Here is a 115,343-nt window from a genome sequence, read left to right on the forward strand (position 1 = left end):
AGCGGAGCATATGCCCTAATCGGATACCAGCCGGTTTGGAGGTTATTAGGCATACCGACAGCAGCAGCGGGATCGTCGGCCAGGGCGGCAACGTCAACGCCAGAACCGTGACACCGCCGTAGAGCGCTGCCTTCTCCGCTACCGATTTTTGCCGCCAGGGACTTCGCCATGCGACAGTGTCGATTCCTGCTGCACTCGAGGCCATTGCGCTCCCTTCGGCGGGGACACCCCCGTCCCATGTCAATCTTCAGGCTCTGCGGCGGCCGCCGGGACCGGCGTCGTCGAACGCGATCCTGACTCGGCTCGTCGCCGCTGCCAAAGTGCGCCCAGAGCGAATCCAAACACTCCTGCACCGAGCGCGGCCTGCAATGCAAAGAGACCCGATTCGATCTCTCCTGATGTCGGTGTGAAGACCGGTGCGAACCAGGGACGGTATTCGGGGTTGTTTTCTTCGATGTACTCCGTAGCGGCTGTGTCGCTGCCGACGAAGCTCGAGTCCGCTGCTTGATCCCGGTTCATCCATATCGATGCGTAGAATATTACAGCGATCGCGATTACCAATGATGCGCTCGTGAGTGCAGACTTATGACGCGACATAGCTATCCTCCGTCCGGGCCTCTGCTCCGCGCCGGGCACGACGTGTCAGCACTCTCAGGCTTGCAAGCTCCGGACCGGCGATGTGGCGCAGCGTGCGGAATACCAGAACTCCGAGCAGTCCCTCGATGACAGCGAGCGGAATCTGCGTGATCGCGAATACCGAGAGGAACTTCACCAGCGAGCCCAGGATCCCGCTTGTCGCATCGGGGAATGCTACTGCCAACTGGACCGAGGTCGTGCAATAGGTGGCGAGATCGGCGCAGAACATCGCGGCGAATATGCCCACAGCTACTGGCGCGTTGAGTAATCGTAGCCCTCGCCAGGCGGCGTACCCCACCCATGGACCGACGATCGCCATGGAGAAGGCATTAGCTCCGAGGGTTGTAAGGCCACCATGCGCTAGAAGAAGTGCCTGAAAGAGAAGGACTACGGTCCCCAGAAAAGCCATCACCGGAGGGCGGAACAGCACTGCTCCGAGACCGGTCCCGGTTGGATGACTCGAGGTACCTGTCACCGACGGCAGTTTGATCGCCGATAGTACGAATGTGAATGCTCCTGCAGCGCCCAATAGCAGTCGCGTCTCAGGTCGTTCACGTACCTGGCGCACCACCGCGGTCGCGCCATGAACAACGAAGGGCGCGGCCGCCACCGTCCAGGCCGCCGCTTGAAGTGGCGGTAAGAATCCTTCTGCGATATGCATACTGGCAAGCTCCTTTCCAGCGGAATCTGAGAACTCGCGCTCCCAAGAGGCCGACCAGGGGGCGAACGGCGCTAAACGTGGACTGTCCGATTGAACGTCTACAACCTTGCGAATCTATGACCGCCGCTGCTCGGTGTGGGGCTGTTCCTGCGTCGGCGTCGATCGTGCATCAGTGGCAAACCCCTTCCCATGCCTCGGTTCGTGCCACCGCCACGTAGGCGGCTCGTAGTTCATACCTGCACATCCCTTGAGACAGACCGCCGTACGGAGCCGACTCGCCCGTCCGTCGCCGGTGGTACACGCACGGCTGTGAGGTTGTGTGCTCTCAGGGTAGACCAGATACTGTCATTGTGAAGTAGATTTTCGTAAGATTCTTGTAACGCGCCGAACAGGCAGGGTCGTGCGAGTCCTCCCCCGACGGTAGCCCGACATGGGTCCCAGGCCCGAAGGCGTGCACAGCGAACATTAGTTACAGAACGCAATTTTCAGAGAGATGAACCCGTACGACCAGCTGACTGAATGTGGGTTTGGCACGGACACGGAGAATCGTGCTGTGGTTGCCCAGCTGGTGCACCTCCGGCGGAATTTCCCAAGCCCTAGTGCCGCGCCCGTGAACCTTTGCCCTGTTGGGGTCGACACGCCGCCCGGTTGCGGTGTGTTGACCACGGCGTCGGTCAGCCTGGATAGGTGGCAGAACGAGTACGAGTGCGAGAACTCGACGACGACGAAGGTAAACGGCTGGTCCGGATCATCCGCCGCGGCACCGGATCGGTGGTGACCTGGCGTCGCGCCCAGATGATCCTGCTCTCCGCCCAAGGCATGCCGGTACCTAGGATCGCCGAAGTCAGCTTCACCAGCGCCGACCGGGTTCGCGACGTGATCCACAACTTCAACACCGACGGATTCGACTCGCTCTACCCGAAATACGCCGGCGGCCGACCGAAGAAGTTCACCCTGCCCGAACGCCGCGAGATCAAGAAGATCGCCAAGTCCACCCCCGTCGAGCACGATCTGCCGTTCTCGACCTGGAGCCTGACCAAACTCGCCGAGTTCCTGGTCGCCGAGGGGGTCGACGACATCAGCCACGAGGGTCTGCGCGTGCTGCTCCGAGAGGAGGGTGTCTCGTTTCAAAAGTGAAGACGTGGAAACGGTCCAAGGACCCGGACTACGCGGCCAAGAAGGCTCGCGTCGAGCACCTGTACGCCATCGCTGATGGCGAGGTCGTGCCCGATCCCGATGAGCCACAGGCGATCTTCTGCCTCGACGAGTTCGGGCCCTTGAACTTGCAGCCACATCCGGGCCGGCAGTGGGCCGAGCGTGGCGGCAAGCACAAGGACCCGGACCGCGAGCCGCGCCGTCGGCGGCGGGCGACCTACACCCGACCGCACGGAGTGCGTCATTTGTTCGCCGCGTACGACCTGGGCAAGGACAGGCTGTACGGGCACGTCAAGACGACGAAGAACCGCACGAAGTTCCTCGAGTTCTGCCGGTATCTGCGCGGCCTGTACCCGGCCGAGGTCCGGCTCGCGATCGTGTGCGACAACTTCTCACCCCATCTGACCACGCGCAAGTGCCGGCGGGTCGCCGAGTGGGCCCGGGCGAACAACGTCGAGTTCGCGTACACCCCGACGAACAGTTCGTGGTTGAACCGCATCGAGGCGCAGTTCACCGCGTTGCGGTATTTCGCGCTCGACGGCACCGATCACGGTAGTCATCGGGAGCAGTCGTCGATGATTCGGCGCTACATCATCTGGCGGAACAAGCACGCCGAGGATCGGCGGCTGCGCGAGATCATCGACAGGGCAAACGTTGCGTGATGCGGCACTAGGTGTCTCCAGGCTTCACGTGCGGCTACGTTACCGAGCGCAGAGTCACTGGCCGACGGGAATGCCCGTGAACGTCGATTCCCCGTGAGACCGATAACGACGTGACCCGCCGGCCCTGGGGCGAGGCCCTCTTTGGCCCCTATCCGGCGCGCACCTGCACGATCTACGGCTTCGACACACTCGCCCGACCGCTCGCTCAAGAGATCCCAGGCTTCACAGCAGGTTGGGACCGTGCGGCCGATCGGTCCGCCGTTTCGAACGACACGAATGTGCGGTTCTCCCCCTCCATGACTTGGTTGAGGCCGTCGATCGCGCACACGTTAACCGTCGCGAAACACCCGGTCATGGACAGAGCAATGTGAACGGGTTCATACTCCAGGGAGCATGTTGCCTAGATCCCCGCAAGGAGACCGCTGTGCCCCTTGGCCGACTGAACCTGGGCTTGGTGCTACCTCAGAGTGGACCGTCCGGCATTTTCGGTCCGTCATGCCAGGCGAGCGCCGAGTACGCCATCGATGAGCTCAACGCGGGCGGCGGAATCCTGGGCCGAGAGGTTACGCCGGTCTTCGTTGACGGGGGCGCGGACCCGTCCGCCGTAGCAGCATGCATCGCCGACCAGACGAAACGTCGGGAATTGGACGCCGTAGTCGGGTGGCACACGTCTGCTGTTCGTCGACGCATCGTGAGCGCCATCGGCGGACGTATTCCGTATGTCTACACCGCAGTCTACGAGGGCGGCGAGAACTCCGACGGCGTGTTCATGACGGGAGAGGTACCGACGAATCAGATTCTTCCTGCCCTGGAATGGATGACTGAGATCGGCGTGCGTAAGTGGTATGTCATTGGCAGTGACTACGTTTGGCCTCGAAAGACTGTCTCGGTCATTCGCGAATTCCTGGCGTCGAACCAGCGACCGAGTCGAGGCCGCAGCGACGTTCGACTGGCGTCGTGCGAGTTCTTGTCACTAGGCACATCCGACTTCACTTCAACGCTCGAGGCAATTGAGATGTCGGGGCCGATGGCGTTCTCGTCCTCCTCCTCGGCCAGGACGCAGTACAGTTCAACCGGTCTTTTTCACGGAAAGGGCTGCACCGCGACATCGTCAGACTCAGTCCGCTGATGGACGAGAACATGCTGTTGGCAAGCGGCGCACACGCCGCGCACGGACTCTACTCGGTGTCGGGGTTCTTCGAGTGCCTGGTCACCGGGCACAGCATGGATTTCGAATCCAGGTACATCAAGCACTTCGGCCCGACCGCCCCGCCGATCACTTCGCCTGGAGAGTCGTGCTACGAGGGCATTCGACTGTTGGCCACTCTTGCAGACCGGGCCGGCGATCTCGACCCGATGTCTCTGAGCTATCACGCAGACCGTACCCTCGACTACGACAGCCCTAGAGGCCATGTCCGCTTCGACGGTCGCCATCTCGCTCAGGACATGTACATCGCGCGGGCTGACGGAGTAGAGTTCGACATTTTAGCGCAGGTTTCCCATGTGTGAGTTGCGTTGATGCGTTTCGAGCGATGTCGAGGCACACAGATGAAAGTGCGTTACTCGAACCACGTTTCCAATACCGTGCGCAGGACCTGCCGATCGGGAATCGCGAGTTCATCCATGAACTCGTCCTCGACCTGCTGCACGAGTGGGAGCAACCGACTGTGAGCAGAACCGCCGCGCTTCGAAGCATGGACCAGTACTTTCCTGCGATCGGCGTGATCAGGAAGGCGGAACGCCAGCGCCGTGGTGACCAGGCGATCCACATGCTTCGTCGTTGTCGGCGCAGGTGAGCCCAGGAATCGAGCGATCTCGGTCATCGCGATACCATCGTTGCGGACGATGATGTCCAATACGTACCACTGGTCCGCGGTCAACTTCTCTTGATCGACCACGTTATGGATTTTACGACTCAGGGACCGGCTCACGGCTTCCAGGGCGCCTCCGACCAAAGGTGATCGAACGACATTTCCGGATTCAGCCACCGCTTCCGACTCGATCATTCCTGTCCCTCCCCGTCCACGCGCAGTTGATCTTACCTCCTCATCAAGAGGATATCCACTGAACAAATTATTTCAAGTGGAAGTACTTGGAGTCGATCCTACACGTGAGTGGACGATGCCTGGGCGCTAGTCGGATGTGCAACCCACCCACCCCTCCTCCCGCCTACGCCGAAGACCGGAACCGGCGTCGTCCCTGCCTGCCGTCTCTGGCAACTGCTGTGAACGCCCGAGCGGCCCTCACGGCTCTTCAGTTGGCGCGGATCGCCATGGCGGACGTCGCCCACGGCGGGACCTACGCATCCTCGGCCGGAAGGCAGCCGCGGTCACGAACACCTAGCGGCAGTCGAGCACCTGAGACGAAGGCCGCCGGCGTCCTGTCCCGGAAATCCGCAGCCCAGCCGTGACAGCCAACAGTCGTGGCGGTTCCCTCCCCTCCTAGGGGCTTTGACTCGGCGCCAACGCCTGCGAGGGCGCTCGTCGCGGACCACTTGTCGAGGTCGGTGCCGCACGTCACCGAGCGCACCCTTCTTCGTGCTCTGCGCATCGGCCCGGACTGCGACCGCGGCAACACTACGACGTCTGACAATGCTGATCCCCTGCCGCCGCCGTTGGACGACCACGGTTGCTACGAGCATGCGGAGCCAACCATAGGCATCATGCGATCGCCGGAGTCTTCATCCTGTTTTGGGATGCGCAGGATTAACACATCTACACATTGACATCCGTTCCGATGTGAAGTAAAAATTGTCACGTAGGGCGGCAGGCGAAGTCTGCAGCTCGAACATCGAAGGGTGGGAGCCGAGAGATCGGAGACGCAGACACCCGGAGGGAACTTAGCCTCCCGGACCGATGCGTGTCCTGGCAACGCCTCAAGATTCAGCGCAAGCGATTCAATCTTGTTACTTCCAGAACCGAATCACGTCCCCGTAGTGTGCGGGAGAGCGCCCGAACGCAGGGATGGTATCCATGCGCCCCTTCTCTTTTCGAACGAGAACCGGCCGGTACAGTCAATCCGGACACATTGTGACGCCGTTCAATGATTGTTGTGCTGTGAAGGATTCATTCAAGCCAACTGATATCGCCATTCCGTTGCCGGAACATTTGACACCTTCTCCCTACGAGTAGAAGCCAGCTGGACCCTCTTTGAGCCCAGCTCCGATGAAAGGAATGAGGAAATGGATGGTATCCACGACACAGGCGGCATGACCGGATACGGACCGGTCCCCTATCAGAAGGACGAGCCCTTCTTCCACTACGAGTGGGAGGGTCGAACCCTGTCGATTCTGACCTGGATGCATCTCAAGGGCATGTCGTGGTGGGACAAGTCGCGGTTCTTCCGGGAGTCGATGGGGAACGAAAACTACGTCAACGAGATTCGCAACTCGTACTACACCCACTGGCTGAGTGCGGCGGAACGTATCCTCGTCGCCGACAAGATCATCACCGAAGAAGAGCGAAAGCACCGCGTGCAGGAGATCCTCGAGGGTCGGTACACGGACAGGAACCCGTCGCGGAAGTTCGATCCGGCCGAGATCGAGAAGGCGATCGAGAGGCTTCACGAGCCCCACTCCCTAGTGCTTCCAGGAGCGGAGCCGAGTTTCTCCCTGGGTGACAAGGTCAAAGTGAAGAACATGAACCCGCTGGGACACACACGGTGCCCGAAATATGTGCGGAACAGAATCGGGGAAATCGTCACCTCCCACGGGTGCCAGATCTATCCCGAGAGCAGCTCCGCCGGCCTCGGCGACGATCCCCGCCCGCTCTACACGGTCGCGTTTTCCGCCCAGGAACTGTGGGGCGACGACGGAAACGGGAAAGACGTAGTGTGCGTCGATCTCTGGGAACCGTACCTGATCTCTGCGTGAAAGGAATACGATAGTGAGCGAGCACGTCAATAAGTACACGGAGTACGAGGCACGTACCAAGGCAATCGAAACCTTGCTGTACGAGCGAGGGCTCATCACGCCCGCCGCGGTCGACCGAGTCGTTTCGTACTACGAGAACGAGATCGGCCCGATGGGCGGTGCCAAGGTCGTGGCCAAGTCCTGGGTGGACCCTGAGTACCGCAAGTGGCTCGAAGAAGACGCGACGGCCGCGATGGCGTCATTGGGCTATGCCGGCGAGCAGGCACACCAGATCTCGGCCGTCTTCAACGACTCCCAAACACATCACGTAGTGGTGTGCACTCTGTGTTCGTGCTATCCGTGGCCGGTGCTTGGCCTCCCGCCCGCCTGGTACAAGAGCATGGAGTACCGGTCCCGAGTGGTAGCAGACCCTCGTGGAGTACTCAAGCGCGATTTCGGGTTCGACATCCCCGATGAGGTGGAGGTCAGGGTTTGGGACAGCAGCTCCGAAATCCGCTACATCGTCATCCCGGAACGGCCGGCCGGCACCGACGGTTGGTCCGAGGACGAGCTGGCGAAGCTGGTGAGTCGGGACTCGATGATCGGTGTCAGTAATGCGCTCACACCGCAGGAAGTGATCGTATGAGTGAAGACACACTCACTGATCGGCTCCCGGCGACTGGGACCGCCGCACCGCCCCGCGACAATGGCGAGCTTGTATTCACCGAGCCTTGGGAAGCAACGGCATTCGGGGTCGCCATCGCGCTTTCGGATCAGAAGTCGTACGAATGGGAGTTCTTCCGGCAGCGTCTCATTCACTCGATCGCTGAGGCCAACGGTTGCGAGGCATACTACGAGAGCTGGACAAAGGCGCTCGAGGCCAGCGTGGTCGATTCGGGGCTGATCAGCGAAGATGAGATCCGCGAGCGCATGGAATCGATGGCCATCATCGACTGACATTCCCAGCGTTTCCATCCAGCAGCAGTGCGGGCGTACCCCGACGGGTCTGAGCCGACGGGGTACGCCCGCACGTCATGACGGTGGTTCCAAATTTGGCTCGGTGAGTACTGAACTCGCGGAAGGTAACGCGGTGACGCTGTAGGCGTTTATGGCAAGTGGGACTCCGGTGCACCGAGCCTGAGGTGTTCGATATGGTATACCGCTTCGTCCAACAACGACGCGACATGCGAGTCGTAGAGGCTGTACACCACGCTACGGCCACTGCGTTCGCCGATCACCAACCGCAGCGCTCGCAACAGGCGGAGCTGGTGAGAAACCGCAGGTTGTTCCATACCGACAGCCTCGGCGAGCTCGGTGACTCCGCATGGTCCTTGCCGCAACCTGGCCAGCATCAACAGTCGATTCGGTGACGCCAATGCCTGCAAAGTCTCCGCGACTGTTGCCGCCGCAGCCGGGTCCAAAGCGACCACCGGGGTCGCTGAACGAACCCGCATACCGTGTCCCATGCACCAATTCAATCACACCTCTACACATATAAATCTCAACACTCTTGCATGCGTTGGCTTCAAACTCCTTCCTGCCGCAATGCCGGTGGATAGGCCCCTGGCGGATCGACACCGATAGGCGCAGCGCGCCTGCCCGCCAACCTGAACGTGAATAACGGCAGTACGCACCCAGCCTGCAGGAACAGGCACCCGCCACCAGTTTTCGCGCGGTGACCACGCAACCCTGCTCGGAAACGAAGGAGAACACGTGTCTAACCGCTCGCCCCGCCCAGAACGAGAGAACCGGATCAACCATTTTCACCCGGTAGAAGATCAAGATTGTCTAACCGATACCGACCTCGCAACTGTCATCAGAACCCTCACCGGTGAAGCTGCATTCCGTCCTCGCGACCGAAAAGACAAGTGATATCTGCGTCTTCATCCATCCTGGCCTCGCCGTGCCCGGTCCGTGGCATCGGCACCCGGAACCGCCTCTGACGGGCAGTCAGGGGCGATATCAGTGGGTGTCAAGTCCCGAGTTTTGTTGAGGCTGAGCGTGTGTTCAATTCTCAGGCCGCGGAGGCGGCCGGCGTTTGCGCGTAGTAGGCGGCCTCGATCTCGGCCGGAGTGCGATAGTCGAGCATGCCGTGGACCCGTTCGGTATTGAACCAATGCGCCCATTGCGCGGTGGCCGCTTCGACGTCCTCCCGGCGGCCCAGGGACCGTCGAGGAAGATCAACTCGGCCTTGAACGCCGCGCTGACGACCTCGATGACCACCCTTTCCGAACAGCTCCGCAAGACCCTGACCTGGGACCGGGGGAAGGAACTGTCCGGTCATGCCCAGTTCGCCCTCGATACCGGCACGAGAGTGTTCTTCGCCGACCCGCACTCACCCTGGCAACGGCCGACGAACGAGAACGCGAATGGTCTGTTGCGCCAGTACTTCCCGAAGGGAACCGATCTGTCCCGCTGAACCGCCGAGGACGGAATGTGTCAAGCAGTTTGAGTCCAGTGGGTGTCAGGCGGCTGCCGTTTCGTCCTCCACTGTGGTCTCGGGATGGTCGGCTGGCCGGTTGATGTAGACGGTGTCGGGTAGGTCGAGGATCTTCGGCGCCGCCGCGGTGCCGAAGCGGTGTGGATGCTGGGCGCGGGCGGTATCGAGTACCCGCCGGCGTTCTGCGGACTTGCCGGCGGCCAGGCCGAAGTGGACGTCGGCGGGCGTGTGCAACCCGATTCCGGTGTGGCGGTGCTCGTGGTTGTACCAGTCGGTGAACTCGATCATGAATTCCCTTGCTTGACTGAGGGATCCGAACCGTTCGGGGAAACGATGCCCGTACTTGAGGGTTTTGAACATCGATTCGGAGTACGGGTTGTCGTTCGAGACCCGCGGCCGCGAATGCGAACGGGTGACCTCGAGATCAGCCAGCAACGTGGCGACGGACTTGCTGGTCATCGACGTACCACGGTCAGCGTGCACGACCTGCGGAATCCCGTGTACGGCGAAGATCTGCTCCATCAACTCCCGCGCCAGCAGACCCGATTCGTGAGCGTGAACATGGACTCCGACGATGTACCGCGAGTAGATGTCGATCATCACGTACGCATCGAAGTAGCGGCCCTTCTCCGGCCCGGCAAGCTTCGTGATGTCCCACGAGTACACCTGCCGCGGCGCGGTCGCGACCAACTCCGGGCAGGTCCTCGCCGGATGCCTCGCGAGCCGGCGACGCTCGCTGACCTGCGCATTCTCGCGCAACACGCGGTACATCGTGGACACCGAACACAGGTAGATGCCCTCGTCGAGCAGTTGCGCATACACCTCGAGCGGAGCCTGATCGACGAACCGATCACTATTGAGCACATCGAGGATCTGCTGCCGCTCGAGGGCGGTGAGTTTGTTCGCCGGCTCGGTCGCGGGCCCGTGGGCGACGTCGAGTGTCGGCGCGGAGGCTGCGGTGCGCCGCCGGACTGCGGTCGAACGCACCACACCGGTCAGCGTGCTGGCCGTCCTCGTCGACACCCCAGCTTCGGCCAGCTCGGTCCACGCTACGGTCAGCGCTTGTTCGGCTTGTCGTCGAAATCCGCTCTCTCGGAGAGAGATTCCAAGAGAGCGTGAGCTTTTCCCATGATGTCCAGTGCGGCCTCGGTGGTGGTCAGTCTCTTGTTTGCGCGGGCGAGCTCCTGCTTGAGTCGGGCGATCTCGGCCTGCTCGGCGGTGAGTTTGCCGATCTTCGTGCCGGGTTGCTTGCCGTCGAGCACGCCGGCGTCGCGTTGTTTGCGCCACTCGCTGATCAGCGACGAGTACAGGCCTTCACGGCGCAGGTATGCCCCGCCTTCGTTCGTCTCGCAGGCCTGTTCGTACGCGTCCAGGTGGGAGAGCTTGTCGGCGGGGCTGAACACGCGCCGGCGGGGTCCGTCGGCTCGGGGGTGAGTGGAGACCATGCGGTCATTGTCCTCGACCGCTGTAGGGGTGGACATCGTCATCGTTGGGTTGATCCGTATCTCGCCCTGCAGGCGGGGTTGCTGTGAACCAGTGGACTCAACTCATGCTGACACGCAGGGTTTCGCCGGGGCTGGTGACGAGCAGTATGCCGGTTTTCGCGCTGACTCGAATGTCCTCGATACCGACGATCTCGCCGACTTCTTCGCGGATCGACATCTCGCAGTGGCTGCAGGTCATCCCTGTCACCCGGTACTCGTTCTCGGTCATGGTCTCCTCCTCATTTATACCCCTCCGGGGTACCTACAGATCCAAGGTATACCCCCGGGGCGTATATACTGGAGGGTGGGTGCCGGTACCGGATGCGAGTCCTGGCCCGAGGCGGGTGTCAGAGCGAGGGTGAACGGCCGACCTTCGTGCGCACCACTTCGATCACTTGCTGTTCGACGGATACCGCACTGTCGCGACCCCCGAAAGTCCACATTTCGAGATCTTCGGCGTACTCCGGCGGGCGAGGAGTCGCGCGCCGGAGCACGCTTCTGGTCAGTTGGTGGTGGAAGCGGGCTCCTCCAAGCGCAGGGTGTCCTCGCGCGCGGGGGCCTTCATCGTGACGAGCGCGGCGATTGCGCCGAGGAGTGCGATTGCGATTGCGCCCGCGCCCAGGAATGCTGCGGAAAAGCCGTCGGTGAGCGCCGGCAGGTCACCGAGCCGGTCAGCGCCGTAGGCTGCGGCCACCGCCGTTGTCGCTGCGAGCCCGAGTGCCGAGCCCACCTGGTCGGCCATCCCGGCGACGGTGACGTCGAATATGTCGGTGCCGTCCCGTAGGGCGTTCAGCGCCTGTCGTGCCTGTTCCTGCTCCCACGGCACCGGGGTGGTCGATCGCGGACGCGACCCGCCTTTGCCGGGAGCGTGATCGATCCGCAGGGCCGATCACCTACATGTGCTTAAGTGCGCACATATGCGCTATGGTGGGTGGGTAGCCCCACGGTGCAGGAGGTCCTCGGGTGCTCGAAATTCTGCGGAACCGAACGTTCCGACGTCTGTTCGCTGCGCAGGTCGTCGCCCTGGTCGGCACCGGCCTGCTGACCGTGGCGCTCGGACTGTTGGCGTACGACCTGGCGGCGCACGAGCCGGCGTGGTGCTGGGAACGGCGTTGGCCCTCAAGATGGTCGCCTACGTGCTGGTGGCACCGGTGATCTCGGCGGTGACCGATCGGGTGCCGCGGCGGGCGCTGTTGGTGGGGGCGGACGTGGTGCGGGCGGCCATCGCGCCGATGCTGCCGTTCGTGGATCAGCCGTGGCAGATCTATGTGCTGATCTTCGCGCTGCAGTCGGCGTCGGCGACGTTCACCCCGGCATTCCAGTCGGTGATCCCCTCGGTGCTGGTCGACGAGGAGGACTACACCCGCGGATTGTCACTCTCGCGGCTGGCCTACGATCTCGAATCGCTGCTGAGCCCGGTCCTGGCGGCCGCGCTGCTGGTAGTGATGACATACAACTACCTGTTCCTCGGCACCATGGTCGGGTTCGTGATCTCGGCGTCGCTGGTGGTGGCCACGGCGCTTCCGGTGATCGCTCCGGCGGATCGTTCGGTGCCACTGGTGCACCGGATCACGCTCGGCTCCCGGGTGATGTCTGCCCGGCCGACGCTGCGCGGACTGCTCGCCCTGAACCTGGTGGTCGCGTCGGCGACCGGCCTGGTGCTGGTCAACACCGTCGTCTACGTCCACGACCTCCTGGGCGATTCGAACACCGGGGTCGCGGTCGCGCTCGGCCTCTACGGCGCAGGTTCGATGCTGGTGGCGCTCACGTTGCCGCGGATGCTCGACCGGATCCCGGACCGGCGGGTGATGCTCACCGGAGCCGTCCTCGTGCCGATCGGGCTGGCGGCCACCGCGGCGCTGCTGGTGGCCGATCCCGGCCGCAGTATCGGATGGGTCGCACTCGCCGTGATCTGGCTGGCGTTGGGTGCGGGCACCTCCCTGATCAACACCCCCTCCGCCCGGCTGCTGCGCTCTGCCTCCGAGCCGGCGAATCGGGCCGCGGTGTTCACCGCCCAGTTCTCCCTCTCACATGCCTGTTTCTTCGTCACCTACACGATCGCCGGCTGGGTCGGGGCCACGGCAGGACAGCCGAGCGCGGCGGTCCTGCTCACCGTGCTCGCTACACTCGCAGGACTGGTTGCCGGGCGGGTCTGGCCGACGCAGCCCCGACAGATCGAAGCGGTGCCGGCAGAAAGGGTGTGAGCGATGAAGCCGGTCCCCGACTCGGCGCACGAGCCGGCAAGCCTGACCCACCCGGTCACGCCCGATCCGCAGCGGCTCGACGCGGCGACGTCCACGTTCCGGATGCTCGCCGACCCCACCCGCCTGTACATCCTGTGGCTGCTCACCCAGGGCGAGGCCGACGTCACCGCCCTGACCGAAGCGTGTGCGGCCTCCCGCACCGCCGTCAGCCAGCATCTGGCCAAGCTGCGCTTCACCGGACTGGTCGAGACCCGCAAGGACGGCCGCCACGTCGTCTACCGCATCCGCGACGGTCACCTCGCCCGCCTGGTCCGCGAGGGAATGAACCACGCCGACCACGTCGTCACCGGCGAGCCCCCGCACGAATAGACCCCGCTCTCATCCGGTCGACTCCGTACCCGGTCCGGTCGGCGCTGCGGTCGGCGCCCCTACCTCTTCCCGCTCGTGCCACCCCACGGGGCCACCGTCGAGGTACCTGCGCACGCGCAGTGTTGCAGCCACGGGCGCATCGGCTCCGGAGGTGGAGATGCGGCCCAAGCGAAACCTCGTGACACTGGCGGGGCTCATGGTCGCCCTGGCCGGCGGATGCTCGTCTACCCCGTCCTCCGAGTCCCTGCAGACGGGCGATTTGCCGCTGCGGCAGGTCGCGCAGGTGCAGTTGACCGGCGGACCGGTGCGGTTCGACTACACCAGCCTCGATGCCGGACGCGGACTGCTGTTCCTCGCCCACATGGGCGCCGGTGAGATCATCGAGGTCGACGTGCACACTCACCAGGTCGTCCGCACCCTCGCCGATGTTCCCGACGTGCACGGAGTGCTCGTCGTACCGGACGAACACCGCGTGTATGCCACCGCCACCGGACGCAACCAGCTGGTCGCCTTCGACGAGGACACCGGTGACGTCGTGTTCACCGCGCCGACCGGGAAATATCCCGACGGGTTGGCCTACGACCCGGTCCGCCACACGGTGTGGACGACCAACGAGCTCCGAGGTCGCCGCCCGCGACTCGAAACGGGCACCGCGGGTGACCAGGGTGATGCCGGCGTGCTCGACCCCGGGAATCAGCTCGACCGCGGCCCGGGTGATCACCTCGAGGGTGCGCTCGAGGCTGGCATGCTCGTCACGCATCTGCCGGGCGGTGTGTTCGAGCGCCTGCCGCAGGCGCCGCTCGAACGACTCCACTCCCCGCTCGCCGCCGGGGTGCTCGGTGACCATCACCCCATGGCGGCACGGACACCCTCGACCGGCCGGGCGGGTCGGTTGCCGGCGCCGCCAGGGGTACTGCCCCATCAGCCGGGGTCGGCCGCATCCGGAAAGCGGCGGCGCGGTCAGGCGCGGCCGGCTCAGCAGCGTAGCCGGCGGCGCCGCCATCGCGACGGCGCCCGCCGGAGGATGAGGCCGGGCGGGCCACCAGTGCGAGCGCGCCGCGATGACCCCTGAGAGTCCCGGCAGCGGGAGCCGCCCGGTGTGAACGGGTGCGCAAACCTCACGGCAACCACACTTTTCGGAAATGTTCCGCCGCAGCCCTCGTCGCACCCTTGCCGGGAGCCCGCCGGTCCGGTGCGGGCGCGGTTCACACCCGTGATCGGTCGGGGAGGGACGTGTTGCGACAGAGAGGAGTATTCGGTATTTTATAGCTTTCCGTCCCGCCCGGTATCCGATGGCGTGCATGGCATGCACGCCACGCGTGCAGGGGCCCGTGTCACGGCGGGCTTTTCGGCTCGGCTCCCGCCAGGTCGGGCGGACGATCACTCCCGCCCGGGGCGCGACCCGGCTCCGCACCACGATCCTCCTGCCGGCACCGGTGGGGCGGCCGTCAGGGGCGCGACGCCAGGGGACGCACCGGAATTCGGCTCGCTCCTCGGGGTCTCGGCGGGTCATCCCCGCTCGTTCGGGTCCGATGCTGCCGCGGCGCGCACCTCGCGCAGTTCGGCGCGCAGCTCGTCGGCGCGGTCGCGGGCGGCATCGACCTGAGCCCGGGCCGCGGCGGTCTCGGCGCGGGCGGCGGCGAGGTCGGCGCGCACGGCCTCGGTGCGCTCCCGCTCGGCGGCGGTCTCGGCGCGGGCCGCGGCCAGGTCGGCGTCGAGCCGGCCGACGGTGACGGCGCCCTGCTCGGCGGCGGCACGCAGCTGCGCGAGCCGGTCGCGCTGCTGTTCGACGAGGGTCTCGAGGTCGGTGATCCGCCGTCGGTGCGCCGCGTCGCTGTCGGCGGCCCGGGCCTGGACCGCCTCGACCGCGGTGGCGTGGTCGGCGCGCAGCCGGTCGAGTTCACTCGCGTGCTCGCGGCGGGCCGCAGTCAGCTGCGCGGCGGCGTCGTCGGCCTGCGCGAGCGCGGCGGCCGCGGCCGCCTCGGCGTCGGCGCGCTCGTCGCGGGCGGTGTCGAGTTCCTCCCGCAGGCGGGCGATCTCGGCGCCGGCGTCGGCGCGGACCTTGTCGGCGTCGGCGTGGACCCGGCGCAGATGCGCGTCGAGCGCGGCCGGGTCGGCCAGCAGCGCGGTGGCCGCGGTGATCGACGCGGCCACCTCCGTGAGGCGTGCGAGGGCGGCCTGAGTCTCCTGCCGCAGCAGCGGCACCGCCTCGGCCAGGGTGGACACCGCCGCGACCGGATCGGTGGGGGCGGCCGCGGCGAGCCGCTCGGCGCGGGCCCGCTCCTTCTGCCGTTGCCGCCAGGCCCGGACCCGGTCCGCGTCCGAGGCGTACTCGCGGCGCCGCCCTCCCCTGCTGCCCTCGGTCATGACGCCACCCCTTCCGCTGGTGTCCGGTCGTCACCCGGGACTACCGTCAACCGTATCGTTTAGTACGTAACATGATACGTACGAAACGGTGAGCGGGTGGCGAGTCGACACTCGGGTGGCGCATTTGTTGTTGTCGGTTCTCACCGGATCTGGCGTGTTTCTCACCTATCTGGCGGCGTGGTGGCGCGTTTCTCACTGAGGTGGCGGAGATGATGCCTCGGTGCTGGGTCATGCAGAGGGGCTCGGGTGCTCCGCCGACGGGTTCGAGGCGGTGTTCGCGGGCGAGAGCGGTGTCGAGCGGCGGGTGCCGTGGCGGCGGGTGCCGGAGGTGGTCGACGAGCTGGTCCGGCCGGTGCGCTCGTTCCCGTCGTATCGGGGGCAGCGGAACTTCCCGGGGTGGTACTGGTCGGCGACGCTGGGCCGTCAGATCGGGTTCGAGTCGTGGGTCGAGCGGGATCATCTGGTGGCGTTGGACTTCGACGCGTGCGTGGTCGGCGTCGCGTCGCAGCCGTTGTGGCTGCTCTGGACGCCGGAGGGCGGCACGCCGCGCCGTCACGCCCCGGACTTTTTGGTGCGGTCGGTCGACGGGACGGTGGCGGTGGTGGACTCGCGTCCGCTGCACCTGATCGGCGACAGACCCTGCGGCTGCACCAGCACCGCCCCGGAACCCTCCTCGAGCGAGCCGACTACCTGCACGCCCGCACCGGCGGCATGATCGGCAGTCTCGATCACCTGATCTACGAGGCCGCCAATGACGCCATCACCGACGGCGCCGAGACGATCACCCAAGCCCACCTCGACGCCGCGCTGCTCGACGGCGCCGCCGTGGCCCAGTTCCAGCCGCACCGGCCCGGGAACGGCCGATGACGCTATGGCAACAGCCCGCCCACCTCCTGCCCGTCCGAGTCCGCCCGATCGGCGGGGAAACCGTGGTGTCCTACGTCTTCCGACTCGCCGCCGCGAACGCCCTGGCCCGGCCGACCACGCTGCTGCGTGCCCTCGGCGACCCCCTCGGCGTCCGCCCCACCGCGACGATGGTGCACAACAGCGAGGTCACTCTCAACGCACCCGCCCTCGCCCGGCTGGAAACCTTCACCGGTCTGCCCGCCGCTTGGCTGTGTCACGCACTGCCCGGCCTGTCGGCCTCCCGAGGCGACCGACTACCGCACACCGACCCGACGCTCCGTGCCTTCCGCAGCGCAGCCATCCGCGACCACTGCCACTGCTGCATCGCCCGCATTCCCGGCCGTCCTCAGGTCCGCGTCCGCGGCCACGAGGCCCCGTCCATCTGCCGGCGACACCGCCGCTGGGTCGGGACCACCGGCGATCACCCCGACCAGATCGACCTGTCGGGAAACGCCGAGATCCTCACCGCCGACCGCCGACCGCCGACTCGGCCGGCTGTGCTCGACTGTCGAAGACCTCGCCTGGGTTCGTGAACAGCTCTGGCACGCGAACCGGATCGTCACCAACTGGCACCGCACCCGCGCCCGTTTCCCCACCGACACCTTCGCAAACCTGCACACCCGGTGGGACCGACGGGCAGCCACCCTGCCCCGATCCGCGAGCGCAACCTCACTGCTGGTCATGCCCGAAGCCGTCCGCTCGCCGAGATCCTCTGCGACCTCGAATGGCGACGCCATGTCGCCCTGGCCGACTACGACCATGCTGTGACCCAGTTCTATCGCCGCATCGCTCGCCACCTCGGACAACCCGCGCGATTCGGCGACCTGCTGTGCTGCCCCAACCGGATCGATCCACTCGAAAGCTGGATCATCGAGCACCGCAGACGATTCAGAGCAGTCCGCGAGAGGCATTGGAGAACAGCCCGCTTCCACAACCCCATCCTCCCGACAATCCGCCACTTCAAGTGAGAAGCACCGACCGACGACAACACCACCCCCAACTGGCGGAAACCAGGTCAACCCCACCAGCCGCGCCAGATCAACCGAGAACCGACAGTCCGGATGTGGCGGGGAGAGGATGCCTCGGTGCCGACGGTTCGACTCCTGGGTCGGGCAGGATCACCGGGTGGCGTGGGGGTCGAGGCCCTGACTGGGAGCATGATGTCGCAGCCCGGGCGGCCTCAGCAGAATGCGCGCAGACGACCGCGCCACGCCCCGTCCTGCCCGCATCCCCCGGCTACTTCGACGAGGCCTCCGGGGGCGTGGGCAGTCCGCAGTTCCGCGCCCCCGGCTCCTACCGGTTGCGTCCACCGCTCGCCGGTGGTGGGACGCCGTCACCGCCACATGTCACGTCACGCGTCAGGATCGTCGGGGCCGTGCCACCGCTCCCCTGGGGAGGCGTCCCTGTTGCGGATTTCCCAGCCTCGGTGGATATCGAGCACGGACTCCCCGCCAGGTCCTCCTCTCCGGCACCGAACAGAACGAACACCTTCTGATCCGCCGAGAAATTCAAGGGGCGCGAGATGCCGTCCCGATCCTGGGCTTTTCCAGTCCGAAGAACGATTCCGGTGGGGGAAGTACACATTCGACGACCCGGCCCCACGGGCCCCATTCGAGGTCTATCGACACGTGAACCTGTTCCTCGCGGTCGGTGGGCAGGACTTTCATCCAGACCATCCCCCGGTAATCGGCCGGCCAGGAGAACGAGTGATAGCGCTGCGGCCACTCGTCGGCCCACGGATCCCACCTCGAGCGCCACAGTCTGTGTATCGACAACAGCAACCATCCCTCCGCCGCGTAGACCTGGTCGAGCACGTCGGCGTACCGGACCGAGGGCAACTGCTTACCGTGCTCGTACCGATTGAGCGTCGACTTGGTGAGCGGAAACTCCGTCCCCTTCAGTTCCCCCTCGATCGCCCGAAGGGACCGCCTGCCGCGGCACCGCTTCATCCATGCCCCCAGTTCACGCTCGTCCTCGGCGAACGGACCGCTACGACTCACCATCCATGTGTCCCGTTTCTGTCCCGCACGGCGATCGAGGCTCCCCGCGAACTGAAACTGAGAGTAAGCCCAGCACCCTGGGCGGCCCGCCCGAGAAGCCACCGCTTCCCGATGAGAGAGGTCGAGCCATGAGCACCCCACAGCCCACCGATCCCACCTCGGCAACCGCGAGCCCACACCGAATCTGCTTTCCCGCAGTGGATGCCGAGCCCACACGGAAGATGGCGACTCCGTTCCGGGTGCTTACCTTCGTCGCACTCACAGCGTCCCTGTTGGTCTTCTTCGGAGCCAACCTCGCCCTGACCGCGCCGGCGCACGCCGCACCGACCGGGCCGATCCCCGAGTACTACCAGTTCTGTTACGACCGAACTCCGGCCCAGCAGCTGACGTCGAGAACGGGTACCACACCGAAGCACTGGTATAAGACCGCCGTGGCCCAGGCCAGCGGCGTCTCGTGCAAGTACATGTACGCCGCGTACGGGGGTTCTGGCCCAAGGAGAAGTCGGTGTTCTACAGCTGGTCGCAGGTCTGCAAGGCCATGGGCCTGGGCACGAAGGGCTCCCTGGACGAACGCAAGATCCCGCACTGCTACCGGTAGACGGTAGCCACACGGCTCCCGGACCCGATCCGCAGCAGAGCGCCCCACCTCCCCTCGAGGTGGGGCGCTTGACTTCGTGCCTGGTCGGTCACTCCCCGGCGGGAGCAGGGTGCGCCGCGCACCCCCACACCCCTGTACCGCCGCACCGGAGCGCTGGACTCTGGGGATCGTCCACCCGGTGCCGACATCGTCGTGAACCTCTCCGACGCGGGGCGACCTCGACCCCTCCATCGCCACCGGCACGCTTCGGCGGCGGTGCGGGGTGCGGGTCAGCGCGCCTCAAGGTGGAGGCGGGCCAGGACGCTGTCGTCGACCGCGGCCACCAGCGAGGCGTCGTGTTCATAGTGGTCGATCCACTCGAGCACCGTGTCCGGGCCGGCCTCCCCGAGCGTGATCCCGATCCGGGGCCGGGCGTCGATCACCAAAGTCACGAACGGTGACTGGTCCCCGATCCGGTGGGTGGCGTGCACGAGTCGGCGCAGCGCGGCGACGCCGGCGAGCACGGCGTCGCGTTCGAGGGCGGCGGTGCCGCAGGCGGCGTCCGCAGCGTCGGCCGGATCGCAGGTGACGGTCCAGGTGTGCATGAGCGGTTCCTCGTTCCTTCGGCGGGGCGCGGTGGGGCGAGGCCAGTGTGCCCGCCCCGGTGCCCACCACCGGGCGGAGAACGGCGCGGGCCCGGCTGCCTGTGGACAACCGGGCCCGCTGTGGACAACTATCGGCCGCTACCCGCGGCCGTCGAGGGCGAGGGCCTTCTCGTCCGCCGGGAGCAGCACCGACCGAGCCACCTGTACGGTGCGGGCGAGCTCGGCGACGAACGCGGCGTGTCCGACCTTGTCGAAGAACCGGAAAATCAGTGGCCCGGCCTCGACGTCGACCCAGTGGATGTGCCGGCGCCGCTGCGGATCGAACGCCCCACCGGGGGTGACCTTGGAGTGCGGCACCTGGGACCAGTGCACCGTCACCAGGTGCTCGTCGGCGGGGAAGCGGTCCGGGCGCAGCAGGAACTGCTCGGGCAGTGCCAGGAGGAATCCGCCGGTGGCGGGGCGGCGCAGCACGGTGACCAGGCCACGGGCGACGGCGGGGTCGGTGAAGACCATCCGCACCGCCCCGAAGGTGGCGAACACCGCCGCGGCCGCGGTGAGCGCGTTGACCGCATCCAGGCGCACCTGCTGGTCCTGCCCGGCGATCATGATGGTGGTGCGGGTGGTCGAACTCGGAAAGTTCGGGGTCTGCGGCGCGGTCATGGTGACCTTCCTGCTGGAGGTGAGAACCAGGCGTGGCCCGCCTGTTCTTGTGCCCTTCTGGCAGAGAGGATGTGGACCGGCACGAGGGCCGTGGAGTGCAACTTCTGGGACGGAAAAATCTGGCCGGAGCGCAGCGGAGGAGAATTTTCCGGGCCGTCAGGCCGCGCAGCGCCCAGGGGTTGCGCGCAGCGGACCGCCGGTCACCATCGGACGGCCAGAAGGGGAAAAGAAGGCTCTTGTGCAGGGCGGAGCGCAGTGGAGCTCGATGCGGTGTGCGCCGCAGGCGTACCACGAAGCCCGCCCGGGGCACTCTGTCCGCGAACACCGGCGGTGCGTGCAGCGAGAACGCGGTCGCTGATCTCCCGTGTGCACCCGCCAGGCCGGCCCCGTATCCCCCGGCAGTCGGGGCGGCAGCCGATGTGCCGGCGCCGGTGGACCCTCTCCCCTGCGCTGTGCCGGTACCGCTGGAAGGTGCCGACCGGATGACGGCCCGGCGGCAGGTCCTCTCGGGGGTAGGACAGTCCCCGCCGAGTAAGACTGAGCTGCAAGGCCTTTCACCCCCGGGACAAGCTCACTGAGGACGATGCCGGCACCGGACTGCGGCGCACGAAGCCTGCGCGGCATCCGCACCGCGCGTTGTAGCGCTACAACGCCCGAATCGGTGTCGGGAGGCGGCCTCGGGCCACCCGGCCCGCTACCGCGGACGCCGGAGTGGAGTCCTGCCCGAGGACACCGCCGCCGGGCGGGTCGGAGGGCGGTACGCGTGTCGTTCTCTACATCGACGCGGATCCGGCCCTCTCCGGTGGGGGCGGGGACCACCGATTCCACCGCGAACGACGGTAAGCGTACCGACGTCGTCGGCGGCCGGAGAAGCGTCGCGGATGGGTTACAGGTCGAACAGGGAGAATTGGTCGGCCTGAGCCTGAGCCTCGGTGTCGCGGCGGTGCCGGTCGGCCATGGCGCGGGCGAGGTCTTCGGTGCAGCCGAGTTCGGTGGCGACCTCGCTCCAGTCGTGGCCGTCGTGGCGCAGCTGCCACGCCCACTGGTGTAGCTGTTCGTCGGTCTCCATGCCGGGCGCCCCCTCATGACCGGGGCGAGCGCGCCCCTTGACTCGTGCGCTGTCGCGACGGTAGCCGAGGGGGCACGGGTTCCCTCGAAGGCACGCCGAGGAGGCTTCGATCAAGCGGGACCGGCTGCACCGCCGCGACGAACGCCGCCGAGAACCGACCCCAGCACGCAACGGGCCCTCAGGGCCTCGACCTGCCCCGGTCCGGACCGGACAGGGTCGCGGAGCACCGGCGCAGGCGGGCCGGGGCGAGCTGTGGTGATCGGCGACAATGCCGTGGGCCGGACACCGGAGGAAGAAGGTGCGACGGGCAACCGTGGAGATCTTCGTCGACGAGGCGACGACTACGCACTACTCGAGCTGCGCGGTGGTGGTGCCTTCCGAGGACGTGGCTCCCGGCCCGCACGACGATGCGGGTGCGAGGGCCGAACAACCGCCGGCCGGCTGCACCGCCGCGACGAGCGCCCGACAGAACCGGCGGCGGATCGTGGCCGCCTTCGCGCGCACACCGGACGATCCGGCAGGCGCACCTGTTCACCGCACCGATCGCCGGTCGCCCCCACCGGCAGGTCCCCGGGCGAGTTGCCGGCCGGGTGGGCGGTGCACAGCACCGAGCTCGGGGCCCGCCGCATCCTGGTCGAATCCTGCGCCCAGGACAAGCAGGATCTCGCGACGCTCATCGGTGCCCTCGCCCGGGTCGGGGCGCCCCCGACGGTCCGGGCGAGGATGGACCGTCCACACGGACACGAGTTGCCGGGGCTGGATGATCTTTCTCGCCTGCGCCGACGCCGCCGGCGGGTAGCTGCGGCGCGCGATCGACCTCGCTGATCACCGCGGCGCGGCTGTCGAAGAGAAGCGCAAAGGCCGGGCGACCACGCACAACGTGCGGGCTCCCGGCCTCACTTTCCTGACTCTTCGCCAGGACACCCTCGAGGATAGCGGGCCACTCCCCCACCGTCGAGCATCACACCGTCGACGGCGACCTCGAGGAACCGGGCCGGACCGTCCCCGCCCCGTCGACACCTACACCGCGCTCACCGCATCCTGCGGATAGGCCGGTGCCCCGGCGTTGGGGGTATAGCGCCGGGGCACCGGGGCCCCGCACGTCCGAGGGGACCGTGCGCGACCCCGGCCACCATACCCAGGACCGCCGCTGCCTCACCACAGGATGTCGGACGGGCGTCGTACGCTCCCCGGTGAACGCCCCGGCACCCACCGCCCCGGGGCGTTCGCCTCTCAGGACCACCGCACCCCCGGCCGCGGCGGACCCACATGCGGGGGTGAGCCGATGGTGAGCTCGCAGGTGCGGCACGTCCAGGTGCGGTGACCCCCGGCGCCGGGGGTGCAGTCGCACGGGATCCAGCCGACCAGGACCCGGTTCGGGGTCAGGCGATGACCCGCGGGGCATCGGGACGGGGCTCGCTCGGATCGGGCCACGTCCTTCATGATCGCACCATTCCCCACCCAGTGGGAACACATGTTCGAACAACTCTGCTAGGGTGGGACTCGACGCCAGGACTGCGGGGGTGGGACTCGACGCCAGGGCTGCGGGGGTGCCTCTCTATTGTCAAGCCGCTCTGTCGAATTCTTTCTCGGGTTGCCGGGGGCTGCGTTTTTCGTCGGCGAGCATGATGCGCCAGACGTGATCGGACAGGTGCCGTTTGAGGCTGCGGGTCGCGGCTCGGGGACTTTTGCCTTCCTCGATTTTCTTGTTGTAGTACGCACGCCCGGCGCTCGCGGGCATCCGGACCTGGACCATCGCGATCATGTAGAGCGCGCTGTTGAGTTGCCGGTCGCCGTAGCGGGAGAGCCGGTGGCGGTCGGTGTCGGCACTGGCGATCTGCACCGGTGCCGAGCCGTTGTAGTTCGCGTACGCCGCGGCGGTCGGGAATCGGCTGGCACGTCCGGTCCGGCCGATCAGGCGGGCGGCGGTCACCGGACCGATGCCGTCCACCTCCCGCAGACGGGTCCCGTGCTCGTCGAGCGCACGGGACATCTGCTGTTCGTTCGCCGCGAGCTGGTGGTCGAGGCGGCGGATGTCGGCAATCGGGTCCCGACACAGGCCGACGCGGATCCGATCGACCTCGCTGCGGGCGCGGAAGCCCCGCAGCAGCGCCGTGGCGGCGGCCGCGGTCAGCGAGGTCGGTGCGCCGCCGGCCAGCACCTGCCGCAGCAACGCGTGCAGCTGATTGGCGATTCGCGTGCGGGTGTTGCACAGGTTCGTTCGACGCTCGTCGAGTAAGGCCAGAGCATCGGTCGGGCCCTCGGGAGCGACGGGGCGGGCATCGCCTTGCAGGGCGGCCACACATGCGGCGGCGGCCGCGTCGATACGGTCGTTCTTGCGTCGACCGCCGCGGGACAGGTGCCGCACCCGGGCGGTGGCGGTGGCCGGGACGTCGAGGACGAGCTCCCCGAGAACGAGCAGCCACTGCGCCAGGTGATGGCCCAGTCCGTCGGCGTTCTCGATGGCCCACTTGCGCGTGGGCCAGGTCCGGGCCCAGGTGAGCAGCTTCTTGTAGTCGGCGAGGGTGGCCTCGATACGGATCGAGCCGAGGTCGGTGTTGGTGACGGGGTCGACTGCGGTGGCGGTGTGGGTGGACTTGTGGGGATCGATGCCGATGACGATCACGGGACGCGGTTCCCTTCTCTGCCTGGGGTGGGGGATCCGCGGAGGACAGTCCGACTTCAAGTACCTCTCACAGCAGCTTGGGGTCTCACGCCTCTCTTCGGTCACTCCGCGAACGCAGACCGGAAGGGGCGACATACCCCCGCGAAGTCAACCCGCAGGATGGGGCGACAGGATGCGCAGGAGTCAAACCTTCCGGTCTGCTACGGCACGTTACGGGCAGCCAACCCGACCACGGACCGCTGACACGACCATAAGTCGGAAGCGCCGTCCTGGCGTCACTGTTTTCCCCGCCCCGGCCGGGCAGCAGCCCACGGCCGGTCGACGGCAACTACCCCAACCCCGGCCCAGCGGGCGGACCGGGGGCGGCCCGTTAGGTCACACCGGCACCAGCTGCTCCTCCCGCGGGGTGACCGCGTCGAGCGGGAGCAGCACCACCGGCGGGATCTCGAAACCCTCGGCGTAGGCGGCGTTCTTGAAGCGCTGCCAGCGCCGCACACCGTCGACGGGGACGGGGTGTCGCCCAGCTCGGCCGCCACCTGCGCGTAGGTCAGCTGCGGGCGCTCGAGCAGGATCCCCGCGACCTCCTTCTCCTCACTGCGCAGCGTGCATGCGGCCAAGAAGGCGTGCAGCCCGTCGACCGTCTGCGGATAGCCCCCGGAGGTGGGCGCCAGAGCCGGCTCGGGCAGGGCCTCCCCTGCGCCGGGGCCGGCACGACCGACTCCCCCGCCAGGTCCTCCCCGTGCCATTGCGTGTCCGGCCGCTCCCCCGTTGCAACGTCGAGGTCCGCGGCGACGGCCGCCGGGTGCACGCGTGCACCACCGGTGTGCACGTCGTGGTCGAAGGGTGCATCCTCGGTGTGCTCGTGCATCTCGGATGCATCGAGTGCAGCCGCGTCCTGATCCGGGTGGGCGGCCGGGTGCACGTGCTGCACCGCCTCGTGGTAGCGGCCGCGTTCGACGGTCAGCGCCCGCACGATCGTGGTGAACAGATGCAACAACGCCAAGAACAGCAGCGGCACGATCATCGCAATGCACGCGGCGATCGCCGCCGGTTGCGGCTGGTACCCGACATCGACACCGGCCGCGGCCTGCGCGTGCCGCTGCCCGGCCAGACGGAAGGCGTGGTAACCGTTGCCGGCCACGCTGAGCAGGACCGTGCCCGTGGCCAGGGCCTTGCAGTACCGGCGGGCACCGCGGAACTCGTCGTCCGTGCCCAGTGCAACCAGTGCCAGGGCCGCGGCGGCCTGTGCAACATCGAGTGCCACCGGCGCCATCCAGGCCAGTTCCGGGCGCACGCCGATCTCCAGGGTGAGCTGACGCAGCGCGTCGAACGACAGGGTGAACGCCAGCGCTGCAAGCACCAGCGTCATCGCTGCAACAGCACCGAGGGCCGTGGTCTTCGAGTGCAATCGTCGGCGTGCACTCTGCACGAGATCGTCATTCATGGTGAAGTTGTTCTTCCTGTAAGAATGCCGTTGCGGTCGAGGGCCCGAGCAGTGCAAACCAGCGTGGTCACGATGCACTTAGCCATGCGGGCAGCGCAATGCATGCAAGGAACGCAGTGCGTGCATGCATTGCGCGCATGAAGGGGTCACAGGCGGTGCTTGTCGAGGTACTCCTCAAGGGCTTTATCGGTGAGCGACGCCTCGCTGATCGTCCGATCCCCGGTTTCGTACCGGAGCTTGTCCACTCCCTGCGAAGCCGCGATTTGATGCTGGGACGGATCCGCGTGTTATGAGTCATGGTCAGACCCTCTGGTCCCTGTTCCCCCGCTATGGCAGTCGGTGCGGCACCGTGGGAGATGGAACGGGAGCAACATCCGACCGAGGAGGCCGCTCGGGAAGGTCTTCGGCCGGGTGAGTCTTGCGGATCGCCGGTTGCCGTTGAGCGGTCACTGTGTGCCTCCGGGAAGAATCGCGAGTTCGGTAAGGAGATCGCTGTATGCGGTCTGGAGGAAAGAGCGCGTCCGCCACGGAACTGATGGATGGGCTGACGGAGACTGTGAGCGTCCTGGCGGGCCGCCAACTCCGGGATGATCGTGCGAGCGACGAGATCGCCGTAGCTGTCCCGAAGCTCTTGTTCACGGAAGATGTGTTCCCCGGTGTTGCGGCGCCGACTAAGAATGACTTTGTCGAATGCCAGTTTCGGGTTTGCGCGTTTGCGGACAGTACGGATGGTCTCGTCGAGCTTCTCGACACCTTGCACGCTGTCGATCGTCGGCTCGGTGATGGCCACTACCCCGTCCGCAGCGATGAGGACCGCGAACAGTACCTTGCCGAGACTGGGCGCGCAGTCGAATAGAACGATGTCGTAAGGGCTCAAGTCCAAGCCCTCGAAGGCGATGTCCAGGCGGAACACGAGATCGTTCGATCCGTCCGATTCGATCTTGCCGAGTTCTTCATCCGCCGGGATGAGGTCGACGCCTTCCCACTCTGTGGCGACAACAGCGTCCGCGGCGCTTCCTTCCGCTGTGCGGTTCATCAGGTGGTAGGTGGTAAGCATCCCTGCATCGACGGTGACGCCAAGGCCATTGGTTGCATTGCCCTGCGAGTCGGCGTCGATGACCAGGACCTTGCCCCCTTAGCGGACACCGCACTCGCGAGCCCGAGCGCGGTTGCGGTCTTCCCTACCCCGCCCTTCTGGTTGGCGATAGCAATTTTGCGCGGTTGCATTGCAAGCCTTTCGGTCAGTGCAAGAAGTGCGTGTCGTGCACATCGTGCAGTGCAGACGTGCGGTGCACAGTCTGCACGTGCAACACGGCATGCGTCTCGTGCACACGCCGCACGTTATGCAAACTTCGCGTCACACGCAAGGCATGCACAGCATGCTTACCTTGCGCAGCGTGCTATGCATGCACGCACAGCACGCATGCACCCCGAGCCGGCGACGCTCCGCTCGCACGGACCGCATCCATCGCACGCCATGACGCCGCCCGCTCAAATCGAGTGCGCCCGTTGCATTGCATGCGATGCGTGCACGCAATGCAACGCAAGGAAATGAATTCTCCCAGCATGCACACGCACAAGATGCAGTGCATGCACCACATAGCCCTCCCCACGAAGAGCACGCGATCCGTTGCCCTCTAACCGGCAAGGGGAGTCCAATGCCGTGCACGTCCTGCGGTGCAGGCGTGCGGTGCACAGTCTGCACGTGCAACACGGCATGCGTCTCGTGCACACGCCGCACGTTATGCAAACTTCGCGTCACGCGCAAGGCATGCACAGCATGCTTACCTTGCGCAGCGTGCTATGCATGCACGCACAGCACGCATGCACCCCGAGCCGGCGACGCTCCGCTCGCACGGACCGCATCCATCGCACGCCATGACGCCGCCCGCTCAAATCGAGTGCGCCCGTTGCATTGCATGCGATGCGTGCACGCAATGCACTCTCTATCGTGTACGCGCACCACAATGCCTACGAAAAGCACCCGATCCGTTGCATCTAGCAGAACGGCACTTGAGCGACGCGCCCACGGTGGGGCCGGGGCAGTCTTTGGAATGCTTGAGCGCCTCACAGGGCGGAGCTTCAGCCGTCCCGCCCGGCGCCGGCGGTCGGGGGCGCTCATGTCCCCGGTGCCGGTAGGCCGTCGGCGAGCGCGAGCGCAGGTACACGGTGCCGGTCGGGGCCGGCTGCCGGCGGTGCGAGGAGGGTGAGGTTGGTGGGCACCGCGCCGGCGTCGAACACCTTCTTCCCGACTCCGAGCACGATCGGGTGCACCCACAGGTCGGGCCGGTCGAAGAGTTTCTCGCGCAGCAGGGTCTGGACCAGATTCAGGCTCCCGACGCTGCGACGACACCGGCCTTGTACTCGTAAACCGCCTCGCCCGGTGCATCGGTGTCACTACCGCTTCTGCGGCCAGAGTCCTTGCTGCGTTCCCCTCGCGCGAGTGCCGAATTGGGCGACTCGTACCGATCCCACGCGATAGAGGGTCAAGGACGTTTCAAGCCGCCTGGTTGTGCTGACCTGACTCTATCGGGGGAGTCCCGACCGGGGAGCACAGGCGGGTGACCACGGCTCGTGCCGCGCGGTAGTCGGCGCGGCCCGTGTCGGTCACGGGGAATCGGCCGTACCGCAGCCGAGCCGGCGCCTCGAGCGGCAGGGCGATGGTGAGCGAGACCGTGCGGGGTACGCCGGTCTTCTTGCCGCGGCGGCTGCGCCAGTCCTGCTCTTCGAGCCACCATCGGTGCAGCTCCCGATCGTGAAGGTGCCGGCGGATCCGCTGCGCCCCGACACCGGCGGCCCCGATCCGGTCCGCGGCACGATCGAGCCGCTCCCGCAAATCGGAGATAGCGGCTGCGCCCTGGTCGGCACACCCAGGCGGGTCAGGGTGGCCAGGACCCGGGTGACGGTGGCGAGGCTGTACCCGGTCGCGGCAGCCACCTCGACAAAATTTCTGCCTCTTCCGGAAATGAGGGGTTTTCCCGAAATCACAGCCCAGTGGATGCGGGCAGCGGCGCCCCCGAGCCCGGACCGGTACGCCCACAGATCGTGGGTGTGGTGAGCCAGCAGAGGGGGGTGTCTCGAAGCGGGGGCGGGTTCCCCTTGTGTTGCAGCGGGAAGCGATACCGCCGCCACGGGGGAAGTTCGAGGTGCCAGGTGGCGGCGCGGGTTCCACTGCCGGCGCGGATGCGCGTCACCCAGGAGTCGTGGGCCAGCACGCGCAGGCGCCGGGAGACGGTGGAGGCGTCGACGGCGGCGGCCTGGGCCAGGCGCCTGCAGTCGATATCGAGGGTGCGGGTGCGGGCGGCGCGGGCGATCGCGACGAGGGCGTAGAGGATGCGTTCGTCGCTGGCACCGCCGGGGCGGGCCCAGTGCGCCGGCTCGGATCCGATGGCGGCCTCGATCCGGTCGAGTTCGTCGTCGACCGGGGCCCGGGTGCTCGGGGGCGCGGGGGCGAAGTGCGCGGCGGTGTCCAGGGCGCGGCGCCATTGCCGGTCGGTGTCCTCCCGGCCGCGGGCACGGTCCTCACGCAGCCGGACCAGTCCCGGCGCGGTCGCGGCGGCCGCCCGGGCATCGGCCAGGCTGTGGCCGGCGCGGGCCATGCCCAGGAAGATGCTGTGCACGAGCGCCGAACGATCGGCTCCCGGTTCGGGGGCGGCCTCGAGCAGGGCGCGGGTGGTGTCGGTGAGCGCCCGGCGTGGCCGGTCCAGCCGCGGATCGGCCGGATCGACGATGCGCACCGGCCCGAGGAGCCGGCGCGGGGTGGGGAGTGCGGGTGCCGGGCGAGCAACCAGTCCACCACCTCCGGCGCGGTTTCGGTGTCGAGACCGGCCAGGGCCGCGTCGAGGGCGGCCCCAGTCAGGTGCGGCTGGGACTGCCCGCCGCGGCGGTGCGGGGCCCCGGGGGGCGGACGGCGCCGGTGGCGGGATTGGTCAACGGCGCGGTATCGAGGCTGGGGTAGTGCTGGCGCAGCGCGTGGGCGAGGCGACGCACCGCCTCGGGCGCGGCCCCGGCGCGGCCAGACGCACCCAGATGTGCTGCCCGCCGCCGGGCCCGGACCGCGTCCGCAGATGCGCAACACCGAGCTCCGCCAGGTGCGCGGCGAGCCGGTCGGCATCGGCGCGGGCGACCTCGGGGCCGTGGCGGCCGCTGTCGAGGTCGAACGCCAACAGGCGGTAGCGATGGTTCGCGCCGGCCAGGTAGATCGCCCACGGAAATCCGGGCGGCCGGCTCGGGACGGCCATGGTGGTGGCATAGGTGTGGGTGCGATCCGGGTCGATCCGCACCCGGGCACGCGGCGACCAGCGGCGCGTGCACACGTCGAAAAGATGACGATTCGGTGGGGTGGCACCGGTGAGAACGGCGACACGCGCAGCGATCATTGGCTCTGATTCAGGGCACGATGTACCCTGAGACCTGTCCGGCAAGACAGTCCCTTCGGGGAAAGCAGTACGAGAGCCGAGTTTGGCCGCTCAGCTCTCACCAACTTTGAGGACCCTCAGCCCCGCACGGCTGGGGGTTTTCTCATGTGGTCTGCGTGTTGCTTATGAAGTTGCTGAAGCCACTTGTGAACTACGCAGACATACGAACCTCCTCCTCGCAGTGGCGCTGAAGCTCGCGGACGAGCAGAGGGTGGCCGGTGGTCACTGCAAGCAGGTCCGCGACGTACTGGCTGATCGATTCGACCCCAGCAGCTCGGCGACCCTCCTCGAGAGCTTCGTAGACTTCGTCCGGGACGCGGGTGACCACGCGGGTACGGGCACCCTTGCTAGCCATTCCCACTGCCGTTCTCCCTCCACCGTTCAACCTGTGCCAACATGGCCGGTCGGCCCGAGCCGAGGCGATGCCTTGACCATCTTGTGACAGGTGAGGCGTAAAGCATGTCCGACACGCCCACGCCTCGAGCACCAACCCGGATTCTTTCATACTCTTCGTCAATTCTTTGCATTCGTTTAGTGATGACTGGCGAGAGTATGGCTTGCGTTATGCTCCGAAGGTTCCGCCATCTGGCAGGGGAGGCCTGAAGGGGAGGTAGCGAGTGCTGAGACGCGGGGGCGATCGACGCGAACGGATTACGCAGATCCTCGATCGTGTACCGCTCGAGCCGCCGTGGACGGTCGCGGAATTCCTCAGCTGGCTGGAAGAGGACACCGGGAAGACGGTGGAGTTGGAGCCGTGGCCGGGCCTGTCGACGGACCTGCAGACCCGATGCGGGCTGCTTTTCGGTGGCCCGACGCGGTACGTGATCCGCTATGACCCGGCTCGCTCGGTTCGCCATCAGCGTCAGCAGATCTTTCACGAGGTGGGCCATGTGCTCGGTCAGCACCCTGGAGAGCCGTTCCGTCCGACGGAAAGCGCCCTGACCGAAGGGCTGAGCTTGGAGGAATCGAGTACATGATGCGGCGTTCGACCTTCGACTCCCCAACCGAGACGGAAGCCGAATTGCTCGGCACGCACCTGGCGGTGCTCAGTCGCGGTCCGATCGATCTGGACAGTCACGGTGATCTGCATCGAATCGCCGGCGTCTTCGCCCCGCTGCGATGAGCGCTCTGCTGCATCAAGAGGCCACCTCCGCGCTGCCGGAGTGGGCAAGCATCCCCATGATGGGCTTTCTGGCCCTGGTGATCGGAGCCCGGGCGCTGTTCGTCTACGAACGTCAGCTCGACCAGCAGATCACCTTGCTGCTGGTGTGGTGGCTGGGTGCCTCGCTGCTCCGCGACGGTGCGGTACAGACCGTCCTGCTCGGGGTCACGCCCTGACTCTGTCGGATATTCGCCTGCTCACCCATGGCTTCGCCATGCTGGGTGCGGCCGCAATCGTCCTCATCGTCCTGGCCTACCGCAAGGTGCGGAAGATTCCGCGGCGCACGATCGTCGGGTGCTACGCCCTGATTGTGGGGTGGATGCTGGTGATGGCCTGGATCAGCGCGCCGGCGCGCTCGATGGGTGTGGCCATCGAGGAGCTGCGCTCTGTGCGGACCGTGGCGTACATGGCGATCTACGCGGCCCAGATGCCGCTGGCGGTGGCCGCGGTGGCGTACGCGTGCCTGCGCATCCTGCGCGACGGTGAGCAGAACCGGGCCACTCGGCTGTGGGCAGGACTGATCCTGTGCACCGGCGCCGTGTCGGCCTTCGATCATCTGACACGATTCGCCAACGCCGTGTTGATGTCCGTGGAGGTGACCAACGGGTTCACCGACTGGCGCAGCCAGTCCAACGATGTGCTCTTCTTGCCGACCGCGTGCGTGCTGGCGGCTGTCGTCGCCGCTCCGGTGCTTGCGGCGGTACGGGCGAAACTGCACAACGATCCGTCGTCGGTGGCCGTGTCGACATTGACGCCCATGTGGCAGGACCTGTCGACCGCGTTGCCTGCCATGTCGATCGAATCGACGGGGCTGCTTCCGAACAGTGTGGATCGCGAGCACCGGATGCGGATCGAGTGCGAGGACGCGGTGTTCACCCTTCTGCCGTACATGACCGAGCAGGAGCGTCGGGAAGAAGCCACCCCAATGCAGCGGTGCGCCGCGATCGTCAACGCGCTCGAGCGGCGCCGGGCGGCGCTGCGGAATCTCGTGTGGCCACGCCACGGTGGCTTGCCGACGAAGACGAGCTGCTGCGCATCGCGCAAGCATGGACCAAGCGCCCGGCCGAAGCCGTGAGCGTGTGACAAGGGAAGGAACGGCTGTGCCGAACACGACGATTCCGCATCCGCCGCGGCGGGTGCCGTTCATCGGCGATGTCCTGGGAATGTCCAAGGAGAAACCGAACCAGACCACGTTGCAGCGGTTCGACGAGCTGGGCCCCATCTACCGGCGCTCCATTCTCGGGACGGACCTGACCTTCGTCGGCTCCGCGGAACTCGCCGCGCAGGTCTTCGACGACACGGTGTGGGAGAAATACGTCGGCCGGCCACTCGAACGGCTGCGCCCACTGGTGGCGGACGGGCTGTTCACCGCCTACAACTGGGAATCGAGTTGGGCGCGCGCGCACGAGGTGCTCATGCCCGGCTTCACCAAGGAGGCGATGGTCTCCTACCACGACGTGATGGTCGAGGTCGTCGACGAGCTGAGCAAGGACCTCGCCGGTGGGGACGGATACACCCAGGTCGTGGACGAGATGGGCAAGCTCACCCTCGAGGTGATCGGTCGCTGCGGCTTCGGCTACTCGTTCGATTCGTTCGGCGACAGCGAGCACCCCTTCGTGGCCGCGATGAGTCGAGCCCTGACTTTTGCGCAGAACAGTGCGATCCCGGTGCCCTTCGTCGGTAAGTTCCTGCACCGCAAGGAGGAAGGCAGAACGAGCTCGACCACGCCGTGCTGGTCGAGACCGTGGACGAGGTGATTGCGGCCCGGCAGCGGTCGGGTGAGCGCCGCCGCGATCTGCTGGACCGGATGCTGCATCCGGACACCGGCGCCGCGCTGGATCCGGAGAACATCCGCAATCAGGTGCTGACCTTCCTCGTGGCCGGTCACGAGACCTCGGTCAACGCGCTGAGTTTCGCGCTGCACTTCATCGCCCAGGATCCGGCGGTGGCTTCCCGGATGCGCGACGAGGCTCGTGCGGTCATCGGCGACGGCGCCGTCCGGTACGAGGACGTGCCGCGATTGCGCTACACCCGCCAGGTGATCAACGAAGCACTGCGGCTCTGGCCCACCGCTCCGGGTTTCTTCCGCTCCGCCAAAGGACACCCAGGTGGGCGGGCACGAGTTCGCGGCCGGGGAATGGGTGTTCGTGCTGCTGCTGGCGGTACAACGCGATCCGGCCTGGGGTCCCGACGCCGACCGGTTCAACCCGGATCGCTTCGCCCCGGAGCACCACCGCGGTCGGGCACCGGAGCTGTTCAAGCCGTTCGGCACCGGCATCCGCTCGTGCATCGGACGGCAGTTCGCCTTGCACGAGATGACCCTCGCACTGGCGACCCTGGTGCTGCGGTTCGACATCACCCCCGAACCCGACTATGCGCTCGACGTCGAAGAGACCCTGACGTTGCGCCCGAAGGGCCTTCGTCTGCGCTTCACGCCTGTCTGAGTCCTCCGACCTGCGGCGTCATCCGCTCGATTTCTGCGATGAGCCGCTCGACGTCGTCGCGGGTCAGGCTGGTGGCACGCGCGGCGAAGTGGTGCAGCCCGCGGTCCCGGATGGTGATCCACAGACGCAACCGTTGATCGATGTCGATGTCCCGGCCACCGTTCAGGCGCAGGTAATCACGGTCGACCTTGAACGCGTCGCAGAGCGCGTCGGTGACGGTGACCGGCAAAGAGGTCCGCTCTCCGGAGCGGACCTCTTCGAGCATTTCCACCGGGATCGGCTCACCGATGCGCTGTCCCACGATGGTGGCCACCGCCTGCAACGTCAGCTCGGGTTCGTTGCGGTGGTGGTAGAACGCGAGGAGCCGATCGAGCTTCTGGCCGAGGGACGGGGCCAGGTAGTTCACAGACGCTCCTCCTTCTGAGCTTTTCTCCACTGTGTGACGAACGCCTGCTCGGTCGCTTCGTCGATCTCACCGGCCCGGCCCGTCAGCCACCGCAGGTACAGCAGCTCGTGGGCATCTTCGGGGGACGGGGGCTCGGGAGTGCGATTGAGGTAGTCCCCGATCAACATCTCCACCACCGGATCACCTCTCACCGGTGAGTCCGGTGCCGACTTGCGTTCGAGCTGCGCGATCAACCATGCACGCAGAATGCGATCGACCAGCAGGTCCAAGTCGGTGTTGATCCGACCCAGTTCGGCAACAAGTTCCTGGTCCTCGATCGTCCCCGCCAACCGCTCGTACCGCTTCGCGATGTCGGACAACTCGTTGACCACGGTCAGGGAGAGGGTCACCGAGTCGGCATCGGCGTTGACGGCACTGGGAGTAGATCGTCGTGCCGACGGGATGTCCTCCAAGGGAGTGGGTTCCCCTCCGGCCCAGGCCCTCGCCGCAGACCCCTCGGTCCACTGCAGACCGCTGTCGAGGCGCCGCAGAGTACGGGCGCTCGGAGAAGCGATGGCGCCCTTCTCGAGCTTGCCCGTAGTCACATCGGACGGCCCGCCGGCTTGTTGTAACTGGTCGAGAGTCAAGCCAAGCAGGCGCCTCCGCTCGGCAACTATTCGCGCAAAACGCGCCCGCTCGTTTGTCATCGCATCGACCTTACCGGCCAATGCCCCGATCAGACGTCTCCGGCACCCGGAAGGAGCTGGGGCTTTGCGACGCTCCACGTCAACCTTCACCGCCACCCGCTTCCCAAAAACTCTCTAGTTTTTTGCTTTTGTTTCGAACTCATCGAGTATATGCTTTGCCAAGCTTTTGCGGACAGGGATTTTGCGCCGGCTCGAACGGGGGCGGTCACTGTCTCGCGGATCGGGCCCAGTGGGAGGGCTGTGCACTCCCACAGCAGTGCAGCGCCCTGTGCTGTTCCGGCTTTCGGGTGCAGGGCTTCCGCACAAGCCCTGCACCCGAGAGCCGGAACGGCGGAGTGATCACTGCGGGGCTTGAGGGTCGACTGCGCGAAGGAGGAGAGAGATGAAGGGTCGGGGTACGCGGGCCGTGGCCACTATGGTCACCACGGCTGCGGTCATGACCGGTGTGGGTGGTCTGGCCCCGGTGCACGCGCAGACGAGTTGGCTCGACGAGCTGGTCGATCGGTGTCCGGATCTGTATGTCCTGGGGATGCAGGGCACCACGGAGTCCTCGCCGGATGCGCCGGTGAAGGTCGATACCGGGATGCTCTCGAAGATCATGGGGCCGATGCTCGACCAGGCCCGTGAACTCGGGGCGAGTGTCGATCGCGCCTACGTCCCGTACCCGGGATCGTTCGGCGGCCTGACCCCCAGCGGTAGCCGGTCGTACGTCGCCTCGGTCACCGAGGGGGAGCAGAACCTGTCCCGGGCCGCGCAGAGGGTGCTCGCGCAGTGCCCCTCGGCCAAGCTCGCCGTGGTCGGCTACTCCCAAGGCGCACACGCGGCCTCGAACTTCCTGCGGTCGGTCGGCCAGGGCACCGGAGCGGTCCCGGCCGGCTCGGTCGCGGCCGGTGCCCTGTTCGGTGCCCCGACCCGCAGCGCCGGCTCGGGGCTGTTCCCCGGCACCGCGCAGACCTCCCCGGCTCGGGTCCCTGGTACGAGCGGTGAGGCGGTCGAGAACCTGCCGCCGGTGTCGTTCACCGCTCCCGAGGGCGGCGGTATCGGCCCGGTCGCCGATCTAACCGAGGACTACGGCAGTCTCTCCGGGCGGGTGTCGGCGTGGTGCCAGAGCGGGGATCTGGCGTGTGACGCCCCGGCGAACGCGCCGATCGTGCGGGCGGTGGTCAACGTCGCCGGTCAGGTCGAGGTCGGCGGGGATCCGTTCGTCGCGATCTCCACGGTCGGGCGGGCGCTGGCCTCGACGGCGTTCAGCACCGCCGTCGATGTGGTCAACGAGGACATTGCGGCTCCGAAGAACGCTCTCGAGGCGGTGTCGGTCCAGCCGAGGAAGACCATCTCGCAGCGGTTGGCCGAAGCGTCCGATCCGCGTTCGGCTCCGCCGACCGGGCAGGAAGTGACCGCGGCGTTGCTGAAGGTCGGGCTGATCGGCATCAACGCGGCGGTCACGGTCGCGAAGAAGGTGCTCACCCCGGAGACGATCGCGGCGGTCGCGGCGGTCGGGCTTGCCAATCCGGCCGCGGCGTTCGGGGTGCTTGCGGCCAAGACGGTCAGCGTGCTGCCCGAGCTGGTGCCGCCGGCGACCTCGCAGCGACTTGTGCGGCAGGCGTTCCAGGTCGTGCAGAACGAAGTGAAGGCCAACCGGGATGCCTTCGATCTGGTGGCGATGACGACGGTGCGCAACGTCGCGGCGGAGCACGGCTCCTACGGCTCGGTCCCGGCCACCGCGGGTGGACAGCCGCCGGCGCGGTTCGTCGCGTCCTGGCTCGCAGCTGCCGCCGCAGACCTCGGTTCCTCGTCCACCTCCACGTCGAAGACGGTGACCTCGACGACCACGATGCCGACCACCACCACGACTGCCACGACCACCACGACCGAGATTGCGCCGTCCACCACAACCGCCGCGGTCACCTCGACCACCCCGGACTCGGTGGTGACCACGACACACGAGGTCGTGCCGGAGCCGACGGTGCTTCAGCAGGGCGGCGTCTCGGCCACCGCACTCAACTAACTCGCGCATCGACACACTCGCGCATCGACACACTCGCGCATCGACACAGAAGAGAGAACGCAGATGAGCAAGCATCGCAGGGCTTCGCGGATCGCCGCGGCGAGCGTCGTGCCCGCCACGGCCGCGGCGATCGTGGCCGCGGGTTCGGGTCTGGCGGCGCAGGTCCGGTCGAGCTGCCCTCGCAGGGCGGGGTGACCACGCCGGCGCCGTCCACCCAGGGCGGCACGACGAGCGTGCCGAAGCCCGCGCCGGCGCCTCCGGCCCAGCAGATCTACTGGACCCCGCCTCCGGCGCAGCAGCGTCAGTACGCGCCGCTGCCGGACTACAACTACGACACGAACCGTTACGAGCGGCAGTCCTACATCCCGCCGATCGATCCGCTGGCGCTGCGGGCCCCGCAGCCGGTCACCCCGGAGCCGATCTTCCTCGCTCCGCCCGAGAAGATCATGATCGGCGATATCCACTTCAACCAGCCGAACTGGGTCACCGACGACGACCGCGAACGCACCAACAACACCGCCGGTCTGATCCGCTCCGAGGTCGCCACCTTCTACAAGTCGGTCGGCGTCGAGGCCAGCCGCGCCGACCGGGTCGCCGCTGCGCAGATCGGCGGCACGGTGGCCGGTGCGGCAGCAGGTGCTGCGGCCGGGGCGGTGCCCGGCGCGCTGATCGGCGGCACCATCGGCGGTCTCGCCGGGGCTGCGGCCGGGGTGTGGTGCCGCTGCCGATTCCGGTGCTGCCCGCGGTGACCACCGGGGTGGCCGGGACCGCGGCGGGCGCAGCGATCGGTGCGGCGGTCGGCGCGGTCCCCGGTGCGGTGATCGGCGGGGCGGCCGGTCTGGCGGCCGGGACCGCCTTCGGTGCCGGGGACGACGAAGGCCAGCCCATCGAGGTGCAGCTGCCGGATGTGCACCAGGACGCGCTCACCGAGCAAGCCGACGCCACGGTCGAGCAGTGGCAGTCCTCCGGTCCGGTCGGGCAGGCCGCGGCCGACGCGGTGCGCAGCGTCGTGACCACCGCTCCGCAGGTCGATTCGCAGGTCCGTGAGTGGGTGAAGGTCCAGCCCGGTGGCGAAGGTGTCGTCGCGGGAGCGGACACCGTGCTGACCACGTTCTTCGACGGTTCGCTCGGCACGGCCGCCGAGATGATCTCGACCGCGGCCGCGGACGGCCTCAACCCGGCCTGACCTGCCCGACCATCTCGCCGGTGGGGCGGGTAGCCCCGCCCCCACCACCCGACGACGGAGGACACATTGTCGACCGGCAATCGAGGACAACTCTTCCCGGACGTGACCGAGCGGTACGGGCCGGAGCCGACTCCGACCGACGACACCGACACCGGATCGGTGCACTTCCCGATCCCCGAGGAGACCATCGACAGCGCCACGGTCGAGGCGGCGGAGTTCGAGCCGGTCGATGCTGCCTCCGTCCCCGATTCGTCCGGTGCCGACGAGGATGCGGTCATCCAGACCGACCTCGAACCGATCGTCGAGGCCGAATCCGCGGCCGAGACCACCGTCGATACCGACCCGGCGCCGGTCCATCCTGCCGATCACCCAGCCCACGGCCCTGCCGGACACGGCGATGCGGCGACCGAGGTCGATCCCTATGCAGGCGCCCCGGAGTGGGTCCGCGCCCACATCCCCCGCAGCCCGCTGATGATCCCCGAACGCACCCGTGGGGGATTGAAGTCCGCGATCAGCCGTGCCCGCCCGACCCCTGCTGCAGCTCCGGCTGCGACTGCGGTCGAGGTCGTCGAGGAGACGACCACCCAGCCGGTCACCCACAGCGCCTCTGCGGCCGCGACGGCCCGCCCCGATCGATCCCGCACCTGGATGCTCGTCGGGGCCGGTGTCGCCGTGCTGGCGGTGGTCTGCGCTGCGGTGGTCACCGCGACGACCGAGGGCACCGACGAACCGCAGATGCCGCCGCTGCCGTCCTCCTCGGTGGTGGCCTCGTCCACCACCACGACCTCCACGACCGCGACCGCGGCGGCACCGCCGTGGTGCGCCCCGGTCGACGAACCCGACCGGATCGTCGGCAACGGCCCCGGTGGCCGCGGCACCGGTCCGGCGGTGATCCAGGCGTTCGAGCACGCCTACTACGTCCAACGGGACGGCACGGCCGTCGCGGACCTGATGATCCTGCCCGGCACCGACATCCAGACCTTCATCGACGCTGTGCCGGCCGGGACCGAGCACTGCGTGACCGTGCTGCCGACCGAGGACCCCCACCGCTGGTCGGTCGATGTGCTGCTCAAGTTCCCGCCCCTGGGAGACGAAGGCATCCACAAGCAGTGGATCACCACCATGCCCGCCGCCGGCGGGTTGAAGATCGCGAACGTGGAGAACCGATGAACAACGTTGTCGCTTTTCGTCGTAGCCCGAAAATCGAGCAGCCCGAACACCTCTCGGTCATCGCGGTGGCGGCTCCGGGGAGCGGCCGCGACCACGACCTGCGTCGGTCTGACCACCGCCCTCCGCCTGGGAGCCGGTGCCCAGGTCGCGGCGATCGACGGCACCTTCGGCGGCGGGAATCTGCTCGACCGCGCCGGGGTCGGACCGCTCGACTCGGTGCGGGCGATCCGCGACGCACTGTCCCCGCTGGTCGCCGCGTTCGTGGAAGTGCCCTTCGATGCGACCTTGGCGCGTCCCGGTGCCCTCGATCACCGGCGCCTGTCGGCCGGGTCGCTCGACGCCTGGACCGACGTGTTCGACGCGTTGGGCCGCATCGAGGCCGGCCACCACGCCACCGACCACCAGGCAGGCACAGGAGAGCTGGCATGAGCATCCGCGAACGCACCAGCGCCGACGCCCGGGTCGACCCGTACCCGGTGGCTGCGCCCGGACCGGCGGTGTGGCTGCTCGGCGCCCACGGCGGGGCCGCGGTCTCCACCCTCACCCGGTACTGGGACTTCGCCGACGACGCCCGGCATCGGTGGCCGTGCGGCACCGACCGGGAGGTCGAATCGCCCTATGTGGTGGTGGTCTGCCGCGAAACCATCCAGGGCCTGAGCGGCGCGCACGATCTGATCCTCGAACACCGCACCCGGAATCTGGCGTGCGAGCTGCTCGGCCTGCTCACCGTGGCGCACGCCGCCGAAGCCCCGCCGAAGGAGGTGCGCCAGCTGCGGTCGATCGTCACCGGCGCGGTGCCGGCGCACTGGGCGATCGGCTGGCACCGCTTCCTGGCCTCGGCCGCCCGGTCGAGCCTGCCCACCTGGCGCGCCCTCGACGGCGTGCCCGTTCGGGCCAAGGGAGCCGTGATCGCCGTTCCCGAGGACGTGATCGCGGCCGGCGTCGGCATCGTCACGGCACTCCAATCCGCTCTGCCGACCCTGTGGTCGGGGCAGTAGCCAACACCCTCAACGGGAGGACATCTTTCATGTTCCAGACAGTCGTGGACGCCGCGATTCTCGCGCAAGGCGCGGTGGACTTCGACATCAACCCGGAGGTGCCGCCGGGTGCGAACGGCCTGCTCAAGCTGCTGAACTGGCTGCTGTGGGGCGTGACCCTCGCGTGCGTGGCGGCCCTGATCTTCTCGGGCGGGAAGTTCGCGTGGGAGAAGTGGCAGCACGGCTCGGGGGACTCACCGAAGATGCTCGTCGGCTCCCTGGTCGGGGCGATCGTCGCGATCTCGGCGAACCAGATTCTCAGCGCTGTCGTCGGCGCGGCGTAAGGGCAGGGGCGCGCGATGGCGGTGTCCGCACAAGGGGTGGTGCCCCTTCCCGGTGAGGTCGTCGAGGGTGTCCAGACGCTGCTCGGGTATGCGGCCGGGATCGTCTTTCTCCTGTGTGTGGCCAAGGTGATCTTCGTCGGCGCACGCCTGGCCTGGGACCACAAGCACGGGGCGGCCTCGAATCCCCCACGGCCGCGGAGTTCGTGGCGGCGAACATCGGCGCGCTCCTCGCCGGCGGTGTGGCCGCGACCCTCGCCACGATCCTGCTGGCCACCGCCCAGGGGCCCCAAGCCCAGCAGCTCGGCGGCGGCCATGCCCCGACCGTCATCGACCAGCTCGAACAAAGACAACAGCACCACCAGCAGTCCGGCAGCGAGGAGAACGAACCATGAGGCGTCGATGGGTGCGAGCCGCGGTGGTCGCGGTGGCGCTGGTTGCCACCAGCTGCGGGGGATCGGACACAGGCGAGAGCCCGGTGTCGCTGACCGATCCGCCGCAGATCGCTCGGTGGGTGACCGTCGGCGGGATCGAGGTGCCGATCGGCACGAGCGACGGTCCCCGAGGCGGCGAGTGGGAGCCGTTCGCCGGGTTCAGCCGCACCCCGCAGGGTGCGGCGTTGGCGGCGATCACCCAGTCGGTGCAGTTGGCCACCGCGCCCGAGCGGACCTGGCCGACGATCCTGTCCGGGGTGGCCGCCCCGGTCAAGGCCGTGACCTCTACGCCGCCCACCGCGCCCTGGTGGAGGTCTCGGGCACCGACCGCGAGATGGTGCCGACCATCGTCGGCTACACGATCGCCGACTACAGCGACACCGCCGCCACCGTCGCGGTCGTGCAGCGGTTCTCTGACGACTCGCTCGCGTCCGCGACCACCCGGGTGGTGTGGATCGACGGGGACTGGCGACTGAACCTGCCCAGCGACGACACCGCCACCATCACCGCTCTCGATGCGCTGCCGTCGGAGCTGGTCGATCTCGAGGAGACCCGTAAGTGACCGAACCCCACACCACCGGCCGGACCGGCGAGAAGAACACTCCTCCTTCGAGGCCGCCGAGAACGAGCGGTCCTCCGCAGCAACGAAACTCACCATCGGCCTGGCTGCGGTAGCCGTCATCATCGTCGTCGGGGTCATGGTCGGCCTCGTCATGGCCTTCCGTGGGGACGACGCCGAACCGCTGGTCTCCCTCGATCCGACCACCGACAGCGGCGCCACCGCCCAGGACAAGGACGGTCTGTTCGAGCCGGACCCGGTCTTCGACAAGACCAACCGTGTCGTCTACGTCCCGCTCGACCCTCACGGGGTGATCCTGTCCGACACCCTGGCCGCCGCGAATCGGCCGGTCGAGCAGGCACCGAGTGGTGTGATGCTCCAGCGCATCCACGGCAACATGGATCTTCCGTTCTCCACCTCCGACGGCCCCACCGGGTTCACCGACAGCGGGGTGGCCACCGGGTTCTCCCGCACGGCGCAGGGAGCGGCGCTGGCCGCAGCCCACTACATCGGGTACGTCGCAGCCGGGGACAACCGGGTCGAGATGGTCACCGAAGCAGGCCGGGTGTCGGACCCAACCAGGCAGTTGGCGGGAGTCAGGCTTGCCGACGATACGCCGGCTGCGGTGATGCCGATGGTCGACGTGTCGTTCCATCCTGATCTGACCTTGGTGAAGTTCGGCGCCACCGTCGAGCGGCCGAACGGGGCCACCGAGATCCGGGTGGTGAAGATCCCGGTGGTGTGGCGCGAGGGCACCGGATGGGTAGTCCAACTGGACTCGACCGCTTTTGGTACCGAGTTCGAGCCGGTGTCGTCCGAAGGATGGCAGCAGTGGTGGTGAACCGCAGCCCGCTCACCGGCATTCTTCGGCTGGTCGCCGTGCTCTGCGCCGTCGTGGCCGTCGGCATCAGCGCAGCAGGTGCGGCCTTTGCTCAGGACACCGAGCCCTCGGGTGACTCGTCCGGCGGCAGCATCGACAGTGCCGAGATCGATGGGCAGGGCGAGGGGGACTCGGGGTTCGACTGGCTGGAAACCGGCGCCGGGGCCGTGAGCTGCGCCAGCACCGCCGGGAACGTCGTCGGCGCGCTGGGTGAGATGGTCTTCGATGTAGAGATTCCCGACTGCGTGGATGCAGCCGGCAACGTCGTCGATGCCGGTACCGGGGCGATCGAGGACGGCATCAACGACGCCGCTGCAGGAGCGGTCGAGAAGACCGCGCTGTGGATCGGCAACGCCGGGGTGGCGGTGTTGAAGTTCGCGCTCGGGTGGTGGATCACCGGCACCGAGATGGACGGAGGCACCTTCACCGGCACGGTCGCGACGGTCAACGACTACACCTTCTACATCCAGGTCGCGGCCTTGTCGTTGTCGCTGATCCTGCTCGGGGCGGCTGGCGCTGGCCCGCTCGGGGGCGATCCGCGACACCTCGGAAGAGGGCCTGAAACAACTGGCCCGCGCTGCGGTGCTCGCTGGGGGCGCGGCGACCCTGATCGTGCTCGGCACCCGATTGTCGGACCGGATTTCGGCGTGGTTCATGGACAGCGCGGTCGGTTCCGATCCGTCCCGTCTGGCCGAAGCGATGGTGACGATCCAGCTCTATGCGGGTCCGGCCGGTGTCGGTTTGCTGTTCTTGATCGGCCTCATCGGGATGCTCGGCGGTTTGATGATGGCGTTTTTGATGCTGCTGCGCACCGGCATCCTGGTGCTCATGGCGGCGGCACTGCCCATCGCGGGTGCGGCCGGGGGCACGAAGGTCGGCAGCCAGGCCTACGAGAAGATGCTGGCCTGGACGATCGCGTTCCTGCTGGTCAAACCGGTCGGCGCGTTCGTGATCGGGGTCTCGGCGATCCTGTTCCTCGAGGCCACCCCGACCATCACCGACACCGAGCACGCGGACGGATTCATGGCCCTGTCCGGGGTCATCACCTTGTGCGCCGCGGCCCTGGTGCTCCCGGCGCTGATGCGGCTGATCGTCCCGAACGTCGGCGCCCTCGGTGGCGGCGGCAGCGGCATGGCGGCCGCGACAGGTGCGGCGGCGGTCGGCGCGAAGGTCGGCGGGATGATCGCCACCGGCGGTGCCAGTGGCGCCGCATCCGGAGCGGCGACCACGTCGTCGACGAGCATGGGCAACCCGCCCAGCGGCGCACAGACCGGCGGCGCACCGTCCGGTTTCGGTGCGGCAGGCGGGAGACCGGAAGGCAACCAGCAGGGCACCCTCCGGTGGCGGTGCCGGTGCGGCTCCGCAGGGCAACTCCTCGGGCACCCCCGGTGGCGGCGGGAATGGTCAGCCCGGCGGCACCACCTCCGGCACTCCCAGCAGTGGGTCACCCGGTGACGCGGCGGTGACTGCGTCTGTGGCATCGGGGGCGGCCCCAGTTCCACCGAGGGGCTTCGAGCAGTGAGCGACGAGAAGACCTACAACACCTACGGCAACTGGCGCCGGCCTCGGGAGACCGGCCTGCTCGGGGCCACCTTCGGCACCTCGATCGCCGCGATCGCCGCTGCGGCCCTGGTCATCATCACGGGTCTGTTCCTCGGCCTGAAGGTCACCGTGCTGCTGGCGGTCCCGATGATCGCCTGCTTCATCCCCCTGGTCATCTCCCGTGACGGGCGGTCCGGTTACGAAAGGGCACTGATGCGATTCCAGTTCTGGCGCGGCCGCCGCCGCGGTGAGCACACCTACGCCTCGGGCACGTTCTCCCGCGTTCCGGGGCGTGCATATCGGCTGCCCGGGGTGCTCGCCGACACCGAGCTGTACGAGGGCATCGATTCGGACGGGCGCACCTTCGGGATGATCCACATGCCCAGCCGGGGTGCCTACACGGTCGTGTTCGACGCCTACCCGCAGGGCGCCGAAGCCGTCGATCAGGACGTGATCGATCACTATGTCGGCAACTGGGCGCAGTTTTTGTCCGCGGCGGGGAGACCTCGGACATCCTCGCGGTGGTCACCACCGTCGAAACCCTGCCCGAGACCGGCATCGAGCTCTACGAGACGGTGCATCAGAACACCCGTGCCGATGCCCCGCAGCTGGCCCGCGACGCGGCCTACCAGCTCGCCACCGGGCTGACCACGGGCGGTATCCGTCTGGCTGCGCGGATCGCGCTGACCTTCGAGGCCCAGACCACCGAACGCAGGCAGGACCCCTCCGAGCAGGCCGTCGAGCTCGGCCGGCGGCTGCCCGCGCTGACCGCGGCCGCGGCACGGGCCGGTGTGCCGTGCTCACCGATGGATGCCGACGAGATCATGGCGTTCGTGCGCCGCTCCTACGACCCGGCCTCGCTCCTCGACGTGGAGGCGGCCTGCACTCCGGCGCAGGCACCGGATTGACCTGGGAGGACTGCGGTCCGCGCACCGCCCTGGAAAGCCCGGACGGCGGCAAGTACGTCCACGACGGCGCGGTGTCGGTGACCTGGGAAATGCGCGAAGCCCCCAAGGGCGCGGTCACCGAACGAGTCCTGCAGCGACTGTTGACTCCGAACGACGCGGTGCCGCTCAAGCGGGTCTCGGTGCTCTACCGGCCGCATTCGGCCGGCGATGCCACCGACATCGCCGACCGCGACTACCGCAACGCGATGGCCGAGGCCCACGGCGGCTCGCTCAAGAACGGCTCGATCGCCTCGGCGAAGTCCCAGATCGAGGTCGCCGCGACCGCGCAAGCCCGGATGGAGCAGGCCCGCGGTGCGGGCATGGTGCGCTTCGGGGTGCTCATCACCGTCACCGAACCGGCCGGCGGCGCCGATGTGCCGAAGATCGACGCCCTGGTCGAGGACCTCTCGCGGCAGAGCCGGCTGACGATCCGCCGCTCCTGGTGCTGGCAGGCCGCCGCATTCGCGGCCTGTCTCGGTGTCGGGGTCATCGCCCCCGACCACACCACCATCCCGTCGTTCCTGAGCAACTAGAAGGGACCGCCGCCATGGGGAAAGCCACGACCTCGACTCGCATCGCACAAGCCGAGAAGATCGCCACGACGCTGCTGTCGGACGAGGACCTGTCCGCCCTCGAGGAGCAGGCCGCCTCGGCCACCGGCCTCAAGAAGGCCTGGAAGACCGCCCTGGTCCAGCGCCAGTACCACCGGCGCGCCAGGGTCGAGCAACTGACGCGGACGAGTTCCGATCCGTTCGACCGCCAGGTGGCCGATCTCGACGCCCGCGGATTCGACGGCCCCGGAGGGGCCGGATGTCCACGGTGATGCCGCCGGTCGAATACCGCGGCACGAGTGTGCAGGTCGCCGGGATCTACCCGTGGATCGTCGGGGCGAAGGCCCCGCTGCTGGGCACCCCACTCGGCCGGCACCTGACCACCGGCGCGGCGGTCGGGTTCGATCCGCTCTACGCCTGGACAATGAAGGCGATCACCGCCCCGTCCTGTTTCATCTGCGCCCTCAACGGCTTCGGCAAATCCACCCTGCTGCGCCGCATCGCCCTCGGCGACATCGCCCGGGGCACGCTCGTGCTCGTGCCCGGCGACGTCAAACCGGACCTGCGGGTGCTCGCCGAGCAGGTCGGCGGGCAGGTCAGCGAGGTCGGCTACGGCACCGGCGCGATCAACCCGCTCGACCGCGGCCCGATCGGGGATGCGATCGAACAACTCCCCGCAGGCTCCCTCGAACGGGACAAGGCCGAGTTCGCGCTGCACGCCCGCCAGCTCAACATGCTCTGCGCGCTGCTCGAGATCGTCCGCCGCGGCGGCTCGAGGACTTCGAGGAAACCCTGCTCGCCTCGGCGATCCGGCTGCTCTACGCACCGGGCTCGCAGTTCACCAATACTCACGCGGCCCGGATCGAGGACCTGCTCGCGCTGATCGCGGCCGGCCCCGAGGAGCTGAGGGACGACGCGGTGGCCGACACCGACGAGGAGTACCGCGGTCAGATCAAGCCCTTGTTGCGGTCGCTGCGGGCGCTGGTCAAGGGCCGGTTCGGGGAGACCTTCAACCGGCACAGCACCGTGCGGATCGATATCACCAAGCCGATGGTGGACCTGGACATGTCCTCCGTGCCGCCCGGGGACGAGTTGATGCGGGCCGCGGTGCTGCTGGCCGGCTGGAACGAAGCGTTCGCGGCGGTGGAGGCGGCGCACATCCTGGCCGACAACCAGGTGCCCGGCGCGAAGTCGATCGCGGCGCACATCATCTTGGACGAGGTCTGGCAGGTGATCGCGACCGGCAGCGCGGCGGTGGCCCGGCTGGATGCGGTGCAGCGGCTGCAGCGGTCGATGGGCGTGGCGATGACGATGGTCACCCACTCGCTGGCGGACTTCGAGAAGGTCGGGGCCCTGGGCATGATCGAACGCTCCCGCGCCCGGATCATCGGCCCGGTCCCCGACGCCGAACTCGACCGCCTCGCCCACTTCATGAAGTTCTCCCGCGCTGAACGCGCGATGGTCACCGGCTGGGCCAACGACACCACCTCCTCGGTGGACGAGAAGAAGGCACTGCGCCAAGCCCGCCGCCGGATGTTGCAGGGCGAGGCAGGCGAGGCCGACACGGTCGAGAGCACGCGCACCGCGGCCGGTGTCGGGCACTTCCTGCTCAAGCTCGGCGAAGGCGCGACCCCCGGCACCCCGTTCAAGGTGTGGGTGCCCCCGCGGAGAAGGACTCCGGGATTCACGACACCGACGCCCGTCTGCGGGCCGCCGACGAGGACCGGGGCACGGAGTTCGCCGCATGAGCCGGCGTCAGCGTCCCCGCCGCCGATACACCCTGGTCGACGACCTCACCCGCGAGGCCGCGATCGAGGCGGTCCTCGCGCGGATGGAAGCCGGGGACTCCTTCACCGCCGCGACGCGAGCCGCCGCGGCGCAGCTCGACGTGGCCGAGACGACCGTGCGGGGCTGGGTCACCCGCTCCGGCCGGCGCCCCGCCGCACCGAACGCGATGTCGCCGCCCTCGAAGCCGAGCTGGCGACGGCGCAGGAACTGAACCGGGCGCTGGCAAAGAAACACCGCCTCGTGGCCGAGGATCTGAGCCTGCGGTGAACACCAAGGGGGAACCGGGCTGATCGCGCCGATCCTGGCGCTCATCCTCGTTCCGTTCTTCCTGCTCCTCGTGCTGGTGATGGGGATCCAGGACGAGGAGGACCGTCAGGCCGGCACGACGTGTCTCGGACCCGGCTCCGGGTCGGGGGACCGGCTCGCACCGAGGGGCTCGTTCGTCAAGCCGGTCGATCCCTCCGCGGTCACCGTCACCTCCGGGTTCGGCCCGCGGTGGGGGACGCAGCATCAGGGCATCGACCTGGCCGGCGCCGTCGGCACCCCCATCTATGCCTCGGCCGACGGGGTGGTGCGCCATGCCGGACCGGCCTCCGGGTTCGGGCAGTGGGTGGTGCTCGACCATGTGCAAGGTGGCCGGCTGGTGTCCACCGTGTACGGGCACATCGAGACCTACACCGTCGCCGTCGGCGAGCAGGTCCGCGCCGGTCAGCAGATCGCCACCCTGGGCAACCGCGGTCAATCGACCGGCCCGCACCTGCACTGGGAAGTCTGGCCCGGTGGCTGGGGAGCCTCGGCGGTGGACCCGCTGCCGTACTACGAATCCGCCCCCGCACCGGGGGAGACGTCGGCCGGGCCGACCACGCCGGTGCCGTCCGCCCCGCCCCAAGGGAACTTGGCGCAGCCGTTGCCGCCGTCGGTCGGCTCCGAGCAGGGCCTGCAGGTCGATGCGAAGAAACTCGCTCGCGCTCTGCATCTGAAGTTCGGCGACCGGATCGCCGGCCTCGGCGGTTGGCGCCCAGGCGGCGGTTACGCCAGCGACCACACCGAAGGCCGGGCCGTCGATCTGATGATCCCGCACCACCGCTCCGGCGACGGGGTGGCTCTCGGCGACGAGATCACCGACTACATCCTGGCCAACGCGGAGTTCTTCGACGTCGAGTACGTGATCTGGCGACAGACCTACTACCCCGTCGGTGGTGCCCCGAGCCTGATGGAGGACCGCGGCAGCGAAACCCAGAACCACTACGACCACGTGCACATCAGCGTGCGGGGTCAGGGCACCGACGAGAGGTTGGTGTCGTGGGGATCGCTGCCCGATGGCAGCGGCCACGCCACCGCCGCGGCCGCCGACTGCCTGATTTCCGGCGACGGCCTCGGTGACAGCCTCGCCGACGGCACCGTGCCGGAGGAGTTCGTGCCGTGGATCGACAAAGCCGGGTCGATCTGCCCGCAGATCAGACCGTCGTTGCTCGCCGCGCAGCTCGCCGCCGAGAACGGCTTCCGCCACGGAGACTCTGCCCCGGTGTCGGTGACCGGGGCGAGGGGACCGGCGCAGTTCATGCCGGGCACCTGGGCGACCTACGGCCAGGACTACGACGGCGACGGGAAGGTCGATGTGAACAGCATCGGCGATGCCGTCATGGCCCAGGGCCACTACATGTGCACCATCGCCGCCACCATCGACGGCGCGATCACAGAAGGCACGGTCTCCGCACCGAACGGGCGCACCGAGCTGTATCTGGCCGGCTACAACGCCGGCGAAGGCGCCGTCCTGAACTCCGGGGGCTTCCCCACCGGGCACACCGACTACGTGGTGCAGACCCGCCCCTACGCCGACACGATCCTCGCCGCCGAACCGCAGTACCGGGCGATGAGCAACCAGTGAAAGAAGACAAGCCCGTGCAGATCACACGCATCACCGTCGCAGCGGTGTGCACCGCGGCCGCCGCCTTCTTGGCGGGCTGCGGCAGCGACACCACCAGCAACCAGCACGTGCATGAGGGCAGCGACGACCACCACGTGATCGAGCCGCTCTCACCCCAGCAGATCGACGCCGACGACACCGCGACCACGGCGATGCAGATGGTCCTGTCCTGGCAGCCCGCGATCGACGAGAGCAAGGCCGACGCCCTGCTCCGAGCCACGCCGTATCTCGGCGGGGACCTGCTCGCCGTCGCCGAATCCGGCACCCGTGCCGACGTCCGGCCCGATGCCGAGTGGCAGCAGTGGGCGGCGGCGAAAGACGCGGTGACGGCGGTCTGCGCCCATTCGGACACCACCCCGGAGGCCCCGGCCGGGATGCGCACCGTGGTCATCGACGTGATCTGCACCCAGACGGTGCTGCACGCCAGCGGGCGCAGCACCCGCCTGACCCCGCAGCTATGGCGCACCACCACCGTCCGCACCGACGACGGCTGGCGACTGACCGACTACCGATTCCAGCAGTAGAAGGGGCGCACGAGACATGGCACAGACCAGGCGCGACCGGCCCCGCACCTCCTCCAGCGCCGACGAGGTGTTCCTCACGGCGTTCCCGTTCGTGGTGGTGGCGGCGTATCTGCCGACGATCGCCTACAACACCGGCGGGGAGACAAGCCCACCTGGAACCCGATCGGATTGCTGCTGTCGTTGGCGTTGGGGTCGACCAGCTGGCCGCCGGGGGCGACGACCGTCCTGATCCTCGAGGTGGTCCTGGTCGCGGCGACCGCCGGGGCCGGATGGTGGACGCTGCGCCGGTTCGGAGTGATCGAGACGGTCAGGGGTAAGCGGTTCGACAAGCACATCGATCGCCTGGCTCGCACGATGGTCGATCCGCGCCAGGTCGACGAGGCCGACCCGAAGTACCTCGCGGCCAGCACTGCCCGGCTCGCCCCGGCCATCCCGACAGACCATCCCGGCTATCTCGGCATCCCTCTCGGCCACACCGTGGTCGGGGTCACACCCTGCGGATGACCTGGGAATTTGTGGCGATCGCGTTCGCCGGCGCCCGCATGGGTAAGTCCGCATCGTTCGCTATCCCGGCGATCTGCCACGCCCCGGGGGCGGCGCTGGTGGCCTCGAACCGCGGCGATGTGTACTCCCACACCGTCGGTCTCCGCCGCCAGAGCGGGCGGGTGTGGGTGTTCGACCTGCAAGGGGTGACCACCGGTAACCGGCAGCAGCGAGCGAGCTTCTGGTTCGATCCGCTGCGCACCGTCACCGACCTGCCCTCTGCTGCGGCGGTGTGCGGCTACTTCATCTCCGCCGCCACCGACGCCGGCGCCCGCGTCGATGCCTACTTCGACGGCAACGCCCGGGACCTGTTCGCCTCCTACCTGCTCGCCGCCGCCCTGGCCGGCGGGGACATCCGGCATGTGGTCGAGTGGCTGACCCACACCCAATCGCAGATCCCCCGGCGGTGCTCGAGCAGCACGGCTACCCGGAACTCGCCCGCACGATGCGCGGCAAGCAGGCCGTCAACGCCAAACAACGTGACGGCTTCTACGACATGGCCCGCCGCTTCCTGTCCCCGCTGGACGAACCCCGCTACGCCGACGCGGTCCTGCCGAACCGCCGGGTGGTCATCGGCACCGACACGAACGGCCAGGTCACCGTCACCCCGGCCGCCGCGTTCACGACCTGCCGGAATTCCTCGCCGACGAGTTCGTCAAGCGCACCGACACGATGTACGCGCTGTCCAAAGACGGACCCGGCTCGTCCTCGGCGCTCTCGAGTGCCCTGGTCGGGCAGATCCTTACCTGTGCCGAGGAGTACTCCGAACAGCAGGACTCGGGACGGATGCCGATCCCGCTGACCGCGGTGCTCGACGAAGCTGCCAACATCTGCAAGCTCGACGACCTGCCGCGCTGGTACTCACACTTCGGCGGCCGCGGCATCATCCTCATCACCTTCTTCCAGTCCCCTCCCAGGGCGAGAAGGTGTGGGGCCGCGAAGCGTTCAAAGCCATGGTCGATGCAGCCAGCGTGACCTGGTACGGCGGCAACGTCGACGACGACGCGTTCCTCTCCGGGCTGGCCGATGCCGTCGGCACCCACTACGTCGACACCGAATCCCGCAGTCGCCCCGCCGGCTTCTTCTCCAGCAGTCAGTCGAGCGTGTCGAGCAGCTGGCAGAAGGAAACCATCTTCGAAAAGCGGGACCTGCGGGCCCTGCCGAAAACTCGCGCCCTGGTCACGATCGGTGGCGCCACCCCGATCCTGGTCCGCAAGGCATTCTGGGGGAACTCGCCGCTCGCCGACCAGATCCACCGGTCCGTGCGCGAGAGCGCGCAGTTCGCACCCGTCCAGCAGGAGGCACGTCCTATCGGTTCCTCTCACTGGGGTGACATTGCTGCCGACCCCATGGTGACGACGCCGCAGCACAACCACGAGCGGTCGCCGGCCTTCGAGGAAGAACCCCTACCGAACTCTCTCGTGCCGACTCGCTCTTCAACTCCGAATTTCTGATGAAGGAGTGACCATGGTTGGACTGAACACCGCCGCGTCCGAAGAATGGGCGGCAGGGGACGAAACTCCTGAGGGCGCGGAGTACGAAGACGAGTTCGAGCAAGAGGACGAGCTTGAACCCAAGTACGACGACGACTCTTCCGAGCAAGCTCGCATCGAACCGAAGTTCGCGAACGTCGTCGAGTTCGTCCAGGGCTTCTTCCTGCCGGTGATCCGGCGCAGGATCAGCGACAACGACGGCGGCCTGTCCTGGGACCCACGTTGGTGGGCCTATCCGGAGGTCGTCGCCCGCCTGACCGCGCTGCACCAGGCGTGGGAGGACGCCCGAGCCTCCGACTCCGCGTCGGCCATGTCCTCGTGGTGGATCCAGCACCTCGAACCGCACCTGCGAGTCATCCTCGACGGCGACACCGGGCCGATGGCCAACGCCACGTCCGACCGCAGCTTCATGGGTTGGCCGGCCATGCCGTCCGACCCCATTCCCGCCGCGGCCCTGGACATGATTCTGAATCAGAACGCAGGCCCAGATTAGCAATGTTCCAGCGCCGCCCTCGAACTCAACGCTTTGGCATCGGTCCTGGCAGCTAATCTGCTGCCGTGGCAGACAAGAGCATTGAAGTGTTCTCGGCGGGGACCGTCGAGGCCGTTGCGCGAGTGATCGGAGACCTTTACAGCGGCTCGGAGTTGACCCGGATTCTGGCGTCGGTAAAACTGGCCGACCCACTCGGGGAAGGCACCACGAAATGGCGGCGGGTTGCTGCGGCGATGGACGCCCAGCAGGCGAAGCAACGGGACGGACGGCCGATTCTCGCGCTCGTTACCGCAGCGATGGCCCCGGATCGCGCCCTCGGCAAGCAGGCCGGGGCGGCAATCGCCCGAGACGAGCTGACACAAATTCTCTCGCTGTCCGGGCTCTATGTCCGTCCCGACGGACGCATCGGCAGAACCGTGCGCACGACCACTGCATCCGAAGCTGCAGCCAGAAGTGAACGGTTACACAAGCTGCTGACCGACCGCGGTGCGCACCCAGAGGTGGTTCGTCACTGTCGGCCGGAACTGCTCCGGAAGGACTGCTACGAAGCTGTGTTCGAGGCGGTCAAAGGACTGGGGGCGCGCCTCCGGGACAAGTCGGAGCTGGACCAGGACGGCCGCGCCCTCGTGCAGGTAGCGCTGAGAGGGAAGTCTCCACGCCTGCTCCTCACCAACTACACAACCGTCACTGAGCGCAACGAGCAGGAGGGCGTCGCGCTCCTGGCAGAGGGAGTGTTCGCAGCCTTCAGAAACCCGGCGGCTCATGAGCCCCGACTGGCATGGAATGTAACTGAGCAGGACGCTCTCGACGTGCTCGGGACACTCTCGATGATCCACCGTCGCCTCGATGGCGCACGGCTCGGTACCGCGGGGTGAAGGGCGATGGTCTGGCACCCGCAAGCCACCATCAACTGCAGTCGCTGCGGCGAGGGACCACTGCCCATCGGTCGCGCACCTGCCCACCGATGGCTCGGAGACCAGAGCTGGTGCACGACACCGAATCTGTTGTGCAGCGGCGGGCGCGAGGCGACCGGCGTGTTGACGCGCATTCGCATGGGCGAGAGGCCGCTTCGGATTCGCGTCGGGACACAGCCGACGTGTCCCGAGGTCGTGGTGTTCGTCAGCGGCCCGCCAACTGCCGCTGTCTGCACCGTGGCGATCCGGACCGACTCCTGCGGGGTCGGTTGCGTGTCGAGGTCAGCGGCGCAGCGCCGCCGCGGAGATCGGCAGTCCCGCGGCGGCGAGGCGGTCGCACACGTCGGCGGGGGTGCCGGGTGGGTTGCGCCAGGCGGCGGCGGTGGCGCTGATCGCGTGGTGCACCCGCGCACCGTCGAGGGTGAACAGGTCCATCACGAACTCGTCCGGGTGCAGGGCCTGGATGTCGAACCGGGCGAGTTCGGCGGCGGGGAAGTCGCGCAGGTTCGCGGTGACGATCACCTGGGCGCCGCAGCGGATCGCCGCCGCCAGCACGTGCCGGTCGTCGGGATCGGGCAACGTCAATGCCGGGACGAGGGACTCGTACCCGGTGACCAGGCAGTCCGGCACGGCCCGGGTCATCAGCTCCCGCAGCCGCAGCAGGGTGGCGGTGGGGATGTCGGGCCGGTCGGCGCCGAGGTTGCGCAAGACCTCGTCGAGGATCCGGTCGGTCCACCGGGCGTGCACCAGCCCGGTCTGGGCCAGGCGGATCAGCACGTCCCGCAGCACGTTCGGGTACAGCACGTTCGCGTCGTAGACGACGGTGAATGTCACGTCAGTACAGCCCGAGATCTTCCGACAGCGCCGCGAGGTCGTCGGCGGCGCGTCGGGTCTCGCGTTGCTGGGTGCGTCGGTACTCGAGCAGCGAGGAGGCCAGGATGCGGCGGTGCCGCCCGACCAGCCGGTATCGGATCCGTCCCTCGTCGAGGAGTTTGATCACGTGCGGGCGCGAGACGTTGAGCAGTTCGGCGGCCTGCTGGGTGGTCAGTTCCGCATGCGCCGGAACCACCGTCACCCCTTGGCCGGCAGCCATGTTCGCCAACACCTCGCGGATCAACTCGAGCGCGGCGCCCGGCAGATGCACCGACTCCGACGTCCCGGCCACGGTGACATCGAACGTGTCGGCGCCGGGGTGCACGTCCCGCAACGCGCTCAGTGCCTGGCGGGCTTGTTCCTGCTCCACCGCAGTGGGATGTTCGACGGCCGACATGCCCCCACCTCCTCTCAACGCAATATATGCATCAAACGAAATAAACGCAACAACGCGGGGGTGTCGGGACAGCCGGACGCTGTCGAGCAGGCACTGGACGACGTCGAGCAGAGAACCTCGACAAACGGATCGCCTGACGGCTCGTATGCCGAGTCATCCACCCTCAGAGCAACGGAACCGACTTGGATGCCAGTGTCCATGTAGATCGTGGCCTCGACAGCGCCTGCGGACAACGAGAAGCGCCCCTTGTGGGCCTATGCGGTTACTGCCCTGTCTCGGCCCGGGTCGAGCGTCATGTCGGGGACGAACGCGGCCTCGTTGCTGCGGTCGGGTTCGCGGTCGAGGTTGAGGATCTCGGTCACCGAGCGGGGATGGCCGCTCATGGCTGCGCCCAAGGCGTCGAGCAGTTCCTGGCCGAGGGGTGACAGGTCGACCGGCGACAAGGGCGCGGCGACGTCGTCGTCTCCGTGCAGCGGGCCGACCGCCGTGGACAGGCCGTGCCCTGCCCTCTGCAGCACCGCTCCGAGGGTGTTCGGATCGGTACTGCCCTTCTGCGGGGGCGCGGCGACCTGCTCGAGTGGGTCGGACATGTCGGCGCCGTCGACCACGTCGGCGGAAGGCTGCACGTCGATATCGGCGGCCTCCTTGCCGAGATCGATCCTGGTCTCGGCCGCGAGGTCGGTGTCGTCCCGATGTCGTTCGACGTCGCTGTCGGTGGTGTTCTCGGGCACTCCGCCATCGGGGACCTGCCCCGGTGACCGGGTGGTCTCGGTCGCCTCGGCGTAGTCGGGGTCCGCCTCGGCCACGGCAAGGTGCTTGTGCGACAACTCGGCGAGTCTGTCGAACGGAGGCAGGCTCCTCACTGCGACGTAGCTCAGGGCGAGCGCGGCTGCCGCGTCGAACACTCGCCGATCCATCGCCGCCTCGGCCTGAGCGCGCTCGGTAGTGCGCTGCCACACCTGCTCGGGGGCGTCTGCGCGGCCGCATACCGCGCCTGGTCCTGCCGGTGCTGCTGTGCCCGTACGGCCTCGAGTCGCGCGGCATTGTCCTGCGCCAGCGTCTCCCACCGGCGGGCGCCGGCCGACTGGGCGCCGACATGCCGCGCTGTGGCAGCGGCGGCGAGGATCTGGATGGTGGTCTGCGCGGCCGGCGAACCGTGGAAGGCGCCGAGTACGTCCCGCATGGGCTGCGGCGTCGGCGTGGGCCGGTCCCGACGGCGTTCGGTCTCGACCTTGCCGAGGAACGCCGCGAGGTCGAGCACGTCCTGCGTGGCCTGAGCGCGGGCCGGCCTGCGGTGCGGGACACCGGGCGCCCAGGTCGGGTTCGAGGCGTCCGGCTGCGGGAGCGGCGATGTCGGAGTCGGGTCGGACGAGCGGGAGCGGTTCGGTCGCCCGCGCCGCTGTCTGTCGTGGTCAGCCATCGCGTGTGTTCCGTGCCTTTCTCGCCTCTGGGCAGGCTGGGCGGTCTTACAGGTCCAGGTTCGGGCCGCGTTCGTGCCGGCTGGGGTCGAGCTCGGTCTCCTGGCGGGTCGGCGAGTGCGGTTCCGGCTGCTTCGTCTGTGGATCGCTACCTGGTCGGGTTCCTCCGTCCCGGCGGCGGGCGATCTCGGCGTCGATCTGCTCGAGGAGGCTGTGGTCGGTGCGCAGTCCTTCACCGAGTCGGGTGATGCGGTCGGTGACCCGGCCGATGGCCTGGTCGTCGAGGACGCGGGCGCGGTCGTAGCGGGCAGCTGCGGCCCGGTTGAACTGTGCGGAGCGTTCGACGATCGGCCAGTCCCGTTCGGGCGGTGCCGCGGCTTCGGCGGCCGACACCGCGGTGGTCGCGTCGGCGAGCTGCTGCGCGGTCGCGGTACCGGAGTGGCGCAGTAGGTCGAGGTGAGTGCGGGCGCTGCGCACGTTCTGGATCTGTCGGTCCTGGTGTTCGGCCTCGGCGACGCGCTGATCGACCGCCGAGACGGCCGAGTCGGTGCCGCTGACGCGGGCGAGTTCCTGCTCGGCCAGGGCCAGTAGCCGGCGATCCTCGCCGAGGCGCTGGAGGCTGGATCGGCGGGCTGCGGCGAGTTCGGCGTCGGTGTAGCGGCCATACGGGGAGGCCGCCTTCGCCTGTCGTCGCTTTGTGGTCGGTGCGGTCAGCCGTTCGATGCGGGAGACGATCGCCTCCCGGCGAGCGCCGCTCAGGTAGGCGAGTGGATCGGGCTCGTCGTCGGGTGCCCCTGACACCACTCGCGAGACGGCGATCTCGCGCACCGTCGTATTCCACAGTTGCACCCGACGCGGGTCGTCGCCGGGCGTGCCGACGGCGGCGAGCCACGGGGCATTTTGCTCGATCGCGGTCGTGAGGTAGGAGTCGATGAAGGCGTGCATCTGCTGCTGGTGGGCGCGGGCGTAGGCGGCGAGGATCGGGTCCTCTGCGCGGCCGCGTCCGTCAGGGCCGGCACCTTGTAGCGCGCCAGATCGTCGCGGCGGGTGCGCGGCAATCCCGGTCCGTCGGTGGGGGAGATGCGGTCCTTGAGTGCGGCGGCCAGGACACGGCCGGGAGCGTTCGCGTCGTCGTCGAGGCGGCGGCGCGGCCGTGCTCGCGCATCGCCTCGACGGCTTCGCGCAGCAGGCCCTGGGTGTCCCAGCCGAAGGTTTCGGCCTGGGCGACGGACTTGACGATGGTGTCCCAGCCGCCGAGGTCGTGCACCCACGCGAGTTGCCGTTCGGTGAGCATCATCCCGAGCAGCGTCTCGGTGTAGTCCTCGTACAGCGCGCCGACCGCCAGCCCGTAGACCTCGGTGATGCGCGACCACGACGCTGCCTCACGCTGTGCCTGTTCGATCATCTGATGGGCGGTGCGCTGCGATCCGTCCCGGCCCACGATCTTCGCCAGCAACCCGACCGCGCCGGGGTGCTCGTCCTGGGCATGTTCGAAGTCCCAGTCGGGCAGCTCGTCGTGCGCGGCGTAGACGAGGTTGGCGAGTTTGCCGCGGGTGAGCGCCACATACAGCGATTGGCGATCCATGCTCGCCGCGGCCAGCACGTGGCAGTGGCCGACGGTCATGCCCTGGGCCCGGTGCACGGTGGTGGCGTAGCCGAGGTGCACATTCTCGGTGAGGTAGTCGGCGGCGACGGTGACCTCACCGGAGCTGAGGGTGTGGCGCAGCCGCAGCGACCCGTCGGTGCCGATCGCGGCGACGGTCCACAGATCACCGTTCTTCACCCGCCCGGCCTTCTTGCCGGCGGCATCCTTCACGACGTACTTCGAGTTGTTCTTACGGGTGACCACCACGTCCCCGACCGCGGCCTCGAGACCGTCGGCGAGCACGACTCCCGGCCCGGTGACGGTGCCGCTTGCGCGGTAGTAGGCCGCGGCTTTCTCGTTGAGCCGGCGCACCAGATCGTTGGTCGGGGCGACCATCACCGTCAGATGGCCGGCCTCGACGTCGGCGACGTAGGCGTCGAACACCATGTCCGTCAGCTCGTGCGCCATGCCCTCGCGGATGCGGCCCTGGCGCTCGTACCAGTCCAGCGCCGCCACGTCCCCGGACCGCAGCGCGAGGCTCGCCTCGGCCTCACCCGGTGTGGCGAAGCGGTGCACCTTCTCCAGGAACGGAGCACCGGTCAGGTCGGCCAGATCGCGCAACACACCGCCGGCTTCGACGGAGGCGAGCTGCTGCGGATCGCCCAGCAGCCGCACCACCGCCCCGGATTCGACGGCGATGCGTGTCAGGTCGGCCAGGTCGCGGGCCGAGGCCATGCCCGCCTCGTCCACCAGCAGCAGGCTGCCCGTTTCGATGCCGGTGGGGATCCCGGCCCGGTGGCGGGTGAGCACCTCGGCGATGGTGCGTCCCTGCACCGAGATTTCCTCCCCGAGGACTTCGGCGGCCCGGGCCGACGGACCGAGTGCGACGACGTTTCCGTGCGCGCTTTCCCAGGCGCGGGCGATGACGGTGGCGGCGGTGGTCTTGCCGGCACCGGCCGCACCGACCGCCACCGCCACCTTCTTCTTCGCGGTGAGGAAGTGTTCGATCAGGGCGAGCTGGTCGCCTGAGAGGCTGTGGCCGGCCTGTTTCTCGGCGTGGCGGATCTGGCGGCGGATCACGAAGTCGGGGACGGTGCGCTCATCGCCCGTCTCGGCCTGCCGGCGCATGAAGTCCTCGGCGTCGAGGACCGCCTGGGCGGTGTAGCGCATCGCGGCGCGGTCGGTGAGATGACTGCGCCGAAGGCCCCGTTCGATGCGGTCGGTGATCCGCTCCGGGCCGGTGTACTCCTCGGTGAAGGTCGGCAGACAGTAGTCCCGCAACGCCAGTTCGAGGGCGTTGTCGTACAGCGCCGCCAGCTCGCCGTCACGGCCGACACTGAACGCGCGCAGCTGCCGATCGAGCTCCGCGGACAGGGAGAACACCGTCCACGTGCCCACCTTCCGCGACAGCGTCTCGACCACTCTTTCCACCACCGCGGGCACCTGATCCGGGGTCAGCACCGGGCGGCGATCACGCTCACTGCGGACGGATTCGACCAGCTCGCTGGGGCTGTTTCCGGCGAGAATCGCCTCGGCGCGCCGGCGCCATTCGGCCCGCAACTGGGCCAGCGAGCGGGGTGGGTTCTTGGCGTTGCGGGTGTCGAGGGTGGCCTGTTGCGCGTGGGCGTACTGCACCTTCTTCGGCGGATTCTTGCCGTAGCGGGTCTTGTACTCGCGCGCCAGTTCCTCCTGTCTCGCCTCGATTGCCGAGCGGCGGGAGAACTCCTCGATGAGCGTCAGCGGGATGCCGGCGACCTCGTGGACCGGCAGTTTGCCGACCGGGGTGTCGGGGCGGGGGTGAAGGTGACTCCGAGTGCGCGGGCCACCAGATCGGCCACCCGGGTGTTGTACTTCTCCGAGGCGGCCACGTTCGCCTTGTACAGGATCGTGCCGTCGATGGTGGTCCACTTGCCCTCGGCCAGCACCCGATTGAGCACGGCGCAGTGGGTGTGCAGGTTCGGATCCGCCGCGCGGTTGTCGTAGTGATCGAACCGGGCCACCAGCAGCCCCTCGGCCTTGATCCTGCGGGCCCCGCCGCGCCGCGGCGGGTGTAGATCACCTCGTTCTCGAGCCACTCCAGCGTCTCGGACACGGCCTGCGCATGCGCGGCTTCGACGGCGGCCTTGACCTTCTCGTCCCCGAGTCCCCACAGCAGGGAGATGGACTTGGCGGGGGTGAACACCAGGTCGTAGCCGGCGACGGGGGAGCGGGCCTTGCCGTACTGCTCGGCGACGAACGTCCAGATGTCGTCGTCGCCGAGCAGGTCCGCCTTCTGGCCGTGGGTGCGGCGCAGGTGCTTGCGGGCGGTGGCGAACTGGATGGCCTTCTTGGTGTCCGTGTCCGGGTATTCGCCGTGCCGACCTTTGTGCGCGGTGCACAGTTCCTCGACGTCGTTGACGTACTCCTGGCTGCCCTGAAACCACGAGAACGCCCGACCGAGCGCGGTGCGCTTGGACCAGTCGAGGCGCTCCGCCAGCGGCGCGTTCTTCCCCGGCCGGGTATCGAACGCCTCCGGGGTACGGGCGGCGCCGAACACCGACCGCATCGCCGATTCGGTGACTTCGGTGCCGGCTTCGACGCCGACCTTCTCGGCCAGTTTGCCGCACCAGATGCCGGGCGGGGTGCCCTTGGCGACGTAGTAGTCGACCGCATCGGCCTTGCGGGACTCGGTCGCATCGCCGGCCGCCACATGCTTGGTCAGATAGACGTAACCGTCCCCGGCATTGAGCTTGTGGACGGTCATCACGGAAGTTGATCATGCCACGTCGGCACTTCAGTGCATGAGGTGTGTAGAAGTTTTGGGGATGACCACAGGTCGGCCCTGGCGTGTCCAGAACCTCGACGGTTCCGGACACGCCTTGCGGCTGCTGACGTGAGGAACGACGGAGGGTTTTCGGCGGGAGAGGGAGCAGAGTTGTGACCGGACACCGCAACACGGCGCCGGGGCGGGAGGCCGTGCGCGGCCGCGGCGAGCCGCTACACTCCCGGGCCATGGCCACGTCTTCGAAGGCGGCAGCGCGCCGCTCCCTGCGCCCGCACACCACCCCGAACGTGCGCGAGAACCTCCGGCGGGAGAAGGAGCGTCTGCTCGCCCGCCAAGCCGAGCTGGAGACACTCGCAGCGCCGATCATCGAGGTGGCCGCGCAGCTGGCGAAGATCGACGCGCTCGTCGACGCGCGAGCTACGGCCGCACAGCGCAGGATTGCGCAGTTGGAGAAGGCACGCGACACGCGGATCGAGAAGATCCGCGCCGAGTTCGCCACGAAGATCGCAGCCGCCCGCACCGACGCCGAGTCGACCGAGCTCGGCCTGACACCGCAGGAGCACGCGCACGAAGCGGCGTTGCAGCTCGACTACGCCCGAGCCATCGCCGCGTTCACCGAAGGTGCGTCGGCGACCGAACTCGCGTCGGTGCTCGGGGTCGGCGCACGGAAGGCGAAGAAGATCATCGAGCAGGCGAAGACGGACCTTGCGGCGTCGAGTGTTCCTCGCACCGGGGTCGAGACCGCCTCGGTGCCGACCGTCGATGTTGCGGTCGGCGCGACGTCGCCGGCCGCGCTGGCAGCTGTCGGATCATGACGGGTCGGCGAGCAGTGCTCGACGACGGCGAGCCGCTCTTCGACCTCGAACCGAAGAGGCCGACTGGGTGTGCGGCTTCTTCTGTGCAGCAATCGCAGCGAGTCCGTAGTGCCGGCACCTCGGAATGTGTCAAGCAGTTTGAGTCCAGTGGGTGTCAGGCGGCTGCCGTTTCGTCCTCCACTGTGGTCTCGGGATGGTCGGCTGGCCGGTTGATGTAGACGGTGTCGGGTAGGTCGAGGATCTTCGGCGCCGCCGCGGTGCCGAAGCGGTGTGGATGCTGGGCGCGGGCGGTATCGAGTACCCGCCGGCGTTCTGCGGACTTGCCGGCGGCCAGGCCGAAGTGGACGTCGGCGGGCGTGTGCAACCCGATTCCGGTGTGGCGGTGCTCGTGGTTGTACCAGTCGGTGAACTCGATCATGAATTCCCTTGCTTGACTGAGGGATCCGAACCGTTCGGGGAAACGATGCCCGTACTTGAGGGTTTTGAACATCGATTCGGAGTACGGGTTGTCGTTCGAGACCCGCGGCCGCGAATGCGAACGGGTGACCTCGAGATCAGCCAGCAACGTGGCGACGGACTTGCTGGTCATCGACGTACCACGGTCAGCGTGCACGACCTGCGGAATCCCGTGTACGGCGAAGATCTGCTCCATCAACTCCCGCGCCAGCAGACCCGATTCGTGAGCGTGAACATGGACTCCGACGATGTACCGCGAGTAGATGTCGATCATCACGTACGCATCGAAGTAGCGGCCCTTCTCCGGCCCGGCAAGCTTCGTGATGTCCCACGAGTACACCTGCCGCGGCGCGGTCGCGACCAACTCCGGGCAGGTCCTCGCCGGATGCCTCGCGAGCCGGCGACGCTCGCTGACCTGCGCATTCTCGCGCAACACGCGGTACATCGTGGACACCGAACACAGGTAGATGCCCTCGTCGAGCAGTTGCGCATACACCTCGAGCGGAGCCTGATCGACGAACCGATCACTATTGAGCACATCGAGGATCTGCTGCCGCTCGAGGGCGGTGAGTTTGTTCGCCGGCTCGGTCGCGGGCCCGTGGGCGACGTCGAGTGTCGGCGCGGAGGCTGCGGTGCGCCGCCGGACTGCGGTCGAACGCACCACACCGGTCAGCGTGCTGGCCGTCCTCGTCGACACCCCAGCTTCGGCCAGCTCGGTCCACGCTACGGTCAGCGCTTGTTCGGCTTGTCGTCGAAATCCGCTCTCTCGGAGAGAGATTCCAAGAGAGCGTGAGCTTTTCCCATGATGTCCAGTGCGGCCTCGGTGGTGGTCAGTCTCTTGTTTGCGCGGGCGAGCTCCTGCTTGAGTCGGGCGATCTCGGCCTGCTCGGCGGTGAGTTTGCCGATCTTCGTGCCGGGTTGCTTGCCGTCGAGCACGCCGGCGTCGCGTTGTTTGCGCCACTCGCTGATCAGCGACGAGTACAGGCCTTCACGGCGCAGGTATGCCCCGCCTTCGTTCGTCTCGCAGGCCTGTTCGTACGCGTCCAGGTGGGAGAGCTTGTCGGCGGGGCTGAACACGCGCCGGCGGGGTCCGTCGGCTCGGGGGTGAGTGGAGACCATGCGGTCATTGTCCTCGACCGCTGTAGGGGTGGACATCGTCATCGTTGGGTTGATCCGTATCTCGCCCTGCAGGCGGGGTTGCTGTGAACCAGTGGACTCAACTCATGCTGACACGCAGGGAGATGGCTCATGTGAATCCTGTGTGGCGTGACACATGCAAGCCGGTCTACCTCACAGCACCGAACGTGCCACCCGATCGCAGGTTGTAATTGCGCAAAACGTCCTCAAGCAGATGCACTGCATTCAACGCAGGAAGCAGCGTTGTGCCGTAACTGCTCGTCATTCGTACATGCTGCACACTCGGATCGGCAGTCGCGCACTCCTCGCGCTCCGACGCACCCAAATATGCCCACGGACGACCATGGGCGAATCCCGAGCAGAGTTGCCAGACGAACAGAACCCGCGCTGCCGAATGCGTCTGGGCATACTTCACCGCTGTCGTACTTACATAGCCGGTCCCGATTAGGTCACGCGGTAACCCCCGCTGGTCGGCAACTTCAAAGACTTTCTGGCGCTTCGCTGCAAGATCAAACGGCTGCCCGATTTCCGTTGCGGCGGCGTCCTGCTCAATGTAGTTCTTCATATACCAGCGAAGCGCACGCGTAACACGTTCATCCCGAGCTCGGGGATGAAGAATCCAGAATGCAGCGGAGAACGTCTCCAACGCTGCTCTGGCAAGGAAAAAGGTGCAGCTACATGCAGAACGCGATCAGTGACCACCAACTGCCGAAGCGCGTGTAGGTGATCGATTCCTGCGGTGAAACACATTCGCACCGCATGGGAGACGTGATAGGGCAAAGAGGCTGCATCATCCCCAGACAACGAGGTGCCGGAGGCAACACTGAAATCGCTGCGATCCCCGATTCGCTCGACATACCGGTCAATCCTCGGTGCGATTTTATTCCACGCGGCAATGGTCTCTTGCCCGTCTATCTCCACAACTGGCAGAGTAGGCGACTTAGGGGTCGTGAATCGTCCTAACCTCAATCTTTCGTGCGGCCTGCGTGCTGGCCTGAGGGTCTTCGGATTGGGTGTGGAGATCGCGGAGCTGTCGTGCGGCCACGGCCGGCCGCCCGACACGGTCGGGTGACGTCGGGGTCCACGGCCCCGACGATCGTTCCTTTCGTCTCGATCGGACAGATACGTGCAGGTCACCCGGGCGCAGGAAGTGCTGCGAGTCGGTTCAGTCCGGCGACGAGAACGTCGACGTCGGGAGCTGTCTTGGCCAGCCGCAGCCGTACACGGCGGGCATGCCGAACGACCTTCCCGGCGATCGACAGCAGCCGCAGCCGCTTCGGCAATGCTCACCCGTTCCGGGAGGGCAACGGCCGCACCCAGCGGGAATTCTTCGATCAGCTGCTGTCCGAGTCCGGTCGTGGCCTGGCGTGGAATCTGATCGACAAGTCCGTGCTGCACCACGCCTGTCATGTCGCCCGCGCGGACGGCGATCTCGACCCATTGCGGGAGATGTTCGCGGGGATCGTGGACGACGAACCCGCCTACCTCTACGACTGACCGACCTCCTCGGTCACCGTGTCGTCGAGCAGGGCGAGCAGCTCGGCGAGCAGTGTGTCGGCCCGGTCTTCGATGTCGTCGAGGATGTCGGTGACGTCGTGCAGATCCTCGTGCGCGGTACGGCGGGCGGCGACGCCGCGCTCGTAGTAGCTGGGATCGAGGGTGATGTCCTGTGTGAACATCTCGCTCCCGTCCTCCGAGTCCGAGTGTGGCGCTCGAATCGGCAGCGGCCGGTGCAGGGGCATTGGTCCGATCAGGTGTGCCCGGACCAGGGTGGCGATCGACGGCGCGGTCATGGTGAGGGGCATGAGGGGGTGTGGCCCCAGCGGTCGATGGGGGTCAGCAGTGGCCAGGTGCGGCGCCGGTCGGGCACCGCGGTGCCGAAGGGTTCGGCGGGTCCGGTCAGGTGCTGGGCGAGCAGGCGCGTGTTGGGGTGCGCATCGAGGAAGGCTTGGATCTCGGCCCAGTCCCGATACACCGCCACCACCTCGACCCCGGCGACCGCACTGGTGAGCTGCACCGGGTGGCCGTCACCGGTGTCGACGTGCACGAGGCCGTCGACGATCTCTAGGTCACCGCGACGCAGCCGGCCGATCTGCGCGAACCCGAGCCCGGCTGCGGCCAGCACCAGCAGGAGTCGGTCGCGGCGGCCGAACAGTGCCTGCGGCCATCCCGTCACCGGGATCGCGGGTATTCGGGTCGCGACGATCCGCGTGATCTCGGCGAGGCGTTCGCGGCGGGCGGCATCGAGGAGTTGCCGGATGGTCTCGCTGCGGCCGGGCTGGGGTAGGCCGGCGCGGGTGTGGACGGTGTTGATGACGGTGAGCCGGCGGCGTTGGGTGGCGACGGCGGCGGGGTGGGCGTGGACGAAGGCGGCGACGGTGCGGGGGTCGGCGGGCAGCACCGCATATCCGAAGGCGGTGCACCAGTCGGTGAACAGCGCCCACGGATGCCGATCCCGGGCCGACAGCGTCTCGGCGGGATCGATTGCGGCGGACGCATCGTCGACGGAGCTGGTCATGGCGGTCACAACCCCAAATTCGTCACAGCGTTGTTGATGAGCGGGGCGTGTTCGCGGGCGTACACCTCGAGCATCGCCGGGGTGCGGTGCCCGGTCTGGCGCATGATGGCGTGCGCGTCGGCGCCGTTGCGGAAGGCCTGGGTGACGAACCCGGCGCGCAGCGAATGCCCGCCGAGCTGGGCGACCAGCTCGGGGTCGTAGCCGGCGCGGGCGGCGCGGCGGCGGATCGCGGCATGGACCGCTGCCCCGGACAGCGGTGTGGGGGAGAGGTTGCCGTTCTTGCGGATCGCCCGCAGCAGCGGCGAGTTCGCGATGGTGCGGGGGCGGGGGCCGCGGCACAGGTGCGTGTCGAACGGCGGGGCGGTACCCAGGAGGCGGATGACCGCGGGGCGGCCGCCGGTGTCGAACGCGGCGACCACCTGCGCCCACCGCACATACGCACACGGCGGGCAGCTGGTGTGCGCGGCGGTGTAGGGCAGCGCGCGGATCGCGCCGCGGCCCTCCTGGTCGGTCTTGGATTTGCGCAGCCGCAGGTGCACCCCGTCGAGGCGGTGCAGCCGCACATCGGCGCAGGTGAGAGCGACGAGTTCGCTGCGGCGCAGCGCCCCGGCGTAGCCGAGCAGCAGCAGCGCGGTGTCGCGGCGTTCGAGAACCTCGTCGGCCCACCCAGCGACCTCGGTGCGGGCTTTCTCGACGATGGTGACGATGTCGGCGGTGAGCAGCGGGGCCCGTCGGGCGGGGGCCGCTCCCCGGCGGTGGCGTAGTCGCGGCGGATCCCGGCCATCGTGGCCCGGACCAGTTCGTGGCCGGTGGGGGAGGGTGCCCGGCGGTGCGGTGCTGGTGCGCGATCGCCGCCACCCATTTGGCCAGGGTGGCGGCGCGTACGCCCGCCGCCCGTCCTCGCCGAGGGTGTCGGCGGCGGCGACCAGGTAGGCGGCGACCGTCGCGGGGTGCGCCGGCAGCGCCGGGTGGTCTTCGGCGGCGCACCAGGTGGTGAACCGGCGCCAGGCGGCGGTGTAGGCGCGGCGGGTGCTCGCGGCGCGGGCCGCGGTCACCGCCTGACCGATCCGCGCTTGCACCGGCGCGGCCAGCACCGGCGCTGCGGCGTCCACGGAGGCGGCGGCGGCCGGAGCGCGGGGTTCGGGCCGGGGTTCACCTGGTCGAGGGGCACGCCGGGCACCCTACCGGGGTGCTCCGACAGGGTTGCGGCGGAAAACGCGCTGAGGTGGGGTTTCGGGGAGGACGGTGCGGGAAGGGCAATTCTCGTCACCGACCGCGCACACATCGCGAGTGACAAACTCCCAGGTGGCGAATACGCCCGATTTGTCGACTTTTGTAGGTTCTCAGCGCTCGTACCGGTTTCTCGATTTCGCGCCAGCAGGGAACCCTGAAATGGACGTCTCCCCCAGCTCAGAGAGCTTCATGGAACGAGATAGTCGAATGCAATCAGAGCTCGCCGGGCCCCTCCGCGTGCCTCGTACGCGGCGGCGCGCCTGCAGCCGTTGACCAGGAACTGGGCGAGCGCTCAGGGAGGACGTCGAACGTGGCGAAACAGGTGATCACGCGGCGTTCCTGGTTGGGATTCTATCTTCGCAATTCTCGTCGTACAGGGACTCTCCGTACTTTCGGGATTCGACCCCGACACCATTCCCACAAAATCAACTTATTGAGAAAAGATCACAGTCCTAGATTCCGACTTGAGGTGCCGTGAGGCCAAGTAGTGCTATACCCTCGAACTCAGTATCAGACTATTCGAATGCCGAACCGATTTATGAACCAACAGGTGGAGCCATGAGCGCAACCTCGAGACTGCTGGAGCAGATTGAAGAAATCTATCTCCGAGCAGGAGACGGCATTGACTGCTCGACGTGGACAGACCACGACGTGCACCGAGAAGCTGACCACAGAATCCGGCGAGCCCGCGGGATGCTCGACACTTCAGTATCTGTCGACGCTGTATTCGAGGCAGCGAGACTACTCGGCGAATGCTATCTGATCGCCAAGGAAAAAGCAGAAAAACGGCTAGAGCTAGAAACAAGAAGTATCCTTGCACACGGAATCGGCCGAATGCTTGCTCCCAACAGAGATGAATGCCGTCGGTATGCCAGCCGGATGTTCATTCAGATAGCAGACGAATTTAACAAATCCGGCGTTAGGCGAGACGCCGCCATCGACTACACCAATGCAGCGCTCTGCCTTTTCGAATTGCACAATCCGACCGCAAGCGAACTGGCCGAGGCAGAAAAGCTCTGCCAGAAAACTATCAGGATGCGCGAAAGGAACACTGTCGATTTCGCGTACTCTCAGATGAATCTAGCCGTGGCTAAGAGGATGGCCCTGCCTCTGTCTAAGGAGCCAGACCGAAGAGGTTCTTACGCGCAAATCCTGAAGGAGCTAGATCGCTCCTTCAGGGTGTTCAAGAAATTCTCTCAAGAATCATCCGAGTACAAGTCAAAGTATCACGCAAATGTTGTGCAGACACTCAATGACTGGCTAGCGTACGAGGTATCGGTTTGCGGACATGAGGCAGATAGGGTGGCGTTCTCAAGTCGATCTGATCTCCCAAATCCGGCGGGACTTGACCCAGTATACTACTGCTCGGCTTTACGGTCCAATCCTGCCACGCTTGGGTTCGATTCCACGCCTGAATGGGTGCCCGATCCAGCCGAGGTCGTTCAACGCGCGATGGAAAAAGTAGATCGACTAAATCAGAGACTCACCAAAGCTGAGTCTTACGTTCACGATAGCAGCAAGGGCAACTCGACATTAAAACTCCAAATTTTCAAGCTGCGAACCGCACTGGCAGTAATCGACGGCGATCCGTTGCCCCCGTGGGATGCACTCGATTCTATCTGGGACAGAAAAGACACGGAGTTGTACTTCATCCATGCCTCAAGAATTATCCTCGGAGATTCTTCCGACAAGTCGAACAAAGCGGACAAATACCACGAGCTCCTATTGCGAACATCGAAATGTATCGTCATCTTCCGTAAGACATGGAATGTTGAAGACGTAGTCGGACTGCTCGAACGTAATCCCATGACCTTCCGTATTGCTGCGTGCGAACTTGGTCGAATCGGGTCGTGGGAAGCAGCCTTCCAACTCTTGGAATACTCCCGAGGCCTCAACTCCTCCCGATCTTGGTCTGAAGACCCAGGGAGATACGAGAACACTGAAGAAACAGTAACCTGGGTGCACGTAACGCACAGTCCGCGAGCTACTTATGCTCTCATGCGGCGAGGTGGCAGATTTGACGGTGTGGAGTTTCCAGAGCTGTCGGGAGGAGCATTAGTTCCCCATTTTCAGAAACTCGGTGGAACTGACCTGATTCAGCCAGGGAGGAAAGATCGACAGGCGGCGGTTGGCATCGTTACCAGGATCGAAGACATGTTTCGACCTTTGGCTAGTTGGATAAGTAAGCGCTCAGGGGAAGCTGTTGCGCTCATGCCGGGTGGTTTTTACCAAGCTTTTCCCCTGTGGGCATGCGGTGCGCTGGGCGAGGACTTGACGAGCGGCCGCAAGCGGATTACGACAGTGCCTTCCCGCACAGTCGCAATTCGAAACGCAGAATTCCATAAGTGGACGCCTCAAAGTGGCACGATACTCGTGGCAAACGCCAGCGATGTGCCCGGCCAGAACCCTCTCTCGTGGTCTCGTAATGAGGGCAACGTTGTCGCTGAACTTTTCGAACACTTAGTTCCGGTAGCTATTGAAGACGCAACGACTGGAAATGTCACCCAAGGATTACAAGAAAGCCTTATTTTCCACTTCACGGGGCACTCGACTGCTGAACCTGAACCTAAGGACTCAGCACTTATCACCTACTCGGGCCGTGTCGCGGCTCGCGAAATCCTCGAACTGAAGTGTTCAACACTTCTTGCGGTTTTCGGTTCGTGCGAATCAGGACTTGCAATGAATTTCCAAGACCAAGACGAAATGCTCAGCATTCAATCTGCCGCGTATTACGCGGGCGTCGAGTTATCAATCGGCACCTCATGGCCAATTTCTGACCCAACTGGGTTCTACTTCTCCGCCCGATTTTACGAGCACTTGTCGTCCGCTGTCGAATCTTCTTCGCGTCCGCCAATAGGGGCAGATGTGATTGCAGCTTACTCGAATGCGGTTTCAGATTTAAAGCGAGCGACAAATTCTGAAGTTAGGGATCTGTCGCTGCGCTACGCGATTACAACTATGGTGCCAGAAAATTCCGAAAAGGCGTTCAAGTTTCTGGACTGGGCCGCGTTCGGTATTGTCGGCATCGACAGCAACAAAATTGTTGATGCTCTGGCGTAGGCCTGAAAATTCGGGGTGCTTCACCGAGATAGTTAAAGTAGAGAGCGGATTACGCGATTGCCGCGGCGACATTCGAGGCTGACCTGTACATAATCGTCACAAGCGACAACATCACCACTGAGCTCCTCGGCATCGTCGAGCGCCCACTGAAGACGGCGGCACGAACGGGCACGACGGTGGGGTAACCGTCGAGGCGACGGTCGCCCTCACCGCACTGGTGCATCCAGCCTAGGGTGCACCAAGCTGTGAAAGTGGCGGGCCGAGAGGCCGCAACTTCCAGAACGCTACGGCAGCACTCCGACACTGTCTCCGCCTCGGAAGGGGCTGACCTGGGGGTTCGGGGAGACGGTGCGATAACGGAATTTTTCGAGTTGACGAATGTGACTGTGTTTCCGTCTGTCCGGGTCGAGGTGGCGGGTGAAGTGATCGGCACCGAGATCGGCAAGGCTGCGTTCTCGTCGGAGAGCAGATGCCAGATGATGATCAGGATCGAACGCCCGACAGCGACGATGGCGCGCTTCTTCCTCGTCGTCTGGCGATCCGCCGATACCTGGCACCGAGAAACGTGTCGGTGCGGCCCGCAATCACGGCGGCCTCCCCGAGAACCCGGGCAAGGTAGCGGTTGCCGTGCCCGGTCGAACCGTTGCCCGTGGACTTACCCGCGCAGGAGTGGACACCGGGAGAGAACTTCGCCCAGGAGCACAGGTGCCCGGCGGTCGGGAACCGCGACATGTCCACCCCGATTTCGGCGACAATGATTGCGGCGGCCACCGGCCCGATCCCCGGGATCTCATCCAGTTGCGCCGCCGCCTGCGCGAAAGGGGCCAGCTGCGCCTCGATCTGTTCGTCGACCGCGGCGATGTCGGCGTCGATCGCATCGATCCGGCCCAGCATCCGCGTGAGCAGGAACGCGTGGTGGTCGTCGAAGTGCCCGGCCAGCGCCTCCTCGAGCGGGCCGATCTTCGCCCGCATCCTCGACCGGGCCAGCTGTGCGAGGACTTTCGGATCTCGCTCGCCGGCGATCAATGCGGCCATCATCTCCCGCCCGGAGACACCGAAGATGTCCGAGGCCACGACGGAGAGTGTGATGCAGGCATCCTCGAGCAGGTTCTCGACCCGGTTCTTTTCCGCTCCGCGGGCCCCGACCAGGTCGACGCGGTAGCGGGTCAGATCCCGCAGCTGACGGATCGGACGTGGGGGCACGAAGCTCGGGCGCAGCATCTGTCGTTCGGCGACCTTGCACAACCAGACCGCATCGAGGACGTCGGTCTTGGGGCGTCCCGGCAGATGCTTCACGTCGCGGGCACCCACCAGCCACGGGTCGAGTCCGTGTGCTTCGAGCAGGTAGAACACCGGCTTCCAGTAGTCCGACGTCGCTTCCATCACCACGCGTTCGACACCCGACTCGACGAGGTGGTTGGCCAGTTCGGTCAACGCCCGCGTCATCGTCATATGGGTGGACACCTCCTGCATCCGTTTCCTCCGATTGCCCAAAGCGGGAATCCGGACACAGCACACCACCTCGGCCTTGCCGATATCGAGGGCGGCGACCCGGGAGATGATCTGTTCCTCGTCGTGGGACTCGATCAGCATCGTGTTCTCCTCGCTGACGCACACCGTGTGATCGGGGTGGTCGCCCGTGGGGGTCACCGGGGTGCAACAGAATCTGATCCTCGTGCTCAACAACCAGCGGCAACAGTGAAGGGCCCACGGCGTGACCCCAACGCCCGGCTAGACGACGGCCTCGAAGGACCATAGTGGCACGGCGTCGACGGGCGACCACCACACCATTTTCACCCCGGAACGGGCGTCCCGACAGGGACATGCTGGCTAGACGCCGATTCACGTCATGTAGGTCGGAGGGCGACGCCAGAACGTCAGACATGAAGGGGGAGCATTGCAGGTTCGTGACAGGCGACCTCGGATGTCATTGGACGCAACCGCTGGGTTATCCGTACTTGCCCACGAACAGCGGCCGAGCGCGCTGTTGGCACGCTGTGAGACCCAGCGTTGGGCCCCGCGTAGAGCGCCTCGGTACAGACGGCGAGCGGTGTGATCTTCCCTGATCGATGTATGCGGCGGTGTAGTCCGAAATGTTCCGCCGGCGCGGAGGTTCGGCCATACCGGTGTAGTGGAACCTTCCTGGATGGTTGGGGACGTACAACGGGGCGATCGTCCCGACAGGTAAGGTCGCCGCCATGGAGACGCCCCTTAATGCTTCATCCACGACCGCGGGAGCACTCATGTCCCGTGGACAGTTCAGGGTGCCCCAATTCCAACGTGAATATGCCTGGGAGCGGGACGAAGTGGCCGAATTTTTCAACGATCTGGCGCAATCCCTCAACGAAGACACTTACTTCCTCGGCTTAGTCATTGTCACCGGTGAAGGAACAGTCAAGGACATCGTCGATGGTCAGCAGCGGCTACTCACGCTTACACTCTTAGCGGCTACTCTTTACCATCAGACACGAAAATTTGAACGCAGAGCACTAGCGGAGCGGCTGCAGTCCACCTTTCTTCGATCGATCGATTTTGAATCTGACGCGGAGCTACCTCGGCTTGAGCTATCTTCCGCGCCAGACAATGCAACCCTACAGAAAATTCTAAACCATCCAGCGCACGAATTATCCGATTTGGATGCAAATGAGGAGTCCGTCTCGGGCCTCCTCCTGTCCGCTTACCGGTTGTTGACGGAATGGCTAGAGAAGGATCTGGCATCAAATCCATTCAAGCGGCTGGGAATTTGGGCCGATTTCCTTACAAACAAATTATACTTCGCGGTATTCGCCCATCCGAGCCCCGCGTCCGCATACCGCGTCTTTGAAGTGATCAATACAAGAGGAAAGGAACTAACTACCGCAGACTTATTGAAGAGTTATGTTTTGAGTCAGACCAGCGAGAGTCAGCGAGAGCAGCGTTACGAGGAATGGCAAGACATCTCCCATTCTTTCCGAGAGGAAAACCCTAACGTCTTTGTACAGTTCATTCGTCATGCAGTGACAACAGAGCGAGGCCACGTCCTCCTCGGGATCTTTACGACACGCTGGCCGGTGGGGGCACCAGTCCCCGAAGTCCAATTACCCCTACCGAATTGATCCGTTTACTCCAACACAACTTACCGTTATACCTTCAACTTATGGACCCGACCCGGGAAGGGCCAGCGTCCACCGATCAGCTCGCGGTGTTTTCGGTTTTGAACAGTCTCAACGTCACGTCCGTGCGCCCTATATTGATGGCAATGACCGAGACTTCCAACCCAACCGAAGGTATGCAAGAATTTCTTCGCCTTATAGTTCGAAGAATTGTAGTTGGGAATCTTGGAACGGGAAACGTAGAGCGGCGTTTTGGCCAAGCAGCACAAAAAATCTCCCAGGACCGGGCGTGGGAGCCAGCGCTTGAGGCTCTGAACGATCTGAATCACGATATCGAGGAGTTCAGAAAGCAAGTGCATAGGCGATCGATGAATAAGAATCTGCTGTCCGTATTGCGCCGCTCAGTGTTGCAACGAACCATCACCCCTGAGCCCACAGGCTACCTGTACTTAATCAAACCCCGAGATAGTCGATGGTCGCTGGCCGACGAAGATCGAGCAGCATACTGGGCATCCACCATTGGAAACAGTTTCCTTGCGGAGGAAGCGAGGAGGCCAATGGGAAGTTCAACGTGGGACGGATTCAAGATGGCGCTGCTCCCGTTGGCATCACCAGGCGAGTGGACCGAAAAGATAGCTGCATATGCCGAGTGGGACATTGACGCGATTAGCGAAGTTGGCGAGGAGATGGCACACGCTGCAGCGGAAGTTTGGTATGATTGACGTGAATCCGGACCCGCTTCCATCGGACGCATCGCCGCCTTCGCGTTTATCAGATGTAGCGCTTGACAAAGTCTGGCGGGTGCTTAATAGAAATGTGGGAATCGACTCATTGGGGGAGTTGCGGAACGGTTTAGATGAGGCTGTTCGAAGACCTCCAGTAACAGGAACCCAGGTACTTGCCCTCGGATTTGATACGAATGCAATCTATCGCGTCGGCCTGAACGGAACTCAAGGCGCGGACGCCGTTGATTTTCTGGGACAACAACATCGTGGTCCATTAGTTATACCCGGACAAGCCGTCCAAGAGATTTGGAATAATCTGCTGTCGGGCGTCGAGCCGCAAGCCAAGCGGCTCAGAAAGAAATTTGACGATCTAACCAAAGAAATGGACGCCATTGATCAAAGTACCGGGGAGACGGGAGAAGCAGTCAAAGGCGCGATCGATGAATTGGTTAGGGTGCATGGAGACTGGATTGATCCTGGGGCTCATGAGGTCTTCGATGGAACACTTCAGACACTGCTGACCGTTGGCGATACTGCCTACGTGCCCCGTTCGGAGTTCTACGCCTTGGCGCGTATTCGGAAAGAGACTAAGACCCCGCCAGGATTCCTGGATCCGGTCAATAACCATGGCGACTTCTTTGTCTGGGCCGACTTCCTTTACGGATTAGCTAGAGCGGATCTGACAGATGTTGACGCCGCAATACTAGTTACCAACGATGTGAAGTCTGATTGGAGTAGGAACGGCGTCGCTCATCCTGTGTTGGTCGCGGAGGCGGTAACTGTGGCGGAGGTACCTTTCCGCCTGTGGACAGTGTCTGATTTCCATCGGTATGTCAAAGATTTGCAGACCGCTCTGCCCAACGTCGACAAGGGCGATTCGTCGGGTGAGTCGCAGACCAGACCGTGAAGATGCAGGCACTGACAGGCATGTAGGAGTCCAGTTGGCATAAGGACCGCGCTATCAGCGGGCGTCGCAGCGCAACGTTCGTTGCTGGCGGTGCGATAGTTGAGTGATGACGCTGCGCTGCGGTCTCGGGTGGGGCGGTGTTCATCCTCGATGTTGTCATGGCATTCAGCCCGAGTGACTTGGTGCTGGCGGCGGCGTGCGAGTTCGCTGGCATAGAGTTTTCTGGGCAGATGACCGCTCAAAGGATCGAAGCCCGGAGAGGATGAGATGGCGGACGACACCAACGTCCTCGACCAGTTGATTAGCCAAGTACAAGACGAAACGCTCCGTGGGCGCCTCGCTCGAGAGGTGGACCTCCTACGCGGCTCGCGGCGATTCGGTCTCGTCTTCGACCGGCACTTGCCAGAGTCGGTCCGGTTGGCTGATCACCCGATCCGCAAAGGCCTCCGCGTCGCGCTGCGAGACGAGTCCACCGCTGAGACATGGACCGTGGAGCGGTTTACCGACAGAACCCGGGACATCGCTGTTCTCAGCGGTGACGGTGGCGAGCGGTCCATATCTGACCTTGTCGTGGTACGGGAGTTCGGTGAGCCGATTTACCCCGGCCTGCGGTCTGTTGAACGGATCGGAAATGGTCCTGCCGTCGCACCATGGCACGTCGTGATCAACGGCGAGAACTTCCACGCACTGCAGACGTTGCGCTCTACGCACCGCGGGCGCGTAGATCTAATCTACATCGACCCCCCGTATAACACTGGAAACGAGGGCTGGATATACAACGACCGGTACGTCGATCAAGCCGACCGCGCCAAGTCATCCAAGTGGCTGTCGTTCCTGGAGCGCCGGCTCCGCATCGCTCGAGATCTGTTGAAGCCCACGGGTGTAATCATCGTGTCGATCGGGGACGACGAACATCACAGGCTTAGAATGTTGTTGGACCAGCTATTGGGCTCCAACAACTTCATTATGAACGCAGTATGGCAAGGTGGCGGCTCGGCTCTTGCCCGACACCATGCTGGCGGCGTTGACTACATGCTGATCTACGGACGCGACGCCGAGAAGGTCGGCCGGTTCATGGACCCGAAGCCCTTCGTTCCGGAGATGTTGCGCCTTGTCGCCGATGCGCTGTCGAACGGAAGCACTCCCGAAGAGGCGCAGGAAAGGCTTCGTGAGTTCATCAAGGCGAACAAACGGCATATGCCGGAGGGCGTGACGCGGTTTAACAACGTCGATTCCAGCGGCATGATCTTCGAGACCTCGGACTTGACGAACAGGTTGCCACGACCCAACTTGCGATATGTCGTGACTGACCCCGAATCCGGGAAGCGGTACGAACCTCCGAGCAACGGGTGGACAGTCAAGAAGGCGATCATGGATGAGTGGATCGCTGCGGGGCTGATCGCATTCGGAAAGCGGCCGCGAAAGAAAAAGTCGCTGGAAGACTACGCACGAAACATGCCAGTCCCATCATTCACGCACTCCCGCAACACGGCGAACGCTCACCTACAGACGATTCTGGGAGGCAAGCGCTTCCCGTTCCCCAAGGATCACGAGGTGCTGATGCGGTGGTTTCGGATGGCGGCACCCCGGGACGCTGTGATCCTCGACTTCTTCGGCGGGTCTGGTACTACCACCGAGGCCGTGATGCGGCTCAACGCCGAGGACGGCGGAACCAGGCAGTCGATTCTGGTCACCAACAACGAGGTCGGTTCCAAAGAAGCCAAACATCTCCGGGAAGCTGGCGTACACCCGGGCGATACGGAGTGGGAGGCTTGCGGTGTGTTCGAGTATGTCTGTCGACCCCGGATCTCAACTGTGGTGAAAGGTTTGCGGCCTGACGGATCGCGCTATTCAGACGGCTTGTCGGCAAACGTTGAGATGTTTGACTTGACCTACCTCGATCCTGGGATGGTCCGTCGCGGTCGTGAGTTCCAGGTTGTGGCACCACTGTTCTGGCTCGAAGGCGGAGGGCGGGGCGAACGAATCGAAGTTGTCCCCGATCAGGGCTGGATGCTGACCGACGCGTATGGAATTCTGTTCGACATCGATGTCCTACCGGCGTTCGCAGGCGCAGTGGCCGATGCTGCAACCCACGGTTGGTCTCCTGTGGTGCTGTTCGTCATCACCGACTCTCCCGCCGAGTACCAGCAGGCTGTCGAGCGTCTGCCTGTCGGGATCGAGACGGTACAGCTGTACGAAGACTACCTGTCGAACTACACAATCAACACTGCAGGTGGTGCTCGGTGAAATTTGCGCTGGAGCCCTATCAGAGCAAGGCTGTCGAGTCGATCCTGTCCAACTTGGCGAAGGCACGTGCGGGCTACTTAGAGGACGGTGAGCGCACCGCGGTTGGTCTTACTGCCCCGACCGGAGCTGGAAAGACGGTCATCGCTACGGCTGTACTAGAGGGTTTGTACAGAGGCACCCCGACACGGGCACCGAACCCGAACATGACGGTGCTGTGGATCACCGATGATCGCTCACTCAATGCGCAAACGATCAACAAGATTCACCAGGCATCTGGTGGTGGGATCGACATGAACCGCATTAGGTATCTTGCAGAAGAGGATCACCGGACACTTGAACCAGGCGTGATCTACTTCGTTCACATCCAAGCGCTGCAGAAGAACTCGACGTTGCATGCCACCAGACCCGACGGCAGCCACAACGACAAGCGGACGTACGGCGGTTGGGACATGATCGCCCACACGGTGCATGAACGTGGCGAGGACTTTGTAGTGATCTGGGACGAGGCGCATCGCGGCGCCGGGACGAAGGTTAGCGAGAGGAAGTCGATTGCTGGCACCATGGTCGGCGGTGGATTGACCAACATCGGGACAGTGCAACCGCCGCCCCGGTGGTCCTCGGAATCTCTGCCACACCGGACCGGTTCCAAGCCGCAATGCAGGCCGCGGACCGCACCATGCGTCTAGTGGAGGTCAAGGCAGGTGAGGTACGCGAGTCCGGCCTGCTCAAAGATCGGATTCTGCTGCGCAGCCTCGGCGAGTCGCAGTCGGCCGACAATACGATGCTCGCACTCGCCGTCGATGACTTGAAGAGCGCCGATAGGGCATGGCGAATCCACCATGAGATTACGGGCGACCGTCTGGTAGAGCCGCTGCTTGTCGTCCAGGTGGAACCGAAGGTGACCGATGCGAGACTGATGGAGATCCTGGCGGTCATCGAGTCTGCATGGCCAGAGTTGACCGACTATGCAGTGGCCCATGCGTTCGGTGACCCCCACGGTCCGTTGAAGGTCGGTGACCGGAGTGTGCGGTATCTGCCTCCGGAGGCGATTTCTGGAGATGACCGTGCGCGGGTAGTGCTCTTCAAGTCGGCGCTGACTACCGGCTGGGACTGCCCCCGGGCTGAGGTCTTGGTGTCGTTCCAAGGTAAGGACTCCTATACCGAGATCGCTCAGCTGATCGGTCGGCTTGTCCGTACACCATTGGCTAAGCGGATCGACGGCGGCGACAACCGTCTCAATGAAGTAGCTGCTTACCTTCCCGGCTTCCGTACCGAGCATGTGGCCCGGGTCGTGAACGCACTGACAGAGGATGAGACTGTCGAGGTCGAAGTCTTGATAGCCCCTGTGATATGCGGAAGATCCCCAAAGGTGCCGGCCGTGTTGTTTGAGCTGCTGGACACCTTGCCCTCTTATACGCGACAGAAGACGATGTTCAGTTCGCGCACCGGGCAGCTTATGCGTCTTGCCGCGGCACTCTCAGAGCACAACCTGGTGCCCCAAGCCTCGGCGAAAGCCAGGCAGTGGATTGTCGACCAAACTCGGGCTGCGGACGCGGAATGTGTCAAGCAGTTTGAGTCCAGTGGGTGTCAGGCGGCTGCCGTTTCGTCCTCCACTGTGGTCTCGGGATGGTCGGCTGGCCGGTTGATGTAGACGGTGTCGGGTAGGTCGAGGATCTTCGGCGCCGCCGCGGTGCCGAAGCGGTGTGGATGCTGGGCGCGGGCGGTATCGAGTACCCGCCGGCGTTCTGCGGACTTGCCGGCGGCCAGGCCGAAGTGGACGTCGGCGGGCGTGTGCAACCCGATTCCGGTGTGGCGGTGCTCGTGGTTGTACCAGTCGGTGAACTCGATCATGAATTCCCTTGCTTGACTGAGGGATCCGAACCGTTCGGGGAAACGATGCCCGTACTTGAGGGTTTTGAACATCGATTCGGAGTACGGGTTGTCGTTCGAGACCCGCGGCCGCGAATGCGAACGGGTGACCTCGAGATCAGCCAGCAACGTGGCGACGGACTTGCTGGTCATCGACGTACCACGGTCAGCGTGCACGACCTGCGGAATCCCGTGTACGGCGAAGATCTGCTCCATCAACTCCCGCGCCAGCAGACCCGATTCGTGAGCGTGAACATGGACTCCGACGATGTACCGCGAGTAGATGTCGATCATCACGTACGCATCGAAGTAGCGGCCCTTCTCCGGCCCGGCAAGCTTCGTGATGTCCCACGAGTACACCTGCCGCGGCGCGGTCGCGACCAACTCCGGGCAGGTCCTCGCCGGATGCCTCGCGAGCCGGCGACGCTCGCTGACCTGCGCATTCTCGCGCAACACGCGGTACATCGTGGACACCGAACACAGGTAGATGCCCTCGTCGAGCAGTTGCGCATACACCTCGAGCGGAGCCTGATCGACGAACCGATCACTATTGAGCACATCGAGGATCTGCTGCCGCTCGAGGGCGGTGAGTTTGTTCGCCGGCTCGGTCGCGGGCCCGTGGGCGACGTCGAGTGTCGGCGCGGAGGCTGCGGTGCGCCGCCGGACTGCGGTCGAACGCACCACACCGGTCAGCGTGCTGGCCGTCCTCGTCGACACCCCAGCTTCGGCCAGCTCGGTCCACGCTACGGTCAGCGCTTGTTCGGCTTGTCGTCGAAATCCGCTCTCTCGGAGAGAGATTCCAAGAGAGCGTGAGCTTTTCCCATGATGTCCAGTGCGGCCTCGGTGGTGGTCAGTCTCTTGTTTGCGCGGGCGAGCTCCTGCTTGAGTCGGGCGATCTCGGCCTGCTCGGCGGTGAGTTTGCCGATCTTCGTGCCGGGTTGCTTGCCGTCGAGCACGCCGGCGTCGCGTTGTTTGCGCCACTCGCTGATCAGCGACGAGTACAGGCCTTCACGGCGCAGGTATGCCCCGCCTTCGTTCGTCTCGCAGGCCTGTTCGTACGCGTCCAGGTGGGAGAGCTTGTCGGCGGGGCTGAACACGCGCCGGCGGGGTCCGTCGGCTCGGGGGTGAGTGGAGACCATGCGGTCATTGTCCTCGACCGCTGTAGGGGTGGACATCGTCATCGTTGGGTTGATCCGTATCTCGCCCTGCAGGCGGGGTTGCTGTGAACCAGTGGACTCAACTCATGCTGACACGCAGGGTCGCGCGAACCGAAGTAACAGAATGTCTTTCGGCGAGCTATCTCCAGCACATCAGCGCGACGTCGACTCGGAGCAAGCCTGCGAGCGCCTGCCGGGCGTTCACAGTCGATCGTCAGAGGTCGGTACTCGACAGATCACGCCAGAGTGCGTTCACTCGTCCGACGAGACTGCGGTTGCTCGTGCAAGAAAGTCTCGGATTTCAGAGGCCATGAACAGTGGAGGCTGAAACCACCAACCCTTGCTGGCACTCGGCTGCCCGCTTTCTCACAGTCATGGACGTGGCGACACTCCAACTCATCGGTGGCGACGACGATCGGGTCGGTGTCGGTTTCGATCCCCGATCGGCCACCTTCGAGGCCCTCCATACTTCGCGATCATTCGGGGCAGTTCGACGTATTCTGATGTGGTACCGATTCGTGCTCGTATGGCGACGTACCGGTGTTGCCAGCGAGCAGTGCCGTGACGCGCCGTGGCCGAGTCCGCCCCCAGGCGATGGCCATTCAGGGAGTGCGAGAGAGGCGACTGCGCTTACGTCTACCTCGGATGGCGCAGGCCCGGGTAGCGACGGAACAGGGCATCTATCATCGCTTGAATTTCTTCTCGCTGCGCCCGTAGCCCCGCCACCTGGCATGGCGCTGTCGTGGCAGTGAAAGCGGTGCGACCGTGGGCATCGGCACGACATTCGAGACCGAGCAGAGCATCGGTGACTGATAAAAGTTGATTGTGCAACAAACCGAGAAACAGCTGCCCTTGCAACTGGTCGGGATGGATGTCGATAGCGGATTCGTTCACCACCAGCACCTAGCGTCGTGAGTCATTGTCTGCATTGTTGTTGGAGACAGAGATGCGAGATCGGCGAGAAATCCGTCCGCCTCCTGGTGACATATGAAGCGTCTCGGCCTGGTGTAGCTGCGTGCTGAGGCCCGACAGAAGGCGGCGAACTCAATGGACACACTGCAGTAGATACTCCTGGGCTGTGTCCCTCATCGATGGAGTCCTGGATGCCTATAGACGTTGAGTGGACCGCGCCGACAATCCGCGACCTCCTGCCGGTCCAATAGCCTGAAAGCGTGCTCGTCGCAATCACCTGCGTCAATGCCTGCGCTCAGGGCCAAGCGCGTTACGGACCTAGCGGCCACCGCATGGGCGCCGGCTGCGGCCCGACGCGGGCCTCCGCATGTCCAACCGAATGATCCCTCTTCTGACGGTGCGCCTGCACTCGGCTCACTACGTTTCGGACGTGGTCCGACTCCGTGAACACCTGTCGCCTCCTGCCCGTACGGCATGACGTGAACGACAGACGGGAACCGGTCAGGGCAAGCTGACAGACCAGAAAATCATCCCTATAGACAAGCGGAGGCCCCTTCGAGGTGGTGGCTACGCCCATGGCGTAGCCACCACCTCCCCCTCTCCGACTGAGCGGCCGCGGCGTCCCTCCGGTCAGGCCGGTCTCCCAGCTCCTGTTACCACACGGCGGGTGGGCGCGGCACGAGCGCGCCCCCGAGCCAGTGTCAGTGGGGCAGAATGTCCTTGTCGAAGATGTCGACTGGAATCTTCAACGTAACTGCCGAATTCGGAATGTCCACAATTCCACCCACATGCATCTCGCAGGGAGCCACACTGATGATCGTGTACGCCTGCTCAGCGTTGTACCCGAACTTGCCGAGGTAGTCGATCGCCTGTTCCACCGCATCGACGGCCGCCATCGTTGTATCGAGGTACTTCTGTTCCCGACCGCGTGCCGACAGTCCGGTGAACGACAGATATCGGGTCCCGAAGTTCGGGTCGACGGGCGAGGGGCGCAACATCGGATTGCGCACCCCGTACTTTGCCATACCGCCCTTGATCAAACCAAAACGAAGCCAGGTGGATCCATCCATTTCGATGGCGTTCCAAGTTATTTCACCGTCTCCCTCGGCAAAGTGCAGATCACCGCAGGAAAATAGCGCGCCCTCGACGAAGACCGGAAAGTACACCCGCGAGCCCCGCGATAGGTTCTTGATGTCGAGATTTCCACCATTCTCCCGGGGTGGCACGGTACGAGCAGCAGTTGCAGCGACGCGTGCCCACTCGTCACCTTCCAGGGTACGCAAGACGGAAGTGGCGATCGCATCCTCCCGGGGGCCGGCCTGGCCGTCACCGATCAGCGGGTCCTCGCGCTCGTTCCAGATCTGCAGGAGCTCGTGCGAGGGAGCAACCCCGATGACGCCGGGATGACTGATCGCCGGGATCTCGACACCCGGAACCTGGCGACTGGTGGCGAACAGACCATGCAGGTCCCACACAGTCTTGAATCCTTGCGGGAACCAGCTGGCCAGCGGGCCTCCCATGCCAGGCAGAATATTCGAGTAGCCGATACCGGACAGCGGTTGGACGTCGAGCACGTCCACCACCAGCAGGTCCCCGGGCTGAGCGCCGTTCACATAGACGGGACCTGCGATTGGATGGGTGCGGGTGAGATCGATGGTGCGAATGTCATCGTCATCGTCGACATCATGGAGCTGATAGTCGTCGTATCCAGGGCTTTCGAGGATTACTTCGTCCCCAGGATCGAGTTCGTGCAACGGAGGAATATCGGGATGCCACCGGTTGTGGCCGAGTTCCTTCTGTTCAGCGAGAGGAACGCCAACCTCGCAACCGAACCGAGGCACGCCCAAATCTCGGTTCGGGAAACGAGAGACGCCCGATCGGGTGAAATCGGCATCACCGGAAGCCGAACGGCCGAGGACTACATCGCTTGACATGGGAAACCTCCAGAAGTCCACTGAAGTGACACATCACACACTATAGTTTCATCCGCAATGGTGTCAATAGAAATTAATTCTGCAGTGTCGGCTTCTGCGACTCCGATAGGAGTCGGAGGTGCGTCGAGTAACTGCGGAGATGGAAGCTGCAGCACAACGGCCAGTTAGTACCCCCGATCGTCGTGTCCAGGCAATCGGAACGAGGCGATAGACGGTGTGACGGGGGCGGGGGCGGAGCCAGCGTCGGCGGACGGCCAGACGTATTCGGGGCAGCGGCAGTGTGACGCGATCGGGGTTTTCGCCGAGGTCACCGTCGAAAGGCAAGCCTTGACCGCGTCCGCAGCTGCCGCACAGATGATCCGCACTACGGGAGGGCAGACGCAAGGGACGGAAAGCCCTGCTCCGTCGACGATCCAAAGATGTCGACGAAGCAGGGCTTCGGCAACCCGGATGCAGGGGGTTTCGGGATCTGCCCGTGCCCACGCACATGGAGGACACGCCGCCTCGCCCACACGGCACGTCCACTGCTCGCCGACATGTTGCCTGCAGTGGATGCGTCTGGGACGAGCTGTCGACAGGTGTGGCCGTCCTCCCCGGCAACCACGCGCACCGTCGACATCTAGATATTACTCAATTCTGCTTTATAACACCAGCATTCATTCTGGACTGCATCACGATCATCAGGAGGATGATACGGCTCGGAGACTCGTAAAGCGCTCGTCTCGGCGGGTTTGTCGATTCCAGCGGATCTCATGACTCTGCTTCACCAGTTTCAGACGCCTTCCTCCACTCGAGGAACGGACAGGCGGTCGCCGACGGGTGCCGGGTGGGCTTGCGACGTTGTTCTGTGATGACAGGGCGCAAAAGCCGTTTCGGAATAGAAGGTTGGCATCCTGGGGCATGGAAATGTGTAGATCATGGCTGTGCGCTCCCGGCCGTGACACTCGCACGGCTGGCTGAAGGGCGCGCAATCGTCGCTCGAGGAGTCCCTGGTCTGCGCAACCGGATAGTTGGAACCCCATCTTCGAGGACGACGTCGGTCCGCACTCCGTAGACATGCTCGATCAGCTCCACGGTGAGCGTGCCGGCCGGGGTCCCGTGGGCGGCGACGCGGCCGTGGTCGAGTACCAGGACTTGGTCGCAGAACATCGCGGCGAGGTTGAGATCGTGTAGTGCGACGATGCTGGTGATCGGCAAGCGGGTGATCAGCTCGAGGATGTCGAGCTGATGGGCGACATCGAGGTGGTTGGTGGGTTCGTCGAGCAGCAGTTCGGTGGGCTGCTGGGCCACAGCACGGGCGATCTGGACGCGTTGGCGTTCTCCGCCGGAGAGCGTGTGCCATTTGCGGTGTGCATGACATGCCAGATCGGTGGCGGCCAATGCCTGGTCGATCGCGTCGTGTTCGTCGTCGTCGCGGCCGAACAGGTCGCGGTGCGGGATGCGGCCGAGTCGAACCACATCGTAGACGGTGATATCGACATCGGTGTGCGCGTGCTGACTGACCATGGCGACGCGTCGAGCGAGGGATCGTTGACCCATACTGTGCAGATCGGTTCGGTCGAGGGTGACGGTGCCGATGTCGGGACGGGCGGCGCCGCAAGCAGGCGCAAGAGGGAGGACTTGCCGGAGCCGTTGGGTCCGAGCAGCCCGATTGTCTGTCCGGTCGTCGGCGCGACGCTGATGTCGTCGACGACGAGGGCGCCGCCGCGGGACCAGGATACGTGATGAGCGCTGAGGGTCATGGGGTGCTCCGGGTGCGGAAGAGCAGGACGGCGAAAGCAGGCACACCGATCAAGGCGGTAACCACCCCGACCGGTATCTCCTGGGGGCGAACACGGTACGCGCGACGGCGTCGACCCATACCAGAAAGACCGCTCCGATCACGGCGGCGACGGGCAGCAGACGGCTGTGGCGGGGTCCGACGAGAAACCGGGCGGCGTGCGGCAGCACCAGACCGACAAAACCGATCGCTCCGGCAGTACTGACCACCACCGCGGTGATCACCCGAGTTAGGACATTTTTAGTACCCCGCGAAGCCGAGATCCGCGAGAATTTTCTGCTGAGTGGCTGGGATCTGCGGCGGGAACGACTCGGTGGCCCCGTTGATGACGATCGTGGAGGTCCGCAACGGCCGTAGCTGCTTGACGACATTGCCGATCGCCAGCCCGGTGCGGTCCTGAACCTCACGGGCGACGGCCAGCGCGGCGAACACGATGGTCAAGTGCACCTCGATCGCATCGCGGGTGCGATGGAATATCGGTCGAGCTCGCAGATCGGTTTTCGACATCCGGAACGACTGCTCCACATGCCACAGATCATGATACTTCGCGATAATGTCACGTGAATCCATCACAGAGACAGGCAGATTCGAAACATACCCTTTCAAACCGATGAGGGAACGGGCCCGTTCGATACTCGCAGTATCCAGGCGCCGCCCTTCGTGGTGACGGTGACGAACCGGGTCGCTTTCGCGGGCTTGGTGCCGTCGATGACAGCGCGGGCACGAGCTTCCTGCAGGTTGAGGGTCTGCGCATCGCGCACCGCACGTTTGCGTGAGTACTGCCAGACTGCTCGCCACCCGTTCGGATGCGTCGCCGGGGCCCACACGGGCTCGGCCCTGGTACGCACGTTGTTGACGGTGCTGCGCCCGTGACGTGGGGTGATGGTGTCGATGATCTGGCCGTCGGTGAACAGGTCGCCGTACCAGTGAAAATGCGAGGCGAGATCGCCGGGTGCTTTGGTGACACGGGACCCGACGATGAACTTCACGCCGGCAGCATCGAGATCCTTCAGGTTCGATGCCGACAGCATGCCCGCATCGGCGGCGACGACCATCGCGGTGTCGTCCAGGCCGTGCCGCTGCTGGAATCGGCGCACGATCGGAACGATGGTGGTGGTCTCGGCGGTGTTGCCTTCGAAACATCCGATTTCCAATGGGAATCCGGCGCGATCGACGAGCAGGCCGACCACGATCTGGGGATCGACGCGACGCTCTTTCGAGTACCCGACCTTGCGCAGGTCGTCTTCCTTCTCCGCTTCGAAGTACAGGGTCGTCACGTCGTACAAAATCAGGGACAAGTCCCCGCTGGTGGCGGCACGGGCGAAGCATCGCGTCGCGACGATGTTGCGGTAGTCGCGAGTGACCGCCGCGGCAAGGTGCCGTTGGATTGTTTTGTACGAGACTGTATCTGCACCGAGATCGACGAGGACTCGTGCGGAGTCGGCTTTCGAGGTGGGTTCGACGATCCGGGCGATGACGAGATCTCGGAACACGGTGTCGCCCACCTCGTCGAACCCGAGTCGGTCGTAGACGGCGCCGAGCACGTCGTAGAGCAACCGCGAACTCGTGCTCAGTGTGCGTCCGGCCGGCGCCACCGTCGCGGCGGCAGTCCGCTCGGTTTCGGGCCGCCAGTCGGCGACCTCGTCGACCCGGGCGATGCGGGTGGAGACCTCGAGGTCGAGTACGCCCTGCTCACCGTCGACGATGCGGCGGGCTCGGGCGAGCAGCACACCGAGTTCGGCATCGGTGTGCGCCGACCCGACGTGTTCGATGATCTCGACCCGGCCGCGGTTTTTGCGGGCGACCTGGACCGCGACTGCTCCGGACGCGGTCCGCACCTTCCGCACGTATGTCACGGCCGGGACGCTACCTGATTAGTACCCCAATCCACCCGACAGGAACGGCGAACATGCAGGTCACGGAGCCGGACATCGATCTACCCGTCGGTAATGTCCTAACTCGGGCCAGACCGACAAAACCGATCGCTCCGGCAGTACTGACCACCACCGCGGTGATCATTGCCGTGACAACCAGAAGCACCAGCCGGACACGGCCCACGGCGACGCCGAGGGTGGCGGCGGCGGAAGAGCCGAAAGTGAATGCGTCGAGCGTCGAAGCCTGCCATAGACACACGGCGATGCCGAGTGCGCACACCGCTGCGGCGGCGCTCACATCCGCCCAGGTTGCGCCGGCGAGGGAACCGAGCAACCAGAACAGCACGCCGCGTGTGCGTTCGGCATCGGCCGAGGACAACACGATGAACGAGGTCAACGCCGAGAACAACTGGGTGGCCGCCAATCCCGCCAACACGATCCGGGCGGTGCCCCCACCGGCCCCTGCGGCCAGGGCCAGCACCAGTGCGAACGAGGCCAGCGCTCCGACGAACGCGCCGCTCGACAGGGACACCAGTCCGCCACCGACCCCGAGGACGGCCACGACGACCGCACCGGTGGAGGCACCGGAGGAAATGCCGAGCACGAAGGGATCCGCCAACGGGTTGCGCAACAGGGATTGCAAAATCGTCCCGCACACCGCCAGCCCGGCGCCACAAATCGCGGCCAGCAGGGTCCGGGGCAGTCGTAGCTGCCAGACTATGCCCTCCCGAATCGGGGAGACGTCCGCGGCAGCGAGACCGAGCTTGTCGAATAGCACGGCGTAGACCTCACCGATCGACAACTCTGCCGGACCGATAGTGACGGTGACCGCGATGGACACCACCAGCATGCACAGTACAAAGCCCCCACGCCTACCCATGTGGCGGTGCGCCTGGTGCGAATAGCCGCCACGGTGTGCGGATCGGTGGTGGTGACAGACTCACCTGCGGTAGCCCGACTGTTCGAGTGCGTCGGCTACCTTCTCGATGCCGTCGACGGTACGAATCGACGGGTTCAGGTCGGCGCCGTTGACGACGATGTAGCGCCGGTGACGCACCGCGGTCAGCTGCGCGGTGACCGGGTTGGTTTCGAGGAAGTCGATCTTGCTGTCGAGGGCGTCCCCGGCGAGGCTGCGTCTGCTCAGGTCGGCGAGCACAAGCGCAGTGGGATCTCGATCGAGCACCGTTTCCCAGCTTACCTGTGGCCATTCATTGGTGGTGTCGTCGAAGACGTTCTTCGCGCCGACGGCGGCGGTGATAATCCCGGACGACCCGCAGCAGCCCGCTACGTATGGGGTGGAGGTGTCGGCGAACCAAAATGCCAGGGTCACCTGCGATGCGGCGACACGGTTGGCTGCCGCATCGTAGCGTGACTGCAGGGCGGCGACGAGTTGATCCCCGCGTTCGCGCACGTCGAAAATGGCGGCCAGCTCGCGGATCTCCTTGTATACCGTGTCCATGGCCAGCGGCGTGGTGCGGTTGCCGTCGGCATTGACGCTGCTGTCGTCTATCCCGTCGCAGTCGGTCGGTGACAAGTAGGTCGGCACACCTAGTTGCGCGAACTGATCACGGTCGGCGACGCCACCCGGTCGAGGGTGCCTCCGAAAGAGGCGGATACGAAATCGGGTTCGGTGTCGAGCACCGTCTCGATGGACGGGTTGTTCTCGGCCAGCCGCGGCACCCGGGCATTGTCGTCGGCCAAGTTCTCGCGCACCGGGTCGGTCCACGTGGCGGTACCGACCATCCGGTCTGCCAGCCCCAGGGAGAGCAGAATCTCCGCCGAACCCTGATTCAGTGCCACTGCACGCTGCGGCGGTGCCGGCACGGTGACCTCGACTCCACAGTTGGTGAGCGTCATGGGGTAGCTGGTACCGTCCGTCGCCGACGCCCCGGAGTCTTTGGGGGCGGGGGTATCAATGGTCGAACATCCGGTGAGCATGACAGCGAACAGCGCGGCGGACACCGCGAGACGAGAACACATGACAGCGTCGACTCCTTGTGTCGAGGACTCGTACCGAGGCCGCGATCGCCACGGCACGGTGGTGCAACCGGGCCTTCTGCCCGAAGTAATGCGGTTGCGCGCCAGTGGACGCGCACCAGGTTCCCTCACCGCTGTGTGGCTGGCGCCGTGACCGGCGCGGCAGTGCACTGCGACGCGCGCACCACGGGTGGATCGGGTAGGAGGTTTGTCGCGGGCCGGATCCTGCTGGGCTGAGCGTTGCCGCAGGGCCGATAGTCCTCCAGGGCGGAGTTTGCGGCCGTTTTCGAGGACAACTGTCAGGTCCGGACGCGACGGCGCTGCATCGCAACTCCGTGGCGATAGTGGTGGACGAGCCGATCGCTGCGGACGAACCATTCTTCTGACCAGTTGCTTTTCGCGCTGCTTTTGGGGATGGCCCCCGATGCAGGGGGTGATCGGGGGCCATCCGTTTCCCCAGGAGGAGGTGCTCACTCCTGGAGAAGCTCTGAGTGGGCGGCTGTGACTACCGCATGGCGGGCGGTGGTCGCCGCCCAGGACGGGTGGAGCGTAGTTCAGTGATGGTGGTCGCCGGACTGCACGATGACAGGGCTGTGGTCGGGGACAGCGAACGGCATCGGAGCCCAGGCCGGATGCACCAGGATGACGGCTGCATACAGGATCATCCCTATCCCCATGAGACGACTGAACCGCGGACCGTGCACCCAGGTCTTTTCTATCATGGCGATGGCGCCCAGCACGACCATCGCCGGCAGGGACATGGTGCCGACCGCGATGAGGACCACCACCATCGCCGCACAGCAGCCCAGACAGGTGAGCCCATGAGCCAGTCCCGCACGCAGATCACGGTCCCAGCCGGTTCGCATCATGTACTGGGATACGAATGCCAGGGGCGATTGGCAATGATGCAAGCACCGTTCCTTGAGTGCCGAAAACTGGAACAGGCCCGACGCCGCAAGCAGTACCGCAGTGAAGCCCACGACCGGCAGCGACCCTGTTGAAGCAAGACGCTGGGCGAAGACCCCCAGCACATACACCGGTATCCCGATCACCGACCAAACCAGTAGATAGCCGGCAAGTAGGACGGCGAGTCGTCCGATCCACATCCTCGACGCTGATTGACGGCGGAGTGCGGTCACATACAGCACAGTCGTGCGATGCACGGTCGGCAACATCATGGCAGCCATCATCAATGACCACATGAGAACGTACTGTCCCAACGCGGCCGCCGACAGCTCGGTACCGTGCGTGTGCCCTTGCTCCGACACGAACCACCAACAGGCGAGCCCCGCAGCGACAGCCAAGGTGACGAGTAGACCTACGACCGCGACGTAGCTGACGGAGGTTCTCGCGGTGTGTCCGGAGGCTGCCGAGGGGCGGTGGCGGGTGAAGCACTCATTCGTTGGACCAGTCGAACGGAATGTGTTTGCTGGACTTGGCCGTCCACTCTCCGAGAAACCCGAAGTCCACCAGTTCCATCTTCGTGGGAACTCCCCAGGTCGCCGGCGACCCGCCGGTTTCCGAGCCGGGCGGATTGAACGTCTGTACGCGTTGTCCTGGAGGTGTGGTGGGGCCGGACAGGGCGTCGACCGCGCCGCTGACCCGACCCGGCACGTCGATGCTCCACCGCGCCAGGTCCCCTTCGATCCGGCACTCGATCGGGGCGTACTCCAGCTGGCGCACCGTCCCCAACAGGCCGACGAGGTTGGCGATCCAACCACCCTCCTGGCCTGTCCACAAGCGCTCGAGTGCATCGCGCTGATCGGTATCGGCTCGCTCGTCGATGATGAGATCATAGATCCCTTCGACGGGCTTGCTGGAATCCCACAAATTCTCGCTCTTGATCTCGCCGATTGTGACCACCGTCAGACCGGACAGATCCAGTTCGCCGAAGTGCCCCTCGTCGATCTGATACACCAGGGTGCCGTAGCACACCCCATCGGTGGGAGGCTGCGCCATGGTGCAGCCGCAGGGCAGGATGCAACTGCAAATGTCGAACCACTGGCCTTTGATATGCCAACGTGTCTGCTTCGAAGTGCCGGCAGTGGTCATAGGGTGATCTCCTGAAAGACGAATGGGGAGGGGAAGGGTCCTGCTGGTTCGACGAACCCGTGATGCGTCGCATCCGGGGGTGGGACTGCTCGGATCTGGCAGCGTTGACTTCGATAGCGGTATCCCTGGTGGGCAGAGTTGCGGGGGCTACGGCGCGGTCGCTTTCTGGGTACGGCATCGACCGCGCACCGCTCTGTCCTGGAGATTCCTCGAAGCACCGATATTGCAGTCGTCTCGGCTGCGCGGTGGGGAAGGCGAGGAGGTTCGATCCGCAATTGCCCGAGGAGTCCTTTGCGGCCGGTACCGTCTCAATCCGATTCCACGCCGACGTTTTTGGTCGCTACGGGTCGAACAGTCCGATCTGCGATGGGTTCAGGCATCCATGGTTTTCTCGGACGGAAGGTCGTACACGGGACAGTCGGCGACGCCGATGGTCTCGCGGGTGATGGCCTCGACAGCCTTCTGCGTGGCTTCGGCGTCATTGACCCAGTTCCGGTAGAAGTCGAACGGGCAGTCTGCCACGCCCTTGTCCCCGTCGCCACCAGCGAAGACTCCGGTGTATCCGCGATGGAGCAGTTTGAACAGATGGTTCTGGGACTGATCGTTTGCTCGGGCGTCTCGGATCGTGGACAGCGACAGCTGTGCATACTGGACGCCGTAGTCTTCCTCGCCGCACTCGCCCAACGTGCGGCCGTCGAATCCGATGATGGCGCTATGGCCGAAGTACGAGTAGACACCATCGAAGCCGGTAGCGTTGGCGACGGCGACGTAACAGTTGTTTGCCCAGGCCATGGCCTTTGCCATCAGCACCTGTTGGTCCTTCGACGGGTACATGTAGCCCTGCGGGCGAACGATCAACTCAGCACCCTTCATCGCGCAATCGCGCCAGATTTCCGGGTAGTTGCCGTCGTCGCAGATGATCAGGGAGATCTTGAGTCCCTTGGGGCCGTCGGTCACATAGGTCTGGCCACCGGGATACCAACCTTCGATCGGGGTCCAGGGGAGAATCTTGCGGTACTTCTGCACGATCTCGCCCTGATCGTTGATCAGCACGAGCGTGTTGTAGGGGGCTTGTTCGGGTGATCCTCATGGCGCTCGCCGGTGATCGAGAAGACGCCCCACGTCTTCGCGTCGCGGCATGCCTGCGCAAAGATGTCGGTCTCGTCCCCGGGGATCGTTGCCGCGGTGGCATACATCTCGTCGTTGTCATACATGATTCCCATAGTCGAATACTCCGGGAACACAACGAGATCCATACCTGGAAGGCCCGCCTTCATGCCGACCACCATCTTCGCAATCGCTCGCGCGTTCTCAAGGACGTCCGCCTTGGTATGCAGTCGCGGCATCTTGTAGTTGACCACCGCCACACCCACGGTATCCGGGCTCGATGAAATGTCCCCGTGTCGCATCTAGGACTCCTTAGTGACTCGCCGGGCGCTCACGACCCGACATTTGCTTCCGACTTGAAGTGTTCCACATTGCATGAACTGCAACGTTGTGGACACGCTACGACACGACAGGTGCAGCCACAAGCCCCATCTTCCGAAATCTCACCTGTTCACGGCGATAGGCAAGGTCGATCCCTTCGCACGACCACCTCTGTGAATCTTTACTTCCGTTAGGCAGCATGTATTCTCTGAGCATCGCTCGCTGCGGATATACCAGCACTTCAAAGACGTTGAGAAAAGGTGCCTATCATGACGACCGTCCAACTTTCTCCAGCCACGACGTATCCGCCGTCCGCAGAGTTCGTCGCCACCGCCAACGCCGGTCCCGAGTTGCAGGCCGCCGCGGACGCCGACCGGCTCGGGTTCTGGGCGACGCAGGCGCAGCGGCTGGACTGGGCCACGCCGTGGACCGAGGTGCTGGACTGGTCCGAGGCGCCGGTGGCGAAGTGGTTCGTCGGCGGGCAGCTCAACGTCGCCTACAACTGCGTCGACCGGCACGTGCTCGCCGGCAACGGCGACCGCGTCGCGATCCACTTCGAGGGCGAGCCCGGCGATTCGCGCTCGCTGACCTACAACGATCTGCTCGCCGAGGTGTCCAAGGCGGCGAACACCTTCACCGACCTCGGCCTGGTCGCCGGCGACCGGGTGGCGATCTACATGCCGATGATCCCCGAGGCGATCGTGACGATGCTCGCGTGCGCGCGCCTGGGCCTGACCCACTCGGTGGTCTTCGGCGGTTTCTCCTCGCACGCGCTGCGCTCACGCATCGACGACGCCCGCGCCAAGCTGGTGGTCACCGTCGACGGACAGTGGCGCCGTGGCCAGGCCGCCCCGCTCAAGCCGGCCGCCGACGAGGCGGTCGCCGAGGCGGCGTCGGTGCAGCACGTGCTGGTGGTCAAGCGCACCGGCATCGACGTCGACTGGACCGACGGGCGCGATCTGTGGTGGCACGAGACGGTGGACAAGGCCTCCGCCGAGCACACCGCGCAGCCGTTCGACGCCGAGCACCCGCTGTTCATCCTCTACACCTCGGGCACCACCGGTAAGCCCAAGGGCATCGTGCACACCTCCGGCGGCTACCTGACGCAGGCCTCGTACACCCACCACTACGTGTTCGACCACAAGCCGGGCCGCGATGTGTACTGGTGCACCGCCGACATCGGCTGGGTCACCGGGCACAGCTACATCGTGTACGGCCCGCTGTCCAACGGCGCGACCCAGGTCGTCTACGAGGGCACCCCGAACTCGCCGAACGAGCACCGGCACTTCGAGATCATCGCCAAGTACGGGGTGAGCATCTACTACACCGCCCCGACCCTGATCCGCACCTTCATGAAGTGGGGCCGGCAGATCCCCGACGCGCACGACCTGTCCTCGATCCGCCTGCTCGGTTCGGTCGGCGAGCCGATCAACCCGGAGGCCTGGCGCTGGTTCCGGGAGGTGATCGGCTCGGGCACCGCTCCCATCGTCGACACCTGGTGGCAGACCGAGACCGGGGCGATCATGATCTCCCCGCTGCCGGGCATCACCGCCACCAAGCCGGGCTCGGCGATGGCGCCGCTGCCGGGAATCTCCGCCAAGATCGTCGACGACAACGCCCGACCGCTCGGGGCCGGCGGCAACGGCTACCTGGTGCTCGATCAGCCGTGGCCGTCGATGCTGCGCGGCATCTGGGGCGACATGGACCGGTACAAGGACACCTACTGGTCCCGCTACGCCGAGGAGGGCTGGTACTTCGCCGGCGACGGCGCCCGCTACGACGAGGACGGGGCGCTGTGGGTGCTCGGCCGCGTCGACGACGTCATGAACGTCTCCGGGCACCGCATCTCGACCTCCGAGGTCGAATCCGCCCTCGTCGGGCACCCGGCCGTCGCCGAGGCCGCCGTCGTCGGTGCCGCCGACGAGACCACCGGCCAGGGCATCGTCGCGTTCGTGATCCTGCGCGAGGGCGTGGAGAACACCGGCGACACGCTGATCGCGGAACTGCGCAACCAGGTCTCCACCGAGATCTCCCCGATCGCCAAGCCCCGGCAGATCTCCGTCGTGCCGGAACTGCCCAAGACCCGCTCCGGCAAGATCATGCGCCGCCTGCTGCGCGACGTCGCCGAGGGCCGCGAACTCGGCGACACCTCCACCCTGGTCGACCCGAAGGTCTTCGGCGGTCTGCGTTCCGGCAATGCCTGAGGGACAGTTCCTCGGTGGTGTCGGGACCACTCATCCGCTCGCCGACCACAGCGATGAGCCGTTCGTACGTGGAGCAGTCGCTGCTCGCTACCTTACGAACCGCCAGTACTGTACCTCCGACACGATCCGGTCATGGAATGGATCCGCTGTCATTCCGACCGAGGCAACGAACACGCAGCGAACGCGTTCTAATCGACTTGCTGCAACGTCGGCCGGCTCTGGCCGATGCCGCCAGCAACGCCGATAGCAATCTGCGGATTCTGCCTGGTAGTTATGTCTGCAACAAGACTTGTTCTTCAGTGGCGCATCACAACATGCTAGCTAGTTCAGTAATTAAATTTCTGCTCCGGAGGGAGAAAGATCTTGTCCGGCTATTTGTCCGAAAAAGTCAATGACATGAATTCGGGGCATGTCAGCAAACCGGCTCCGTACGGTTTCCGCATGGGTCGGAGTACGTCACCGTCACAATTGTCGGACAATCTCAAGAATGCGATCATCGGGCAGGACGAGGCGATCGACGCCGTTGTCCGAGCGCTCACCATCGCCGCTGCCGGAATTCGCGATCCCCATCGCCCCATTGCATCATTACTCTTTGTCGGTCCGACCGGAGTCGGAAAAACCGAACTCGCACGGCGTCTGGCCGCGGAAGTCACCGGAGATCCCGACAGACTATGTCGTATCGATATGAATTCACTGGCACAAGAGCACTATTCGGCGTCGATTTCCGGAGCTCCACCCGGATACGCTGGATCGAAGGAGCAGTTCACTCTTTTCAATCGCGAGCTCGTCGAGGGTAACATTTCGCGTCCCGGTATCGTTCTGTTCGACGAAGTGGAAAAGGCTCACGCTACAGTACTCCGGTCGCTACTCCAGGTCCTCGACACCGGCATGCTAAATTTGACGTCCGGCACGTCTACCATCTCGTTCCGGAACTCGATCGTGCTCTTGACGTCGAATCTGGGTTCGGCCGAGATCGCCACGCGCCTACGCGCAACAAGACACACGTTCCTTTCCAAGCTACGCGGGAAATTGTCGAGGACCTCCGACACCATCGATTCCGTCGATGATGCGGTGTCGACCGCGGTTGAGGAATTTTTCGATCCCGAGTTGTTCAACCGTTTCGACGAAATCGTGCAGTTCAAGCAGCTCACCAGGGAAACTTCCCGGGCGATTGTCGACCTCGAACTGGCTCGGCTACAGGCTCTACTATCGGCACGAAATATTTCTTGGTCGCCGAGCGAAGCAGTGCTCGATCACCTTGTGCATACTGGATTTGACGCGATATACGGAGCTCGGAATCTCAGGCGAGCCGTACGACTACAGTTGCATGCGCCGATCGCGCGAGTAATCGTCTCCACAGAATCGGCCGTCAGGCCGCTGCACATACTCACCGAAGTTCGTGATGGGGTGATCATCGCGACCGCGGCGAAGTGCACTGAGTCCTGAGAACGATGAGGTTCCATTCGGCCTGATCGCACTCAACAGTAGTATTGCCGGACATTTCTTTGTCGGAGAAATCGGAAGGATCGGACAGCGCCATATGCCCTCACTCACCGCTCATCACGAAATCGTTGTACTCGGGGAGGCAGCGCCGGAATCAGTGTGGCTTCGCGCCTGCGACGCCGCGGGCATGACGTCTGTGTCGTCGATCCGGCAGTCACGCACTATTACCAGCCCCTGTGGACCTTGGTCGGCGGTGGGTGTGCGAGCATGACCGAAAGCGGCCGCCCTCAGGCGTCGGTCATGCCCAAAGGAGTGTCGTGGGTTCGCAGTGCCGCGGAAGTAGTCAGTCCGGAGCGCAAGGTGATTGTCACCGACGACGGACGTGAACTCGGATATGACCGACTCGTGGTTTGTCCCGGCTTGCAGTCCGATTGGGACGCCATTCCCGGAGCACACGCAGCTCTGGCCACTCCCTTTGCCTCGAGCAACTATGTCCGCGATTTGGTGCCCAAGACGTGGGAACTGATCCGCAACATGCGGGCGGGCACCGCTGTGTTCACGATGCCGTCCGGACCGATCAAGTGTGCGGGTGCGCCTCAGAAGATCGCCTACCTGGCTTGTGACCACTGGGACCGACAGGGCGTCTTAGGTGATATCCGGGTGGTGCTCGTGCTGCCCCTAGCGGCGATGTTCGGCATCGCATCCTTCGCTGACGAACTGACCCGTACTGCAGCGCGGTACGGAATCGAAGTCAGGCTCAACAGCGAGCTGAGCAGAATAGACCCGGACGGTCGCCGAGTGACAATCGTTGATCGCCACACCGACAGTTCCGACACGCTGACCTACGACCTGCTGCATGTCGTGGCCCCGCAATCGGCCCCGGACTGGATCAAGGACTCCCCGCTGTCTGATCCTCTGAATCCGGACGGGTGGGTCGATGTCGACCAGTACACCCTGCAGCACAATCGATTTCCCGACATCTTTGCTCTCGGTGACGTGGGATCGACGCCGAACGCCAAGACAGGTGCGGCGGTACGTAAGCAAGCCCCTGTCGTCACTGAGAACCTCACCGCCTCGCTGTCCGGCCGGCCGCTTCGGGCGAGATACAACGGATACGGATCGTGTCCGTTGACCACCTCGCGAAAGACTGTGCTACTCGCCGAATTCGACTACACAGCCACGCACACGCCGTCCTTGCCATTGATCGACACCGCCAGGTCACGGCGGGACATGTGGTATCTCAAACGATACGGATTGCCCTTCATGTACTGGAACATGATGCTCAAAGGCCGTGCTTGACGACGCTGCCGCGTGTCGTCAGCCCGAGCTGACGTGGCCGATCCCTGAACGCACCATCCGAGGGCGCTCTCTACCGTTGCCGCCCCAGTGCACTCCTCGCCAGCACGGACGTGGGAGGAATCCGCCGGCTTTCGGCGTATTCCTCCCCTGTAACGATCGGCTGTAATCGTTGGCAAGACCCATTTACCCGTCCTGGCCGGACAAAATCTAGGCATGCGTCGCCGCCTCCGGGGCGCAAGGCCGGTGGTGCTGCCGCCAGCAGTGCCGGTGACCTTGCCGCGATCCCAAGAGGACAGCGGAGTATTCCACACGAAGCGGCAGCTCAGCCCTGATCCACCGATGTTGGTCGGTGTGTTGAGCGTGGTGTAGAACGAGGTGCCCTTCCCAGCAGGGAAGATCTGGATTGCGACGTCCGATCCGAACTGCACAGGAAGGGCACCTCGTAGGTGAAACCCTCTCACACGATTCGTCAGGTGTTCGACGATCCCAACCTCGTCTCGACTGCGGGTCTGGTCCCGGCGCTGCGGCTGGCCGAATCAGCTGGCCTGTACGAGTTGCTCGAGACGCTGACGGTGCCGTCCCCGAACGCTGCCGTGAAGACGACGAGCGTGCTCGCGGGAATGGTGGCGGGTGCGGATTCGATCGACGACCTGGATCTGCTCCGCCACGGCGGCACCGGCAGGTTGTTCGCCGGGGTGCGCGCCCCGTCGACGCTGGGCACGTTCCTGCGTTCGTTCACCCATGGGCACGTCCAGCAACTCGACAAGGTCAACGCCGCACTGCTGGCCGGTCTGACCGACCGGCTCCCCGCCTTGCTCGCCGGAGACGACGAGACGACCACGTTCGTCGATGTCGACGCTCCCCCGAGCACTTCGTGCAGGGCGGTGCCCCCACGATCGGCCCGGTCCACGGCTACGCTACGCAAGCAGCGGCGTTCGGGTACACCGGCATCCGCGGGCTGAACCTGCAACTGGCCACGCTCAGCACCGCGACCACGGCGCCGGTGATCGCCCGCGCCCGGCTCCGGCGCGGGAACTGCGCCTCCCACACCGGTGCGGGACGACCGCCGGCCCAGGCGATCGGCACCGCCCGCGGGGCCCGGAACCACCGGTCCGATCCCGGCGCGGGCCGACTCCGCCTACTTCTGCTACGCCTTTGTCGGCACCGCCCTGCGGCACCAAGTCGGATACTCGGTCACCACCCGCATGAACCCGAAGGTCAGGAATGCGAACTCCGGTATCGCCGCCGACGCGTGGACCTCGATCGAGTATCCCCACGCGGTGTGGGACGAGGAAGATCGACGCTGGATCAGCGACGCCGAGATCGCCGAGGTCCCGTTCGTGGCGTTCACCGGTCGACGCAAGGCCGAGCACGTCGCGTGCCGGCTCGTTGTGCGGCGGGTCCGGCGCCTGCAACCGTCGGCCGGTGACGGCAGCGAGCAGGGCGGACTGTTCGCCACCTACCGACACCATGCGTTCATCACCAACAGCACCCTGCCAGCGGTCGCTGCCGATCGGTACCACCGCGGCCACGCGATCGTCGAGCAGGTCATCGCCGAACTCGAGGCCGGGCCCCTGGCCCACCTGCCCAGCGGCAAGTACGCGGCGAACGCTGCGTGGGTGGCACAGGCGGTGATCGCGTTCAATCTTGCCCGCGCTTGCCCGCGCTTGCGCGGTCGCCGCCGACCTGCCCAAAGCACGCTGGGCCAGCGTGCGCACCCGGATCATCAACCTGCCCGCCCGCATCGCCACCACCGGGAGACGGCTCGTTCTCCACCTGCCCGACCACTGGCCATGTATGGCGGCGTGGCAGTCGCTGTGGGCGGCAGCACCCTTACCACCGAGCCGCACCCCGGCACAACCGAGGAAACTGAAGACGTGGAAGGGCGGCACCCGGCCGGCAACTTCGCTATGCCCACCCGAACATCACCACACCGCGACCGCGAAATCAGCCAACCCGGATCTGCATCGGTGGATCAGGGCTCAGTCGATGCTGTGCACCTTTTCCAGGCGGTCAATACCCTCAACCGAGTCGGCTCGGGAAACGGACGGGGATTCGATCGTTTTCGCGAGCCGAATGCTCAGCCGAAAATCGGCGTGTCTTCCGTTCTCGAGGCCACCGGGCGTGAACTATCTCCCCACAGCGGGAGCACTAGATGACAGATCAGCCGGAATGCTGGCATGTCGATCCACCTTGGAGTCCCATTCCGGCGCAGAGGGGGCTCTGTATGGAGGTGACACGGGGCACTAGTGTTTCGGAAATCTGTTTCGCACATTCTCCCGTATTCCGCGGCACGGAGCGCGGTAGTTCGACACCGAGTGTGCGCAGGTGATCCCATAGGTCGATCAGCCAAGGCGGCCGCAATCGTGCCGCCGCCATGAGGTCACCGTCGCGCAGTAACCGGTCCGGGTCTCCTTGCCGGACCTTGCCTCCCTGTACCACCGCCACGGAGTCAGCCCATTCGAAGGCAAGAGCGGTGTCGTGAGTCGACAAGACGACCGTCGTCTGCTTTTCCTCAAGTCGGTCGAGCGCACGGAACATCTCCTCGATGCCTGCCGGATCAAGCCCAGCCGAGGGTTCATCCAACAATAGAACGCAAGGTCGCATCGCCATCGCACCTGCAATGGTCACGCGCTTGCGTTCTCCGTAGGACAGCTCATGTGTGGGCCGACTGGACAGGGATTCGATGGACAGTAGGTCGAGCGCCTCAGCGACTCGTTCGGAAATTTCTGCTCGTTCTAGGCCGAGATTCGCCGGTCCAAACGCCACATCATGTGCGACATCCGCCGAGAACAACTGGTCATCGGGATCCTGCAGAACTAGCTGAACGGATTGCCTATGGCGCCGAAGCCCGCGGCGGTCATGCCGAAGCGGAACGCCGTCGACTTCGACGATTCCGCGGGTGGGCCGAAGGGAGCCAGCGAGGATCTTCAAGAGCGTGGTCTTACCGGATCCGTTGGCTCCCAGGATAGCAACACGTGACGCCGGCGGAATGGCGATAGTTGCGTCGGTGAGGGGTTCGACTCCTGAGGGATAGGCGTAGGATATTCCTCCGGCGCGTAAAGATAAGTGGCTCAAGGCAATATTCCTTCCAGCAGGGATGCCCCAACAATCGCGCTGAACGTCAATGCGCAGGCGCCGATGAAACGCCAGTTCACAATCGGTTCATCGAGGGTCGGCATCGATATTCCGAAGTCCCGCCCTGCGAGTCCCATCTCCAACCGGCTAGCCTGCGACCATGCTCGAGTAAGCACCGCCGCGGTGAGCAGCCCCGCCGAGTCGAGGGTACGTCTGGCGGTCGAGTATCCGAGCCGCGAGATCTGTGCTTGCCTGATCACCGAGATCGATTCAAGTAGGACAAAGACCAGTCTGTACATGACGGTCACCACGTCGATACACGGGCCCGGGACACCGAGCCGTCGGAGCGATCCCATCACCGTGGTGATGGGCGTCGTCGAGGCAAACATCAACATCGCAATCGATGCGGTTATCGCTCGAGCGGCCAGCGTCGCTCCGTGTACGACTCCTTCTGGGGGTACTGACAGTTGCCAGTTGTTCAAGTCCACCGAGAGCATGGTCGATGCGGCCGCGATGAGGATGAATGTCGCAGGCCCGCGAGCGCAGCGGAGCATATGCCCTAATCGGATACCAGCCGGTTTGGAGGTTATTAGGCATACCGACAGCAGCAGCGGGATCGTCGGCCAGGGCGGCAACGTCAACGCCAGAACCGTGACACCGCCGTAGAGCGCTGCCTTCTCCGCTACCGATTTTTGCCGCCAGGGACTTCGCCATGCGACAGTGTCGATTCCTGCTGCACTCGAGGCCATTGCGCTCCCTTCGGCGGGGACACCCCGTCCCATGTCAATCTTCAGGCTCTGCGGCGGCCGCCGGGACCGGCGTCGTCGAACGCGATCCTGACTCGGCTCGTCGCCGCTGCCAAAGTGCGCCCAGAGCGAATCCAAACACTCCTGCACCGAGCGCGGCCTGCAATGCAAAGAGACCCGATTCGATCTCTCCTGATGTCGGTGTGAAGACCGGTGCGAACCAGGGACGGTATTCGGGGTTGTTTTCTTCGATGTACTCCGTAGCGGCTGTGTCGCTGCCGACGAAGCTCGAGTCCGCTGCTTGATCCCGGTTCATCCATATCGATGCGTAGAATATTACAGCGATCGCGATTACCAATGATGCGCTCGTGAGTGCAGACTTATGACGCGACATAGCTATCCTCCGTCCGGGCCTCTGCTCCGCGCCGGGCACGACGTGTCAGCACTCTCAGGCTTGCAAGCTCCGGACCGGCGATGTGGCGCAGCGTGCGGAATACCAGAACTCCGAGCAGTCCCTCGATGACAGCGAGCGGAATCTGCGTGATCGCGAATACCGAGAGGAACTTCACCAGCGAGCCCAGGATCCCGCTTGTCGCATCGGGGAATGCTACTGCCAACTGGACCGAGGTCGTGCAATAGGTGGCGAGATCGGCGCAGAACATCGCGGCGAATATGCCCACAGCTACTGGCGCGTTGAGTAATCGTAGCCCTCGCCAGGCGGCGTACCCCACCCATGGACCGACGATCGCCATGGAGAAGGCATTAGCTCCGAGGGTTGTAAGGCCACCATGCGCTAGAAGAAGTGCCTGAAAGAGAAGGACTACGGTCCCCAGAAAAGCCATCACCGGAGGGCGGAACAGCACTGCTCCGAGACCGGTCCCGGTTGGATGACTCGAGGTACCTGTCACCGACGGCAGTTTGATCGCCGATAGTACGAATGTGAATGCTCCTGCAGCGCCCAATAGCAGTCGCGTCTCAGGTCGTTCACGTACCTGGCGCACCACCGCGGTCGCGCCATGAACAACGAAGGGCGCGGCCGCCACCGTCCAGGCCGCCGCTTGAAGTGGCGGTAAGAATCCTTCTGCGATATGCATACTGGCAAGCTCCTTTCCAGCGGAATCTGAGAACTCGCGCTCCCAAGAGGCCGGCCGACCAGGGGGCGAACGGCGCTAAACGTGGACTGTCCGATTGAACGTCTACAACCTTGCGAATCTATGACCGCCGCTGCTCGGTGTGGGGCTGTTCCTGCGTCGGCGTCGATCGTGCATCAGTGGCAAACCCCTTCCCATGCCTCGGTTCGTGCCACCGCCACGTAGGCGGCTCGTAGTTCATACCTGCACATCCCTTGAGACAGACCGCCGTACGGAGCCGACTCGCCCGTCCGTCGCCGGTGGTACACGCACGGCTGTGAGGTTGTGTGCTCTCAGGGTAGACCAGATACTGTCATTGTGAAGTAGATTTTCGTAAGATTCTTGTAACGCGCCGAACAGGCAGGGTCGTGCGAGTCCTCCCCCGACGGTAGCCCGACATGGGTCCCAGGCCCGAAGGCGTGCACAGCGAACATTAGTTACAGAACGCAATTTTCAGAGAGATGAACCCGTACGACCAGCTGACTGAATGTGGGTTTGGCACGGACACGGAGAATCGTGCTGTGGTTGCCCAGCTGGTGCACCTCCGGCGGAATTTCCCAAGCCCTAGTGCCGCGCCCGTGAACCTTTGCCCTGTTGGGGTCGACACGCCGCCCGGTTGCGGTGTGTTGACCACGGCGTCGGTCAGCCTGGATAGGTGGCAGAACGAGTACGAGTGCGAGAACTCGACGACGACGAAGGTAAACGGCTGGTCCGGATCATCCGCCGCGGCACCGGATCGGTGGTGACCTGGCGTCGCGCCCAGATGATCCTGCTCTCCGCCCAAGGCATGCCGGTACCTAGGATCGCCGAAGTCAGCTTCACCAGCGCCGACCGGGTTCGCGACGTGATCCACAACTTCAACACCGACGGATTCGACTCGCTCTACCCGAAATACGCCGGCGGCCGACCGAAGAAGTTCACCCTGCCCGAACGCCGCGAGATCAAGAAGATCGCCAAGTCCACCCCCGTCGAGCACGATCTGCCGTTCTCGACCTGGAGCCTGACCAAACTCGCCGAGTTCCTGGTCGCCGAGGGGTGGTCGACGACATCAGCCACGAGGGTCTGCGCGTGCTGCTCCGAGAGGAGGGTGTCTCGTTTCAAAAAGTGAAGACGTGGAAACGGTCCAAGGACCCGGACTACGCGGCCAAGAAGGCTCGCGTCGAGCACCTGTACGCCATCGCTGATGGCGAGGTCGTGCCCGATCCCGATGAGCCACAGGCGATCTTCTGCCTCGACGAGTTCGGGCCCTTGAACTTGCAGCCACATCCGGGCCGGCAGTGGGCCGAGCGTGGCGGCAAGCACAAGGACCCGGACCGCGAGCCGCGCCGTCGGCGGCGGGCGACCTACACCCGACCGCACGGAGTGCGTCATTTGTTCGCCGCGTACGACCTGGGCAAGGACAGGCTGTACGGGCACGTCAAGACGACGAAGAACCGCACGAAGTTCCTCGAGTTCTGCCGGTATCTGCGCGGCCTGTACCCGGCCGAGGTCCGGCTCGCGATCGTGTGCGACAACTTCTCACCCCATCTGACCACGCGCAAGTGCCGGCGGGTCGCCGAGTGGGCCCGGGCGAACAACGTCGAGTTCGCGTACACCCCGACGAACAGTTCGTGGTTGAACCGCATCGAGGCGCAGTTCACCGCGTTGCGGTATTTCGCGCTCGACGGCACCGATCACGGTAGTCATCGGGAGCAGTCGTCGATGATTCGGCGCTACATCATCTGGCGGAACAAGCACGCCGAGGATCGGCGGCTGCGCGAGATCATCGACAGGGCAAACGTTGCGTGATGCGGCACTAGGTGTCTCCAGGCTTCACGTGCCGGCTACGTTACCGAGCGCAGAGTCACTGGCCGACGGGAATGCCCGTGAACGTCGATTCCCCGTGAGACCGATAACGACGTGACCCGCCGGCCCTGGGGCGAGGCCCCTCTTTGGCCCCTATCCGGCGCGCACCTGCACGATCTACGGCTTCGACACACTCGCCCGACCGCTCGCTCAAGAGATCCCAGGCTTCACAGCAGGTTGGGACCGTGCGGCCGATCGGTCCGCCGTTTCGAACGACACGAATGTGCGGTTCTCCCCTCCATGACTTGGTTGAGGCCGTCGATCGCGCACACGTTAACCGTCGCGAAACACCCGGTCATGGACAGAGCAATGTGAACGGGTTCATACTCCAGGGAGCATGTTGCCTAGATCCCCGCAAGGAGACCGCTGTGCCCCTTGGCCGACTGAACCTGGGCTTGGTGCTACCTCAGAGTGGACCGTCCGGCATTTTCGGTCCGTCATGCCAGGCGAGCGCCGAGTACGCCATCGATGAGCTCAACGCGGGCGGCGGAATCCTGGGCCGAGAGGTTACGCCGGTCTTCGTTGACGGGGGCGCGGACCCGTCCGCCGTAGCAGCATGCATCGCCGACCAGACGAAACGTCGGGAATTGGACGCCGTAGTCGGGTGGCACACGTCTGCTGTTCGTCGACGCATCGTGAGCGCCATCGGCGGACGTATTCCGTATGTCTACACCGCAGTCTACGAGGGCGGCGAGAACTCCGACGGCGTGTTCATGACGGGAGAGGTACCGACGAATCAGATTCTTCCTGCCCTGGAATGGATGACTGAGATCGGCGTGCGTAAGTGGTATGTCATTGGCAGTGACTACGTTTGGCCTCGAAAGACTGTCTCGGTCATTCGCGAATTCCTGGCGTCGAACCAGCGACCGAGTCGAGGCCGCAGCGACGTTCGACTGGCGTCGTGCGAGTTCTTGTCACTAGGCACATCCGACTTCACTTCAACGCTCGAGGCAATTGAGATGTCGGGGGCCGATGGCGTTCTCGTCCTCCTCCTCGGCCAGGACGCAGTACAGTTCAACCGGTCTTTTTCACGGAAAGGGCTGCACCGCGACATCGTCAGACTCAGTCCGCTGATGGACGAGAACATGCTGTTGGCAAGCGGCGCACACGCCGCGCACGGACTCTACTCGGTGTCGGGGTTCTTCGAGTGCCTGGTCACCGGGCACAGCATGGATTTCGAATCCAGGTACATCAAGCACTTCGGCCCGACCGCCCCGCCGATCACTTCGCCTGGAGAGTCGTGCTACGAGGGCATTCGACTGTTGGCCACTCTTGCAGACCGGGCCGGCGATCTCGACCCGATGTCTCTGAGCTATCACGCAGACCGTACCCTCGACTACGACAGCCCTAGAGGCCATGTCCGCTTCGACGGTCGCCATCTCGCTCAGGACATGTACATCGCGCGGGCTGACGGAGTAGAGTTCGACATTTTAGCGCAGGTTTCCCATGTGTGAGTTGCGTTGATGCGTTTCGAGCGATGTCGAGGCACACAGATGAAAGTGCGTTACTCGAACCACGTTTCCAATACCGTGCGCAGGACCTGCCGATCGGGAATCGCGAGTTCATCCATGAACTCGTCCTCGACCTGCTGCACGAGTGGGAGCAACCGACTGTGAGCAGAACCGCCGCGCTTCGAAGCATGGACCAGTACTTTCCTGCGATCGGCGTGATCAGGAAGGCGGAACGCCAGCGCCGTGGTGACCAGGCGATCCACATGCTTCGTCGTTGTCGGCGCAGGTGAGCCCAGGAATCGAGCGATCTCGGTCATCGCGATACCATCGTTGCGGACGATGATGTCCAATACGTACCACTGGTCCGCGGTCAACTTCTCTTGATCGACCACGTTATGGATTTTACGACTCAGGGACCGGCTCACGGCTTCCAGGGCGCCTCCGACCAAAGGTGATCGAACGACATTTCCGGATTCAGCCACCGCTTCCGACTCGATCATTCCTGTCCCTCCCCGTCCACGCGCAGTTGATCTTACCTCCTCATCAAGAGGATATCCACTGAACAAATTATTTCAAGTGGAAGTACTTGGAGTCGATCCTACACGTGAGTGGACGATGCCTGGGCGCTAGTCGGATGTGCAACCCACCCACCCCTCCTCCCGCCTACGCCGAAGACCGGAACCGGCGTCGTCCCTGCCTGCCGTCTCTGGCAACTGCTGTGAACGCCCGAGCGGCCCTCACGGCTCTTCAGTTGGCGCGGATCGCCATGGCGGACGTCGCCCACGGCGGGACCTACGCATCCTCGGCCGGAAGGCAGCCGCGGTCACGAACACCTAGCGGCAGTCGAGCACCTGAGACGAAGGCCGCCGGCGTCCTGTCCCGGAAATCCGCAGCCCAGCCGTGACAGCCAACAGTCGTGGCGGTTCCCTCCCCTCCTAGGGGCTTTGACTCGGCGCCAACGCCTGCGAGGGCGCTCGTCGCGGACCACTTGTCGAGGTCGGTGCCGCACGTCACCGAGCGCACCCTTCTTCGTGCTCTGCGCATCGGCCCGGACTGCGACCGCGGCAACACTACGACGTCTGACAATGCTGATCCCCTGCCGCCGCCGTTGGACGACCACGGTTGCTACGAGCATGCGGAGCCAACCATAGGCATCATGCGATCGCCGGAGTCTTCATCCTGTTTTGGGATGCGCAGGATTAACACATCTACACATTGACATCCGTTCCGATGTGAAGTAAAAATTGTCACGTAGGGCGGCAGGCGAAGTCTGCAGCTCGAACATCGAAGGGTGGGAGCCGAGAGATCGGAGACGCAGACACCCGGAGGGAACTTAGCCTCCCGGACCGATGCGTGTCCTGGCAACGCCTCAAGATTCAGCGCAAGCGATTCAATCTTGTTACTTCCAGAACCGAATCACGTCCCCGTAGTGTGCGGGGAGAGCGCCCGAACGCAGGGATGGTATCCATGCGCCCCTTCTCTTTTCGAACGAGAACCGGCCGGTACAGTCAATCCGGACACATTGTGACGCCGTTCAATGATTGTTGTGCTGTGAAGGATTCATTCAAGCCAACTGATATCGCCATTCCGTTGCCGGAACATTTGACACCTTCTCCCTACGAGTAGAAGCCAGCTGGACCCTCTTTGAGCCCAGCTCCGATGAAAGGAATGAGGAAATGGATGGTATCCACGACACAGGCGGCATGACCGGATACGGACCGGTCCCCTATCAGAAGGACGAGCCCTTCTTCCACTACGAGTGGGAGGGTCGAACCCTGTCGATTCTGACCTGGATGCATCTCAAGGGCATGTCGTGGTGGGACAAGTCGCGGTTCTTCCGGGAGTCGATGGGGAACGAAAACTACGTCAACGAGATTCGCAACTCGTACTACACCCACTGGCTGAGTGCGGCGGAACGTATCCTCGTCGCCGACAAGATCATCACCGAAGAAGAGCGAAAGCACCGCGTGCAGGAGATCCTCGAGGGTCGGTACACGGACAGGAACCCGTCGCGGAAGTTCGATCCGGCCGAGATCGAGAAGGCGATCGAGAGGCTTCACGAGCCCCACTCCCTAGTGCTTCCAGGAGCGGAGCCGAGTTTCTCCCTGGGTGACAAGGTCAAAGTGAAGAACATGAACCCGCTGGGACACACACGGTGCCCGAAATATGTGCGGAACAGAATCGGGGAAATCGTCACCTCCCACGGGTGCCAGATCTATCCCGAGAGCAGCTCCGCCGGCCTCGGCGACGATCCCCGCCCGCTCTACACGGTCGCGTTTTCCGCCCAGGAACTGTGGGGCGACGACGGAAACGGGAAAGACGTAGTGTGCGTCGATCTCTGGGAACCGTACCTGATCTCTGCGTGAAAGGAATACGATAGTGAGCGAGCACGTCAATAAGTACACGGAGTACGAGGCACGTACCAAGGCAATCGAAACCTTGCTGTACGAGCGAGGGCTCATCACGCCCGCCGCGGTCGACCGAGTCGTTTCGTACTACGAGAACGAGATCGGCCCGATGGGCGGTGCCAAGGTCGTGGCCAAGTCCTGGGTGGACCCTGAGTACCGCAAGTGGCTCGAAGAAGACGCGACGGCCGCGATGGCGTCATTGGGCTATGCCGGCGAGCAGGCACACCAGATCTCGGCCGTCTTCAACGACTCCCAAACACATCACGTAGTGGTGTGCACTCTGTGTTCGTGCTATCCGTGGCCGGTGCTTGGCCTCCCGCCCGCCTGGTACAAGAGCATGGAGTACCGGTCCCGAGTGGTAGCAGACCCTCGTGGAGTACTCAAGCGCGATTTCGGGTTCGACATCCCCGATGAGGTGGAGGTCAGGGTTTGGGACAGCAGCTCCGAAATCCGCTACATCGTCATCCCGGAACGGCCGCCGGCACCGACGGTTGGTCCGAGGACGAGCTGGCGAAGCTGGTGAGTCGGGACTCGATGATCGGTGTCAGTAATGCGCTCACACCGCAGGAAGTGATCGTATGAGTGAAGACACACTCACTGATCGGCTCCCGGCGACTGGGACCGCCGCACCGCCCCGCGACAATGGCGAGCTTGTATTCACCGAGCCTTGGGAAGCAACGGCATTCGGGGTCGCCATCGCGCTTTCGGATCAGAAGTCGTACGAATGGGAGTTCTTCCGGCAGCGTCTCATTCACTCGATCGCTGAGGCCAACGGTTGCGAGGCATACTACGAGAGCTGGACAAAGGCGCTCGAGGCCAGCGTGGTCGATTCGGGGCTGATCAGCGAAGATGAGATCCGCGAGCGCATGGAATCGATGGCCATCATCGACTGACATTCCCAGCGTTTCCATCCAGCAGCAGTGCGGGCGTACCCCGACGGGTCTGAGCCGACGGGGTACGCCCGCACGTCATGACGGTGGTTCCAAATTTGGCTCGGTGAGTACTGAACTCGCGGAAGGTAACGCGGTGACGCTGTAGGCGTTTATGGCAAGTGGGACTCCGGTGCACCGAGCCTGAGGTGTTCGATATGGTATACCGCTTCGTCCAACAACGACGCGACATGCGAGTCGTAGAGGCTGTACACCACGCTACGGCCACTGCGTTCGCCGATCACCAACCGCAGCGCTCGCAACAGGCGGAGCTGGTGAGAAACCGCAGGTTGTTCCATACCGACAGCCTCGGCGAGCTCGGTGACTCCGCATGGTCCTTGCCGCAACCTGGCCAGCATCAACAGTCGATTCGGTGACGCCAATGCCTGCAAAGTCTCCGCGACTGTTGCCGCCGCAGCCGGGTCCAAAGCGACCACCGGGGTCGCTGAACGAACCCGCATACCGTGTCCCATGCACCAATTCAATCACACCTCTACACATATAAATCTCAACACTCTTGCATGCGTTGGCTTCAAACTCCTTCCTGCCGCAATGCCGGTGGATAGGCCCCTGGCGGATCGACACCGATAGGCGCAGCGCGCCTGCCCGCCAACCTGAACGTGAATAACGGCAGTACGCACCCAGCCTGCAGGAACAGGCACCCGCCACCAGTTTTCGCGCGGTGACCACGCAACCCTGCTCGGAAACGAAGGAGAACACGTGTCTAACCGCTCGCCCCGCCCAGAACGAGAGAACCGGATCAACCATTTTCACCCGGTAGAAGATCAAGATTGTCTAACCGATACCGACCTCGCAACTGTCATCAGAACCCTCACCGGTGAAGCTGCATTCCGTCCTCGCGACCGAAAAGACAAGTGATATCTGCGTCTTCATCCATCCTGGCCTCGCCGTGCCCGGTCCGTGGCATCGGCACCCGGAACCGCCTCTGACGGGCAGTCAGGGGCGATATCAGTGGGTGTCAAGTCCCGAGTTTTGTTGAGGCTGAGCGTGTGTTCAATTCTCAGGCCGCGGAGGCGGCCGGCGTTTGCGCGTAGTAGGCGGCCTCGATCTCGGCCGGAGTGCGATAGTCGAGCATGCCGTGGACCCGTTCGGTATTGAACCAATGCGCCCATTGCGCGGTGGCCGCTTCGACGTCCTCCCGGCCGGCCCAGGGACCGTCGAGGAAGATCAACTCGGCCTTGAACGCCGCGCTGACGACCTCGATGACCACCCTTTCCGAACAGCTCCGCAAGACCCTGACCTGGGACCGGGGAAGGAACTGTCCGGTCATGCCCAGTTCGCCCTCGATACCGGCACGAGAGTGTTCTTCGCCGACCCGCACTCACCCTGGCAACGGCCGACGAACGAGAACGCGAATGGTCTGTTGCGCCAGTACTTCCCGAAGGGAACCGATCTGTCCCGCTGAACCGCCGAGGACGGAATGTGTCAAGCAGTTTGAGTCCAGTGGGTGTCAGGCGGCTGCCGTTTCGTCCTCCACTGTGGTCTCGGGATGGTCGGCTGGCCGGTTGATGTAGACGGTGTCGGGTAGGTCGAGGATCTTCGGCGCCGCCGCGGTGCCGAAGCGGTGTGGATGCTGGGCGCGGGCGGTATCGAGTACCCGCCGGCGTTCTGCGGACTTGCCGGCGGCCAGGCCGAAGTGGACGTCGGCGGGCGTGTGCAACCCGATTCCGGTGTGGCGGTGCTCGTGGTTGTACCAGTCGGTGAACTCGATCATGAATTCCCTTGCTTGACTGAGGGATCCGAACCGTTCGGGGAAACGATGCCCGTACTTGAGGGTTTTGAACATCGATTCGGAGTACGGGTTGTCGTTCGAGACCCGCGGCCGCGAATGCGAACGGGTGACCTCGAGATCAGCCAGCAACGTGGCGACGGACTTGCTGGTCATCGACGTACCACGGTCAGCGTGCACGACCTGCGGAATCCCGTGTACGGCGAAGATCTGCTCCATCAACTCCCGCGCCAGCAGACCCGATTCGTGAGCGTGAACATGGACTCCGACGATGTACCGCGAGTAGATGTCGATCATCACGTACGCATCGAAGTAGCGGCCCTTCTCCGGCCCGGCAAGCTTCGTGATGTCCCACGAGTACACCTGCCGCGGCGCGGTCGCGACCAACTCCGGGCAGGTCCTCGCCGGATGCCTCGCGAGCCGGCGACGCTCGCTGACCTGCGCATTCTCGCGCAACACGCGGTACATCGTGGACACCGAACACAGGTAGATGCCCTCGTCGAGCAGTTGCGCATACACCTCGAGCGGAGCCTGATCGACGAACCGATCACTATTGAGCACATCGAGGATCTGCTGCCGCTCGAGGGCGGTGAGTTTGTTCGCCGGCTCGGTCGCGGGCCCGTGGGCGACGTCGAGTGTCGGCGCGGAGGCTGCGGTGCGCCGCCGGACTGCGGTCGAACGCACCACACCGGTCAGCGTGCTGGCCGTCCTCGTCGACACCCCAGCTTCGGCCAGCTCGGTCCACGCTACGGTCAGCGCTTGTTCGGCTTGTCGTCGAAATCCGCTCTCTCGGAGAGAGATTCCAAGAGAGCGTGAGCTTTTCCCATGATGTCCAGTGCGGCCTCGGTGGTGGTCAGTCTCTTGTTTGCGCGGGCGAGCTCCTGCTTGAGTCGGGCGATCTCGGCCTGCTCGGCGGTGAGTTTGCCGATCTTCGTGCCGGGTTGCTTGCCGTCGAGCACGCCGGCGTCGCGTTGTTTGCGCCACTCGCTGATCAGCGACGAGTACAGGCCTTCACGGCGCAGGTATGCCCCGCCTTCGTTCGTCTCGCAGGCCTGTTCGTACGCGTCCAGGTGGGAGAGCTTGTCGGCGGGGCTGAACACGCGCCGGCGGGGTCCGTCGGCTCGGGGGTGAGTGGAGACCATGCGGTCATTGTCCTCGACCGCTGTAGGGGTGGACATCGTCATCGTTGGGTTGATCCGTATCTCGCCCTGCAGGCGGGGTTGCTGTGAACCAGTGGACTCAACTCATGCTGACACGCAGGGTTTCGCCGGGGCTGGTGACGAGCAGTATGCCGGTTTTCGCGCTGACTCGAATGTCCTCGATACCGACGATCTCGCCGACTTCTTCGCGGATCGACATCTCGCAGTGGCTGCAGGTCATCCCTGTCACCCGGTACTCGTTCTCGGTCATGGTCTCCTCCTCATTTATACCCCTCCGGGGTACCTACAGATCCAAGGTATACCCCCGGGGCGTATATACTGGAGGGTGGGTGCCGGTACCGGATGCGAGTCCTGGCCCGAGGCGGGTGTCAGAGCGAGGGTGAACGGCCGACCTTCGTGCGCACCACTTCGATCACTTGCTGTTCGACGGATACCGCACTGTCGCGACCCCCGAAAGTCCACATTTCGAGATCTTCGGCGTACTCCGGCGGGCGAGGAGTCGCGCGCCGGAGCACGCTTCTGGTCAGTTGGTGGTGGAAGCGGGCTCCTCCAAGCGCAGGGTGTCCTCGCGCGCGGGGGCCTTCATCGTGACGAGCGCGGCGATTGCGCCGAGGAGTGCGATTGCGATTGCGCCCGCGCCCAGGAATGCTGCGGAAAAGCCGTCGGTGAGCGCCGGCAGGTCACCGAGCCGGTCAGCGCCGTAGGCTGCGGCCACCGCCGTTGTCGCTGCGAGCCCGAGTGCCGAGCCCACCTGGTCGGCCATCCCGGCGACGGTGACGTCGAATATGTCGGTGCCGTCCCGTAGGGCGTTCAGCGCCTGTCGTGCCTGTTCCTGCTCCCACGGCACCGGGGTGGTCGATCGCGGACGCGACCCGCCTTTGCCGGGAGCGTGATCGATCCGCAGGGCCGATCACCTACATGTGCTTAAGTGCGCACATATGCGCTATGGTGGGTGGGTAGCCCCACGGTGCAGGAGGTCCTCGGGTGCTCGAAATTCTGCGGAACCGAACGTTCCGACGTCTGTTCGCTGCGCAGGTCGTCGCCCTGGTCGGCACCGGCCTGCTGACCGTGGCGCTCGGACTGTTGGCGTACGACCTGGCCGGCGCACGAGCCGGCGTGGTGCTGGGAACGGCGTTGGCCCTCAAGATGGTCGCCTACGTGCTGGTGGCACCGGTGATCTCGGCGGTGACCGATCGGGTGCCGCGGCGGGCGCTGTTGGTGGGGGCGGACGTGGTGCGGGCGGCCATCGCGCCGATGCTGCCGTTCGTGGATCAGCCGTGGCAGATCTATGTGCTGATCTTCGCGCTGCAGTCGGCGTCGGCGACGTTCACCCCGGCATTCCAGTCGGTGATCCCCTCGGTGCTGGTCGACGAGGAGGACTACACCCGCGGATTGTCACTCTCGCGGCTGGCCTACGATCTCGAATCGCTGCTGAGCCCGGTCCTGGCGGCCGCGCTGCTGGTAGTGATGACATACAACTACCTGTTCCTCGGCACCATGGTCGGGTTCGTGATCTCGGCGTCGCTGGTGGTGGCCACGGCGCTTCCGGTGATCGCTCCGGCGGATCGTTCGGTGCCACTGGTGCACCGGATCACGCTCGGCTCCCGGGTGATGTCTGCCCGGCCGACGCTGCGCGGACTGCTCGCCCTGAACCTGGTGGTCGCGTCGGCGACCGGCCTGGTGCTGGTCAACACCGTCGTCTACGTCCACGACCTCCTGGGCGATTCGAACACCGGGGTCGCGGTCGCGCTCGGCCTCTACGGCGCAGGTTCGATGCTGGTGGCGCTCACGTTGCCGCGGATGCTCGACCGGATCCCGGACCGGCGGGTGATGCTCACCGGAGCCGTCCTCGTGCCGATCGGGCTGGCGGCCACCGCGGCGCTGCTGGTGGCCGATCCCGGCCGCAGTATCGGATGGGTCGCACTCGCCGTGATCTGGCTGGCGTTGGGTGCGGGCACCTCCCTGATCAACACCCCCTCCGCCCGGCTGCTGCGCTCTGCCTCCGAGCCGGCGAATCGGGCCGCGGTGTTCACCGCCCAGTTCTCCCTCTCACATGCCTGTTTCTTCGTCACCTACACGATCGCCGGCTGGGTCGGGGCCACGGCAGGACAGCCGAGCGCGGCGGTCCTGCTCACCGTGCTCGCTACACTCGCAGGACTGGTTGCCGGGCGGGTCTGGCCGACGCAGCCCCGACAGATCGAAGCGGTGCCGCAGAAAGGGTGTGAGCGATGAAGCCGGTCCCCGACTCGGCGCACGAGCCGGCAAGCCTGACCCACCCGGTCACGCCCGATCCGCAGCGGCTCGACGCGGCGACGTCCACGTTCCGGATGCTCGCCGACCCCACCCGCCTGTACATCCTGTGGCTGCTCACCCAGGGCGAGGCCGACGTCACCGCCCTGACCGAAGCGTGTGCGGCCTCCCGCACCGCCGTCAGCCAGCATCTGGCCAAGCTGCGCTTCACCGGACTGGTCGAGACCCGCAAGGACGGCCGCCACGTCGTCTACCGCATCCGCGACGGTCACCTCGCCCGCCTGGTCCGCGAGGGAATGAACCACGCCGACCACGTCGTCACCGGCGAGCCCCCGCACGAATAGACCCCGCTCTCATCCGGTCGACTCCGTACCCGGTCCGGTCGGCGCTGCGGTCGGCGCCCCTACCTCTTCCCGCTCGTGCCACCCCACGGGGCCACCGTCGAGGTACCTGCGCACGCGCAGTGTTGCAGCCACGGGCGCATCGGCTCCGGAGGTGGAGATGCGGCCCAAGCGAAACCTCGTGACACTGGCGGGGCTCATGGTCGCCCTGGCCGGCGGATGCTCGTCTACCCCGTCCTCCGAGTCCCTGCAGACGGGCGATTTGCCGCTGCGGCAGGTCGCGCAGGTGCAGTTGACCGGCGGACCGGTGCGGTTCGACTACACCAGCCTCGATGCCGGACGCGGACTGCTGTTCCTCGCCCACATGGGCGCCGGTGAGATCATCGAGGTCGACGTGCACACTCACCAGGTCGTCCGCACCCTCGCCGATGTTCCCGACGTGCACGGAGTGCTCGTCGTACCGGACGAACACCGCGTGTATGCCACCGCCACCGGACGCAACCAGCTGGTCGCCTTCGACGAGGACACCGGTGACGTCGTGTTCACCGCGCCGACCGGGAAATATCCCGACGGGTTGGCCTACGACCCGGTCCGCCACACGGTGTGGACGACCAACGAGCTCCGAGGTCGCCGCCCGCGACTCGAAACGGGCACCGCGGGTGACCAGGGTGATGCCGGCGTGCTCGACCCCGGGAATCAGCTCGACCGCGGCCCGGGTGATCACCTCGAGGGTGCGCTCGAGGCTGGCATGCTCGTCACGCATCTGCCGGGCGGTGTGTTCGAGCGCCGCCGCAGGCGCCGCTCGAACGACTCCACTCCCCGCTCGCCGCCGGGGTGCTCGGTGACCATCACCCCATGGCGGCACGGACACCCTCGACCGGCCGGGCGGGTCGGTTGCCGGCGCCGCCAGGGGTACTGCCCCATCAGCCGGGGTCGGCCGCATCCGGAAAGCGGCGGCGCGGTCAGGCGCGGCCGGCTCAGCAGCGTAGCCGGCGGCGCCGCCATCGCGACGGCGCCCGCCGGAGGATGAGGCCGGGCGGGCCACCAGTGCGAGCGCGCCGCGATGACCCCTGAGAGTCCCGGCAGCGGGAGCCGCCCGGTGTGAACGGGTGCGCAAACCTCACGGCAACCACACTTTTCGGAAATGTTCCGCCGCAGCCCTCGTCGCACCCTTGCCGGGAGCCCGCCGGTCCGGTGCGGGCGCGGTTCACACCCGTGATCGGTCGGGGAGGGACGTGTTGCGACAGAGAGGAGTATTCGGTATTTTATAGCTTTCCGTCCCGCCCGGTATCCGATGGCGTGCATGGCATGCACGCCACGCGTGCAGGGGCCCGTGTCACGGCGGGCTTTTCGGCTCGGCTCCCGCCAGGTCGGGCGGACGATCACTCCCGCCCGGGGCGCGACCCGGCTCCGCACCACGATCCTCCTGCCGCACCGGTGGGGCCGGCCGTCAGGGGCGCGACGCCAGGGGACGCACCGGAATTCGGCTCGCTCCTCGGGGTCTCGGCGGGTCATCCCCGCTCGTTCGGGTCCGATGCTGCCGCGGCGCGCACCTCGCGCAGTTCGGCGCGCAGCTCGTCGGCGCGGTCGCGGGCGGCATCGACCTGAGCCCGGGCCGCGGCGGTCTCGGCGCGGGCGGCGGCGAGGTCGGCGCGCACGGCCTCGGTGCGCTCCCGCTCGGCGGCGGTCTCGGCGCGGGCCGCGGCCAGGTCGGCGTCGAGCCGGCCGACGGTGACGGCGCCCTGCTCGGCGGCGGCACGCAGCTGCGCGAGCCGGTCGCGCTGCTGTTCGACGAGGGTCTCGAGGTCGGTGATCCGCCGTCGGTGCGCCGCGTCGCTGTCGGCGGCCGGGCCTGGACCGCCTCGACCGCGGTGGCGTGGTCGGCGCGCAGCCGGTCGAGTTCACTCGCGTGCTCGCGGCGGGCCGCAGTCAGCTGCGCGGCGGCGTCGTCGGCCTGCGCGAGCGCGGCGGCCGCGGCCGCCTCGGCGTCG

Annotated in this window: 90 protein-coding genes and 32 pseudogenes (1 of these 122 running past the window's edge); 60 read left to right on the forward strand and 62 right to left on the reverse strand. The window is 65.4% G+C overall.

Translation table 11 applies throughout. The annotated features are described in order from the left end of the window. Window positions 1-240: 240 nt before the first annotated feature. Together LZP97_RS26090 and LZP97_RS26095 are read right to left on the reverse strand one after the other, a co-directional pair. Window positions 241-597 (reverse strand): energy-coupling factor ABC transporter substrate-binding protein, encoded by a 357-nt coding sequence (locus LZP97_RS26090; protein WP_075288616.1) that lies wholly within the window; start codon window positions 595-597, stop codon window positions 241-243. Further along, a complete protein-coding gene (locus LZP97_RS26095) occupies window positions 584-1,297 on the reverse strand; it encodes an energy-coupling factor ABC transporter permease (protein WP_185712642.1) in 714 nt (237 codons plus the stop codon). Before LZP97_RS26095 ends, LZP97_RS26090 begins: the two co-directional genes overlap by 14 nt. Window positions 1,298-1,984: 687 nt before the next feature. Between LZP97_RS26095 and LZP97_RS26100 the strand changes: the two are divergent. Together LZP97_RS26100 and LZP97_RS26105 are read left to right on the forward strand one after the other, a co-directional pair. Beyond that, window positions 1,985-3,114 (forward strand): annotated as a pseudogene (locus LZP97_RS26100) (IS630 family transposase). A 454-nt stretch (window positions 3,115-3,568) separates the two neighbouring features. Next, a pseudogene (locus LZP97_RS26105) lies at window positions 3,569-4,623 on the forward strand (substrate-binding domain-containing protein). A 50-nt stretch (window positions 4,624-4,673) separates the two neighbouring features. On the opposite strand, the gene LZP97_RS26110 reads toward LZP97_RS26105, so the two are convergent. Continuing rightward, window positions 4,674-5,120, reverse strand: a complete 447-nt coding sequence (locus LZP97_RS26110) for a MarR family transcriptional regulator (RefSeq protein WP_234575176.1) — start codon at window positions 5,118-5,120, stop codon at window positions 4,674-4,676. Window positions 5,121-6,295: 1,175 nt separating this feature from the next. Between LZP97_RS26110 and nthB (LZP97_RS26115) the strand changes: the two genes are divergently transcribed. Genes nthB (LZP97_RS26115) through LZP97_RS26125 form a run of 3 tightly spaced genes read left to right on the forward strand, consistent with a single transcriptional unit; the run spans window position 6,296 to window position 7,921 of the window. After that, window positions 6,296-6,985 carry a nitrile hydratase subunit beta gene (gene nthB, locus LZP97_RS26115; RefSeq protein WP_185712640.1) on the forward strand — a complete coding sequence of 230 codons (690 nt, stop codon included), beginning with the start codon at window positions 6,296-6,298 and terminating at the stop codon, window positions 6,983-6,985. Window positions 6,986-6,998: 13 nt separating this feature from the next. Then, window positions 6,999-7,610: a nitrile hydratase subunit alpha gene (gene nthA, locus LZP97_RS26120; protein ID WP_006940500.1), complete on the forward strand. Its 612-nt coding sequence runs from the start codon at window positions 6,999-7,001 to the stop codon at window positions 7,608-7,610. Beyond that, window positions 7,607-7,921: a nitrile hydratase accessory protein gene (locus tag LZP97_RS26125; protein ID WP_044476167.1), complete on the forward strand. Its 315-nt coding sequence runs from the start codon at window positions 7,607-7,609 to the stop codon at window positions 7,919-7,921. Before nthA (LZP97_RS26120) ends, LZP97_RS26125 begins: the two co-directional genes overlap by 4 nt. 149 nt (window positions 7,922-8,070) lie before the next feature. Here LZP97_RS26125 and LZP97_RS26130 read toward each other — a convergent pair whose 3' ends face one another. Then, a complete protein-coding gene (locus LZP97_RS26130) occupies window positions 8,071-8,430 on the reverse strand; it encodes an ArsR/SmtB family transcription factor (RefSeq protein WP_185712639.1) in 360 nt (119 codons plus the stop codon). A 722-nt stretch (window positions 8,431-9,152) separates the two neighbouring features. On the opposite strand from LZP97_RS26130, the pseudogene LZP97_RS26135 reads away from it, so the two are divergent. Then, window positions 9,153-9,380: pseudogene (locus tag LZP97_RS26135) on the forward strand (IS30 family transposase); the annotation flags it as partial. A gap of 48 nt (window positions 9,381-9,428) precedes the next feature. On the opposite strand, the gene LZP97_RS26140 reads toward LZP97_RS26135, so the two are convergent. From LZP97_RS26140 to LZP97_RS26150, 3 genes and pseudogenes are all read right to left on the reverse strand, one after another. Next, a protein-coding gene (locus LZP97_RS26140; protein ID WP_234575247.1) for an IS3 family transposase occupies window positions 9,429-10,849 on the reverse strand; the annotation gives its coding sequence in 2 pieces (ribosomal slippage) (window positions 9,429-10,486 and window positions 10,486-10,849; 1,422 coding nt in all). Between the two features lie 124 nt (window positions 10,850-10,973). Beyond that, window positions 10,974-11,117 (reverse strand): annotated as a pseudogene (locus tag LZP97_RS26145) (heavy-metal-associated domain-containing protein); the annotation flags it as partial. Between the two features lie 273 nt (window positions 11,118-11,390). Further along, window positions 11,391-11,621: pseudogene (locus tag LZP97_RS26150) on the reverse strand (hypothetical protein); the annotation flags it as partial. Window positions 11,622-11,851: 230 nt separating this feature from the next. Here LZP97_RS26150 and LZP97_RS26155 point away from each other — a divergent pair. Then, window positions 11,852-13,092, forward strand: a pseudogene (locus tag LZP97_RS26155) (MFS transporter). Window positions 13,093-13,095: 3 nt separating this feature from the next. Beyond that, window positions 13,096-13,461: an ArsR/SmtB family transcription factor gene (locus LZP97_RS26160; protein WP_185712635.1), complete on the forward strand. Its 366-nt coding sequence runs from the start codon at window positions 13,096-13,098 to the stop codon at window positions 13,459-13,461. Window positions 13,462-14,077: 616 nt separating this feature from the next. Here the strand turns inward: LZP97_RS26160 and LZP97_RS27555 are convergent. Both LZP97_RS27555 and LZP97_RS26170 read right to left on the reverse strand, forming a co-directional pair. Next, window positions 14,078-14,221, reverse strand: a pseudogene (locus LZP97_RS27555) (GAF and ANTAR domain-containing protein); the annotation flags it as partial. Between the two features lie 749 nt (window positions 14,222-14,970). Then, a complete protein-coding gene (locus LZP97_RS26170) occupies window positions 14,971-15,828 on the reverse strand; it encodes a hypothetical protein (RefSeq protein ID WP_234575187.1) in 858 nt (285 codons plus the stop codon). A 220-nt stretch (window positions 15,829-16,048) separates the two neighbouring features. On the opposite strand from LZP97_RS26170, the gene LZP97_RS26175 reads away from it, so the two are divergent. The 4 genes from LZP97_RS26175 (at window position 16,049) to LZP97_RS26190 (ending at window position 17,702) form a co-directional block, all read left to right on the forward strand. Further along, on the forward strand, window positions 16,049-16,543 hold the full coding sequence (locus LZP97_RS26175; protein WP_442792851.1) for a TnsA-like heteromeric transposase endonuclease subunit: 495 nt from the start codon (window positions 16,049-16,051) through the stop codon (window positions 16,541-16,543). Continuing rightward, a complete protein-coding gene (locus LZP97_RS26180; RefSeq protein ID WP_442792850.1) occupies window positions 16,540-16,695 on the forward strand; it encodes a hypothetical protein in 156 nt (51 codons plus the stop codon). The genes LZP97_RS26175 and LZP97_RS26180 overlap by 4 nt, the downstream gene beginning before the upstream one ends. Continuing rightward, complete coding sequence (locus LZP97_RS26185; protein WP_234575188.1) at window positions 16,692-17,267, forward strand: TniQ family protein; 576 nt, start codon at window positions 16,692-16,694, stop codon at window positions 17,265-17,267. Before LZP97_RS26180 ends, LZP97_RS26185 begins: the two co-directional genes overlap by 4 nt. Before the next feature lie 90 nt (window positions 17,268-17,357). After that, entirely contained in the window at window positions 17,358-17,702 is a 345-nt protein-coding gene (locus LZP97_RS26190) for a hypothetical protein (RefSeq protein WP_234575190.1), read from the forward strand. Window positions 17,703-18,242: 540 nt separating this feature from the next. Here LZP97_RS26190 and LZP97_RS26195 read toward each other — a convergent pair. The 11 genes and pseudogenes from LZP97_RS26195 to LZP97_RS26245 form a co-directional block, all read right to left on the reverse strand. Further along, window positions 18,243-18,737 carry a hypothetical protein gene (locus LZP97_RS26195; RefSeq protein WP_234575192.1) on the reverse strand — a complete coding sequence of 165 codons (495 nt, stop codon included), beginning with the start codon at window positions 18,735-18,737 and terminating at the stop codon, window positions 18,243-18,245. Window positions 18,738-19,601: 864 nt separating this feature from the next. Further along, on the reverse strand, window positions 19,602-19,916 hold the full coding sequence (locus LZP97_RS26200; protein ID WP_234575193.1) for a hypothetical protein: 315 nt from the start codon (window positions 19,914-19,916) through the stop codon (window positions 19,602-19,604). 138 nt (window positions 19,917-20,054) lie between these two features. Then, window positions 20,055-20,576: a hypothetical protein gene (locus tag LZP97_RS26205; RefSeq protein ID WP_234575195.1), complete on the reverse strand. Its 522-nt coding sequence runs from the start codon at window positions 20,574-20,576 to the stop codon at window positions 20,055-20,057. Window positions 20,577-21,462: 886 nt separating this feature from the next. Further along, window positions 21,463-21,645, reverse strand: a complete 183-nt coding sequence (locus LZP97_RS26210) for a hypothetical protein (RefSeq protein WP_006936872.1) — start codon at window positions 21,643-21,645, stop codon at window positions 21,463-21,465. 1,564 nt (window positions 21,646-23,209) lie between these two features. Beyond that, a complete protein-coding gene (locus tag LZP97_RS26215; protein WP_234575197.1) occupies window positions 23,210-24,271 on the reverse strand; it encodes an IS110 family transposase in 1,062 nt (353 codons plus the stop codon). A 547-nt stretch (window positions 24,272-24,818) separates the two neighbouring features. After that, window positions 24,819-25,715, reverse strand: coding sequence for a DUF2637 domain-containing protein (locus LZP97_RS26220; RefSeq protein ID WP_234575198.1), 897 nt, complete (start codon window positions 25,713-25,715; stop codon window positions 24,819-24,821). A gap of 446 nt (window positions 25,716-26,161) precedes the next feature. Then, window positions 26,162-26,942, reverse strand: a pseudogene (locus LZP97_RS26225) (ParA family protein). Window positions 26,943-27,833: 891 nt separating this feature from the next. Further along, a complete protein-coding gene (locus tag LZP97_RS26230) occupies window positions 27,834-28,046 on the reverse strand; it encodes a hypothetical protein (RefSeq protein WP_442792853.1) in 213 nt (70 codons plus the stop codon). A gap of 166 nt (window positions 28,047-28,212) precedes the next feature. After that, window positions 28,213-28,551, reverse strand: coding sequence for a hypothetical protein (locus LZP97_RS26235; RefSeq protein ID WP_234575200.1), 339 nt, complete (start codon window positions 28,549-28,551; stop codon window positions 28,213-28,215). Window positions 28,552-28,699: 148 nt separating this feature from the next. Then, window positions 28,700-29,452, reverse strand: a complete 753-nt coding sequence (locus LZP97_RS26240; RefSeq protein ID WP_234575202.1) for a hypothetical protein — start codon at window positions 29,450-29,452, stop codon at window positions 28,700-28,702. 192 nt (window positions 29,453-29,644) lie between these two features. After that, window positions 29,645-30,094: a hypothetical protein gene (locus tag LZP97_RS26245; RefSeq protein ID WP_234575203.1), complete on the reverse strand. Its 450-nt coding sequence runs from the start codon at window positions 30,092-30,094 to the stop codon at window positions 29,645-29,647. A 656-nt stretch (window positions 30,095-30,750) separates the two neighbouring features. Here LZP97_RS26245 and LZP97_RS26250 point away from each other — a divergent pair. The 5 genes and pseudogenes from LZP97_RS26250 (at window position 30,751) to LZP97_RS27330 (ending at window position 33,739) form a co-directional block, all read left to right on the forward strand. Next, on the forward strand, window positions 30,751-31,110 hold the full coding sequence (locus LZP97_RS26250; protein ID WP_234575205.1) for a hypothetical protein: 360 nt from the start codon (window positions 30,751-30,753) through the stop codon (window positions 31,108-31,110). A gap of 142 nt (window positions 31,111-31,252) precedes the next feature. Next, the gene (locus LZP97_RS26255; RefSeq protein ID WP_234575207.1) at window positions 31,253-31,471 is read left to right on the forward strand and encodes a hypothetical protein; all 219 of its coding nucleotides are present in this window, start codon (window positions 31,253-31,255) and stop codon (window positions 31,469-31,471) included. Window positions 31,472-31,509: 38 nt separating this feature from the next. Beyond that, window positions 31,510-32,370 carry a DUF6545 domain-containing protein gene (locus LZP97_RS26260; RefSeq protein ID WP_234575208.1) on the forward strand — a complete coding sequence of 287 codons (861 nt, stop codon included), beginning with the start codon at window positions 31,510-31,512 and terminating at the stop codon, window positions 32,368-32,370. Window positions 32,371-32,395: 25 nt separating this feature from the next. Further along, on the forward strand, window positions 32,396-33,052 hold the full coding sequence (locus LZP97_RS27325; protein ID WP_267966433.1) for a cytochrome P450: 657 nt from the start codon (window positions 32,396-32,398) through the stop codon (window positions 33,050-33,052). Further along, a pseudogene (locus LZP97_RS27330) lies at window positions 33,049-33,739 on the forward strand (cytochrome P450). Before LZP97_RS27325 ends, LZP97_RS27330 begins: the two are co-directional and overlap by 4 nt. On the opposite strand, the gene LZP97_RS26270 reads toward LZP97_RS27330, so the two are convergent. Both LZP97_RS26270 and LZP97_RS26275 read right to left on the reverse strand, forming a co-directional pair. Then, window positions 33,726-34,145 carry a hypothetical protein gene (locus tag LZP97_RS26270; protein ID WP_234575210.1) on the reverse strand — a complete coding sequence of 140 codons (420 nt, stop codon included), beginning with the start codon at window positions 34,143-34,145 and terminating at the stop codon, window positions 33,726-33,728. The pseudogene LZP97_RS27330 and the gene LZP97_RS26270 overlap by 14 nt on opposite strands. Further along, window positions 34,142-34,831: a helix-turn-helix domain-containing protein gene (locus LZP97_RS26275; RefSeq protein ID WP_234575212.1), complete on the reverse strand. Its 690-nt coding sequence runs from the start codon at window positions 34,829-34,831 to the stop codon at window positions 34,142-34,144. Before LZP97_RS26275 ends, LZP97_RS26270 begins: the two co-directional genes overlap by 4 nt. A gap of 382 nt (window positions 34,832-35,213) precedes the next feature. Between LZP97_RS26275 and LZP97_RS26280 the strand changes: the two genes are divergently transcribed. The 10 genes and pseudogenes from LZP97_RS26280 to LZP97_RS26325 all read left to right on the forward strand — a co-directional run bounded on the left by LZP97_RS26280 (window position 35,214) and on the right by LZP97_RS26325 (window position 42,347). After that, a complete protein-coding gene (locus LZP97_RS26280; protein WP_234575214.1) occupies window positions 35,214-36,839 on the forward strand; it encodes a cutinase family protein in 1,626 nt (541 codons plus the stop codon). Between the two features lie 191 nt (window positions 36,840-37,030). Further along, entirely contained in the window at window positions 37,031-37,588 is a 558-nt protein-coding gene (locus LZP97_RS26285) for a hypothetical protein (protein WP_234575215.1), read from the forward strand. Beyond that, window positions 37,555-38,025, forward strand: a complete 471-nt coding sequence (locus LZP97_RS26290) for a hypothetical protein (RefSeq protein ID WP_234575217.1) — start codon at window positions 37,555-37,557, stop codon at window positions 38,023-38,025. Before LZP97_RS26285 ends, LZP97_RS26290 begins: the two co-directional genes overlap by 34 nt. Window positions 38,026-38,127: 102 nt before the next feature. Continuing rightward, a complete protein-coding gene (locus LZP97_RS26295) occupies window positions 38,128-39,195 on the forward strand; it encodes a hypothetical protein (protein WP_234575218.1) in 1,068 nt (355 codons plus the stop codon). Between the two features lie 6 nt (window positions 39,196-39,201). Further along, a complete protein-coding gene (locus LZP97_RS26300; protein WP_442792852.1) occupies window positions 39,202-39,624 on the forward strand; it encodes a hypothetical protein in 423 nt (140 codons plus the stop codon). After that, complete coding sequence (locus tag LZP97_RS26305) at window positions 39,621-40,193, forward strand: hypothetical protein (protein ID WP_234575220.1); 573 nt, start codon at window positions 39,621-39,623, stop codon at window positions 40,191-40,193. The genes LZP97_RS26300 and LZP97_RS26305 overlap by 4 nt, the downstream gene beginning before the upstream one ends. A gap of 29 nt (window positions 40,194-40,222) precedes the next feature. Then, window positions 40,223-40,516: a hypothetical protein gene (locus LZP97_RS26310; RefSeq protein WP_119699121.1), complete on the forward strand. Its 294-nt coding sequence runs from the start codon at window positions 40,223-40,225 to the stop codon at window positions 40,514-40,516. 203 nt (window positions 40,517-40,719) lie between these two features. Next, the gene (locus LZP97_RS26315; protein ID WP_234575221.1) at window positions 40,720-40,908 is read left to right on the forward strand and encodes a hypothetical protein; all 189 of its coding nucleotides are present in this window, start codon (window positions 40,720-40,722) and stop codon (window positions 40,906-40,908) included. Then, window positions 40,905-41,509: pseudogene (locus tag LZP97_RS26320) on the forward strand (hypothetical protein). Before LZP97_RS26315 ends, LZP97_RS26320 begins: the two are co-directional and overlap by 4 nt. 136 nt (window positions 41,510-41,645) lie before the next feature. Next, window positions 41,646-42,347 carry a hypothetical protein gene (locus tag LZP97_RS26325; protein WP_234575223.1) on the forward strand — a complete coding sequence of 234 codons (702 nt, stop codon included), beginning with the start codon at window positions 41,646-41,648 and terminating at the stop codon, window positions 42,345-42,347. Window positions 42,348-42,438: 91 nt separating this feature from the next. On the opposite strand, the gene LZP97_RS26330 is transcribed toward LZP97_RS26325, so the two are convergent. Beyond that, the gene (locus LZP97_RS26330) at window positions 42,439-42,834 is read right to left on the reverse strand and encodes a hypothetical protein (RefSeq protein ID WP_234575225.1); all 396 of its coding nucleotides are present in this window, start codon (window positions 42,832-42,834) and stop codon (window positions 42,439-42,441) included. Window positions 42,835-42,998: 164 nt separating this feature from the next. On the opposite strand from LZP97_RS26330, the gene LZP97_RS26335 reads away from it, so the two are divergent. The 12 genes and pseudogenes from LZP97_RS26335 to LZP97_RS26395 all read left to right on the forward strand — a co-directional run bounded on the left by LZP97_RS26335 (window position 42,999) and on the right by LZP97_RS26395 (window position 53,069). Next, window positions 42,999-43,841 carry a hypothetical protein gene (locus LZP97_RS26335; protein ID WP_234575226.1) on the forward strand — a complete coding sequence of 281 codons (843 nt, stop codon included), beginning with the start codon at window positions 42,999-43,001 and terminating at the stop codon, window positions 43,839-43,841. A 63-nt stretch (window positions 43,842-43,904) separates the two neighbouring features. Then, a pseudogene (locus tag LZP97_RS27430) lies at window positions 43,905-44,836 on the forward strand (SCO6880 family protein). Beyond that, window positions 44,833-45,408 (forward strand): SCO6880 family protein, encoded by a 576-nt coding sequence (locus LZP97_RS27435; RefSeq protein ID WP_234575228.1) that lies wholly within the window; start codon window positions 44,833-44,835, stop codon window positions 45,406-45,408. Before LZP97_RS27430 ends, LZP97_RS27435 begins: the two are co-directional and overlap by 4 nt. Window positions 45,409-45,422: 14 nt before the next feature. Further along, window positions 45,423-47,174 (forward strand): annotated as a pseudogene (locus tag LZP97_RS26355) (ATP-binding protein). Further along, the gene (locus LZP97_RS26360; RefSeq protein WP_234575230.1) at window positions 47,171-47,425 is read left to right on the forward strand and encodes a hypothetical protein; all 255 of its coding nucleotides are present in this window, start codon (window positions 47,171-47,173) and stop codon (window positions 47,423-47,425) included. Before LZP97_RS26355 ends, LZP97_RS26360 begins: the two are co-directional and overlap by 4 nt. A gap of 135 nt (window positions 47,426-47,560) precedes the next feature. Next, complete coding sequence (locus LZP97_RS26365; protein ID WP_234575250.1) at window positions 47,561-49,102, forward strand: M23 family metallopeptidase; 1,542 nt, start codon at window positions 47,561-47,563, stop codon at window positions 49,100-49,102. A 14-nt stretch (window positions 49,103-49,116) separates the two neighbouring features. Next, window positions 49,117-49,665, forward strand: a complete 549-nt coding sequence (locus LZP97_RS26370; protein ID WP_234575231.1) for a hypothetical protein — start codon at window positions 49,117-49,119, stop codon at window positions 49,663-49,665. Window positions 49,666-49,833: 168 nt separating this feature from the next. Further along, complete coding sequence (locus LZP97_RS26375) at window positions 49,834-50,169, forward strand: hypothetical protein (protein ID WP_234575233.1); 336 nt, start codon at window positions 49,834-49,836, stop codon at window positions 50,167-50,169. A 38-nt stretch (window positions 50,170-50,207) separates the two neighbouring features. After that, window positions 50,208-50,471, forward strand: a pseudogene (locus tag LZP97_RS26380) (conjugal transfer protein TraD); the annotation flags it as partial. A gap of 523 nt (window positions 50,472-50,994) precedes the next feature. Further along, window positions 50,995-51,662: pseudogene (locus tag LZP97_RS26385) on the forward strand (type IV secretory system conjugative DNA transfer family protein). A 13-nt stretch (window positions 51,663-51,675) separates the two neighbouring features. Further along, window positions 51,676-52,194, forward strand: coding sequence for a DUF4913 domain-containing protein (locus LZP97_RS26390; RefSeq protein ID WP_234575235.1), 519 nt, complete (start codon window positions 51,676-51,678; stop codon window positions 52,192-52,194). Window positions 52,195-52,259: 65 nt separating this feature from the next. Then, window positions 52,260-53,069 carry a TIGR02391 family protein gene (locus tag LZP97_RS26395; protein WP_234575237.1) on the forward strand — a complete coding sequence of 270 codons (810 nt, stop codon included), beginning with the start codon at window positions 52,260-52,262 and terminating at the stop codon, window positions 53,067-53,069. A gap of 321 nt (window positions 53,070-53,390) precedes the next feature. Here LZP97_RS26395 and LZP97_RS26400 read toward each other — a convergent pair whose 3' ends face one another. The 7 genes and pseudogenes from LZP97_RS26400 to mobF form a co-directional block, all read right to left on the reverse strand. After that, the gene (locus LZP97_RS26400; RefSeq protein ID WP_234575239.1) at window positions 53,391-53,942 is read right to left on the reverse strand and encodes a PIN domain-containing protein; all 552 of its coding nucleotides are present in this window, start codon (window positions 53,940-53,942) and stop codon (window positions 53,391-53,393) included. 1 nt (window position 53,943) lies between these two features. After that, window positions 53,944-54,378, reverse strand: a complete 435-nt coding sequence (locus LZP97_RS26405; protein WP_234575240.1) for a helix-turn-helix domain-containing protein — start codon at window positions 54,376-54,378, stop codon at window positions 53,944-53,946. Between the two features lie 254 nt (window positions 54,379-54,632). Beyond that, window positions 54,633-55,283 (reverse strand): hypothetical protein, encoded by a 651-nt coding sequence (locus LZP97_RS26410; RefSeq protein ID WP_234575242.1) that lies wholly within the window; start codon window positions 55,281-55,283, stop codon window positions 54,633-54,635. Continuing rightward, complete coding sequence (locus LZP97_RS26415) at window positions 55,253-55,798, reverse strand: hypothetical protein (protein ID WP_234575244.1); 546 nt, start codon at window positions 55,796-55,798, stop codon at window positions 55,253-55,255. Before LZP97_RS26415 ends, LZP97_RS26410 begins: the two co-directional genes overlap by 31 nt. A gap of 46 nt (window positions 55,799-55,844) precedes the next feature. Further along, window positions 55,845-56,741 (reverse strand): hypothetical protein, encoded by an 897-nt coding sequence (locus tag LZP97_RS26420; RefSeq protein WP_234575245.1) that lies wholly within the window; start codon window positions 56,739-56,741, stop codon window positions 55,845-55,847. A gap of 61 nt (window positions 56,742-56,802) precedes the next feature. Next, window positions 56,803-59,151 (reverse strand): AAA family ATPase, encoded by a 2,349-nt coding sequence (locus LZP97_RS26425; protein WP_267966435.1) that lies wholly within the window; start codon window positions 59,149-59,151, stop codon window positions 56,803-56,805. Beyond that, a pseudogene (gene mobF, locus LZP97_RS26435) lies at window positions 59,118-60,124 on the reverse strand (MobF family relaxase). Before mobF ends, LZP97_RS26425 begins: the two are co-directional and overlap by 34 nt. Before the next feature lie 248 nt (window positions 60,125-60,372). Here mobF and LZP97_RS26440 point away from each other — a divergent pair. Continuing rightward, the gene (locus LZP97_RS26440) at window positions 60,373-60,960 is read left to right on the forward strand and encodes a hypothetical protein (protein WP_234575145.1); all 588 of its coding nucleotides are present in this window, start codon (window positions 60,373-60,375) and stop codon (window positions 60,958-60,960) included. 154 nt (window positions 60,961-61,114) lie between these two features. Here LZP97_RS26440 and LZP97_RS26445 read toward each other — a convergent pair. The 4 genes and pseudogenes from LZP97_RS26445 to LZP97_RS26460 form a co-directional block, all read right to left on the reverse strand. Beyond that, window positions 61,115-62,535, reverse strand: a protein-coding gene (locus tag LZP97_RS26445; protein ID WP_234575247.1) for an IS3 family transposase whose coding sequence is annotated in 2 segments (ribosomal slippage) — window positions 61,115-62,172 and window positions 62,172-62,535 — 1,422 coding nt in all. Because the reading frame shifts where the segments join, the coding sequence is not laid out codon by codon here. A gap of 166 nt (window positions 62,536-62,701) precedes the next feature. Continuing rightward, window positions 62,702-63,118, reverse strand: coding sequence for a hypothetical protein (locus tag LZP97_RS26450; RefSeq protein ID WP_234575147.1), 417 nt, complete (start codon window positions 63,116-63,118; stop codon window positions 62,702-62,704). After that, entirely contained in the window at window positions 63,115-63,474 is a 360-nt protein-coding gene (locus LZP97_RS26455) for a hypothetical protein (RefSeq protein WP_234575149.1), read from the reverse strand. The genes LZP97_RS26450 and LZP97_RS26455 overlap by 4 nt, the downstream gene beginning before the upstream one ends. A 212-nt stretch (window positions 63,475-63,686) precedes the next feature. Beyond that, window positions 63,687-63,827 (reverse strand): annotated as a pseudogene (locus LZP97_RS26460) (IS1380 family transposase); the annotation flags it as partial. 10 nt (window positions 63,828-63,837) lie between these two features. On the opposite strand from LZP97_RS26460, the pseudogene LZP97_RS26465 reads away from it, so the two are divergent. Then, window positions 63,838-64,050, forward strand: a pseudogene (locus LZP97_RS26465) (Fic/DOC family protein); the annotation flags it as partial. On the opposite strand, the gene LZP97_RS26470 reads toward LZP97_RS26465, so the two are convergent. The 3 genes and pseudogenes from LZP97_RS26470 to LZP97_RS26480 all read right to left on the reverse strand — a co-directional run bounded on the left by LZP97_RS26470 (window position 64,041) and on the right by LZP97_RS26480 (window position 66,165). Beyond that, the gene (locus tag LZP97_RS26470; protein WP_234575150.1) at window positions 64,041-64,232 is read right to left on the reverse strand and encodes a hypothetical protein; all 192 of its coding nucleotides are present in this window, start codon (window positions 64,230-64,232) and stop codon (window positions 64,041-64,043) included. The pseudogene LZP97_RS26465 and the gene LZP97_RS26470 sit on opposite strands and share 10 nt — an antisense overlap. Before the next feature lie 110 nt (window positions 64,233-64,342). Next, complete coding sequence (locus LZP97_RS26475; protein ID WP_234575152.1) at window positions 64,343-65,071, reverse strand: hypothetical protein; 729 nt, start codon at window positions 65,069-65,071, stop codon at window positions 64,343-64,345. Window positions 65,072-65,076: 5 nt separating this feature from the next. Beyond that, window positions 65,077-66,165 (reverse strand): annotated as a pseudogene (locus tag LZP97_RS26480) (tyrosine-type recombinase/integrase). A gap of 697 nt (window positions 66,166-66,862) precedes the next feature. Here LZP97_RS26480 and LZP97_RS26485 point away from each other — a divergent pair. Beyond that, window positions 66,863-69,364, forward strand: coding sequence for a CHAT domain-containing protein (locus tag LZP97_RS26485; RefSeq protein WP_234575153.1), 2,502 nt, complete (start codon window positions 66,863-66,865; stop codon window positions 69,362-69,364). Window positions 69,365-69,648: 284 nt separating this feature from the next. On the opposite strand, the pseudogene LZP97_RS26490 reads toward LZP97_RS26485, so the two are convergent. Continuing rightward, window positions 69,649-70,957 (reverse strand): annotated as a pseudogene (locus LZP97_RS26490) (IS110 family transposase). 605 nt (window positions 70,958-71,562) lie between these two features. Here LZP97_RS26490 and LZP97_RS26495 point away from each other — a divergent pair. The 6 genes from LZP97_RS26495 (at window position 71,563) to LZP97_RS26520 (ending at window position 77,986) form a co-directional block, all read left to right on the forward strand. Beyond that, entirely contained in the window at window positions 71,563-72,459 is an 897-nt protein-coding gene (locus LZP97_RS26495) for a DUF262 domain-containing protein (RefSeq protein WP_234575155.1), read from the forward strand. Window positions 72,460-72,602: 143 nt separating this feature from the next. Continuing rightward, on the forward strand, window positions 72,603-73,178 hold the full coding sequence (locus LZP97_RS26500) for a hypothetical protein (RefSeq protein WP_234575156.1): 576 nt from the start codon (window positions 72,603-72,605) through the stop codon (window positions 73,176-73,178). After that, a complete protein-coding gene (locus tag LZP97_RS26505) occupies window positions 73,171-74,088 on the forward strand; it encodes a PIN-like domain-containing protein (RefSeq protein ID WP_234575158.1) in 918 nt (305 codons plus the stop codon). The genes LZP97_RS26500 and LZP97_RS26505 overlap by 8 nt, the downstream gene beginning before the upstream one ends. A 267-nt stretch (window positions 74,089-74,355) precedes the next feature. Then, window positions 74,356-76,335 carry a site-specific DNA-methyltransferase gene (locus tag LZP97_RS26510; RefSeq protein WP_234575160.1) on the forward strand — a complete coding sequence of 660 codons (1,980 nt, stop codon included), beginning with the start codon at window positions 74,356-74,358 and terminating at the stop codon, window positions 76,333-76,335. Further along, complete coding sequence (locus tag LZP97_RS26515) at window positions 76,332-77,021, forward strand: DEAD/DEAH box helicase family protein (protein WP_234575161.1); 690 nt, start codon at window positions 76,332-76,334, stop codon at window positions 77,019-77,021. The genes LZP97_RS26510 and LZP97_RS26515 overlap by 4 nt, the downstream gene beginning before the upstream one ends. After that, window positions 77,021-77,986: a hypothetical protein gene (locus LZP97_RS26520; RefSeq protein WP_234575163.1), complete on the forward strand. Its 966-nt coding sequence runs from the start codon at window positions 77,021-77,023 to the stop codon at window positions 77,984-77,986. The genes LZP97_RS26515 and LZP97_RS26520 overlap by 1 nt, the downstream gene beginning before the upstream one ends. Here the strand turns inward: LZP97_RS26520 and LZP97_RS26525 are convergent. The 11 genes and pseudogenes from LZP97_RS26525 to LZP97_RS26575 all read right to left on the reverse strand — a co-directional run bounded on the left by LZP97_RS26525 (window position 77,923) and on the right by LZP97_RS26575 (window position 91,299). After that, window positions 77,923-79,343, reverse strand: a protein-coding gene (locus tag LZP97_RS26525; protein WP_234575247.1) for an IS3 family transposase whose coding sequence is annotated in 2 segments (ribosomal slippage) — window positions 77,923-78,980 and window positions 78,980-79,343 — 1,422 coding nt in all. Because the reading frame shifts where the segments join, the coding sequence is not laid out codon by codon here. The genes LZP97_RS26520 and LZP97_RS26525 overlap by 64 nt on opposite strands. A gap of 654 nt (window positions 79,344-79,997) precedes the next feature. Next, window positions 79,998-80,255 (reverse strand): hypothetical protein, encoded by a 258-nt coding sequence (locus LZP97_RS26530; protein ID WP_234575165.1) that lies wholly within the window; start codon window positions 80,253-80,255, stop codon window positions 79,998-80,000. 719 nt (window positions 80,256-80,974) lie between these two features. Then, a complete protein-coding gene (locus LZP97_RS26535; RefSeq protein ID WP_206003409.1) occupies window positions 80,975-82,207 on the reverse strand; it encodes an acetamidase/formamidase family protein in 1,233 nt (410 codons plus the stop codon). A gap of 915 nt (window positions 82,208-83,122) precedes the next feature. Then, a pseudogene (locus LZP97_RS26540) lies at window positions 83,123-83,949 on the reverse strand (ABC transporter ATP-binding protein). Then, window positions 83,946-84,220: pseudogene (locus LZP97_RS26545) on the reverse strand (iron chelate uptake ABC transporter family permease subunit); the annotation flags it as partial. The pseudogenes LZP97_RS26545 and LZP97_RS26540, both read right to left, overlap by 4 nt. 7 nt (window positions 84,221-84,227) lie before the next feature. Next, a pseudogene (locus tag LZP97_RS26550) lies at window positions 84,228-85,843 on the reverse strand (IS1634 family transposase). A gap of 10 nt (window positions 85,844-85,853) precedes the next feature. Next, on the reverse strand, window positions 85,854-86,711 hold the full coding sequence (locus LZP97_RS26555; RefSeq protein ID WP_442792848.1) for a FecCD family ABC transporter permease: 858 nt from the start codon (window positions 86,709-86,711) through the stop codon (window positions 85,854-85,856). Window positions 86,712-86,801: 90 nt separating this feature from the next. Then, a pseudogene (locus LZP97_RS26560) lies at window positions 86,802-87,841 on the reverse strand (ABC transporter substrate-binding protein). Window positions 87,842-88,392: 551 nt separating this feature from the next. After that, window positions 88,393-89,142, reverse strand: coding sequence for a DUF2182 domain-containing protein (locus tag LZP97_RS26565; protein WP_234575169.1), 750 nt, complete (start codon window positions 89,140-89,142; stop codon window positions 88,393-88,395). Window positions 89,143-89,233: 91 nt separating this feature from the next. Next, on the reverse strand, window positions 89,234-89,890 hold the full coding sequence (locus LZP97_RS26570) for a DUF1326 domain-containing protein (RefSeq protein ID WP_234575171.1): 657 nt from the start codon (window positions 89,888-89,890) through the stop codon (window positions 89,234-89,236). Window positions 89,891-90,262: 372 nt separating this feature from the next. Then, window positions 90,263-91,299, reverse strand: a pseudogene (locus LZP97_RS26575) (aliphatic amidase). Window positions 91,300-91,587: 288 nt separating this feature from the next. Here LZP97_RS26575 and acs point away from each other — a divergent pair. From acs to LZP97_RS26595, 4 genes and pseudogenes are all read left to right on the forward strand, one after another. Continuing rightward, entirely contained in the window at window positions 91,588-93,522 is a 1,935-nt protein-coding gene (gene acs / locus LZP97_RS26580) for an acetate--CoA ligase (RefSeq protein ID WP_234575172.1), read from the forward strand. A 363-nt stretch (window positions 93,523-93,885) separates the two neighbouring features. Continuing rightward, the gene (locus LZP97_RS26585; RefSeq protein WP_185712580.1) at window positions 93,886-94,968 is read left to right on the forward strand and encodes an AAA family ATPase; all 1,083 of its coding nucleotides are present in this window, start codon (window positions 93,886-93,888) and stop codon (window positions 94,966-94,968) included. A gap of 94 nt (window positions 94,969-95,062) precedes the next feature. Continuing rightward, window positions 95,063-96,264, forward strand: a pseudogene (locus LZP97_RS26590) (FAD-dependent oxidoreductase). 446 nt (window positions 96,265-96,710) lie between these two features. Then, window positions 96,711-98,106, forward strand: a pseudogene (locus tag LZP97_RS26595) (IS1380 family transposase); the annotation flags it as partial. Window positions 98,107-98,427: 321 nt separating this feature from the next. On the opposite strand, the gene LZP97_RS26600 reads toward LZP97_RS26595, so the two are convergent. From LZP97_RS26600 to LZP97_RS26615, 4 genes are read right to left on the reverse strand one after another with little or no spacing between them, the layout of a single operon-like run. After that, the gene (locus LZP97_RS26600; RefSeq protein WP_326491672.1) at window positions 98,428-99,342 is read right to left on the reverse strand and encodes an energy-coupling factor ABC transporter ATP-binding protein; all 915 of its coding nucleotides are present in this window, start codon (window positions 99,340-99,342) and stop codon (window positions 98,428-98,430) included. Continuing rightward, on the reverse strand, window positions 99,339-100,091 hold the full coding sequence (gene cbiQ, locus LZP97_RS26605; protein WP_185712643.1) for a cobalt ECF transporter T component CbiQ: 753 nt from the start codon (window positions 100,089-100,091) through the stop codon (window positions 99,339-99,341). The genes LZP97_RS26600 and cbiQ overlap by 4 nt, the downstream gene beginning before the upstream one ends. A 34-nt stretch (window positions 100,092-100,125) precedes the next feature. Continuing rightward, the gene (locus LZP97_RS26610) at window positions 100,126-100,482 is read right to left on the reverse strand and encodes an energy-coupling factor ABC transporter substrate-binding protein (RefSeq protein ID WP_075288616.1); all 357 of its coding nucleotides are present in this window, start codon (window positions 100,480-100,482) and stop codon (window positions 100,126-100,128) included. Continuing rightward, window positions 100,469-101,182, reverse strand: a complete 714-nt coding sequence (locus LZP97_RS26615) for an energy-coupling factor ABC transporter permease (RefSeq protein WP_185712642.1) — start codon at window positions 101,180-101,182, stop codon at window positions 100,469-100,471. Before LZP97_RS26615 ends, LZP97_RS26610 begins: the two co-directional genes overlap by 14 nt. Before the next feature lie 691 nt (window positions 101,183-101,873). Between LZP97_RS26615 and LZP97_RS26620 the strand changes: the two are divergent. Together LZP97_RS26620 and LZP97_RS26625 are read left to right on the forward strand one after the other, a co-directional pair. Then, window positions 101,874-103,006 (forward strand): annotated as a pseudogene (locus LZP97_RS26620) (IS630 family transposase). A 425-nt stretch (window positions 103,007-103,431) separates the two neighbouring features. Continuing rightward, window positions 103,432-104,517, forward strand: coding sequence for a substrate-binding domain-containing protein (locus LZP97_RS26625; protein WP_006940503.1), 1,086 nt, complete (start codon window positions 103,432-103,434; stop codon window positions 104,515-104,517). 50 nt (window positions 104,518-104,567) lie between these two features. On the opposite strand, the gene LZP97_RS26630 is transcribed toward LZP97_RS26625, so the two are convergent. After that, window positions 104,568-105,014 carry a MarR family transcriptional regulator gene (locus LZP97_RS26630; protein WP_234575176.1) on the reverse strand — a complete coding sequence of 149 codons (447 nt, stop codon included), beginning with the start codon at window positions 105,012-105,014 and terminating at the stop codon, window positions 104,568-104,570. A gap of 1,176 nt (window positions 105,015-106,190) precedes the next feature. Here LZP97_RS26630 and nthB (LZP97_RS26635) point away from each other — a divergent pair. The 3 genes and pseudogenes from nthB (LZP97_RS26635) (at window position 106,191) to LZP97_RS26645 (ending at window position 107,815) form a co-directional block, all read left to right on the forward strand. Further along, window positions 106,191-106,880, forward strand: a complete 690-nt coding sequence (gene nthB, locus LZP97_RS26635; RefSeq protein WP_185712640.1) for a nitrile hydratase subunit beta — start codon at window positions 106,191-106,193, stop codon at window positions 106,878-106,880. 13 nt (window positions 106,881-106,893) lie between these two features. Continuing rightward, window positions 106,894-107,504 (forward strand): annotated as a pseudogene (gene nthA, locus LZP97_RS26640) (nitrile hydratase subunit alpha). After that, on the forward strand, window positions 107,501-107,815 hold the full coding sequence (locus tag LZP97_RS26645) for a nitrile hydratase accessory protein (RefSeq protein ID WP_044476167.1): 315 nt from the start codon (window positions 107,501-107,503) through the stop codon (window positions 107,813-107,815). The pseudogene nthA (LZP97_RS26640) and the gene LZP97_RS26645 overlap by 4 nt, the downstream one beginning before the upstream one ends. A gap of 149 nt (window positions 107,816-107,964) precedes the next feature. Here the strand turns inward: LZP97_RS26645 and LZP97_RS26650 are convergent, their stop codons facing one another. After that, window positions 107,965-108,324, reverse strand: coding sequence for an ArsR/SmtB family transcription factor (locus tag LZP97_RS26650; protein ID WP_185712639.1), 360 nt, complete (start codon window positions 108,322-108,324; stop codon window positions 107,965-107,967). 548 nt (window positions 108,325-108,872) lie between these two features. Beyond that, window positions 108,873-109,082 carry an integrase core domain-containing protein gene (locus LZP97_RS26655; protein ID WP_234575178.1) on the reverse strand — a complete coding sequence of 70 codons (210 nt, stop codon included), beginning with the start codon at window positions 109,080-109,082 and terminating at the stop codon, window positions 108,873-108,875. On the opposite strand from LZP97_RS26655, the pseudogene LZP97_RS26660 reads away from it, so the two are divergent. Beyond that, window positions 109,060-109,274 (forward strand): annotated as a pseudogene (locus LZP97_RS26660) (IS30 family transposase); the annotation flags it as partial. The gene LZP97_RS26655 and the pseudogene LZP97_RS26660 overlap by 23 nt on opposite strands. A gap of 48 nt (window positions 109,275-109,322) precedes the next feature. On the opposite strand, the gene LZP97_RS26665 reads toward LZP97_RS26660, so the two are convergent. The 3 genes and pseudogenes from LZP97_RS26665 to LZP97_RS26675 all read right to left on the reverse strand — a co-directional run. After that, a protein-coding gene (locus LZP97_RS26665) for an IS3 family transposase (RefSeq protein ID WP_234575247.1) occupies window positions 109,323-110,743 on the reverse strand; the annotation gives its coding sequence in 2 pieces (ribosomal slippage) (window positions 109,323-110,380 and window positions 110,380-110,743; 1,422 coding nt in all). Window positions 110,744-110,867: 124 nt separating this feature from the next. After that, window positions 110,868-111,011: pseudogene (locus tag LZP97_RS26670) on the reverse strand (heavy-metal-associated domain-containing protein); the annotation flags it as partial. A 273-nt stretch (window positions 111,012-111,284) separates the two neighbouring features. Then, window positions 111,285-111,515: pseudogene (locus LZP97_RS26675) on the reverse strand (hypothetical protein); the annotation flags it as partial. 230 nt (window positions 111,516-111,745) lie between these two features. Here LZP97_RS26675 and LZP97_RS26680 point away from each other — a divergent pair. Further along, the gene (locus tag LZP97_RS26680) at window positions 111,746-112,993 is read left to right on the forward strand and encodes an MFS transporter (RefSeq protein ID WP_234575180.1); all 1,248 of its coding nucleotides are present in this window, start codon (window positions 111,746-111,748) and stop codon (window positions 112,991-112,993) included. Further along, entirely contained in the window at window positions 112,990-113,355 is a 366-nt protein-coding gene (locus LZP97_RS26685) for an ArsR/SmtB family transcription factor (protein ID WP_185712635.1), read from the forward strand. Before LZP97_RS26680 ends, LZP97_RS26685 begins: the two co-directional genes overlap by 4 nt. 616 nt (window positions 113,356-113,971) lie before the next feature. On the opposite strand, the pseudogene LZP97_RS27560 reads toward LZP97_RS26685, so the two are convergent. The 3 genes and pseudogenes from LZP97_RS27560 to LZP97_RS26705 all read right to left on the reverse strand — a co-directional run. Beyond that, window positions 113,972-114,115: pseudogene (locus LZP97_RS27560) on the reverse strand (GAF and ANTAR domain-containing protein); the annotation flags it as partial. Between the two features lie 748 nt (window positions 114,116-114,863). Next, complete coding sequence (locus LZP97_RS26695) at window positions 114,864-115,010, reverse strand: hypothetical protein (protein WP_234575181.1); 147 nt, start codon at window positions 115,008-115,010, stop codon at window positions 114,864-114,866. 271 nt (window positions 115,011-115,281) lie between these two features. After that, a protein-coding gene (locus tag LZP97_RS26705) for a hypothetical protein (RefSeq protein ID WP_234575183.1) crosses the window boundary here: on the reverse strand, window positions 115,282-115,343 show its final stretch. It continues 376 nt past the right edge of the window; the window shows 62 of its 438 coding nt (coding positions 377-438); its start codon lies beyond the right edge, outside the window — the gene reads right to left on this strand; the stop codon is at window positions 115,282-115,284.

This window comes from Rhodococcus sp. DMF-1, assembly GCF_021441945.1.
Lineage (GTDB): Bacteria > Actinomycetota > Actinomycetes > Mycobacteriales > Mycobacteriaceae > Rhodococcus > Rhodococcus ruber.

What these genes read in the sequence shown, in the direction of transcription:
- LZP97_RS26440 (WP_234575145.1), top strand. Translation starts at nt 60,373, where the DNA reads ATGGCCACGTCTTCGAAGGCGGCAGCGCGCCGCTCCCTGCGCCCGCAC.
- LZP97_RS26245 (WP_234575203.1), bottom strand. Translation starts at nt 30,094, where the DNA reads ATGATCGCTGCGCGTGTCGCCGTTCTCACCGGTGCCACCCCACCGAAT.
- LZP97_RS26390 (WP_234575235.1), top strand. Translation starts at nt 51,676, where the DNA reads ATGGTTGGACTGAACACCGCCGCGTCCGAAGAATGGGCGGCAGGGGAC.
- LZP97_RS26500 (WP_234575156.1), top strand. Translation starts at nt 72,603, where the DNA reads ATGACCGAGACTTCCAACCCAACCGAAGGTATGCAAGAATTTCTTCGC.
- LZP97_RS26280 (WP_234575214.1), top strand. Translation starts at nt 35,214, where the DNA reads ATGAAGGGTCGGGGTACGCGGGCCGTGGCCACTATGGTCACCACGGCT.
- LZP97_RS26420 (WP_234575245.1), bottom strand. Translation starts at nt 56,741, where the DNA reads ATGCACGCCTTCATCGACTCCTACCTCACGACCGCGATCGAGCAAAAT.
- LZP97_RS26360 (WP_234575230.1), top strand. Translation starts at nt 47,171, where the DNA reads ATGAGCCGGCGTCAGCGTCCCCGCCGCCGATACACCCTGGTCGACGAC.
- LZP97_RS26275 (WP_234575212.1), bottom strand. Translation starts at nt 34,831, where the DNA reads ATGACAAACGAGCGGGCGCGTTTTGCGCGAATAGTTGCCGAGCGGAGG.
- LZP97_RS26365 (WP_234575250.1), top strand. Translation starts at nt 47,561, where the DNA reads ATGGGGATCCAGGACGAGGAGGACCGTCAGGCCGGCACGACGTGTCTC.
- LZP97_RS26510 (WP_234575160.1), top strand. Translation starts at nt 74,356, where the DNA reads ATGGCGGACGACACCAACGTCCTCGACCAGTTGATTAGCCAAGTACAA.
- LZP97_RS26180 (WP_442792850.1), top strand. Translation starts at nt 16,540, where the DNA reads ATGATCGGCAGTCTCGATCACCTGATCTACGAGGCCGCCAATGACGCC.
- acs (WP_234575172.1), top strand. Translation starts at nt 91,588, where the DNA reads ATGACGACCGTCCAACTTTCTCCAGCCACGACGTATCCGCCGTCCGCA.
- LZP97_RS26205 (WP_234575195.1), bottom strand. Translation starts at nt 20,576, where the DNA reads ATGACCGCGCCGCAGACCCCGAACTTTCCGAGTTCGACCACCCGCACC.
- LZP97_RS26485 (WP_234575153.1), top strand. Translation starts at nt 66,863, where the DNA reads ATGAGCGCAACCTCGAGACTGCTGGAGCAGATTGAAGAAATCTATCTC.
- LZP97_RS26415 (WP_234575244.1), bottom strand. Translation starts at nt 55,798, where the DNA reads ATGGCTGACCACGACAGACAGCGGCGCGGGCGACCGAACCGCTCCCGC.
- LZP97_RS26470 (WP_234575150.1), bottom strand. Translation starts at nt 64,232, where the DNA reads ATGTTCACACAGGACATCACCCTCGATCCCAGCTACTACGAGCGCGGC.
- LZP97_RS26630 (WP_234575176.1), bottom strand. Translation starts at nt 105,014, where the DNA reads ATGATCGAGTCGGAAGCGGTGGCTGAATCCGGAAATGTCGTTCGATCA.
- LZP97_RS26210 (WP_006936872.1), bottom strand. Translation starts at nt 21,645, where the DNA reads ATGGAGACCGACGAACAGCTACACCAGTGGGCGTGGCAGCTGCGCCAC.
- LZP97_RS26160 (WP_185712635.1), top strand. Translation starts at nt 13,096, where the DNA reads ATGAAGCCGGTCCCCGACTCGGCGCACGAGCCGGCAAGCCTGACCCAC.
- LZP97_RS26475 (WP_234575152.1), bottom strand. Translation starts at nt 65,071, where the DNA reads ATGACCAGCTCCGTCGACGATGCGTCCGCCGCAATCGATCCCGCCGAG.
- LZP97_RS26450 (WP_234575147.1), bottom strand. Translation starts at nt 63,118, where the DNA reads ATGAAGAACTACATTGAGCAGGACGCCGCCGCAACGGAAATCGGGCAG.
- LZP97_RS26220 (WP_234575198.1), bottom strand. Translation starts at nt 25,715, where the DNA reads ATGAATGACGATCTCGTGCAGAGTGCACGCCGACGATTGCACTCGAAG.
- LZP97_RS26650 (WP_185712639.1), bottom strand. Translation starts at nt 108,324, where the DNA reads ATGGGACACGGTATGCGGGTTCGTTCAGCGACCCCGGTGGTCGCTTTG.
- LZP97_RS26110 (WP_234575176.1), bottom strand. Translation starts at nt 5,120, where the DNA reads ATGATCGAGTCGGAAGCGGTGGCTGAATCCGGAAATGTCGTTCGATCA.
- LZP97_RS26555 (WP_442792848.1), bottom strand. Translation starts at nt 86,711, where the DNA reads ATGCTGGTGGTGTCCATCGCGGTCACCGTCACTATCGGTCCGGCAGAG.
- LZP97_RS26310 (WP_119699121.1), top strand. Translation starts at nt 40,223, where the DNA reads ATGTTCCAGACAGTCGTGGACGCCGCGATTCTCGCGCAAGGCGCGGTG.
- LZP97_RS26615 (WP_185712642.1), bottom strand. Translation starts at nt 101,182, where the DNA reads ATGCATATCGCAGAAGGATTCTTACCGCCACTTCAAGCGGCGGCCTGG.
- LZP97_RS26255 (WP_234575207.1), top strand. Translation starts at nt 31,253, where the DNA reads ATGAGCGCTCTGCTGCATCAAGAGGCCACCTCCGCGCTGCCGGAGTGG.
- LZP97_RS26495 (WP_234575155.1), top strand. Translation starts at nt 71,563, where the DNA reads ATGGAGACGCCCCTTAATGCTTCATCCACGACCGCGGGAGCACTCATG.
- LZP97_RS26645 (WP_044476167.1), top strand. Translation starts at nt 107,501, where the DNA reads ATGAGTGAAGACACACTCACTGATCGGCTCCCGGCGACTGGGACCGCC.
- LZP97_RS26505 (WP_234575158.1), top strand. Translation starts at nt 73,171, where the DNA reads ATGATTGACGTGAATCCGGACCCGCTTCCATCGGACGCATCGCCGCCT.
- LZP97_RS26170 (WP_234575187.1), bottom strand. Translation starts at nt 15,828, where the DNA reads ATGACCGAGGGCAGCAGGGGAGGGCGGCGCCGCGAGTACGCCTCGGAC.
- LZP97_RS26610 (WP_075288616.1), bottom strand. Translation starts at nt 100,482, where the DNA reads ATGTCGCGTCATAAGTCTGCACTCACGAGCGCATCATTGGTAATCGCG.
- LZP97_RS26685 (WP_185712635.1), top strand. Translation starts at nt 112,990, where the DNA reads ATGAAGCCGGTCCCCGACTCGGCGCACGAGCCGGCAAGCCTGACCCAC.
- LZP97_RS26535 (WP_206003409.1), bottom strand. Translation starts at nt 82,207, where the DNA reads ATGTCAAGCGATGTAGTCCTCGGCCGTTCGGCTTCCGGTGATGCCGAT.
- LZP97_RS26130 (WP_185712639.1), bottom strand. Translation starts at nt 8,430, where the DNA reads ATGGGACACGGTATGCGGGTTCGTTCAGCGACCCCGGTGGTCGCTTTG.
- cbiQ (WP_185712643.1), bottom strand. Translation starts at nt 100,091, where the DNA reads ATGGCCTCGAGTGCAGCAGGAATCGACACTGTCGCATGGCGAAGTCCC.
- LZP97_RS26095 (WP_185712642.1), bottom strand. Translation starts at nt 1,297, where the DNA reads ATGCATATCGCAGAAGGATTCTTACCGCCACTTCAAGCGGCGGCCTGG.
- LZP97_RS26090 (WP_075288616.1), bottom strand. Translation starts at nt 597, where the DNA reads ATGTCGCGTCATAAGTCTGCACTCACGAGCGCATCATTGGTAATCGCG.
- LZP97_RS26260 (WP_234575208.1), top strand. Translation starts at nt 31,510, where the DNA reads ATGCTGGGTGCGGCCGCAATCGTCCTCATCGTCCTGGCCTACCGCAAG.
- LZP97_RS26185 (WP_234575188.1), top strand. Translation starts at nt 16,692, where the DNA reads ATGACGCTATGGCAACAGCCCGCCCACCTCCTGCCCGTCCGAGTCCGC.
- LZP97_RS26125 (WP_044476167.1), top strand. Translation starts at nt 7,607, where the DNA reads ATGAGTGAAGACACACTCACTGATCGGCTCCCGGCGACTGGGACCGCC.
- LZP97_RS26570 (WP_234575171.1), bottom strand. Translation starts at nt 89,890, where the DNA reads ATGACCACTGCCGGCACTTCGAAGCAGACACGTTGGCATATCAAAGGC.
- LZP97_RS26305 (WP_234575220.1), top strand. Translation starts at nt 39,621, where the DNA reads ATGAGCATCCGCGAACGCACCAGCGCCGACGCCCGGGTCGACCCGTAC.
- LZP97_RS26195 (WP_234575192.1), bottom strand. Translation starts at nt 18,737, where the DNA reads ATGGTGAGTCGTAGCGGTCCGTTCGCCGAGGACGAGCGTGAACTGGGG.
- LZP97_RS26200 (WP_234575193.1), bottom strand. Translation starts at nt 19,916, where the DNA reads ATGCACACCTGGACCGTCACCTGCGATCCGGCCGACGCTGCGGACGCC.
- LZP97_RS26325 (WP_234575223.1), top strand. Translation starts at nt 41,646, where the DNA reads ATGGTCGGCCTCGTCATGGCCTTCCGTGGGGACGACGCCGAACCGCTG.
- LZP97_RS26405 (WP_234575240.1), bottom strand. Translation starts at nt 54,378, where the DNA reads ATGTCGGCCGTCGAACATCCCACTGCGGTGGAGCAGGAACAAGCCCGC.
- nthB (WP_185712640.1), top strand. Translation starts at nt 6,296, where the DNA reads ATGGATGGTATCCACGACACAGGCGGCATGACCGGATACGGACCGGTC.
- nthB (WP_185712640.1), top strand. Translation starts at nt 106,191, where the DNA reads ATGGATGGTATCCACGACACAGGCGGCATGACCGGATACGGACCGGTC.